Source organism: Microbacterium sp., assembly GCF_051860965.1.
Taxonomy (GTDB): Bacteria; Actinomycetota; Actinomycetes; order Actinomycetales; family Microbacteriaceae; genus Microbacterium.
The window spans coordinates 165,256-280,598 of record NZ_JBIMKU010000006.1 but is presented as its reverse complement, the minus strand read 5'-3'; the positions used below and the strand labels follow the sequence as shown (position 1 = coordinate 280,598).

Below are 115,343 nucleotides of genomic sequence, written 5' to 3'. Positions count from 1 at the left end.
ACGCGCGCGCCCAGCAGCTGAGCGACCTCTTCGGCGGAGAGTCCCGCGCGGATGTGGGACTGGATCTCGCGCGGACTCGCACGATTGACGGGTGCCTCCGAGGCCGCGTCGGAGCGGCTCCTGCGCAGTTCGGCGCGCAACGACTCGTCGACGGGCAGGGCGAAGCGTTCGCCCGACTCGGTCGCAAGTATGAGCTTGTCGTCCTCGGTGGCGATGACTCTGAGCTGTTCCATACGAGGAGCCCTCCGATCCAGCTGTCTCCGCCCCATGCTGACACGCTGCGCACCGATCATCGGGAATATCGCGCGCGCGCCGCGAGTTTCACGCGGAGCACGCCCCGAGCATTTGCGAAATGCCCCGCGGTCATGCAAACTATCGCCGCCCAAGCTGGCCGAAAGCCAGGGGCGAACAGACTCGAGATATCCGGAAGTTGAGACGCTGAAGCAATGGCCACCGATTACGACGCACCCCGCAAGACCGAGGACGACAGCGAGTCGATCGAGGCTCTCAAGGAGCGCGTTCCCGACAAGCTCTCGGGTTCGGTCGACGTCGAGGACGCCGACAACCCTTCGGGATTCGAGCTTCCCGGTGCCGACCTGTCGGACCTCGAGCTGGACGTGGTCGTGCTTCCCCCGCAGGAGGACGAGTTCACCTGCGTGAACTGCTTCCTGGTGAAGCACCGCTCGCAGCTCGACCACGAGGAGAAGTCCGGCGCCATCTGCATCGAGTGCGCCGCCTGAGTCTCCCTACCACTTCTCCTGGACCGCTTCGCGGGCTCGCCGTACGGCAGCCGCGAGGCGGTCCGGCGTTCGGGACGACAGCACCCAGACGGGCGTAGGGTCGTCCGCGTCGAGCACGGGGAAGGCCGCGACGCCGTCGATTCCGCCGCGGATGACGTGCCACGCGCGGGGGTCGAGCTCGGGGCCGCGCGCACTGCGCGCCTCTTCGCCGGTCGAGATCACGGGATCTCCCAGCAGATCGACAGGAATGCGCGCCCGCCCGGCGCGCATTATCCCGTCCCGCACCTCGAGCGTCGGCGAACCGGCCACCAGCAGCGCCACGAAGCCGATACCGACGAGCGCGCCGACCACGAGCGCGAGCGTCGTGTCGATGGGCGAGAAGACGAGCGCCGCCATCGGTCCGCACACCGCGGCCGCGACGAGCACCCACAGCGAGGGGCTGAGCCGCTCGCGATAGCGGGCGCCGATCGGCGCCCCGACGTTCGTGGATGACATCTGCATTACCCTCGATGCGTGACCGAAACCGTGGACGTCCTCATTATCGCTCCCGAGGTCCCTTCCTACGCACAGCCCGGCGACGCCGGCGCCGACCTCGTCGCCGCCGAGAGCGTGCGTCTCGAGCCCGGCGCGCGTGCCCTCGTGGGGACGGGTGTGCGCATCGCGCTGCCGGACGGCTACGCCGCCTTCGTCGTGCCGCGCAGCGGCCTCGCCGCCCGGCACGGGATCTCCATCGTCAACTCGCCGGGGACGGTGGATGCGGGCTACCGCGGTGAGATCAAGGTCTCGCTGATCAACACCGACACCGAACACGCGTACCATGTCGCGGTCGGCGATCGCATCGCCCAGCTCATCGTGATGCCCGTCGCGAGAGCGACATTCATTCCGGTCGAGACGCTGCCCGAGAGCCTCCGCGGCGAGGGCGGATTCGGCTCCACCGGCTACAAGAAGGACGGAAACGTCGCATGACGGATGCCACTCCCACCCAGTCGGCCGGCGGCGACAAGTCGGCCATCGAGGACCGCGCGACGAACGGTCCGTTCGATGAGTCCGAGGCGAACCCGGTCCGCCCGTACATCGATCTCGGCGGGATCAAGATCCTGCCGCGCGAGGGCCTGAACCTGCGCCTCGAGGTCGAGGAGCAGACCAAGCGCATCGTCGCGGTGGGTCTGGACTACGCGGGCTCGACGCTGCAGGTGCAGCCCTTCGCCGCTCCGCGTACGACGGGCCTGTGGGACGAGACGCGCGAGCAGATCAAGCAGCAGGTGCGCCAGCAGGGCGGCCGTGTCGAGGAGCGCCAGGGTCCGCTCGGCCCCGAGCTCCTCGCCGAGGTGCCGGTCGTCGCGGGGCCTGACAGCACCGCCGGCAAGCGCCTCGCGCGCTTCGTCGGGGTCGACGGACCGCGCTGGTTCCTGCGCGGAGTCATCGGCGGAGCGGCGACGGCGGATGTGGATGCCGCGGCGAAGGTCGAGGACCTCTTCCGCTCGATCGTCGTGGTGCGTGGCGGCACGCCGATGCCTCCGCGCGACCTCATTCCGCTCCGGATGCCCGCGACTCCGGGAACAGCGTGAGCGATCGGCCCGACCTGACGCCCCCGGAGCCGGAGCAGCCGTCGGCGTCCGAGGTCCTGGGAGCCGCGCTGAGCGGCGCCGCGCGCCGCGCCGGGCTCGACCCGGCCGAGGGCCGGAGCACGGGCCACGTCGTGTGGAGCGCGATCGGCGGCTGGCGCGGCATCCTCGAATCCGTCCTCCCCGGCCTCGTGTTCGTCGTGGCGTGGACGCTCACGTACGATCCCGCGACGAAGGACGCGAACCTGCCGTTGAGCCTCGGGCTGTCGGTCGGCCTCGCCGTCGTCTTCACCGCGGTGCGGCTCATCCAGCGCCAATCCGCGAACGCCGCGATCGGCGGTCTCGTCGCGACCGGCGTGGCCGCCGCGCTGTCGCTGCTGACCGGCCGCGGCGAGGACAACTTCATCCCGGGCTTCCTCACGAACATCGCCTACGGGTCGGCGCTGCTGATCTCGGCGCTCGTGGGCTGGTCGCTCATCGGCCTCGCCGTCGGCTTCCTCATGGGGGAGGGCACCGCGTGGCGACGCGACAAGCGCAAGCGCCGCGTCTTCTTCTGGCTCGCGATCGTATGGGCCGGACTGTTCGCGGCGCGCCTCATCGTGCAGGTGCCGCTCTACTTCGCGGGCGACGTCACGGCCCTCGGCACGCTGAAGCTGATCATGGGGCTTCCGCTGTTCGCGCCGCTCATCGCCGTCACCTGGCTCGTCGTACGAGCCCTCTATCCGCGCGCCTCGGAGCCTTCTGCTACCGCCTCGGAGTGATACGATTTATCTTGATATCAAGATAAATCGACCCTGCGGGATGGTTAGGTGATCCTCACTAGCCAGGCTGGCGATGCAGGGGAAAGATGGGGAACGCGCGCCAGTGCGCTGCGCTCCGCCGCCGACGAAGGAGACACACGTGTCCACGGTTGACAGCTTCGGTGCCAAGAGCACCCTGACGGTCGGCAGCACCGACTACGAGATCTTCCGCATCGACACCGTCGACGGCTACGAGAAGCTCCCGTTCAGCCTCAAGGTGCTGCTCGAGAACCTGCTGCGCACCGAAGACGGCGCGAACGTCACCAAGGAGCAGATCCAGGCGCTCGGCTCGTGGGATCCCGCAGCCGAGCCCGACACCGAGATCCAGTTCACGCCCGCGCGCGTCGTGATGCAGGACTTCACCGGCGTCCCCTGCATCGTCGACCTCGCCACCATGCGCGAAGCGGTGACGGCGCTCGGCGGCGACCCCGACAAGATCAACCCGCTCTCGCCGGCCGAGATGGTCATCGACCACTCGGTCATCGCCGACCTCTTCGGCACCGAGAACGCTCTCGAGCGCAACGTCGAGATCGAGTACGAGCGCAACGGTGAGCGCTACCAGTTCCTCCGCTGGGGCCAGACCGCGTTCCAGGACTTCAAGGTCGTCCCTCCGGGCACCGGCATCGTGCACCAGGTCAACATCGAGCACCTCGCGAAGGTCATCTACGACCGGAACGTGAACGGCGTCCTGCGCGCGTACCCCGACACCTGCGTCGGCACCGACTCGCACACCACGATGGTGAACGGTCTGGGCGTGCTCGGCTGGGGCGTCGGCGGCATCGAGGCCGAGGCCGCGATGCTGGGCCAGCCCGTGTCGATGCTCATCCCGCGCGTCGTCGGCTTCAAGCTCACGGGCGAGATCCCCGCCGGCGTCACGGCCACCGACGTCGTGCTGACGATCACCGACATGCTGCGCAAGCACGGCGTGGTCGGCAAGTTCGTCGAGTTCTACGGCGCGGGCGTGGCATCCGTCCCCCTCGCCAACCGCGCGACGATCGGCAACATGAGCCCCGAGTTCGGCTCGACGGCCGCGATGTTCCCCATCGACGACGTGACGCTGGACTACCTGCGCCTCACGGGCCGCAGCGAAGAGTCGATCGCTCTCGTCGAGCAGTACTCCAAGCTGCAGAAGCTCTGGCACGACCCGGCCCACGAGCCCGCCTTCAGCGAGTACATGGAACTCGACCTGTCGACGGTCGTGCCGTCGATCGCCGGGCCCAAGCGTCCGCAGGACCGCATCCTGCTGTCGAACGCGAAGTCGCAGTTCGAGGTCGACATCCTCAACTACGCCGACGCCACGACCTCCGACGACATCGTCGATCTCGAGTCGAAGCACTCGTTCCCGGCCTCCGACCCGGGCGCCGCGCCCGGCGACGAGCACGAGGAGACGCGCGTCGTCCACATCTCCAGCGGGGGGCCGGCGGCGGCATCCAAGCCCGTCAAGGTGACGACCCCCAGCGGCGAGTCGTACATCCTCGACAACGGCGCCGTGACGCTGGCGGCGATCACGTCGTGCACCAACACGTCGAACCCCTCGGTCATGCTCGCGGCGGGCCTGCTGGCGCGCAACGCGCTCAACAAGGGCCTCAAGCAGAAGCCGTGGGTCAAGACCACGCTCGGCCCGGGGTCCAAGGTCGTGACCGACTACTACGAGAAGTCGGGCCTCGACAAGGCGCTCGAAGGGCTCGGGTTCTACACGGTGGGCTACGGCTGCACGATCTGCATCGGCAACTCGGGTCCCCTCATCGAAGAGGTCTCGGCCGCGGTGAACGACCACGACCTCGCCGTCACCGCGGTGCTCTCGGGCAACCGCAACTTCGAGGGCCGCATCAGCCCCGACGTGAAGATGAACTACCTCGCGTCGCCGCCGCTCGTGGTGGCGTACGCCCTCGCCGGTTCGATGCACTTCGACTTCGAGACGGATGCCCTCGGCAAGGACCACGACGGCAACGACGTGTTCCTCAAGGACATCTGGCCGTCGACCGAGGAAGTGCAGGCGACCATCGACTCGTCGATCTCGCGCGAGCAGTTCATCAAGCAGTACGCGACGGTGTTCGAGGGCGACGACCGCTGGAAGAACCTGCCGACGCCCGACGACTCGATCTTCCAGTGGGACGAGAACTCGACCTACGTGCGCAAGGCGCCGTACTTCGACGGCATGAAGATGGAGCTCACTCCGGTCGCCGACATCCACGGCGCCCGCGTCATGGCGACGCTCGGCGACTCGGTCACGACCGACCACATCTCGCCGGCCGGCAACATCAAGATCGGCACTCCGGCGTCGAAGTACCTCGAGGCGCACGGCGTCCGCCAGAAGGACTTCAACTCCTTCGGCTCGCGTCGCGGCAACCACGAGGTGATGATCCGCGGCACGTTCGCGAACATCCGCCTGAAGAACATGCTCGTCAGCGCCGTGAACGACGGCGCCGTGGTCGAGGGCGGCTTCACGCGCGACTTCACCCTCGAGGGGGGTCCGCAGTCGTACATCTACGACGCGAGCATGAACTACCAGGCCGCGGGTGTGCCGCTCGTGATCTTCGGCGGCAAGGAGTACGGCTCCGGCTCGTCGCGCGACTGGGCGGCCAAGGGCACGAGCCTGCTGGGCGTCAAGGCCGTCATCACCGAGAGCTTCGAGCGCATCCACCGGTCGAATCTCATCGGGATGGGCGTCGTGCCGCTGCAGTTCCCCGCGGGGGAGTCCTGGGAGTCGCTCGGACTCGACGGCACCGAGATCGTCTCGATCACGGGTCTCGAGCAGCTGAACGACGGCGTCACGCCCAAGACCGTGCGCGTGACGGCCGAGCCGAGCGAGTTCTCGCCCGAGGGCAAGCAGACCGTCGAGTTCGACGCGGTCGTGCGCATCGACACGCCGGGTGAGGCGGACTACTACCGCAACGGGGGCATCCTGCAGTACGTACTGCGCTCGCTCGTCTGAGCACCCGTCGTCGAGGGGTCCGGGAGTTTCCGGGCCCCTCGACGCGTGTCCGGCCCTCACGCGCACCCCGCGGTTAGGATGAATCCATGGCGCTGCTTCCCACGATTCGCGAGCCGCGCGATCTCGATGCTCTCTCACCCGCCGAGCTCGATCAGCTCGCCGGCGAGATCCGCGAATTCCTCATCGAGAACGTCGCACGCACCGGTGGCCACCTCGGCCCGAACCTGGGTGTGGTCGAGCTCACCATCGCGATCCACCGCGTCTTCGACTCGCCGAACGATCCGGTGATCTTCGACACGGGCCATCAGTCCTACGTCCACAAGCTCCTGACGGGGCGTCAGGACTTCTCGAAGCTCCGCGCGCGCGGTGGTCTCGCGGGCTACCCGCAGCGCTCCGAGAGCGCACATGACGTCGTGGAGTCATCCCACGCCTCCAGCTCGCTCAGCTGGGCGGACGGCGTCTCGCGCGCACTCACCCGCACGGGGCGGAAGGACCGTCACGTCGTCGCCGTCGTCGGCGACGGCGCCCTCACGGGCGGCATGACGTGGGAGGCGCTCAACAACATCTCCGACGACAACGACCGCAACCTCGTGATCGTCGTCAACGACAACGGCCGCTCGTACGCGCCGACGATCGGCGGCATGGCACGGTACCTCAACCGCGTGCGGACCGCCGACGCCTACCGCAACCTGCACGAGGGCTCGGACAGCCTCTTCCGCAAGCTCGGCCCGGCGGCGCGCGCCGTCTACCGCGGTGTCCGCGGCGGCACGCACGGGTTCCTGTCGCGCTTCACGAACAACACCGAGCTCTATTCGAACCTCGACATCAAGTACCTCGGCCCCGTCGACGGCCACGATCTCCCCGCGCTGCTCGAGACGCTCGAGCTCGCCAAGGCGTACGGGGCGCCGGTCATCGTGCACGCGATCACCGAGAAAGGGCGCGGGTATCAGCCGGCGCTCGACGACGTGGCAGATCAGTTCCACGCGGTCGGCAAGATCGATCCCGTCTCGGGTGCCGCGATCGGCGGGGCGGGCTCCGACCCGGCCTGGACCGACGTGTTCGCCGAGGAGCTCGTGCGCATCGGCGAAAGCCGTGACGACGTCATCGCCATGACGGCCGCGATGCTGCGCCCCACCGGTCTGCTTTCCTTCGCGCAGCGATTCCCCGACCGTGTCTACGACGTCGGCATCGCCGAGCAGCACGCCGTCGCCTCGGCGGCCGGGCTCGCGTTCGGCGGCCTGCATCCCGTGCTCGCGATCTATGCGACGTTCATGAATCGCGCGTTCGATCAGGTGCTGATGGATGTCGCGCTCCATCGCGCGGGGGTGACCTTCGTCCTGGACCGCGCGGGTGTCACGGGTCCCGACGGGCCCAGCCATCACGGCATCTGGGACCTCGCGATGCTGCAGATCGTGCCGCACATCCGCATCGCCGTTCCGCGCGACGCCGAGCGGCTCCGCGAGGAGCTGCGCGAGGCAGTCGCCGTGTCGGATGCGCCGACCGTCGTCCGGTTCCCCAAAGGCAGCGTGAGCCCCGATCTCCCGGCCATCGAGCGGCTGGAGGACGGCGTCGACGTCCTGGTGCGCTCCGACGCCGAGGACGTCCTCATCGTGGGCATCGGGCCGATGGCGCACATCGCGGTGGAGGTCTCCGACCGCCTGCGCGCACAGGGGATCGGATCCACCGTGGTGGATCCGCGCTGGGCGATTCCCGTCCAGCCGTCGATCGTCGAGCTCGCGGCATCCCATCGCCTCGTCATCACCATCGAGGACGGCATCCGCGTCGGCGGCGTCGGCACCCGCGTGCGACAGGTGCTGCGCGAAGCCGGCATCGATACAGCGGTGGACGAGCTGGGCGTGCCCGACGAGTTCCTCGACCACGCGAGCCGTGAGCAGATCCTCGAGGGCGCGGGCCTCACCGCATCCAAGATCGCGCAGGACATCGTCTCTCAGGTGCTGGGAATCCGCATCCCCGTCGCGCGCCCCGCGCCGAGCGAACTGCCTCTGATCGACCGCGCGCGGCGCTGAGGCTCACCCCACCGAGGTCAGGCGGCCCGCGAAGACGGTCGGGATGGTGGGGTCCCCGTCATCCGGTGTCGTGTCAGTCGTGCCTCCGGACGTGATCGCCTGCGACAGCAGGTAGCCGTCGGTGAGCGCGTCGCCCGTGACCATGACGCTCAGCAGCTCGATCCCGCAGTCGCGCTGCACCTGTGCGGCGCACGCGGCGACGATGCGATCGGAGAGCTCGGCGTTCGTCGGCAGCGTTCCGCCCTCGAGCCCGTGGACGAGGTCGCGCAGGGCCGCGCCCACGATGTTGCCCGAGCGCTCCTTCGGATTCACCACGTCGAGTTCGAGCACGCGCAGGTCGTGGCCCGAGACGATCGGGCGCCAGTCGTACGATGCGTGCACGAGATGCTGGTGGCCGCCCTCGCCCGTGAGGCTGCGGGCGGGGAGGTCCGTCGAGCGGGCCCGTACGTCGACCATCCGATACCAGTTGAAGATCGGGAACGCACCATGCGTGCCGGGGCGGAGCACCACGACCTCGCCGCGCTCGTCGCCCCCGCCCTTCGCCTTGCGGATGATCGGCTTGCCGTTGCGGGTGCGGATCGCCGCCGAGCCCTCGTCGACCGTCACGAGGAACAGCTTCATGAGGGCCGGCACGACGACCAGCATGGTCAAGGCCGCCCCGCTCGTCTTGACCAGGACGCTGAGGGCGTTGCCGCTGAACAGGCTCGCGATCATGTCGAACATGGAGCCAGGATGCCCGGCCCGCGCGGCCCTGGAGCGCAGAACAGCGGACTCGAATGAAGAGTTCACCGATCGTTCGCCGCGTGTCGACGCCGGGTGAACGAAAGACGACGGCCCGGGCTGCGCGAGCCCGGGCCGTCGTGTCACAGCGGTGTCAGGAGGCGATGCCCTTGATGACCGGGTGGTGGAAGGTGTCGCCGAAGACGCGCTCCGAAGCACCTTCGCGGTCGAGGTAGGGCGATGCGCCGCCGTCGATGAACGGCCAGCCCGCGCCGAGGATGAGGCACAGGTCGATGTCTTCGACCTCGGGCACGACGCCCTCGTCGAGCATGATCCTGATCTCCTGCGCGAGGCCGTCCTGCACGCGCTGGAGGATCTCGGCATCGGACGCGGGCGTCTTGCCCACGGCGCCGTTCAGGACCTTCTCCGCAGCCTTGGACCAGCCGGTCACACGGCCCGACTTGTCCTTCTCGACGACCTCCGCCAGCTCCGCGAGCTGGTGGAAGTTCTCGTTCGCGTAGAACCGGTCGGGGAACGCGTGCGCCATCGTGTCCTGCACGTGGGCGGCGACCTTCCAGCCGACGAGGTCGATGAGTGCGAACGGCGTCATCGGCAGGCCGATCGGTGCGAACGCCTTCTCGACCGTGAGCAGCGGCGTGCCCTCGTAGACGGCGCGCGCCGCCTCGCCCATGACCTTCGCGAGCAGACGGTTGACGACGAAGCCCGGCGCATCCGCCGTCAGCACGGCGTTCTTTCCGAGTCCCTTCGCGACGATGAACGCCGTCGACAGCGCGGCATCCGACGTCTGAGGCGTCTTGACGATCTCGATGAGCGGCATGACGGCGACCGGGTTGAAGAAGTGGAACCCGACGAGGCGCTCAGGGTGCTCGAGCTTCTCGCCGATCTCCTCGACCGACAGCGACGACGTGTTCGTCGCGAGGATCGCATCGTCGGCGATGATCTTCTCGATCTCGCCGAACACCGTCTGCTTGACTCCGACCTCTTCGAAGACGGCCTCGATGACGAAGTCGCAGTCGGCGTAGAGGCTCTTGTCGGTCGTTCCCGTGACCAGCCCGCGCAGCTTGTTGGCGGAGTCGCCGTCGAGACGACCCTTCGCCTCGAGCTTGCCGATCTCGTCGTGGATGTAGGCGACGCCCTTGTCGACGCGCGCCTGGTCGAGGTCGGTGATCAGGACGGGAACCTGCAGCTTGCGCACGAACAGCAGCGCGAACTGGCTCGCCATGAGCCCGGCACCGATGATGCCGACCTTCGTCACCTTCTTCGCGAGAGCGCGGTCGGGTGCGCCGACGGGCCGCTTCGCGCGCTTCTGCACGAGGTCGAAGGCGTACATGGATGCCGCGAACTGATCGCCCGTCACGAGATCGGCCAGCGCCTCGTCCTCGCGGGCGAATCCCTCGGCCTTGGTGCCGCTCTTGGCCTTGTCGAGCAGCTCGAGGGCGGCGTACGGCGACTTCGGCACCGTGCCGATGCGCGATTCGAGCATGCCGCGCGCCATCTTGATCGCGATCGGCCACTTCGTGAGCCGCTCGATCTTGCCGGGCTCGTTCTTGCGCTCGACCTTGATCTTGCCGGAGAGCACTCCGTCGGCCCACGTCAGCGAGTTCTCGAGATAGTTCGCCGCCGGGAAGATCGCATCGACGATCCCATAGTCGAAGGCCTGCTGCGGCTTGAGCATGCGGTTCTGCTTCAGAGGGTTCGAGATGACCACCTCGAGCGCGTTCTCGATGCCGATGAGGTTCGGCAGCAGGTAAGCGCCGCCCCACCCGGGGATGATGCCGAGGAAGACCTCGGGCAGCGCGATGGCCGCTGCCGAGGCATCCACCGTGCGATACGTCGAGTTGAGCGCGATCTCGAGTCCGCCGCCGAGCGCGAGCCCGTTGACGAAGGCGAACGTCGGCACACCGAGGTCTTCGAGCTTGCCGAACACCTTGTGGCCGAGCTGCGCGATGAGCTTGGCGTTCGCCTTCGAGCCGACCTTGCTGATGTCGGACAGATCGGCACCGGCGGCGAGGATGTACTGCTTGCCGGTGATGCCGACCGCCTGGATCTCGCCGGCGGCCGCGCGCGCCTGGAGAGCGTCGAGCGTCTCGCCGAGCTGCGTCATCGTCGCGGGCCCCAACGTGTTCGGCCGGTTGTGATCGCGTCCGTTGTCGAGGGTCACCAGGGCGAGAACCTTGCCGGAGGCGAGACGGATGTCTCGCACCGTCGACTGCGTGATCACCTCACCGTCGGTGAGCGCCTGGATGGGGGAGAAGTCGACGTCGGCGTACAGGTCTGACACGGACTTCGCCATCACTTCTTCTTTCCGTCGTAGTGCGGGTTCTCCCAGATGACCGAGCCGCCCTGTCCGAGGCCCACGCACATCGCCGTGAGGCCGTAGCGGACGTCGGAGCGCTCGGCGAACTGCGCCGCGAGCTGGATCATCAGACGCACGCCGGTCGCGGCGAGCGGGTGGCCGAGCGCGATCGCGCCGCCCCACTGGTTCACGCGCGGGTCGTCGTCGGCGATCCCGAAGTGGTCCAGGAGCGAGATCACCTGGATCGCGAAGGCCTCGTTCAGTTCGAAGAGGCCGATGTCGCCGATCGTGAGTCCGGCCTTCTTGAGCGCCTTCTCGGTGGAGGGGATCGGTCCGATGCCCATGATCTCGGGCTGCACGCCGGCGAAGGCGAACGACACGAGCTTCATCTTGGGGGCGAGGCCGAACTCCTTGACGGCTCCGCCGCCGGCGAGGAGCGACATCGTCGCACCATCGGTGAGCGGCGACGACGTGCCCGCGGTCACGCGACCGTGCGGGCGGAACGGCGTCTTCAGCCCCGCGAGGTCCCCCATCGTCGTCTGCGGGCGACGGCCCTCGTCCTCGGTCGCGAGACCCCAGGCGCCGTCGGCGCCCTTGACGGCCACCGGCACGAGGTCCGGCTGGAACTTGCCGTCGTCGTACGCGGCCTGCGCCTTGTGCTGCGACAGCATGCCGAAGCGGTCTGCGCGCTCCTTGGTCATGTGCGGGAAGCGGTCGTGGATGCGCTCGGCCGTCATGCCCATGTTGAGCGCGTCCGCGCTCACGAGGCGCTCGGCGACGAAGCGCGGGTTCGGGTCGACGTTGCTGCCGTCCAGCGGGTGACGGCCCATGTGCTCGACGCCGCCGGCGAGGGCGAGGTCGTACATGCCGACGCCGATCGAACCCGCCATCGTCGTCACGCTCGTCATCGCACCCGCGCACATGCGATCGATCGCGAAGCCCGGCACGGTCAGCGGGAGCCCTGCGAGGGTCGCGACCGAACGGCCGAGGGTCAGACCCTGATCGCCCGTCTGGCTCGTCGCGGCGATCGCGACGTCGTCGATGCGGTCCGCGGGAACACCGGGATTGCGCTCCATGAGTCCGATGGTCGCCTTGACGGCGAGGTCATCGGAGCGGGTGTTGAAATACATGCCCTTCTCGCCGGCACGCCCGAAAGGGGTACGCATGCCGTCGACGAAGAAGACGTCCGAAAGCTCGGCCACTCTGCCTCCATTGTTTGGTATCCATCCAGCCTATGGAGGCGTCACGAACACGAGAAAGCGGGTGGCGGAAACCTACGAACCGCTTTCCGGCCCCTCGGAAGCGGCTTGCACGGAACCCACAAACGCATCCGCGATCGTCTGTGCGGTTTCGGCAATCTGCCAGGGGCGCGCGCCCAGCCCGGCGAGCGACTCGGCGATGGATGCGGCATCCACCGCCTGCGGCGGCGCCCACGCGACGCGGCGGAGAGTGTCGGGCGTCAGCAGGTTCTCGGTCGGCATGTTCAGCGCCTCGGCGCGTTCCTCGACGAGGGGTCGCGCCGCCTTGAGGCGTGCGTCCGCCTCGGGGTTGCGGTCCGCCCACGCGCGCGGCGGTGGCAGGGTGTCGCCGCCCGAGGCGCGCTCGAGCGGAAGGGACGTCTCGGCCCGGCCCGCTTCGATCGCCGCCCACCAGCGGTCGAGCTGCGAGCGGCTCGCGCGCCCGTTGAACTCCTTGAGCGCGGCGAGCTCCTGCTTCGTGGAAGGGTTGGCGAGCACGGCGGCGACGAGCGAGCGATCCGGCACGAGCCGGCCCGGCGAGACATCCTGCTCGCGGGCGAAGTCCTCGCGTGCCTGCCACAGCGCGCGGGCGACGGCGAGCGGTTTGCGTCCGCGGACCGTGTGCAGCCCGCTCAGCCGGCGCCACGGCTCCTCGCGCGCGGGCTTGGGCAGCCGCTCGAGGGTCGCCTGGAACTCCTCGGCCGCGATCGTCGTCTTGCCCTGCTCGACCAGCTCGGCGACGAGCGCGTCGCGGACGTCGACGAGATGCTCGACGTCGAGCGCGGCGTACTCGAGCCAGGACTGGGGGAGAGGGCGCGTCGACCAGTCCGCCGCCGAGTGGGCCTTCTCGAGGGTGATGCCGAGCGTGTCCTCGACGACAGCGCCGAGCCCGACGCGCTCGTGTCCGAGCAGACGGGCAGCGAGCTCGGTGTCGAACAGGGTCGCGGGGAGCAGGTCGAGTTCGCGCAGCGACGGGAGATCCTGGCTCGCGGCGTGCAGCACCCACTCCTCGTCGCCGATCGCCGCCTGCAGGGCACTGAAGTCCCCGATCGGGGGAGGATCGAAGAGGAAGACGCCGGCATCGCGGCGGAAGACCTGGATGAGGTAGGCGCGCTGGGAGTAGCGGAACCCCGAAGCGCGCTCGACATCGACCGCGACCGGCCCCGTTCCCCGTCCGAGCACGTCGGCAGCGCGCTCCAGCCCCGCCCCGTCTGCGATGACCTCGTATTCAGCCACGCGTCGACCTGCGAGCACCGAGCATCGCTATTCCTTCCGATCCGGGCGGCAGCCCTGCGAGCATGCACACGAGCTCGGCCCACGCCTCGACGTGCGCCGTGAGTGGGCCGTCCGGAGACCATGATGCCCGCAGTTCGATCTGCGCGCCGTCACCTTCCGCCGCGAGCGAGCCGAAACCCTTCGAGATCGTCTTCGTGGCGGTCCCCGCCGCCGAGTGGAACGCGGCGCTGCGAGAGGCCAGGGCATCCGTGAGCCACGCCCATGCGACATCCGCCACGAGCGGGTCGACGCCGATGTCGTGCTCGAGAGGCGCCTGCGCGAAGCACACGATGCGCCATGCGCCGTCCCATGAGCTCGGCGCCGACGGATCGTGGAGGAGGATGAAGCGCCCCGTGCCGAACACGGAATCGTCGGAGCCCGGCTCGGGGCGCACGTCACCCGCCAGTGCGAGGGACGACGGAGCGAGGCCCTCGGGGGCGGGGATCTCGCGCACCGTCAGGTCGTCGCGGAACTCCGCGGCGCGCACCTCATCGGTCGCGAGCGCGAAGGTCGCCGGAAGGGCGGGGGGAGGCATCCTGGCCACGCCGACAGACTAGAGTGATGCCTCGATGCTCACTCCCAGGCGCGCCGCGAACCCCGGCGCAAGTCCCGGTCTCGTCGCCGGCGTCAGGGTCGCACTCACTCTGATGAGCGTGGCCCTCGCGGCGGCGCTCGCACTGCTCGGCCTCACGTCCGCGCGTCTCGCGCGCAAGGTCGTGACACCGGCGCGACGCGAGACCGACACGCGCATCCTGTCGCTCGACACGGCGGCCCAGACGATCACGCTCACGCGCACTCCCGACACGGTCCTGCCCGGTCGGTACGGACTCTTCACGACCGGGACGGCCGACTACATCAAGCTCGGGTCGGTCCTGGCCGAGGACGACGCGAGCGTCAAGCGCAAGCTGCTGACCCATGTCGGCCCCACGAGCAGTCTGGGGGCCGAGGCCGCGTTCAGCGGCTGGTACTACCAGCGCCCCGACGAGCTGCACCTGCCCTACACCCCCGAGCTGATCGGCTCGGCCGTCGGTCCCTGCCCCGCATGGCTCTTCCCCGCCGGCGACGGCGACGTGTGGGTCATCCAGGTCCACGGTCGCGGCACGACCCGGTCCGAGTGCCTGCGGGCGGTGCCCGTGTTCACGGCGCTCGGCATCACGACGCTCGTCGTGTCGTACCGCAACGACGGCGAGGCGCCGAGGAGCAGATCCGGCACCTACGGGCTCGGCTCGACCGAATGGCGGGACGTGGATGCGGCGATCGGCTTCGCCCGTCGGCGCGGGGCGAAGCGCGTCCTGCTGATGGGATGGTCGATGGGCGGTGCCATCGCCCTGCAGGTGTCGCTCAACTCGGCGCACCGCGACCTCATCGCGGGTCTCGTGCTCGAGTCGCCCGTCGTCGACTGGAAGATCGTGCTCGACTATCAGGCCAGGATGATGCACGTGCCGACCGCCGTCACCGATCTCGCGATCGAGGCGCTGCAGCACGACTGGGCGAACCCGGTGACCCGGTCCGGCGCGTCCATCCCCTTCGATCGCCTCGACGTCGTCGCGCGCGCGCAGGAGCTGCGGCATCCCATGCTCATCCTGCACAGCGATGACGACGGCTTCGTGCCGTCGGACGCCTCGCACGACCTCACCGTCGCCCGCCCCGACCTGGTCGAGCTGCAGGTGTTCGAGGTGGCCCGGCACACGAAGCTGTGGAACTACGACCAGCAGCGCTGGAGCGACAGCATCCGTTCGTGGCTCACGACCCGCGGATTCGTCGCACAGGAGTCGTCCGACGCCTAGCCGGCGCGCTTGGCGCGCACCTGGCGCTTGGCGCGGGCGAGCATGCCCGCCATGCCCGAGATGCGCAGGGGCGACACCGCACGCGTGAGCCCGATGCTCTGCGGGTAATCGTCGGGGATCGCGAGGACCTCGTCGGCGGTGAGACCCGAGATCCCCTGGACCAGGATGCTGGCGAACCCGCGCGTCGTGGGAGCCTCCGGAGGCGCCGTCGCATGCATCCTCACGACGTCGTCGCCGTCGACGTCGATCACGATGTAGACGGGGGACTGGCATTCGACGACGCGCTCGCACAGCTCGGGATGCCCGTCGTACTCGGCGGGGATGGCAGGAAGCTCCTGCGAGAACTCGAGCAGCAGCTGGAGCCTGTCGGGCTCGTCGAGCTCGAGGAACTCGTCGCGGATCTCAGCGAGGGCGTCTGGGAGAGTCATCCCGCCGATTCTCCCACGCGCTCAGCGGGCCGGGACCTCGCCCGGCTCGGAGCCCGTCACGATGGGCACGCGCACGGCGCTGCCCCATTCGGTCCACGAGCCGTCGTAGTTGCGCACGTTCTCGAAGCCGAGCAGGTGGTTGAGCACGAACCAGGTGTGGCTGGACCGCTCGCCGATCCGGCAGTAGGCGATGATCTCGTCGCCGTCCTTCAGGCCCTTCTCGTCGCGGTAGATCGCGTCGAGTTCGGCACGCGACTTGAAGCCGCCGTCCGCCGCCACGGCACGCGCCCACGGCACGCTCTGCGCCGACGGGATGTGGCCCGCGCGCAGCGTGCCCTCCTCGGGGTAGGCGGGCGCGGTGGTGCGCTCTCCGCTGTACTCCTCGGGCGAGCGCACGTCGATGAGCGGGTTGCCGAGGTGGGCGAGGACGTCCGCCTTGTAGGCGCGCAGCACGGAGTCGTCGCGCTCGACGACGGGATAGTCGGTGGATGCCGGGGTGGAGGCATCCGTCGTGATCGGACGGCCCTCGGCGATCCACTTGTCGCGGCCGCCGTCGAGCAGACGGACGTCCTCGTGGCCGAAGAGCGAGAACACCCACAGGGCGTAGGCCGCCCACCAGTTGTTCTTGTCGCCGTAGATGACGACCGTGTCGTCACGCGAGATGCCCTTGCGGCTCAACAGCTTCGCGAAGCCCGCGCCGTCGACGTAGTCGCGGACGACGGGGTCGTTGAGCTCGGTGTGCCAGTCGACCTTCACGGCGCCCGGGATGTGACCCGTCTCGTACAGCAGCACGTCCTCGTCGGACTCGACGACGACGAGACCGGGCCGACCCAGGCGCGCTTCGAGCCATTCGCCGGTCACGAGCCGCCCGGGCTCGGAGTACTCGGCGAACTTGGGGGACGACGTGTCGAACTCGACGGACATGGATGCTCCTCGGGTCGGGGTGGCATGTGCGACGGCATAGGGTTGAACCGCTACTCCGAGCCTAGATTCGTCCGCGGCGGAGGGCACCGAATCCGTCAGACTGTTACGAGGATCCGCATGTCCCAGGGGCCGATCGGCATCGTCCACCTCGCCGAGCGCGCACCGCAGCTGACGGGCGCCGAGATGGTCGCGGCCCTCGTTCCGCCCCCGCAGTTCCGGGACGCGACGTTCGACACGTATCGGGCGGATCCGGCGTTCCCCTCGCAGCAGGCGGCGAAGGACACGCTGATGGCGTTCAGCGGCGTCGGCGCACCGGCTGCGAAGGGCGGGTTCTTCAAGCGCGCGAAGCGCGGCCCCGAGATCAAGCCCGGCGTCTATCTCGACGGCGGCTTCGGCGTCGGCAAGACCCACCTGCTCGCGGCGGTGTACCACGCGCTTCCGGCACGTCGTAAGTACTTCGGGTCGTTCATCGAGTACACGGCGCTCGTCGGCGCGATGGGCTACAAGAACACGGTCGACCTGTTCCGCGGCGCCGACCTCCTGTGCATCGACGAGTTCGAGCTCGACGACCCGGGCGACACGATGGTCATGACTCGGCTTCTCGGCGAGCTCGTGGCATCCGGAACCCGCCTCGCAGCGACGTCCAACACCCCGCCCAACGCCCTCGGCGAGGGCCGATTCGCGGCGCAGGACTTCCTGCGCGAGATCCACGCGATGGCGGCGAGCTTCGAGACCCTGCGCATCGACGGGACCGACTACCGGCAGCGCGCCGTCGACGGGCACGCGGTGTCGCTCAGCGCGGCGGAGTACGACGCGGCGACGGCGGATGCCGCGGCATCCGGTCTCGCGTCGGACGACGACTTCGACGCGCTCGTCGCGCACCTGGCGCGCGTGCACCCGTCGCGGTACATCCGCCTGATCGAGGGACTCGGCCAGGTCGGGCTCCGCGACGTCGCCGCGTTCACCGACCAGTCGGCCGCGCTCCGCTTCGTGGCCTTCATCGACCGCGTGTACGACGCGCAGCTGCCGATCCGGGCCACCGGCCTGACGCTCGACCGCGTGTTCCCCGACGAGATGCTGGGCGGCGGGTACCGCAAGAAGTACCTGCGCGCCATCTCGCGACTCGTCGCGTCAACGCTCTCCTGACGGATTGCCGGATGCTTCGAGGCATCCCGAAATCTGATGTTTACCTCACGGGTATCGACGTAACCGACCCGAAACACGACCCGCACGACGCTCGAAACGGTCGGTGGCGACACTGGGGACACCCGACGCACTCTGGCGTCCCTGCAGAGAGGTTTGCTCCGAGATGGATCAAGGCAACACCGCATTCATCCTGATTGCCGCGGCACTCGTGCTGTTGATGACGCCCGGGCTGGCGTTCTTCTACGGCGGTCTGGTCAAGGCCAAGAGCGTCATCAGCATGATGATGCTCAGCTTCGGCGCCATGGGCCTCATCGGCGTCATCTGGGTCGTCTACGGCTACGCGATCGCGTTCCCGGGCGCTGAGGGCCTCGTCGCCCCGTGGTCGATCGACTGGTCGGCGATCGGGCTGCAGAGCCTGCTCGAGGTGCCCGAGGGCGCCGCGTTCCCGCCGCTCGCGTTCGTCGCGTTCCAGGCCACCTTCGCGATCATCACGGTCGCGCTCGTCTCCGGCGCCATCGCCGACCGCGCGAAGTTCGGGTCGTGGCTCATCTTCGCCGCGATCTGGGCGACTGTCGTCTACTTCCCGGTCGCGAGCTGGGTCTTCAACTTCGGTCTCGCCGACGACGGCTCGTTCGCCTACGGCGGCTGGATCACCTACGGCATGCAGGAGTGGTTCGGCGTCGGCGCGATCGACTTCGCCGGTGGTACGGCCGTCCACATCAACGCCGGTGCCGCAGCTCTCGCCCTCGCGCTCGTCCTGGGCAAGCGCGTCGGCTTCCAGAAGGGCGTGCACGTCCCGCACAACCCGCCGTTCGTCCTCCTCGGCGCCGGCCTGCTGTGGTTCGGCTGGTTCGGCTTCAACGCGGGTTCCGAGCTCGCTGCCGACGGCACGGCCGCGCTCGCGTTCGTGAACACGATCGCCGCCCCGGCAGCGGCTCTGCTCGCGTGGCTGATCGTGGAGAAGATCAAGGACGGCAAGCCCACCTCGGTCGGTGCTGCATCCGGTGCCGTGGCCGGTCTCGTCGCGATCACGCCCGCCTGCGCATCGCTCGACCCGATCTGGGCGATCGTCCTCGGCCTCGTCGCCGGTGCCGTCTGCGCCCTCGCGATCGAGCTCAAGTACAAGTGGGGATTCGATGACTCGCTCGACGTCGTGGGCATCCACCTCGTCGGCGGCCTGATCGGAACGCTGTACCTCGGCTTCTTCGCCTCGACGACGGGTCTCTTCTGGACCGGCGACGCGACGCAGCTGCTCGTGCAGGCGATCGCCGCCGTCGCCGTCCTCGTCTACTCCTTCGTGCTCGCATGGGTCATCGGCTTCGCGATCGAGAAGACGATCGGATTCCGCGTCAAGAACGAGGACGAGGTCGCCGGCATCGACACGATCGTCCACGGCGAAGAGGGCTACGTCCTCGTCGACGAGAAGGTCTGATCGACGATCACACACACAGCAACACGAGGGGGCGTCGCATCCGCGGCGCCCCCTCGGCGTTTGTGCGAGGGTTGCTTCGTGAGCGTTCTCGGTGCCCTGAAGAATCTGTTCCGGCCCTCCACGGCGGTCGTCCGAGATCATCGACCGGGCCAGGCGGGGACGACCGAGACGATCGAGATCGACCCGCCCGGTCGCAACGGCCTGCAGATCTCATACGCCCCGTCGATGGACGGGGATCCGGATGCCGGCGAGGTCGTGTGGACGTGGGTCCCCTATGCCGAGCACGACGGCCGCGGCAAGGACCGGCCCGTGCTCGTGATCGGGCGGCAGAGCGCGGATCGCGTCTACGTCGTGCGCCTGACGTCGAAGTCGCACGACGGCGATCGGGACTTCCTCTCGATCGGCTCGGGGGAGTGGGACTCCCAGGGCAGGCCGTCCTGGGTCGACATCGAGCAGCTGTACAGCGTGCACGTCGACGGGATGCGCCGCGAAGCATCCATCCTCGATCTCGAACGCTTCGTGCGCGTCGCCGACGCCCTGCACCGGCGCTACGGCTGGCCCGTCGGCAACTGACCCTCGCGCGCGCGGCCGCGGTCTGCCATCCTGCTGATCAGCACCAGCCGGCAGCGAAGGAGCAGTCATGGCCACACGTCGTCCCGCAGGAGTGACCATCGTCGCCGCGCTCGCATGGCTCAGTGGACTGCTGCAGATCATCACAGGAGTCCTGCTGCTGGCCGGCGTGGGCGCCCGGCCGGGCTCGGATCCCATCGCCCCGTGGGCGTCGATCATCATCGGCGCGATCACGATCATCGTCTCGCTCGGCCTGTTCCGCGGCTCGAACGGCGCACGGATCCTGACCGCCATCATCTTCGTGGCGAACATCGCCTCGGCGGTGTACGTCATGTTCATCCACGGCGTCAATGCGACGGCGCTCATCGGCGCGTTCCTCGCTCTGATCGGGCTGATCCTGCTGTTCACGCGCGCGGCGAACGACTTCTTCCGCGGGGGGTACTGAGGGAAGCGGACAGGTGATCGTGGTGGGCGATGCCGGACTCGAACCGACGACCTCTTCCGTGTGAAGGAAGCGCGCTACCAACTGCGCCAATCGCCCAAGATCCGTGAGGATCGAGTCACGATGCTACCGGATGCGGGTGGCCCCGGCGAATCCGCGAGCACGACACGCTCGGGCCTCGCTTGGTTTGGCTCGATCGAAATCATCGGCTAAAGTCGTACGAGTTGCCGGAGTGATCCGGAAACGCGGATGTAGCGCAGTTGGTAGCGCACAACCTTGCCAAGGTTGGGGTCGCGAGTTCGAGTCTCGTCATCCGCTCGAGTGCAAAGGAGTCCTCTTCGGAGGACTCTCCGCACGTGGGGTCAATCCACACGGTGGCGTGGCCGAGCGGCTAGGCACCGGCCTGCAAAGCCGTTTACACGGGTTCGAATCCCGTCGCCACCTCGCCGGACAACTGAACAGCCCATACGGGCGCGATTGGCGCAGCGGTAGCGCGCTTCCCTGACACGGAAGAGGTCACTGGTTCGATCCCAGTATCGCGCACGGAAGAAAACCCCGGTTCAGCCGGGGTTTTCGCGTTTTTTCCCTGCCGATTCCCTCGCGATCGGACGAGTGAGGCGTATTCCGTCCGATCGGACAGCGCCCATGGACACCGAGCGGTGCTGTGCTCCTCGACGGCTGATCGACGCGTCATCTCGGGCCAGGATGGAGGCACGCATCCGTCCCGGACGAAAGGCCCGCTCATGACCTCCCGTTCCCCGCACGTCGCCTCGCTCGTCTCCGCCGCCCCGGCATTCGAGAGCGAGCTCGGCAGCATCACGCAGCTGACCGGAGCGACCTTCCCTATCCTGTCCCGGATGTCGCTCAAGCGGATCGTGCTCGAAGCCGGCGCCATCCGCGAGCCGCAGTGGAACGTCAACGCGAACCAGATCGCCTACGTCACGCAGGGACGCGTGCTCGTCTCGCTGCTCGGGACCGGGGACGCGTTCTCGAGCTTCGTGGTCGACACCGGGCAGATGTACCACGTCGAGTCGGGTGCGATCTATCACATCGAGAACATCGGCGACGGTCGCGCCGAGATCATCGCGGCGCTGCGGACCGACGATCCGCAGCACTTCTCGCTCACGACGAGCGTCAACGCGATGACGGACGCAGTGCTCGGCAACACCTACGACCTGCCGAGCTCCGCCTTCGCGGCCTTCGGGCGGCCGGATGCCGCGCAGATCCTCCGTCGAGCGGGCGCCGCGCCCATCCCCGACACGGCCGGCCTTCCCAACGCCCACCTCTTCGACGTGGAAGGACAGATCCCCCCGATCTCCTCGGCAGCCGGCTTCGCGAAGCTCGCGCGCAAGCAGTTCTGGGCAGCGCTGTCCGATCTGTCGATGTACCACTTGAACATCACCGGCTCGGGCATGCGCGAGCCGCACTGGCATCCCGTCACGGCGGAACTCGGCTACGTGTGGAAGGGCAGAGGCCGGATGCGGGTCCTCAGCCCCGACGGCACGCTCGACGAGTACGAGCTCGAGCCCGGGCAGGCGTACTTCATCCCGCGCGCGTACCCGCACCACATCGAGGCCCTCACGGACGAGGGCATCCACTTCCTCATCTTCTTCGACCGGTCGATGCCCGGCGACATCGGCTATCGCGCCACCGCCTCCGCGTTCTCGCGGGAGGTCCTCTCGGCGAGCTTCGGGGTCGCCGAGAGGGATCTGCCGGACTTCCCGTTCACGCCGGTCGATCCGCTCATCGTCGGTCGGCCGAACCCCCGCGACCCCGACCGAGATGCGACGGCCGACTAGCGCGACCTACCAGGCCACGACGCCGTTCCACAGCTGCGCGGCCCACGCGATGCGGTCGCCCGTGCACTGACCGGCGTGACCGTGATTGGTGTACCCGCGCGCCGAGGCCATGCAGTTCGCGAGCAGCTCGGGATTGGAGCCGAACAGCTGCGCGTAGCCGCCGGAGGACGCGACGGCGTTCCACCGGCTGAAGTGCACGGTGTGCGCGAGCTCATGGACCATCGCCCAGTTCTTGCGCGCGGGCGACCACGACGCGATGGCGGGGGATACGCCGATCGCGCCGGACGAGTACGCGCAGGCGGCTGACTGCACGCCGCCGCACGAACCGTCGAACCAGCGCAGCTCGATGTGTCCACCGCCGACGTTCGTCAGTCGCTGCCGCATGTCGGCGAACCAATCGCCGCCACCGCCGCCACCACCGTCGCCGCCACCCGACCACGTCGCGCCGCCGTAGCCGCGCGTCCCGCGCGCGGCGGCCGCGGCAGCCGCGGCCCGGGCAGCCGCCTCCGCCGCGACGCGGTCGTCATACGCCTTGACCTCGGCTCTGACCGTCGACGCGACAGCCGTCACGGCCGCCGATTGCGCCTGGACGGCCTTCGCGTCGGTCGTCGTCGCCAGGACGGCGTCCTGCGCCGAGAGGACCGCGGCTCGGTGCTTCGACACGTCCACCTTGTCCTTCGCCGAGGCGAGTGCCGCCTCGGCATCGGCGACCGCTGCGACGAAAGCGGGACGAGCGTCCAGCACGGCTCGACGAGCGGCATAGGACGTCTCGACGACCCCCTGCTGCGTCGCGGCATCCAGCAGCATGCTCTCCGCAGCGGCGAGGTCGGTCTCGCCGCGCGCGACGTCGACCTGCCGCTCAGCGATCTGCGCGTCGGTGGAGAGCGACTGCACGATGGCGCTGGTCGCCGACAGCGAGCAGAGCGTCACGCCGACGACCGCCGCGACGACGGAGACCTTCGAGACCCCGATCACTCGATGAAACCGGTCGTGTCGGCGAAGCGGGCGTTCTGCTCCGCGATGAGGACGCGCAGTTCTGCCGCGCGGGCGTCCGCCGCGCCCGTGGCCAACTTCGCGCCCGCGATGTCCTGGCCCAGGAGGGACAGCTGCGCATCCAGTTCGGCGAGATGAGCCATGCGCTGGGGCTGGGCGTCGGACTGGGCGACGTTGACGGCGACGGTACCCGCGAGCGCGACCGCCGCGAGGGTGAGAAGCAGGACGGTTTTCGAGGGCCTGCGCAGGCGAAGACCCCGGGGGAGAGCGATCCGGACGGTCGTGAGGGCTGGTACGTGGGGGAGTGTGACCATGTCCTACTGTTCGCGGCAGATGCGGCGCCCGTAACCTCGCCGGCCCGGATCACCCGCCGAGGAGGCTCGAGACTCCCCACACGGCCAGACCGATCACACCCCAGATGGGCAGTGAGAACAGGACTCCGAAGAGCGCGCCGCGCAGCACGTTGCCGTCCTCGTGCGGAAACTGCTCGTCGAGCATCCGCGCGAGGCTCTCCGTGTCCACCACCAGGGTGGAGGCATCGGCTGGGGAGCTCGTCATTTCACCTCGATGTGCGGCGGAGGAGTGGGGGCCGACCGCTGTATCCGACTATCGGGACGCGCCGCGCCGCCGTAACCGACTCGGCCGGAGCGATTAGTCTCGCGGCATGACCGCCCCGCTCGTCGCCGAGATCCGTGCGGCTCTTCGCGAGGCCGCCGACCCGTCGCTCGCGCCCGGTCAGCAGGCGTACATGAAGTCGGCGATGCCGTTCCTCGGCGTACGCGTGCCCGAGGCGCGCCGCATCGCGCGTGCTGCCGGCAAGGACGCGACCCCGGCCGAGCTGATCGATGCGGCGACGGAGCTGTGGGATGGGTCGTCCCATCGCGAAGAGCGCTACGCGGCGATGGCGCTCCTGGGCCTGCGGGGACTGGAGGCGGATGCCGTGGTGGTGCCCGTCATCGACCACATGGTCCGCACGGGGCGGTGGTGGGACTACACCGACGAGCTCGCGCACCGTCTCGCCCAGCTGCACGACGCGCACGGTCCCGATACGGCCGCGCTCGTGCGCGAGTGGTCCATCGACGACGATCTGTGGATCCGACGTATCGCGATCATCTCGCAGCTCGGCCGCCGCGAGCGCGTCGATGCGGCTCTGCTCGCCGAGGTCATCGAACCGAACCGCCGCGACGCGGAGTTCTTCATCCGCAAGGCGATCGGATGGGCGCTGCGGGAGTATGCGCGTGTCTCACCGGAGTGGGTGCGCAACTACGTCGGCACGCACGAGCTCAGCCCGCTGAGCAGACGCGAAGCGCTCAAGCACCTCTGACGAGCCAGAGCGAGACGACCGAGAGGCCGACGGTCAGCGGCGCGGCGACGAGTCCCAGAAGCACGAAGCGCTTCCACGGCATCGCGACGCCGAGCGCAGTCAGCCGAGCGTGCCACAGCAGCGTCGCGAGCGATGCCCACGGCGTGATGAGCGGGCCGGCGTTCACTCCGATCAGCAGCGCCGCGATGCGCTCCGGCGACGACGAGGCGACCGACTCGAGAGCGAGGTACGCCGGGAGGTTGTTGATCGCGTTGGCTCCCAGCATCCCGGTTCCCGCGAGCTGCAGCAGATCGACGAGCCCCTCGCCCGTGCCCGCCAGCGCGGCGACGACCGACGCCGAGCCCCACGCTTCGAGCGCGCCGACCGCGAGGAAGAGCCCCGAGGCGAAGACGACGAGCGATCCCGGTACGAGGGAGAGCCGCAGCACCCCGGGGGAGCGCCAGGCGAAGAAGCCGAGGAGGACGACGGCGGCGATGGATGCCGGAATCCACGGCGGCACCCCGCTCACGAGCAGCGGCAGCAGCACGACGACGACCGCCGCAGCGACGCGCAGCTGCAGGTCGTCTGTGATGATCGGAGCGGGTGCGGCGGCGAACCGACCACGCAGGCCGCGGCGGTGCACGATGACGAGCAGCGCCACGGTGACCGCGATCGCGACCAGCGCGGGCGCGCCGAGGAGCGCGACGAACTCGGCGGGAGACGGGTGTCCGAGCGGCGCGAGCGCGAGCAGGTTGGTGAGGTTCGACACGGGCAGGACGAGGGATGCCGTGTTCGCGAGCCATACCGTCGCGAACGCGAACGGCAGCGGGTCGAGCCGATGAGCGCGGGCCGTCGCGACGACGACGGGCGTGAGCAGCACGGCGGTCGTGTCGAGGGAGAGGAACGCCGTCGCGAGGACCGCCAGGACGACCGTGAGCGTCCACAGGATCCAGGTACGGCCGCGCGACAGGCGGGCGAGGAACGCGGAGGCGACATCGAACACTCCGGCCGTGGCCGCCAGCTCGGCGACGATCGTCACGGCGATCACGAAGACGAGGATCGGCCAGACGCGATCGCCGATCGCGAGCGCGTCCTCCAGCGGGAGCACGCCGAAGGCCACGGCGAGGACGCCGAAGAGCAGCAGGATGCCGCCGATGATCGCGAGGCGCACGGCATCCATCCTCGACCCCATGCGACCCCGCGGCGTACACTGACGTCATGGAACTTCGCCGGATTCTCGCGACCGTCTTCGTCGCGCCGGCCGGCACGCGAACGCGCCGCGCCTGAGCGGGCAGGGCGCGGAGAGCGCCCGAAGCTGAGCGTCCACGCTGCACGAGACGGCCGTCCGCCGCCGGGTAGCCTTGATCCAAGCCATCCACTGGAGTTCCCTTGTCTGACCAGACCTATCCCGCCGACGGATTCGCCCTCTTCCCGGATCGCTCCGTCGTCGCCCTCCGCGTCAACGGCGAGCTGAAAGACCTCGCCACCGTCGTGAACGAGACGGATGCCGTCGAGCCCGTGCTCGTCGAGAGCCCCGAGGGGCTCAGCATCCTCCGCCATTCGACCGCCCACGTGCTCGCGCAGGCCGTGCAGCGCATCAAGCCGCAGGCGAACCTCGGCATCGGCCCGCCCATCGAGAACGGCTTCTACTACGATTTCGGCATCGGCGAGCCCTTCACCCCCGAGGATCTCAAGGCGATCAAGAAGGAGATGGAGCGGATCGTCCGCGAGAATCAGCGGTTCGTCCGTCGCGTCGTGACCGACGACGAGGCCCGCGCCGAGCTCGCCGACGAGCCCTTCAAGCTCGAGCTCATCGGCCTCAAGGGCGGCGCCGACAAGACCGAGGGCGCCTCCGTCGAGGTCGGCGCCGGCGAGCTCACGATCTACGACAACGTCAGCCGCGACGGCGAGACCGTGTGGAAGGACCTCTGCCGCGGCCCGCACGTGCCCGGCACCCGTTACGTCGGCAACGGCTGGGACCTCACCCGCATCGCCGGCGCGTACTGGCGGGGGAGCGAGAAGAACCCCCAGCTGCAGCGCATCTACGGCACCGCATGGCCCACCAAAGACGAGCTGCGTGCCTACCAGGAGCGCCTCGCCGAGGCTGCCAAGCGCGATCACCGCAAGCTCGGCAAGGAGCTCGACCTGTTCTCGTTCCCCGACGAGATCGGCTCCGGTCTGTCGGTGTGGCACCCCAAGGGCGGAATCGTCCGCGGAGAGATGGAGCAGCACGCGCGCAAGCGCCACATCGGCGGCGGCTACACCTACGTCTACACCCCGCACATCACCAAGGCCGATCTCTTCATCCAGTCCAACCACCTCGTGACCTACAAGGAGGGGATGTTCCCGCCCATCGTCATGGACGAGGAGCGCGACGAGGAGGGCCACGTCACCAAGCAGGGCCAGGACTACTACCTGAAGCCCATGAACTGCCCGATGCACATCCTGATCTACAAGGAGCGCGCCCGCAGCTACCGCGACCTGCCGATGCGCCTCGCCGAGAACGGCACGGTGTACCGCAACGAGCTCTCGGGAGCCCTGCACGGCCTCACCCGCGTGCGCGGATTCACCCAGGACGACTCGCACCTGTTCGTCACCCCCGAGCAGCTCGAGTCCGAGACCACCCGCGTGCTCGAGTTCGTGATCTCGATGCTGCGCGACTTCGGTCTGACGGAGTTCGAGCTGGAGCTGTCCATGCGCGACGACGAGAAGGAGAAGTGGATCGGATCGGACGAGTTCTGGGACTACTCCACCGACGCCCTCCGCAACGTCGCACACGCCTCGGGACTCAAGGTCACCGAGGTGCCCGGCGAGGCGGCGTTCTACGGCCCGAAGATCGACCTCAAGACCAAGGACGCCATCGGCCGCACCTGGCAGCTGTCGACGGTGCAGATCGACGTCAACCTGCCCGAGCGGTTCGAGCTCGAATTCACCGATCGCGACGGACAGAAGAAGCGTCCGATCATGATCCACCGCGCCCTGTTCGGCTCGATCGAGCGGTTCTTCGCCATCCTGCTCGAGCACTACGCGGGCGCCTTCCCCGTGTGGCTCGCGCCCGTGCAGGTCGTGGGCATCCCCGTCGCCGAAGACTTCGCCGACTACCTCGAAGAGGTCGTCGCGCAGCTCGCGTCCGAGGGCGTGCGCGCCGAGATCGACCGCAGCGACGACCGCATGCAGAAGAAGATCCGCAACCACACGACCCTCAAGGTGCCGATCCAGCTGATCGCGGGCGCCCAGGATCGGGATGCCGGGACCGTGTCGTTCCGCTTCCGTGACGGCTCACAGCAGAACGGCGTGCCCATCGCGGACGCGGTGCGCCGCATCCAGCAGGCCATCGCCTCGCACGCCCTCGTCAACACGGCGGAGGACCTCGCGTGACGGATGCCGGAGGGGACGCCGAACTGATCGCCGCGAGCGGGTTCGCCGGCGTCCCCGACGGCTTCCAGCGGCTGTGGACGCCGCACCGCATGGCCTACATCGCGGCGGGACCGCAGGTGCTGCGCGACGACTGCCCGTTCTGCGCAGCGCCCGACAAGTCCGACGAGGACGGTCTCATCGTCGCCCGCGGCGAGACGGCGTACGTGCTGCTCAACCTCTTCCCGTACAACTCCGGACACCTGCTGGTGTGCCCGTACCGCCACGTCGCCACCTACGACCAGGCGACGCCCGAAGAGGTCGCCGAGATCGGTGCGCTGACCCAGCAGGGGATGCGGGTGCTGCGCCGGGTCTCGCGGTGCGACGGATTCAACATCGGCATGAACCAGGGCGCCGTCGCGGGCGCCGGTGTCGACGAGCACCTGCACCAGCATGTCGTGCCGCGGTGGAGCGCCGATGCGAACTTCTTCCCGATCATCGCTCGGACGAAGGCGCTGCCGCAGCTGCTGGGCGACGTGCGTCAGGCCGTCGCCGACGCCTGGAACGACTAGCGCCGAAGGGCGTCCCACTTGACGGCGAAGGCGGCCTCGTCGGTCGTGGAGACTCGCGCGGGCAGCACGGCGCCCACCGTGGGCCAGGTGCGCGTGCTGAAGACGACGGCGGCGCGCGCAGTGCGCGGTTCGCGACCGGGAACCTCGATTAGCAGCTCGAGATCGCACTCCTGGTAGCGTCCACGGCGACGGGGCGCCGACACCGACAGCACGCGCGCCGTCCCGGCGACGGCATCCGCCATGGGGTCGCGCGTGATCTTCTCGAGCGCGTCCGCCGCCTCTTGGACCCAGGGCTCCTCCATCACCGCACCTGACGGGCGGTGAACTGCATGCGCGGGTGGGCGTAGGCCTCCTGCGACTCGACCAGCTGCAGTTCGCGTTCGCCGGAGCGGTGCGTGTTCTCGAGCAGATCGAAGACGCTGGAGGCCGTGCGCTCGAGCGCGAGCGCGGCGTCCTTCGATTCGACGTAGTGCGCCGTGAAGAGCGCGGCCGTCACGTCGCCCGAGCCGTTGGCCTTCATCGGCAGCAGCGGCGTCTGCACGATCCAGGCGCCGGAGTCGTCGGCGACGAGCATCTCGATCGTCCCCTCCTCGCGATCGGGCCGCTCGACGCTCGTGACGAGCACCGTCGAGGGACCCATCGCGCGCGCCAGATCGACCGCTTCGAGCGTGGACTCGATCGTGTCGGGCTCGGTGCCCGTCAAGAACCCCAGCTCGAACTGGTTGGGCGTGATGATGTCGGCCACGGGCACGACCCTCTCGCGCAGCAGCACGGGGATGGCGGGGGCGACGAAGCATCCCGATTTCGCGTTGCCCATGACCGGATCGCACGCGTACACGGCGTTCGGGTTGGCCGCCTTGACGCGCGCGACGGCGTCGATGATGACGTCGCCGATGCCTTCGCCGCCCTGATAGCCCGAGAGAACGGCGTCGATGTGCGGGAACGCGCCGCGCTCCTCGATGCCCGTGATGACGTCGGCGACGTCGGCGGGCGGGATCAGCGGACCGCGCCACGCGCCGTAGCCGGTGTGGTTGGAGAAGTTCACGGTGTAGACCGGGAGCACCTCGACGCCGATGCGCTGCAGGGGGAAGACGGCTGCGGAGTTGCCGACGTGCCCGTAGGCCACGGCGGACTGGATCGAGAGGATCTTCACCGCTCGATCATCCCACTTCGCGCATGACGGCCTGTCCGCGCGCCGCCGCGACCGCGGCCACGAGGTCGTCGGCGAGCTGGTCGGCGTCGTCGTCGTCGAGATCGTGCACGGTCAGACGCAGGCGTCGGGATGCCTCGAGATCTGCGATGACGAAGTCGTCGCCGCTGCGCGCGAGCCATCCCCGTCGCATGAGCTGCTCCGACACCGCTCGTGCCGGCGCGGGAAGCGGCACCCACAGCGAGAGACCGTCGCCGGGCGGCACCGCCAGTCCGCGCTGCGCGAGTCGTGCGGCGAAGGCCGCGTTGCGGTCGGCGTAGTGCGCACCGGCCGCGGCGACGGCATCCATCACCTCGGCATCGGCGACCAGGGCGTGCACGAGCCGCTGGAGCAGATGACTGACCCACGTGGTGCCGGGTGTGAGACGCATGGCGAGGCGGTCGGCCGTCTCGGGATCGGATGCCGTCACCGCGACGCCCATGTCGGGACCGAGGAACTTCGACACCGACCGGATGACCGCCCACCGCCGCTGTGCAGGACCGACGAGCGAGTGGTAGGAGCGCTGCGAGAGCAGCGAGAAATGGTCGTCTTCGATCACGAGCACGAACGGATGCTCGGCGAGCACCTCGCGCAGATCGCGCGCGCGCCGGTCGCTGAGGCTCGCGCCGGTCGGGTTCTGCGCGCGCGGGGTGCAGACCACTGCTCGCACGCCCTGATCGAGCGCCGCGCGCAGGCCGTCGACCGTCATCCCCTCGCCGTCGACCGGAACGGGAACCGCCCGATAGCCCCCGAGGCGGACGGTGTGGATGCTCGTGAGGAAGCACGGGTCCTCGAGGGCGACCGCGTCGTCGCGCGTGAGCGCCTGCGCGAGGAGCCGCTCGACAGCGTCGGCCGCACCGCTCGTGATCGTGATGCGACGCTCGGCCGCGGGGACGTCCGACATCCAGGTCTGCGCCCATGCCTCGAGGCCGCGGTCGATGACCGGCTCGCCGTAGAGGACGGGCCGGCCGCCCATGCGCGCGAGCGCGGCGGACGGATCGGGGATGCGGGTGGGATCCGGGTTGCCGGTGCCGACGTCGCGCAGCACCGAGCCCTGCGCGAAGCCCTCCTGTGCGACGGGGGAGCGCCCGGCGACCCGCGTGCCGCCCCGCCCGCGGGTCTCGACGATGCCGGCCTGCGTGAGCTGACGATAGGCCGCGACGGCCGTGTTGCGGTTGACGCCGAGTTCGTCGGCGAGCGCGCGGACGGACGGCAGTGTGTCGCCGGGTCGGGCGTCGCCGCGCTCGATGATGCCGCGGATGCTGTCGGCGATGTCCGACGCCGACGTCCCGGTGATGTGCATGTCGCCTCCTCGCCCAGCCTATGGTTCAGCACATGCTATCTTTTGGCCTAGGCCAAACAGGACGCCGGGACGGAACAGCTGCCCGAGGCATCCATCGAAAGGAACCGTCGTGACCACTCCCGACACCGGAACCAACCGCGTCAAGCGCGGGCTCGCCGAGATGCTCAAGGGCGGCGTCATCATGGACGTCGTCACCGTCGAGCAGGCGAAGATCGCGGAGGATGCCGGCGCCGTCGCCGTCATGGCGCTCGAGCGCGTTCCCGCCGACATCCGGGCGCAGGGGGGCGTGTCGCGCATGAGCGACCCCGACATGATCGACGGCATCATCGAGGCCGTGTCCATCCCCGTCATGGCCAAGGCCCGCATCGGCCACTTCGTCGAGGCGCAGGTGCTGCAGGAGCTCGGTGTCGACTACATCGACGAGTCCGAGGTGCTCTCGCCCGCCGACTACGTCAACCACATCGACAAGTGGAACTTCACCGTCCCGTTCGTGTGCGGCGCGACCAATCTCGGCGAGGCGCTCCGCCGCATCAACGAGGGCGCCGCGATGATCCGCTCCAAGGGCGAGGCGGGCACGGGAGACGTGTCCGAGGCGACGAAGCACATCCGCAAGATCAAGAGCGAGATCAACGTGCTCCGCTCGATGTCGAAGGACGAGCTCTACGTCGCGGCGAAGGAGCTCCAGGCCCCCTACGACCTCGTCGCCGAGGTCGCCGAGACCGGCACCCTTCCCGTCGTGCTGTTCGTCGCCGGCGGGGTCGCGACCCCGGCCGACGCGGCGATGATGATGCAGATGGGTGCCGACGGCGTGTTCGTCGGGTCGGGCATCTTCAAGTCGGGCAACCCGGCGGAGCGCGCCGCGGCGATCGTCAAGGCGACGACGTTCTACGACGACGCCAAGGTGATCGCCGACGTCTCGCGCGGTCTCGGAGAGGCCATGGTCGGCATCAACGTCACCGACCTGCCGGCTCCGCACCGCCTCGCCGAGCGTGGCTGGTGAGTTCGACGAGACCGTTGCGCGATCTCGCCGTCGGCGCGACCCGGTGACATGAGTCGGATCGGTGTCCTCGCCCTGCAGGGCGATGTGCGCGAGCACGCGCGCGTGCTGAGCGGACTCGGTGCGGACGTCGTGCTCGTGCGGCGTCCGTCCGAGCTCGCCGAGGTCGACGGTCTCGTGCTGCCGGGGGGCGAATCCAGCGTCATCGACAAGCTGTCGCGGGCGTTCGGGATGCAGCATCCCCTCCGCGAAGCGATCGCCGGCGGCCTGCCGGTGTACGGCACGTGCGCGGGACTGATCCTCCTCGCGGACCGCATCACCGACGGCATCGAGGGCCAGCAGACGTTCGGCGGGCTCGACGTGACGGTGCGCCGCAACGCCTTCGGCAGTCAGGTCGACTCGTTCGAGACCGACCTCGACGTCCCCGTGCTCGGCGCCGAGCCCGTGCACGCCGTGTTCATCCGGGCGCCTCTGGTCGAGGCATCCGGACCCGAGGTCGAGACGCTCGCAGCGCTGGACGACGGACGCATCGTCGCGGTGCGGCAGAGGAATCTGCTGGGCACGGCTTTCCACCCCGAGGTCACGGGCGAGCACCGCTTCCACGAGCTCTTCCTGCGTGTCGTCGACGATGCCCGCTGAGCGCTAGATTTCCCTCCATGGCCGTCAACGACTGGTGGAGCGAGCGCCCGGACGAGCGCTACTGGATGATCGCGCCGTCGCGCGGCATCGTCGGCGACGCGCTGTCGGCTCCGATGGTCCGCGGTGACAGCCGCTTCGAGTGGTCGCACGAGCTCGTGGCCTCGACGCAGCCGGGCGACACGCTCTTCGTCTGGGACCGCTCGCTCACGGTGCCCGGCATCGGCGCGTGGGGCCGGGTCCTCGGTCCACTGACCGAGACGGTGCAGAGCCGTCACGGCGCTGACCTGCCGCACTGGCGCATGCCCGTGAGCGACACCCTGCCGCTCGCGCGCCCGATCGACATCCTCACGCTGCGACGGATCGGTGCCGAGGTCGTCGCGATCCGCGATGCCCTCGAGCGCTCGACGGACGGACCGATCTACTTCCCGTTCATCGGCTCGGCGCAGACGCTCGCCCCCGCACCCGCGTACCTCGCGAAGGTTCCACGCGACCTCTTCGCGCTCCTGGCGTCGCGGTTCGGCTTCGAGTTCGCCCTCTGATGGGCGCCACCGCGCAGCACTGGGTGGCGCTCCTGCGCGGCGTCAACGTGGGCGGCATCACGGTCAAGAGCGCCGACCTCGCCCGCGTGTTCCGCGACCTCGGCTTCGAGGCGGTGCGCACCGTGCTGGCGAGCGGCAACGTCGCGTTCGAGGCATCCGGGTCCCGGCGCACGCTGAAGTCCTCGATCGAGCAGGCGCTGCGCGACGAGTTCGCCTACGACGCGTGGATCCTGCTCGTGACCGCCGACGAGCTGAAGGCGGCGATCGACGGGTTCCCGTTCGACGCGACGGATGCCGCGCGCCAGCCGTGGGTGATCTTCTGCGTCGACGCCGCGACGCGCGACGAGCTGGTCGCGGCATCCATCGACGAGGAACTCGACCCCGTCGCATCCGGACCCGGCGTCGTCTACTGGAACCCGCCGAAGGGCTCGTCCACCGACACGCCGTTCGCCAAGGTGCTCGCGAGGGCGGCCTACAAGCCGCGCACCACCAATCGCAACCTGCGGACCCTCGTCAAGATCCTGCGCTGACGAGCCGCGCGATCGCGGCGAGGGTCGCGTCGACATCGTCCTCCGTCGTCGCCCACGACGACATGGAGCATCGCAGCGCCGCCCGGCCGTGCCATTCGGCGCCCGTGAGCGCCGCCGTGCCCTCGCGCAGGATGGATGCTCCGAGCCCGCGCGTCGCGTCGTCGTCCCCGAGGCGGAACATCACCTGCGTGTACGGCACCTCGTTGAGCACCTCGACCCCGGGGATCCCGCGCAGGCCTGCTTCGAGCCGGAGGGCGTTCGTGTGCATCCGCTCGACGAGGTCGGCGACCCCCGTGCGGCCGAGGCTGCGCAGGGCGGCCCACGCCGGCACGCCGCGCCCTCGGCGGGAGAGCTCGGGTGTCACGTCCCACGGATCGAGCCCCGTGTACATGAGGTAGTCGCCGCCCGTGCGGAACATCGCGATCGAGTCCGCGGGATCGCGCACGATGGCCATGCCGCAGTCGTACGGCACGTTGAGCGTCTTGTGCGCGTCGGTCGTCCACGAGTCGGCGTCGGCGGCACCGTCGAGGAGATGCCGCAGGCGCGGGGATGCCCCGGCCCACAGGCCGAATGCGCCGTCGATGTGGATCCACGCGCCGTGTGCGCGCGCGATCGGTGCGAGCTCGCCGAACGGATCGAAGGCGCCCGTGTGCACCTCGCCCGCCTGCAGGCAGACGATCGCCGGTCCGTCCGGCGTCGATTCGAGCGCGGCCGCGAGCGCCGCGGGGATCATGCGGCCCTCGGCGTCGGCGGGCACGACGATGAGCTCGTCCGCCCCGATGCCGATGAAGCGCGCGGCACGGTCGATCGAGCTGTGCCGATGCTCGCCGACGACCATGCGGATCGGCGGCGCACCGCGGAGCCCCTGTGTCGTGAGATCCCAGCCGGCGCGGCGCATGACGGCGTGCTGGGCCACGGCGAGACAGGTGAAGTTCGACACCTGGGCGCCCGTGACGAAGCCGACGGATGCCTCGGCGGGCAGCCCCAGGAGCTCGCACACCCATTCTCCGGCCACGCGCTCCAGAGCCACCGTCGTCGGGGTGAGCGTGCTCGATCCGGAGTTCTGGTCCCACGCCGAGACCAGCCAGTCGGTCGCGAGCGCGGCCGGCAGGGTGCCGCCGATGACGAAGCCGAAGAACCGTCCGCCGGGGATCGCGACGAGCCCGGGATCCGCGCGCTCAGCGAGGTGCGTCACGACGGCCGCGGCATCCATCCCCTCTTCGGGGAGATCTCCGCCGAACACCTCGAGCATGTCGGCGAGGTCGGCGCGCGGCCACACCGGCCGATCGTCGAGTGAGTCGAGGAAGGCCGTCGCGCTGCGATGCGCGGCGTCGAGGGCACGCTGACGTTCGTCCATGTAGAGGAGTGTTCTCGCCCCCGCGCGGTGATACAAGGACGTGGCCGTTTAGACTGGATCGCATGTCCGGCCACTCCAAGTGGGCGACCACGAAGCACAAGAAGGCCGTCATCGACAGCCGCCGTGCCAAGTCGTTCGCCAAGCTCATCAAGAACATCGAAGTCGCCGCGAAGCTCGGCGGCGCCGACCTCGCAGGCAATCCGACCCTGTACGACGCCGTGCAGAAGGCGAAGAAGACCTCCGTACCGAACGACAACATCGACCGCGCGATCAAGCGCGGCGCAGGCATCTCGGGCGAGGCGATCGAATACCTCAACATCATGTACGAGGGCTACGGGCCCGGCGGGGTCGCGCTCATGATCGAGTGCCTCACCGACAACAAGAACCGCGCGGCGGCGGAGGTGCGCACGGCGCTCAGCCGCAACGGCGCGACCCTCGCGGACCCTGGGAGCGTCGCGTACAACTTCAGCCGCAAGGGCGTCATCGTGGTGGGCGGCGAGTCCACGACCGAGGACGACATCATGATGGCGGTGCTCGAGGCCGGCGCCGACGACGTCGAGCCGCACGCGCAGGGCTTCGAGGTCATCACCGAGGCTCACGACCTCGTGGCGGTCCGCACGGCGCTGCAGGACGCCGGGATCGACTACGAGTCCGCCGACGTCGAGTTCGTGCCGAACCTCAAGGTCGAGGTGGATGCCGAGACCGCGCGCAAGATCTTCCGCATCATCGACGCCCTCGAGGACAGCGACGACGTGCAGAACGTCTACAGCAACTTCGATCTCACGGCCGAGGTCCAGGCCGAGCTCGAGGCCTCCGAGGACTGATCGCCCGTATCGACGGCACAGATCTTCGAGCGAGGAGCGCGGCGACGACACGAAACGCGTCGCGCCTGCGGAGACGGGACCGCCGTCGAACGTACGGTGGGGGAGTGACCCGTCGAACACCCCTCCGCGTGCTCGGCATCGACCCCGGACTCACCCGGTGCGGTGTCGGGATCGTGGATGTCGCGCCCGACCGCTCGGCGACGCTCGTGCACGTCGGAGTGGTCCGGTCGGACGCCGGCGCGAGGATCGAGGAGCGCCTCGCGGTGATCGCGGCGGGCCTGCGAGCCCTCATCGACGAGCATCGTCCGGTCGTCGTGGCGGTGGAGCGCGTCTTCGCGCAGCACAATCTCCAGACCGTCATGGGCACGGCGCAGGCGAGCGGCATCGCTCTGCTCGTCGCGGGAGAGCGCGGCATACCCGCCGCGACGCACACGCCGTCCGAGGTGAAGGCCGCCATCACGGGCTACGGCGCCGCCGACAAACGGCAGGTTCAGGCGATGGTGGCCCGCATCCTGCGCCTCGACGAGCTGCCGAAACCCGCAGACGCGGCCGACGCCCTCGCGATCGCGCTCTGCCATGCGTGGCGCGGCGGGGCGGCGGCGGCCCCGGCATCCGGAGCCCTCACACCTGCGCAGAAGGCGTGGGCCGACGCCGAGCGCCTCACCCGCCGCTGAGCGTGTCGGTCGAACAAACCTCCGAACCGCGCCGTAGGCTCGGAGCATGATCTCTTCGCTCCGCGGCACGGTCGCGCATGTCGATGCGGATTCGATCGTCATCGAGGTCGGAGGCGTGGGACTCTCGGTCGCCGTCACGCCACAGGTCGCGCACGAGGCGCACGTCGGCGACACCCTGCATCTGCACACCACCCTCATCGTTCGCGAAGACGCACTCTCGCTGTTCGGCTTCGACAGCCGGGAGGAGCTCGCGGTCTTCACGCTGCTTCTGGGCGTCACGGGGGTCGGGCCGAAGTCGGCGCTCGGCATCCTGGCGACCCTGACCGTGCCACAGATCGCCGACGCCGTCGCCTCCGACGACGACGCGCCGTTCCGCCGGGTCTCGGGCATCGGCCCCAAGACGGCGAAGCTCATCGTCGTGCAGCTCGCGGGCAAGATCGTGGCGTCCGCCGCGGGTCCGTCTCGTCCGAGCGGCCCCGCCGGCATCACGCCGCAGGTCGTCCAGGCGCTCGTCGGGCTCGGGTGGTCGGAGCGCACCGCGACCGAGGCCGTGGCGTCCGTCGTCGACGACGCGAGCCCCGCCGACCTCGGCTCCGTGCCGGCGCTGCTGCGCCTCACGCTCTCGACGCTCGGGCCGGCGCGCAAGGAGTCCGTCGGTGGATGACTTCCGCGACCCCGCCGAGCCCGTCGACGAGACCGAGCTCGCGATCGAGGGCGCCCTGCGGCCCACGTCTCTCGCCGAGTTCGTCGGCCAGCAGAAGGTGCGCGGGCAGCTGCAGCTGCTGCTGGATGCCGCGCGCATGCAGCAGCGGCCGGCAGATCACATCCTGCTGTCGGGCCCGCCGGGGCTCGGCAAGACGACGCTCGCGATGATCGTCGCGCACGAGAGCGGGCGGCCGCTGCGGCTCTCGAGCGGTCCCGCGATCCAGCATGCGGGCGACCTCGCGGCGCTGCTGTCGAGCCTCACGCCCGGCGAGGTGCTCTTCATCGACGAGATCCACCGCATGGCCCGCTCGGCGGAAGAGATGCTCTATCTCGCGATGGAGGACTTCCGCATCGACATCATGGTCGGCAAGGGAGCGGGAGCCACCAGCATCCCGCTCGATCTCGCGCCCTTCACGCTCGTCGGCGCGACGACCCGCTCCGGGCTGCTGCCCAACCCGCTCCGCGACCGCTTCGGCTTCACCGCCCACCTCGAGTTCTACGAGCCGCACGAGCTCGAACGCGTCATCGAGCGCTCGTCGATGATGCTCGGTGTCGCCGTGCCGCCCATCGCCCGCGAGGAGATCGCGCGGCGCTCGCGCGGCACACCGCGCATCGCGAACCGCCTGCTGCGGCGCGTGCGCGACTACGCGATCGTGCACGGCGCGGGCTCGACGGCGACGACCGACGACGTGCACGCCGCCCTCGAGCTGTACGACGTCGACGCGATCGGCCTGGACCGGCTCGACCGCGCCGTGCTCGACGCGCTCGTCAAGCGCTTCCGCGGGGGCCCCGTCGGTCTCAGCACGCTCGCCGTCGCCGTCGGAGAAGAGGCCGAGACCATCGAGTCCGTCGTCGAGCCCTATCTCGTGCGCATCGGCTTCATGGGCCGCACGCCGCGCGGGCGGATCGCGACACCGCCCGCGTACGCGCACGTCGGCGTCCAGCACGCCGATTCGGTGCTCGGATTCGATGACCTATAATCGCTGAAGGCTTTCGCCCACCCCCTCTCTCAGGCAGCGTCGCCTTCGCGCGTGCCTCACCCGAAAGGTGATCCCACCTCCATGGACTTCACAGCCTTCTTCTCCAACTACGGGCTCATCATCCTGCTCGTGCTGCTGCTCGTGTTCATGTTCTGGAGCTCGCGTCGCCGCATGCAGAAGCAGAAGGCCGAGCAGGAGGCGAAGGCACGTCAGACCATCCCCGGCGCCGAGGTGCTGCTGCAGGGCGGTCTCTACGGGACGGTCGTCACGTACGACGCGGACAACCTCGACCAGCCGGCTGTCGTCGAGATCGCGCCCGGTGTCGAGATCAAGGTGCACAGCCAGGCGATCCTGCGCGTCGTCGAGCCCACGACGGGCTTCGTGACCGAGGACGACTTCATCGAGGCCGAGGAGTCGCACGACGAGTACGTCGCGGGTGTCGCGAACGGCGAGATCACCTCGATCAGCGACGACCACGCCCGCGCGGCCGCCGACGAGGCGACCGAGCCGGAGAACAAGAAGCCCGAAGCCTGATCCGGTCCCGCACGACCGCCTGAGAGAAGCTGACCCACTGTGGCGACATCCACCCCTGTCCGGCATGCCTGGCGCGCGCTGCTCGGACTCCTCGTGATCACTGCGGTGCTCTTCGGAATCAACGCGCTCGGCGTCTACATCTTCAAGGACGCCAACGGCAACGGCCAGAGCTCGTGGTCTCCCGAGCTCGCGCTGGATCTCCAGGGCGGCACGCAGATCATCCTCGAGGCAAAGACCGCCGACGGCGTCGCGCCCACGCAGGAGCAGATGAACCAGGCCGTCACGATCATCCGCCAGCGAGTGGATGCCTCGGGTGTCGGTGAAGCGGACGTCACGACCGAGGGCGGCACGAACATCGTCGTGCAGATCCCGGGCGAAGCCGACGAGGCCACCCGCAACCGCATCGAGTCGGCCGCGCAGCTCCAGCTGCGCGCCGTGCTCTTCACCGGCTCGCCCGCGACCTCGTTCGTCGGCGACGACGGCAACGAGACGCCGTACCCGACGCCCGACCCGTCGCTGCCGTCGACCCCGACCGCCGCGCCGACGAACGGCAGCGACCCGTCGTGGATCACTCCCGCGCTCCAGGCCGAGTTCCTCGCCTACGACTGCGCGAACCCCGACAACGACCCGGCCAATGCCCCGGCCGACGAACCGCTCATCACGTGCGACCCCGACGGCGCGGTCAAGTACATCCTCGGTCCGGTCGAGCTCGACGGCTCGTCGATCTCCGACGCGACGTTCGGCCTCGAGCAGCAGACCAACCGCTGGGCGGTCAACCTCGTCTTCGACAGCGAGGGCACGCAGATCTTCGGCGAGATCAGCCAGCGGCTCTACGGCGCGACCGCGCCGCTCAACCAGTTCGCATTCGTGCTCGACGGCTACGTGCTGTCGGCGCCGTCGATGAACGGCGTCATCCTCGACGGCAAGCCCAGCATCACGGGCAGCTTCACGCAGGAGACGTCGAAGACCCTCGCCGACCAGCTCAAGTACGGTGCCCTCCCGCTGAGCTTCGAAGTCGTGAGCTCCAACACGATCTCGGCGACGCTCGGCTCCCAGCAGCTGCAGATCGGCCTCATCGCCGGTCTCATCGGCCTCGTGCTCGTCGCGCTGTACTCGCTCATCGTCTACCGCGCGCTCGGCTTCGTCATCATCGCCTCGCTCATCGTGATGGGTGTGCTCACCTACATCACGCTCTGCATCCTCGCGTGGCGCATGGGCTTCCGCCTGTCGCTCGCCGGTGTCGCGGGTGTGATCGTGTCGATCGGCTTCACGGCCGACTCGTTCATCATCTACTTCGAGCGAATACGAGACGAGCTGCGCGACGGCAAGTCGATCACGGCCTCGGTCGAGGACGGCTGGAGCCGCGCCAAGCGCACGATCTACATCTCGAAGTCGATCAACATCCTCGCCGCCGTGGTGCTGTACATCCTGGCCGACGCGACGGTGAAGGGCTTCGCGTTCACGCTCGGTCTGACGACCGTCATCGACGTCCTGATCTTCATCCTCTTCACCCACCCCGTCCTGCAGCTGCTGGCGCGCACGAAGTTCTTCGGTTCGGGGCATCCGCTGTCCGGACTCGACCCCGAGTCGCTCGGGGCCGTCTATCGAGGCCGGGCGCAGTTCCGCGCGCCCGTGACCGACAAGGCCACCACCAGCGCAGGACGCCGCGCCGCGAAGTCGCGCGGCGAGGCAGAGCGTCGGCAGACGATCGCTGAACGCAAGCAGGCGGAGCTCAACGCCGCGAAGGCGTCGGACAACGGCAAGAAGGCGGACGACTGATGCGCTCCATGAGCCAGCTGGGCAACGACCTCTACACGGGCAAGACGTCCTTCCCCTTCGTCGGACGCCGTCGGCTGTGGTTCCTCATCGCCGCGATCCTCGTGATCGGCTCCGCCCTGGTGCCCCTCTTCCGGCCCATCCAGTTCTCGATCGAGTTCACGGGCGGATCCCAGTTCGTCGTATCGGGTGTCGCGAATCCCGATCAGGCCGCTGCGACCGAGGCCGTGCAGTCCGTCGTGCCCGACGCGACGACGAAGGTCGCGACGGTCGGCAGCGACACGATCCGCGTGCAGACCGACCAGATGACGGATGCCGAGACCCGCGCGGTCACGGTGGCGCTGGCCGAGAAGTTCGACGTGCCCGAGAGCGAGGTCACCTACTCGTTCATCGGTCCCAGCTGGGGCGCGGACGTCACGCGTCAGTCGCTGTGGGGCCTTGCGATCTTCCTCGCGCTGACCTTCATCATCCTCGCGCTGTACTTCCGCACGTGGAAGATGTCGGTCGCCGCCATCATCGGCCTCGTCGACGTCCTCGTCGTGACGATCGGCATCTACGCGCTCTTCGGCTTCGAGATCTCACCCGCGGCCGTCATCGGATTCCTGACGATCCTCTCCTACGCGCTGTACGACACGACCGTCGTCTTCGACAAGATCCGAGAGAACACGAGCGAGGACGGGGAGGTGTCGGGCCGGACGTTCGGCGAATCGGTGAACCTCGCCGTGAACCAGACCCTCGTCCGCTCGATCAACACCACGATCGTCGCGATCCTGCCCACGGGCGCGATCCTGTTCATCGGAGCCCTGTGGCTCGGCGCGCAGACGCTGACCGACATCTCGCTGTCGATCTTCGTCGGCACGATCGTCGCCGCGTACTCGACGATCTTCGTCGCATCGCCGCTGTACTCGCTCCTGCGCGAGAACGAGCCGGGTATCAAGGCCCGCGATGCACGGGTGCTCGCTGCACGCGAACAGGCGGGCATCCCGGCCTGAGGCGCTGCGCCGCGGGCGTAGGATCAGCGGGAGGGGAGGCGATCTGATGACGGAGACCGTCCCTCCTGCCCAGTCCTCCTCGCTGCGGCGACTCGTGCCCCGGATCTTCTCGCGCTCGGTGCGCCGAGACGGCGTCGAACAGCTGCTCCGGACGGTGCGCACGCACCATCCCAAGGGCGACCTGGCGATCATCGAGCGCGCGTACGGCGTCGCCGAGACGGCGCACACGGGCCAGACCCGACAGAGCGGCGAGCCGTACATCACCCACCCGCTCGCGGTCGCTCAGATCCTGGCCGACCTCGGCCTCGGCCCCAAGGCCATCGCGGCGGCGCTGCTCCACGACACCGTCGAAGACACGGGGTACGGCCTCGACACCCTGACGGCGGAGTTCGGCGACGAAGTCGCGATGCTCGTGGACGGCGTGACGAAGCTCGACAAGGTCAAGTACGGCGAGAGCGCGCAGGCAGAGACCGTGCGCAAGATGATCGTCGCGATGTCGCGCGACATCCGCGTCCTCCTCATCAAGCTCGCCGACCGTCTGCACAACGCGCGCACGTGGGGCTTCGTGCCCCCCGAGAAGGCGAAGAAGAAGGCGACCGAGACCCTCGAGATCTACGCGCCGCTCGCGCATCGGCTCGGCATCCAAGCCATCAAATCGGAGCTCGAGGATCTCTCGTTCGCCGTCCTGCACCCCAAGCTGTACGCCGAGATCGACAGTCTCGTCAAGCAGCGCACCCCCCAGCGCGAGCAGTACGTGCAGAACGTCATCGACGCGGTCGACGGCGACCTGCGAGATCTGAAGATCCGCGGCAAGGTCATGGGCCGGCCCAAGCAGCTGTACTCGGTCTACCAGAAGATGGTGGTGCGCGGCCGCGAGTTCGACGACATCTACGACCTGATCGGCATCCGCATCATGGTCGGCAGCGTGCGTGACTGCTACGCCGTGCTCGGAGCGATCCACGCCCGGTGGACCCCGCTCCCGGGTCGGTTCAAGGACTACATCGCGACGCCGAAGTTCAACCTGTATCAGTCGCTGCACACGACCGTCATCGGCCCTGGCGGCCGGACCGTCGAGATCCAGATCCGCACCAACGAGATGCACCAGCAGGCCGAGTACGGCGTCGCCGCGCACTGGAAGTACAAGGAGCGGATGAACGGCGCCAAGCCCGACGCCAAATCCGTCGACACCGACATGGCGTGGCTCGCGCACATCTCGGACTGGCAGGCCGAGACCGCCGACCCCGGCGAGTTCCTCGACTCGCTCCGTTTCGAGATCGGCGCGAAGGAGGTGTACGTCTTCACGCCCAAGGGGCGCGTCGTCGGCCTTCCGACCGGCGCGACCCCCGTCGACTTCGCCTATGCCGTGCACACCGAGATCGGTCACCGCACGATGGGCGCCAAGGTCAACGGGCGGCTGGTGCCCCTCGAATCCGAGTTGCACAGCGGCGACGTCGTCGAGGTGTTCACGTCGAAGAATCCGGATGCCGGTCCTAGCCAGGACTGGATGACCTTCGTCAAGAGCACGCGCGCCCGCAGCAAGATCCGCGGGTGGTTCACGAAGGAGCGCCGCGAAGAGGCGATCGAACAGGGCAAGGAGGCGATCGCGCGCGCGATGCGCCGGCAGAACCTGCCGCTGCAGCGCCTCATGAGCCAGGACTCGTTCACCGAGGTCGCTCAGCAGCTGCGGTACGAGGACGTGTCGGCGCTGTACGCCGCCGTCGGCGAGGGTCACGTCTCCACGCAGTCGGTGATCGAGAAGGTCACGGCGCTCGTGAGTGCGAGCGAGACCTCGACCGGTCCGATCGATCTGCCCCAGATCGGGCGGTCGCGCGCTCCACGCGGCGGCGATTCGGGCGTGCTCGTGCGCGGAGCCCCCGACATCCTGGTCAAGCTCGCGAAGTGCTGCACGCCCGTGCCCGGCGACGAGATCATGGGGTTCGTCACGCGGGGGAGCGGCGTCTCGGTCCACCGGACCGACTGCACGAACGTGAAGTCCCTCATGGACGACGCCGAGCGCCTCATCGAGGTCGAGTGGGCACCGACGACCAAGAGCGTCTTCCTCGTCCAGATCCAGATCGAAGCCCTCGACCGCTCGGGTCTGCTGAGCGATGTCACGCGCGTCCTGAGCGAGCATCACGTCAACATCCTGTCGGCGACGGTGTCGACGACGAACGACCGCCTCGCCCTCAGTCGCTTCGTGTTCGAGATGGGCGACATCGTGCACCTCGAGCGCGTCCTCAATGCCGTGAGGCGCATCGACGCCGTCTACGACGTGTATCGCGTCACGTCATCCTGACCGCGGTCGCCGCGAGAGCGATCAGGCGCTGCCGCGCGCGTCGCTTGTGCGGAAGCGACGCGCGATCATCGAGCCATGCGACGGCGCGCAGCGCCAGACCGTCGACCTCGGCGGCCAGGAGCGCCGCCGCGCGGTCGTGCGCGGCATCCGCCACCCGCGCGAGGTCTGCCAGCGTGCGCACCGCCGACGTGACGGCCACACCCCCGATGCGCACGAGATCGGCGTGATCGACGGCGGGATCCCGATAGACGATGCGCGGGGCGAGCGGCGCATGGACCCGCCTGGTCACGGCCCGCTGCACGGTGTGCCGAGCAGGGGGCTCGGCCAGCGCCCCGTGGATCCACGCCGCGCTGAGATGCGTCGCAGCGAGCGTCTCGCCCAGGATGCCGCGCAGGGATCCCGCGCGGAGGGCGGCCGTCTCGACGGCGTCGGCGGGGAGGTACGCGTCACCCAGGCCGACGAGGTGGCCATCGAGGCACGCGGCGGAGAGCTCGGCGGGGGAGAGCCGATCGTCGGCGAAGTACAGGAACGGGGAACCCACAGGAGAAGTCTGCGTCCCCGCGCTGTCGGGCCGGACGCCGATCGGCCGGATTGTGGACAACCCGGCCGATCGGAGGAGAGGAGGAGGAGCCCCGGTCAGAACCCGAGGGCCTTGAGCCAGCCCCGTCGCGCCTCGAGCGCCTCCTGCGCCTGCGCGATGGCGCGCTTGTCGCCCGACTTCTCAGCCGCGGCGAGTTCGCTCTCGAGCTTCTCGATCGCCTCGGTGAGCTGACGCGTCATGTCGTTGGCGCGCGCCTTGGTCTCGGGGTTGTTGCGCTTCCAGTCGATGTCTTCACGAGAGCGGAGCGCCTGCTCGATCTTGCGCAGCTCGTCGTCGAGCGCGCGCTCGGCCTCACGGGGGAAGATGCGACCGATCTCGTCCCACTTGCGCTGGATGCCGGTCAGCAGCGTCCGGGCTTTCGTGATCTGCGACTCGTCGGCGACGGCCTTGGCCTCTTCGAGGAGCGCCTTCTTCTCGACGATCTTCTCGCGGGATGCCTCGGCATCGGCCGCCTCGCGCTCTCCGCGTGCCGCGTACAGCGCGTCGCCTGCGGCCTTGAACTTCGCCCACAGCGCGTCATCCGCCTTCTTGCCGGCGCGCCCCGCGGTCTTCCACTGGTCGAGGAGTTCGCGGTAGGCGCCGATGCCGTCCTCGCCCTTCGGCGCGAGCGCCTCAGCCTTCGCGACGAGGGCTGACTTGCGGTCGCGGACGCCCTTGTGCGCTTCGTCGAGCTCGGAGTAGAACTCGCGACGGTGCTTGTCGACGATCGCGCGCGCGTCGCGGAACCGCTTCCACAGCTGCTGCGCGGTCGACTTGGGCAGGCGCGGCCCGCTCTGCTGCTGCAGCTGCCACTGGTCGAAGAGCGACGACAGCTCGGCGGACGCCTGCTTCCACTGCACCGACTTCGGATCGCGGGCGGCCAGGGCCTCGGCCTGCTCGACGAGCGCCCTGCGCTGGGCGACGGCCTCGTCCACCGCCTCACGGGCCGCGGCGGCCTCGGTCTCGGACGATGCGACGAGCTCGCCCGACAGCGCCGCGACGCGGGCGTCGAGAGCCGCGAGATCGCCGACGGCCGCAGCATCCTTCAGCTTGTCCTGGACGAGGCGCGCGGCGCCCCGGAGATCGGACGCCGATGCCCCGCCGCGGCGGTGTCGCACCTCGAGCAGCGTGACCTCGCTCGCGAGATCGGCGTACTTGCGCTCGAAGTACGCGAGCGCCTCCTCGGGGGTGCCGTCGGGGTACTGGCCCACGACGCGCCATCCGGCCGCCTCGCGCACCGACACCGTGCCGTCCTCGTCGACCTTGCCCCACGGCTCCGCGGGCGCGGAGGTCGCCGGACGCGCCGGAACTGCACCCCGGGGCGCGGAGGGACGCGGTCCGGGACGCGGCGCGGGAGTGGGCGCGCCGGGCACGCCCGTCGGCTTCGCCTCGGGCGCGGCCACGGCGTCCTCGGGCGCGGAGTCTTCGACGGTCGCAGCGTCGGCGTCGGCGACCTCCGGCGCGGCGTCCTCGGCGGACGCACCCTCGACGGACTCGGCAGCACCGCCGTCGGCGTCGGCGGAGACGGATGCCGTCTCTTCGGCGATCGGGTCGTCTGTCTCGCTCGTCGCCGCCTCGACGGCGATGTCGTCAGCGGGGGAGTCGGGCGTGGAGTCTTCGTGAGCAGTCACGGGATGCACCTCATCGCGGCCTGCGCCGCCTGTGGGGAGTGGGACCCGTCAAGCCTAGTACGGCGGGGCCGGCCGCTCAGGGAGTGGTCGTGGGCTCGGGGACCGGGCTCACCGACGGGTCCGCGGAAGGCGTCGCCGAGGGCGTCGGAGCGGGCGTCGTGGCGGTGGGCGTCGGCGTCGGCTCGGGAGCGCCGGGGCCGGTCGTGAAGTAGAGAGTCTGGGCGGCTGCGATGGCGATCACGATGACGCCGCCTGCGATGCCGGCGATGAGGTTGTCGCGCGAACGACGTCGTCCCTGGCCCTCGTGCAGCGCCCGCCGGGCGTCGTACAGACGAGCGCGCTCGCGGGCCTCGCGGCTGGTGCGATCCTTGCCTCCGCCGGACACGGAACCTCCCTCGGCCGGGTGCGTCCCGGAACGGGGATGATCATATGCGCGGGCCCTGCCGCACCCCAAACCGGCGTCCGCACGTCGTCCGTCCCGATTAGCCTGGACTCGTGCCGAACCTCTCATCCTCCGCGAGCGTCGGCGCGTGAGCGCCCTCTTCCAGGGCCAGACGCCGCTCGCGGTGCGGATGCGTCCCACCTCGCTCGACGAGGTGGCCGGGCAGGCGCATCTCCTCCGCGCGGGGTCGCCGCTCGTGACGCTGGCCGACCCGCAGGCGTCCACGCGCTCCGCGGCATCCGTCATCCTCTGGGGGCCTCCCGGCACCGGCAAGACGACCCTCGCACAGGCGATCGCCCGCTCGTCGGGGCGCCGTTTCGTCGAACTCTCCGCGGTCACCGCGGGGGTGAAGGACGTCCGCGAGGTGATGCAGGAGGCGCTGAACCAGCGCGACCTCTACGGGCAGTCGACGATCCTCTTCCTCGACGAGATCCACCGATTCACGAAAGCCCAGCAGGACGCCCTGCTGCCGGGCGTCGAGAACGGCTGGGTCGTGCTCATCGCCGCCACGACCGAGAACCCGTCCTTCTCGGTCATCTCGCCGCTCCTCTCGCGTTCGCTGCTGCTCACCCTGACCGCGCTCACGGAAGACGATCTCGGCGTTCTCCTCGACCGGGCGATCACGGATGCACGGGGGTTCGACGGAGACGTCGTCCTCGGCGACGAGGCCAAGGGCGCGATCGTCCAGCTCGCCTCGGGAGACGCGCGCCGTGCTCTCACGACGCTCGAGGCCGCGGCATCCCTCGCCGTCGAGACGGCGAAGAAGGGCAAGACGCCGCAGATCACGCCCGACCACGTCTCGCAGGCGGTCGACCGCGCCCTGCTGCGATACGACCGACAGGGCGACGAGCACTACGACGTCATCAGCGCGTTCATCAAGTCGATCCGAGGATCCGATGTCGATGCCGCGATGCACTACCTGGCCCGCATGATCGAGGCGGGCGAGGACCCGCGGTTCATCGCCCGGCGCCTCATCATCTCGGCGGCAGAGGACATCGGTCTCGCCGACCCGCAGGCCCTGCCCCTCGCGGTCGCTGCCGCCGACGCGGTGCAGTTCATCGGCATGCCCGAGGGCCGCATCCCGCTCGCCGAGGCGACGGCGTATCTGGCGACGACGGCGAAGTCGAACGCCGCGTACCTCGCGATCGACAAGGCGATCGCCGATGTCCGCGCCGGCGGGTTCGGTCGCGTGCCGCCGCCCCTGCGCGATGCGCACTACCCGGGCGCGAAGCGTCTCGGCCACGGCAAGGGCTACCGGTATCCCCACGACACCGAGATCGGCGTCGTCCAGCAGCAGCACCTGCCCGACGAGCTGCGCGGTCGGCGCTACTACGAGCCGACGAGCCACGGCCAGGAGCGCGACGTGCAGGCGCGGCTCGAGAAGATCCGCCGCATCCTCGACGGAGAGTAGCCGCTGATCGGGTGGAAAGCCCGGATCTGATAAGCTTGACCGGCTCGAAACAGAGTTTTCGGGCATCCCCTTTCTTCTTCACCTACCTACCGGCATGCCCCGGCGTGCATTCCGGACAGGGCGAGGAGAGGCGATACGTCCGCGAGTCGTGAAAGACACGGCCGCGTCATCGGAAGGATCCTTCGTGGCAACGAAGTCCCAGGACCGCCGCAAGGTGCGCCTCTCGCGCGCCCTCGGCGTCGCTCTGACCCCCAAGGCCGCCCGCTACCTCGAGAAGCGTCCCTACGCTCCGGGCGAGCACGGCCGCACCAAGCGCAAGCAGGACAGCGACTTCGCCGTCCGCCTTCGCGAGAAGCAGCGTCTGCGCGAGCAGTACGGCATCCGCGAGAAGCAGATGCGCAACACCTTCAACGAGGCTCGTCGCAAGGACGGCCTGACGGGTGAGAACCTCGTCGAGCTCCTCGAGATGCGTCTCGACGCCCTCGTGCTGCGCTCGGGCTTCGCCCGCACCACGGCGCAGGCGCGCCAGCTCGTCGTGCACCGCCACATCCTGGTCGACGGCCAGCTCGTGGACCGCCCGTCGTTCCGCGTCAAGCCGGGCCAGCTCATCCATGTCAAGGCCAAGTCCGAGGGCACCGAGCCCTTCCAGGTCGCAGCCGCCGGCGGTCACGCCGACGTCCTGCCCCCGGTCCCGGGCTACCTCGAGGTCGAGCTCGACAAGCTCCAGTCGCGTCTCGTGCGTCGCCCCAAGCGCGCCGAGGTCCCCGTGGTCTGCGACGTCCAGCTCGTCGTCGAGTACTACGCGGCGCGCTAGCGACGCGTAGTACAGCCGCGCAGCGGCCGATCGCACAACTACGCGGCGCGCTGAGCGTTCCAGCAGCGCGAAGGGCGTCGGGGAAACCCGGCGCCCTTCGTCGTTGAGGCGTACGACGGACGTTTCCGCCTACGATGGAGGGATGCCGCGTCCGGCGGCGAGTCCGAGGAGTGGTGTCATGAAGAACGTGCTGTGGTTCGTGTTCGGCATCGCCGGCGGATTCGTCCTCGCCCATCTGGTGAACAAGGACCCTCGCGGGCACGAGCTGCTCGCCGACGTCGATGCCCGCATCACGGAGTTCACCGATCGCATGAGCGACGCCTACCGCGAGCAGGAATCCCGGTTCACGGGGCTCGTCGACGAGGTGAAGGATGCCGCGGCCGGCGCCGCCCAGGCCGCCAAGAGTGCGGCCTCCGACGCGCTCGGATCGGCCGCGGACGCCGCGTCCGACGTCGTCGACAAGGCGCAGGACGCGGTCTCCGACGCGGCCGACAAGGCACAGGATGCCGTCGCCGATGTCGCCGACAAGGCCAAGACCGCCGCCGGCAAGGCGAAGTCGGCCGCCAAGAAGCTCGCCGACTGACTCCCTCTCACCCCGGCCCGAGAGGCCGGGGTGCCTTCACGCACGACCCGAGGAATCCCCACGCATGAAGACCGCTGAGATCGCCCAGCGCTACCTGGACTACTTCGAGAAGAACGGCCACACCATCGTGCCGAGCGCGTCGCTCGTCACCGACGACCCCGCGCTGCTGTTCACGGTCGCCGGCATGGTGCCCTTCATCCCGTATCTCAGCGGCGACGTCCCCGCGCCGTACAAGCGCGCGGCCGACGTGCAGAAGTGCATCCGCACACTCGACATCGAAGAGGTCGGGCACACTCCGCGGCACGGCACGTTCTTCCAGATGCTCGGCAACTGGTCGTTCGGCGACTACTTCAAAGAGGGCGCGATCCGCTTCGCGTGGGAGCTTCTCACGACACCCGACGCCGACGGCGGTCTCGGCTTCGATCCGAAGGATCTGTGGGTCACGGTCTACGAAGAGGATGACGAGGCCCACGACCTCTGGCTGAAGCTGACGGATCTGCCCGAGGAGCGCATCCAGCGACTGGGCAAGGACACGAACTACTGGTCCACCGGTCTTCCGGGACCGGCGGGCCCGTGCTCCGAGATCTTCTTCGACCGCGGGCCCGCCTACGGGATCGACGGAGGCCCCGCCACCGACGACGACCGCTACGTCGAGATCTGGAATCTCGTCTTCATGCAGTACGAGATCACGAACGTGCAGTCCAAGTACGACTTCGACATCGTGGGCGAGCTGCCGCACAAGAACATCGACACCGGCATGGGCCTGGAGCGCGTCGCGTTCATCAAGCAGGGCGTCGACAACATGTACGAGACCGATCAGGTGCGCCCGGTCCTCGACAAGGCGGTGGAGCTGTCGGGTCGCACGTACGGCGCCGACCATCGGGACGACATCCGCTTCCGGGTCGTCGCCGACCACATCCGCTCCTCGCTCATGCTGCTGTCGGACGGCGTGACTCCCTCCAACGACGGCCGCGGCTACATCCTGCGCAGGCTCATGCGTCGTGCGATCCGCTCGATGCGCCTGCTCGGCGTCGAGAGGCCGACCTTCCGGGAGCTGTTCGCGGCATCCCGCGACGCCATGAAGGACGCCTATCCCATCGTCGCGACCGACTACCCGCGCATCGAGCAGTACGCCCTCGCCGAAGAGGCGACGTTCCTGCGCACGCTCGCTGCGGGCTCCAACCTGCTCGACGAGTCCATCGTTCAGTCGAAGGATGCCGGCGCCACGACGATCTCCGGCCCCGAGGCGTTCCTGCTGCACGACACCTACGGGTTCCCGATCGACCTGACGCTCGAGATCGCCGAGGAAGCCGGACTCTCGGTCGACCGTGCCGCGTTCGACGCGCTGATGCACGAGCAGCGCACGCGCGCCAAGACAGACGCGAAGGCGCGCAAGCGCCAGCTGGCCGACACGAGCGTCTACCGCGATCTGCGGGCGCTGGGCGAGACGTCCTTCACCGGCTACACCGACCTCGAGACCGAGTCGACCGTGCTCGGCATCCTCGTCGACGGCGTGTCGGTCGATCGCGCGACGACGGGCCAGATCGCCGAGGTCATCCTCGCCGAGACGGCGCTGTACGCCGAGTCGGGCGGCCAGGTCGCCGACAAGGGCGTCATCGTCGGCGCCGGGTACGAGCTCGACGTGCTCGACGTGCAGCGGCCCGTCGCGGGCCTCATCAGCCACACGGTCGAGGTGACGACCGGCGAGGTCGGCGTGGGCCAGCCCGCGACGACGGTGGTGGATGCCGTGAACCGCCGCGCGGCGCAGCAGGCGCACTCGGCGACCCACCTCATTCACGCGGCCCTCCGCGACACCCTCGGCTCGTCGGCGACGCAGACCGGCTCGCTCAACCGCGCCGGATACATGCGCTTCGACTTCGCGTGGGGCCAGGCGCTGTCGGACGCCACCAAGTCCGAGATCGAGGAGATCGCCAACAACGCCGTACGGGACAACCTCGAGGTCACGACGCGCGTGCTCGCGCTCGACGACGCGAAGGCGCTCGGCGCGCAGGCGCTCTTCGGCGAGAAGTATGGCGATGTCGTGCGCATGGTCGACATCGGCGGCCCGTGGTCGCGCGAGCTCTGCGGTGGGACGCACGTCGCGACGAGCGCCGAGATCGGGCTCATCAACCTCGTCGGCGAGCAGTCGGTCGGCGCCTCCAACCGTCGCGTCGAGGCGCTCGTCGGACTCGACGCGTTCCGGTCGCTCGCGGCCGAGCGCGCGCTCGTCTCGCAGCTCACCTCGACGCTCAAGACACCGCGCGAGCAGCTGCCGGCGCGCATCGCCGAGCTCACGGCGAGCCTCAAGGCCGCCGAGAAGAAGATCGCGGCGTTCGAGGCGAAGGCGCTCGGCGATCGGGCGCCCGGTCTCGCCGAGGGTGCGAAAGCGGTCGGCGCGTTCCGCGTCGTGGCCGCGAACGTCGGCACCGCGTCCTCGGGCGACGACCTGCGCACCCTCGCTCTGCAGGTGCGCGACCGTCTCGGCGCCGAGGCGGCCGTCGTCGCGCTCGGTGCGCAGGTGGGCGAGCGCCCCGTCGTGATCGTCGCGACGAACGACGCGGCACGGACATCCGGCGCGAAGGCCGGCGCGCTCGCGAAGCGCGCTGCCGGCGTGCTCGGCGGAGGCGGCGGCGGGCGCGACGACGTGGCCCAGGGCGGCGGGACGGATGCCGCGGCGCTGCCCGCGGCGCTCGAAGCGGTGGTCGGCGAACTCGGAGCCGCGTGACCGAGGGGTTCCGCCGCGGCGTGCGGCTCGGCGTCGACGTCGGGCAGGCTCGCGTCGGGGTCGCGAAGTGCGATCCCGACGGCCTGCTCGCGACTCCGGTCGAGACCGTGCCCCGCAACGACGAGGCCGTCGGACGCATCGCATCCCTCGCCGAGGAGCATTCCGCGTTCGAGATCCTCGTGGGCCTGCCCATGAACCTCAGGGGCGAGGACACCGCTTCGACGACGGATGCCCGGTCCTTCGCCGCCGACGTTGCCGCGGCATCCGCAACCCCGGTCCGTCTCGTGGACGAGCGCCTCTCGACGGTGTCCGCCCACGCCGCGCTGCGCCAGTCGGGCAGATCCCAGCGTTCTTCTCGTAGCATTGTGGATCAGGTCGCGGCCGTCGTCCTCTTGCAGCAAGCACTCGATGTCGAGAAGAGCACAGGCCGTCCGGCCGGAACCCCGATCTTCCAGGAGCCCGCCTGAGATGCCCGATCCCACCACTGACGACCCGTTCGCGGACCTGTTCGGAAAGCTTCCCGACCCTCGGGCCCGGCGGATCGACGGCGAATCCGGTGCATCCGACCCCGTGACGCCTGTCGCCGGTGAGACGGCGCCGCTTTCGCGGCGCGAAGCCCGCGCGGCCGCGGCACGCGCCGCGACGGGGGAGCAGACGGTCACCCCGCCGACCAGCGCAGCCGAGTCGCAGGCAGAAGCGACGGGTGAGACCGCGTCATCGCCGACCGCTGCCGAGCCCGCCACGACGACCGAGCCCGCGGCATCCTCCGGGCGCCCGGAGGCAGCGGAGACGTCCGCCGTACCCGCCGACGAGCCGCGCAGGACCTCTCCGACGCAGCCCGCGCCGGTCGCAGCATCTGCCGTCGACGACGACCCCGCCGCGGACTGGCGGCGCTCTGCGGGTCGTCCTGACGGAGCGGCGACCGCCGATGCGGCGCCCGGGTACGCGCGCTCCGGCGCGACGCCGACGATCCCCGCGGCGGAGCCGGCGCTGGAGGATCTCTTCACGGGGGCCACCTCGACCGACGAACTCGGCAAGGAGCCCGTGCCGAAGAACAGGAAGCGGCGGCGCATCGGCGGATGGATCGCGCTCGGCGTGGTCCTGGTGATCCTCGGGGGTCTCACGGCAGGGGGCCTGTACGTGTGGAACACGTACGAGGGCAAGATCCGCGAGGTCATGGGGTGGGAGGAGCCCAAGGACTACGAGGACGGACTCGCGAACGGCGAGGCCGTGGTCACCATCGCGTCGGGCGACGTCACGACGACGATCTCGAACTCGCTGTACGAGGCCGGGGTGACCAAGACTCCGACCGCGTTCTACGACTACCTCATCGAGGAGGGCCTCAACCCGACCTTCTATCCGGGCGCGTACAAGATGCAGCTGCAGATGACCTCGGCCGCCGCACTCGCCGCACTCGAAGACCCCGCCAACAAGCTCGAGAACACCGCGCAGCTGCGCGAAGGACTCACGGTCGAGCAGTCGCTTCCGTTGCTTGCGGACGGCACCGGCATCCCGCTCGAGGACTTCCAGGCCGCCGTCGCCGATCCGACCGTCTACGGCGTCCCGCTCGACCCCGCCGTCGCCGCGGCGGGTGGACAGCCGCTCGAGGGCTGGCTCTTCCCTGCGACGTACACGTTCGACCCGGGCGTCACGGCGCAGGACGTCATCCAGACGCTCGTGAGCCGCACGATCCAATCGCTGGATGCCGCGGGCGTGCCCGAGGCGGACCGCCAGCGCATCCTCACCGAGGCCTCGATCATCCAGCGCGAGGCGCGGCTCGAAGCCGACATGAAGAAGGTCGCGACGGTCATCAACAACCGCCTCGATCCCGGCAACCAGGAGACCTTCGGGCTCCTGCAGATGGACTCCACGGCGCAGTACGGCTACGGCGAGATGCACGACGGAACCGTGAGCTCGTCGGGCGAGGCCCTCAACGACCCCAACCCGTGGAACACCTACGTGAACATGGGACTTCCGGTCGGGCCGATCTCGAACCCGGGCGACGTCGCGATCGCGGCGGCCATGAACCCCGAGCCGGGGGACTGGCTGTACTTCGTGACGGTCAACCTCAACACGGGCGAGACGATCTTCACGACCAACATCAACGATCACAACCGTGCGGTCGCGCAGTGGATCGACTGGTGCAAGGCCAACCCGGACGCCGGGTGCTGACACCCGAGCGGCACCGCCTCGCGGTGTGGGGCGATCCGATCGCCCACAGCCGTTCTCCGCGTCTCCACGGAGCCGCGTACGGCGTGCTCGGTCTGGATTGGGAGTACGACCGCCGCCAGGTGCCCGAGGCGCACTTCGACCGTGCGCTGCGCGGCCTGGGCGACTCGTGGCGCGGGCTGTCGCTCACGTTCCCACTCAAGGGCGCCGCACGCCGCGCCGCCGCGACACTCGATCGACGCGCCGAGCTGACGGGCGCGGTCAACACTCTCCTCCTGCGGGCCGACGGGGCGCACGGCTTCAACACCGACATCGGCGGCATCGCCGCGTCGCTCCGCGACGAGGGGCTGACCGCCGTCGACCGCGCGCGCATCGTCGGCGCGGGAGCCACGGCGACCTCGGCGCTGGTCGCCCTCGCCGAGCTCGGCGCCGGGCGGGTCGAGGTCGTCGCGCGCCGGCCCGATGCCGCCGCGCCCCTCGTCGCACTCGGCGAGGATCTCGGCATCGCGGTGGTCGCGGCATCCATCGACTCGTCGTCCTTCGCCTCCGTCGACGCCACGATCGCGACGCTGCCGGGCGATGCGGCGGTGGGGGATGCCTCGGCCGACGCCCTCGCCGACGCGGGCGGATTCCTGCTCGACGTCGTCTACGGCCACTGGCCCACCGCCCTCGCGCGCGGGTGGGAACGCACCGGCGGGCGGTCGACGTGGGGGCTCGGGATGCTGCTGCACCAGGCCGTGCTGCAGGTGCGGATCTTCGTCTCGGGGCAGGTGGAGGTTCCGCTGGATGACGAGGCAGCGGTGCTGGCCGCGATGCGCCTCGCGGTCGTGGAAGACTAGACGAATGCTCCGCGTGCTCACGGCCGGCGAATCGCACGGCCCCGAACTCGTCGCCATCATGGAGGGTCTGCCCTCCGGCGTCCCCGTCTCGCGCGCCGCGATCCAGGCGGATCTCGCGCGCCGCAAGCTCGGCTACGGTCGCGGCTCGCGCATGAAGTTCGAAGAGGACGAGCTGTCGATCTCGTCGGGCGTCGTGCACGGCACGACGCTCGGCAGCCCGATCGCCCTGCGCATCGGCAACACCGAGTGGCCCAAGTGGGTCGAGGTCATGAGCCCCGAGCCCATCGATCTCACCGACAAGTCGCGCGGCCGTGGCGCCGCCCTGACGCGGCCGCGTCCGGGTCACGCCGACCTCGTCGGGATGCAGAAGTACGGCTTCGACGAAGCGCGGCCGATCCTCGAGCGGGCGAGCGCGCGCGAGACGGCGGCGCGCGTCGCGCTCGGAGCGCTGGCCCGCGCGTTCCTGGGCGAGCTCGGCATCCGTCTCGTCTCGCACACGCTCTCTATCGGCCCCGTGCGGGTGCCCGAGGGTGCCGCCCTGCCCACGCCCGCCGACGTCGACGCGCTCGACGCGGATCCGCTGCGGTGCTTCGACGCGGCGACGTCGGCCGCGATGGTCGCCGAGGTCGACGACGCGCGCAAGGACGGCGACACGCTCGGGGGCATCGTCGAGGTGCTCGCCTACGGACTGCCCCCCGGCCTCGGCTCGCACGTGCATTGGGACCGCCGCCTCGACGCGAAGCTCGCCGAGGCGCTCATGAGCATCCAGGCCATCAAGGGCGTCGAGGTCGGCGACGGCTTCGAGACGACCCGCCGCCGCGGCTCGGCCGCGCACGACGAGCTCTTCGCGACGGACGACGGCATCACGCGGTCCTCCGACAAGGCGGGCGGCACGGAAGGCGGAATGTCCACCGGCACCGTGCTGCGTGTGCGCGCCGGCATGAAGCCGATCGCGACGGTGCCCAGGGCGCTGCGCACGATCGACGTCGCGACGGGCGAGACCGCGTCGGCGCACCACCAGCGCTCCGACGTGTGCGCGGTCCCCGCCGCAGGCGTCGTCGCCGAGGCGATGGTCGCCATCGTGCTCGCGGGCGTCGTGCTGGAGAAGTTCGGCGGCGACAGCGTGGCCGAGACGCGCCGCAACCTCGAGGGGTACCTCGCCGCGATCCCCGAGACGCTGCGCAGCACCGCCGCCTCGGATCATGACCTCGCGCTCTGACGCCGTCGTGCTGATCGGCCCCATGGGCGCCGGCAAGACGAGCATCGGCCGCAGGGTCGCGAAGGCGCTCGGCAGGCCGTTCTACGACACCGACATCGCGGTCAAGCTCGCGCACGGGCCCATCGAGGAGCTCTTCGAGACGCACGGCGAAGCGCACTTCCGGTCGCTCGAGCGCGCGGCCGTGCGCGAAGGGCTCGCGAAGGGCGGCATCGTCTCGCTGGGCGGGGGAGCGGTGCTGGATGCCGACACCCGCGCGGATCTCGCCGGCCACCGCGTCGCACTGCTCACCGTCGAGCCGCGCGTCGTGATCGCGCGCGTGAAGGGCTCGAAGCGTCCCCTGCTGCAGGGCGAGGACGCCGGTGCGCGCTGGAACGAGATCTATCAGGCGCGCAAGCCCGTCTACGAACAGCTCGCGACCGAGACGTTCGACACGTCGTCCGGCCCGCTGCAGGACGTCGTCGACGCGGTCGTCGCGTGGGTGCGGTCCACCGAGGAGGATTCATGAGCGACACGACCACGATCAGCGTGACCGGTGAGGCCGCGTACGACATCACGGTGGGCCGCGGCATCCTCGCCTCCCTCGGCGACCGCCTGCCCGAGGGCGCGCGCAAGGTGCTCATCGTGCACCCGCCCACCCTCTCGGCGCAGGCCGAACAGCTGCGCGCGTCGCTCGTCGGCGATCGCGAGGTGCTGCTCGCCGAGATCCCCGACGCCGAAGCCGGCAAGCGCATCGAGGTCGCCGCCTTCTGCTGGCAGGTCATGGGCAAGGCCGACTTCACCCGCACCGACGTCGTGGTGGGCTTCGGCGGGGGAGCCGTCACCGACCTCGCCGGTTTCGTCGCGGCGACGTGGCTGCGAGGCGTCGCGGTCGTACAGGTGCCCACGACGGTGCTGGGAATGGTGGATGCCGCGGTCGGCGGCAAGACGGGCGTCAACACCGCCGAGGGGAAGAACCTCGTCGGCGCGTTCTGGCCGCCCCACGCCGTCGTGTGCGACCTCGACCTGCTCGACTCGCTCTCGCGCAACGAGCTCGTCGCCGGGTACGCCGAGGTCGTCAAGGCCGGCTTCATCTGGGCCCCCGAGATCCTCGACCTCGTCGAGGCCGATCCCGAGGCCGCCGTCGACCCGCGCAGCACGGCGTTCCGACGCACGATCGAGCTGGCGATCGAGATGAAGGCGCGCGTCGTGAGCGAGGACTTCCGCGAAGCCGGGCTGCGCGAGATCCTCAACTACGGCCACACCCTCGGCCACGCGATCGAGCACGCCGAGCGCTACCGCTGGCGCCACGGCGCCGCGATCTCAGTCGGCATGGTGTTCGCCGCCGAACTGTCGCGCCTGGCCGGACGACTGCCCGATGCCGCGGCCCAGCGCCACCGCAACATCCTGGATCTTCTCGGCCTGCCCACGACCTACCGCGCCGGCGCCTGGCCGACGCTCAAGGCCACGATGCAGCGCGACAAGAAGAGCCGCGGCGGGATGCTGCGCTTCATCGTCCTCGACGACATCGCCCGCCCGACGGTGCTCCAGGCTCCCGACGAGTCGCTGCTGTTCGCCGCCTACCAGGAGGTCGCGGGCTAGCAGTCCTCGGCGTGCCGAACGCGTGTTCGGCGGCGATCCCCTCGATGGGGCGTCCCGCCCGCACGGGACTCCCCGTCGGATCCCGTGCAGTTCCGATCCCGCCTGCCGACCGAGTTCGTGCCGCCCGGTCGGAGGATGCGCGCTCGGTCGGAGGATCCGATGCGGATCCTCCGACCGAGCAGACATCCTCCGACGCAGGCAGCTCAGACCGGTGCGACGGGCGGCTAGGGTGTTCGCGTGACCGAACGTCGACTGCTGCTCGTCAACGGACCGAATCTCAACCTGCTCGGCACGCGCGAGCCCGACGTGTACGGCACGTCGACGCTCGCCGACGTCGTACGGATCGCGACGGATGCCGCGGCATCCCGAGGCTTCGAACTGCGGGCCGTGCAGAGCAATCACGAGGGCGTCCTGCTCGACGCCATCCACGACGCGCGCGCCGACTGCTCGGGCATCGTGATCAACCCGGGCGGGCTCACGCACACGTCGGTCGTCCTGCGCGACGCGCTCGCGGGTGTGGATCTGCCCGTGGCCGAGGTGCACATCTCGAACGTGTACGAGCGCGAGTCCTTCCGGCACCATTCGTACGTCGCGGACGTCGCCGCCGTCCACGTCATCGGCGAAGGCGTCGCGGGCTATTCCACGGCGGTGCGCAAGCTCATCGACGTCATCGCCGGGGTCGCCGAGGGCTGATCGGGGCGCGGCACCCGTCATCCCGTAGAATCGGACGTCGGCGCGCTCCGCGTGCGCCCCACTGACACGAAACGGACACTCTTCACTCATGGCATCCACCGCAGACATCAAGAACGGCGTCGTCCTCAGCATCGACGGACAGCTCTGGAACGTCATCGAGTTCCAGCACGTCAAGCCGGGCAAGGGTGGCGCGTTCGTCCGCACGAAGCTCAAGAACGTCCTCTCGGGCAAGGTCGTCGACCGCACTTACAACGCCGGCGCGAAGATCGACATCGAGAACGTCGATCGCCGCGACTTCACGTACCTCTACAACGACGGCGACAACTTCGTCTTCATGGACGTCGATGACTACGACCAGATCAACGTCGCCGCCGCGACCGTCGGCGACGCGGCGAACTTCCTGCTCGAGAACCAGCAGGTGCAGATCGCGCTCAACAACGGCAATCCGCTGTACGTCGAGCTCCCGGCATCCGTCGTCCTCGAGATCACGTACACCGAGCCCGGCCTGCAGGGCGATCGCTCGTCGGCGGGCACCAAGGCGGCGACGGTAGAGACCGGCTACGAGATCCAGGTGCCGCTGTTCGTCGAGCAGGGCACGAAGGTCAAGGTCGACACCCGCACGGGTGACTACCTCGGCCGCGTGAACTGACCTTGAGCGCACGTTCGAAGGCGCGCAAACGCGCGCTGGACATCCTCTTCCAGTCCGACGTCCGCGGCGACGAGCTGTCCACGACGATCGCGGCCGAGGCCAAGCGCGCAGCGAGCGAACCCGCCCGCGAGGCGTCCTGGCTCTATGCGCGCGAGATCGTCGACGGCGTCAACGACAACCGCGAGGCGATCGACGAGCAGATCACGACGTTCGCGAAGGACTGGACGCTCTCGCGCATGCCCGCCGTCGACCGCGCGGTCCTGCGCATCGGCGTGTGGGAGCTCCTCTACAACGACGAGGTGCCGTCCGCCGTGGCGATCGACGAGGCCGTCGAGCTCGCCAAGGAGTTCTCGACGGACGAGTCGGGCTCCTTCGTCCACGGCGTGCTCGGACGGATCGCCCGCTCGTCCTGAGTCGGCTCTGGCGGCGAACCCGCTCAGCGTCCACGGACTGCGGCTGTGAGTTCGTCCGGAACCGCAGGCTCTGGACGCTGAACGAAGAGACGAAGCGGCTCGTCTCCGGGGGCGCTCGGCGGCCGACGGTAGAATCGACGGGTTCCGATCTGGAGGATTCCCCCATGCGCATCACGGGCCTCGGCCACGCCGGCATGTTCATCGAGACCCGCGGCGGCAGCATCCTGTGCGACCCCGTCATCGGTCCGACGTTCTTCGGGTCGTGGTTCCCGTTCCCCGACAACCGCGCGCTCGACTGGAAGAAGTACGGCGCCGCCGACTTCCTGTACGTGTCCCACCGGCACCGCGACCACTTCGACCCCGCGCTCATGGCGCGTCACGTCCCCCGGACGATCAAGGTGCTCCTGCCCGACTATCCGACCGATGACCTCGAGCAGGATCTCCGCAGGCTCGGCTACGACAACATCATCTACACGCAGGCGGGTGTGCCCCTGCAGTTCGGTGACCTGAAGATCATGGTGACGCCGCTGCGCGCCCCCAGCGACGGGCCGATCGGCGACTCGTCGCTCAGCGTCGACGACGGCACCGCCAGCATCCTGAACCAGAACGACTCGCATCCGCTCGATCTCGAGAAGCTCATGTCGTTCTCGAAGCCCGAGGCCTACTTCACGCAGGTATCCGGGGCGATCTGGTGGCCCATGGTCTACGACCTGCCGCAGGATGCCAAGCAGAACTTCGCGCGACTCAAGCGTGATGCGCAGAACAAGCGCGCGATGTACTACATCGAGAAGGTCGATGCGGAGCATGTGTTCCCGATGGCGGGGCCGCCGATGTTCCTGCGCGAGGAGCTCTTCCGCTACAACGGCACCGGGCTCGAGGACGACTCGATCTTCACGGATCAGCGGCAGTTCCTCGCGCACATGGCCGAGCTGCGTCCCGAGCAGAAGGGCTACGAGTTCGTGCCGGGCACGGTCGTGGAGCTGAACGACGGCGAGATCTCGGTCACGCAGTCCCTGTACACGGATGCCGAGATCGATCGCTTCTTCGACGAGAAGTGGGACTACCTCGCCGAGCAGCGCGACACGCGTCAGGACGAGATCGCGGCGGAAGAGGCATCCCGTGCCGCCGTCCTGCCGCCCGACGAGATGCTCGCGGCGATCAAGGAGTGGTGGGAGCCGCTGCTGCGACGCGGCCGGACGATCCGCAACGGCGTCGGCGGCAACGTGCGCTTCCGGATCGGCGACCTCGACATGGTCGTCGACTTCCCCAAGGCGAAGGTCCGCGAGTATGCGGGGGAGGAGTGCATCTACTGGTACACGATCCCCGCCGACCTGGTCTCGACGAACATCCGCGACCACGAGATCGACTGGTCCAATTCGATCTTCCTGTCGATGCAGTTCGAGGTCGGTCGCAGCGGCAAGTTCAACGAGTTCCTGACGACCTTCCTCAAGTGCCTGTCGCGCGACCGCATCGAGTACGTCGAGAACTGGTACGCGGAGCAGACGGATCAGACCGAGGACGCCCAGCTGGGCGACTGGATCGTGCAGCGCCGGTGCCCGCACCTGCGGGCCGACCTCACCAAGACGGGCAAGATCGAGGACGGCGTGCTGACCTGCAGCCTGCACGACTGGAAGTGGGACCTCGCGAGTGGCAAGTGCCTCACGAGCCAGGGCCACCCGATCCGGGCGAGCCGGGCCGAGGACGACCTCTTCCGCGAGGCGACGACCCCCGCCGCGTAGGTGCCGGCACGGATCTCGCACGAGGTCCGGGAACGCCCCGCTCGGCGCGCTAGAGTGGAGGCACAGCAACCTTTAACACCGTCCTGTGAGGCGGAGAAGGGAGCGGCGGATGAGTACGCGCACCGTACTTCACGAGGCCGACATCGCACGCGCTCTGACTCGGATCTCCCACGAGATCCTCGAGTCCAACAAGGGCCCCGAGAACCTCGTCGTGCTCGGCATCCCGACGCGCGGCGTGACCCTCGCGCATCGCATCGGCAGTCTGCTCGCGGACTTCAGCGGTGTGTCGGTGCCCGTCGGTGCGCTCGACATCACGATGTACCGCGACGACCTGCACCGCAATCCGACGCGCGAGCCCCAGCCGACCCAGATCCCGGCAGGCGGGATCGACGGCAAGGTCGTCGTCCTGGTGGACGACGTGCTCTTCTCGGGGCGCAGCATCCGCTCCGCGCTCGACGCCCTGCAGGACATCGGCCGCCCGGCCGCCGTGCGACTGGCGATCCTCGTCGACCGTGGGCACCGCGAACTGCCCATCCGACCCGACTTCGTCGGCAAGAACCTGCCGAGCTCGAGCGACGAGCGCGTCAACGTCCGTCTCGCCGACGTGGACGGCATCGAAGAGGTGACGATCGAGTCATGAGGCATCTGCTCGACACCCGGTCCCTCGCGCGCGCCGACGCCCTGCGCATCCTCGATGTCGCCGAGGACATGGCCGACACGCAGCAGCGCGAGGTCAAGAAGCTCCCGACGCTGCGCGGCAAGACCGTGGTCAACCTCTTCTTCGAGGACTCGACCCGCACCCGCATCTCCTTCGAAGCGGCCGCCAAGCGCCTGAGCGCCGACGTCATCAACTTCTCGGCGAAGGGGTCGAGCGTCTCGAAGGGCGAGTCGCTGCAGGACACCGCGCAGACCCTGCAGGCGATGGGGGCGGATGCCGTCGTCATCCGCCACGGAGCCTCCGGCGCTCCGCGCACGCTCGCGACGAGCGGATGGATCACCGCCGGGGTCGTCAACGCCGGGGACGGGACGCACGAGCACCCGACCCAGGCACTTCTGGACGCCTTCACGATGCGCAAGCGCCGCCACGGCGCCGACAGCCGCGGTCGCGATCTCGAGGGGCTGAGGGTCACGATCGTGGGCGACGTGCTGCACTCGCGTGTCGCGCGGTCGAACGTGTGGCTCCTGAACACCCTCGGCGCCGAGGTCACGCTCGTCGCGCCGCCGACCCTCGTGCCGCAGGATGTCTCGGGGTGGCCCGTGCACGTCGTCTACGACCTCGACGAGGCGATCGCCGCCGCACCCGACGCGATCATGATGCTCCGCATCCAGCTCGAGCGCATGAACGCCGCGTATTTCCCCACTGAACGGGAGTATTCCCGTCGATGGGGGCTCGATGCGCGGCGCATGGGGCTGCTCCCGGCCGATACGATGGTTCTGCACCCGGGTCCGATGAACCGGGGGCTCGAGATCTCCGCCGACGCCGCCGATTCCCCTCGCTCGACGGTGCTCGAGCAGGTCGCGAACGGCGTCTCTGTGCGGATGGCGGTGCTGTATCTGCTGCTCGCGGGCGAACGCGTCCACAGCAGCGACGAGAGTGAGGGCGTGCTGTGACGGATGAGGTCCTACTGGTCCGAGGAGCACTCCTCGAGGGCGGTCGCACCGCCGACCTGATCGTCGACGGCGGTGTGATCGCCGAAGTGGGCGCGGGACTGAGCCGCGCCGGTGCGACGGTGGTGGATGCCGACGGCCTCGTCGCCCTGCCCGGTCTCGTCGATCTGCACACCCACTTGCGCGAGCCCGGCTACGAGGCGTCCGAGACGATCCTCACGGGATCGCGTGCCGCGGCCGCCGGCGGCTTCACGACCGTCTTCGCCATGCCCAACACCTCGCCCGTCGCCGACACCGCGGGCGTCGTCGAGCAGGAGCTCGCACTCGGCGAGGCGGCCGGCTTCGCCACCGTGCAGCCGATCGGCGCCGTCACGGTGGGGCAGAAGGGCGAACGCCTCGCCGAGCTCGGCGCGATGGCCGACTCGCGTGCGCGGGTTCGCGTGTTCAGCGACGACGGCTTCTGCGTCTTCGACCCGCTGATCATGCGCCGCGCGCTCGAGTACGTGAAGGCCTTCGACGGCGTCATCGCGCAGCACGCGCAGGACCCGCGCCTGACCGAGGGTGCGCAGATGAACGAGGGCGCGGTGTCGGCCGAGCTCGGCCTGACCGGCTGGCCCGCCGTCGCCGAGGAGTCGATCATCGCGCGCGACGTGCTCCTCGCCGAGCACGTCGGGTCGCGGATGCACGTCTGCCACCTCTCGACCGCCGGTTCGGTGGACATCATCCGCTGGGCCAAGCGCCGCGGTGTGAACGTGACGGCCGAGGTGACTCCGCACCACCTCCTCCTGACCGACGATCTCGTGCGCGGGTACGACCCGCGGTTCAAGGTGAACCCGCCGCTGCGCCGCGAAGAGGACGTCATCGCGGTGCGCGAGGGCCTGGCCGACGGCACGATCGACATCGTCGCGACCGATCATGCTCCGCACCCGCTCGAGTCGAAGGCGTGCGAATGGCAGGCCGCCGCGAACGGCATGGTCGGCCTCGAGAGCGCCCTGCGCGTCGTCCACGCGACGATGGTCGAGACCGGTCTGCTCGAGTGGTCCGACGTCGCCCGCGTCATGTCGCGCGAGCCCGCCCGCATCGGGCGGCTGAGCGACGCGGGCACGCCGCTGGCGGCGGGGCGCACGGCATCCCTCACCCTCTACGACCCCTCGCCGGCGCGCCCGTTCACTGTCGACGATCTCGAAGGCCGCAGCGTCAATTCGCCCTACCTGGGGCGCGCGCTGCCGGGCGACGTGCGCTGGACGGTCCACCGCGGCGTGCTCACGGTCGCCGACGGCGCCCTGCTCGACACGCCGGGGGTGCGCGGATGACGCGGGAAGGCGCGCTCATCATCATCGTCGCGTTCACGGTCCTGCTGATCGCGATCGGCGTCTGGGCGTGGACGAAGCGCCGCCGGCGCGACGCGACGCCGCTCATCACGGCGGGCGAGGCGTCCACCGGGTCGTCGACCGTCGCGGTCTTCGAAGGCCTCTACGTCGCGACGACGCGCCACGACGTCCCCCTCGAGCGCATCGCCGCCCCGGGGCTCGGCATGCGCTCCCGCGTGACGATCACCGTGACGGACGCCGGCATCGCGCTCGATCTCACGGGTCGGCCGCGCCTGTTCCTGACCGCCGACCGCATCGCCGGCGTCGACCAGTCGACCGTCGCGATCGATCGCGTGGTCGAGAAGGACGGCCTGACCCGGCTCGCGTGGCGCACCGACGCGGGCGACGTCGTCGACAGCTACTTCAGACCTCAGGATGCCTCCGCCCGCGCACTCGCAGACGCCATCGCGGGCATCCTCTCCACCTCGCAGACGGGAACCGACGCATGACATCCCTCTTCCGCTCCGACCCTGCCGTGCTCGTGCTCGAGGACGGCACCCGCCACGTGGGCCGCGCCTACGGCGCCACCGGCACGACGATCGGCGAAGTCGTCTTCGCGACGGGCATGACCGGCTACCAGGAGACCCTGACGGATCCGTCATACGCGGGTCAGATCGTGCTGCAGACCGCGCCGCACATCGGCAACACCGGCATGAACGCCGAAGACCCCGAGTCGCGCCGCATCTGGGTGTCGGGCTACATCGTCCGCGACCCCTCGCGCGTCGTGTCGAACTGGCGCGCGGACGAATCGCTCGACGACGCGCTCGTCTCGGACGGCGTCGTCGGCATCAGCGGCATCGACACACGCGCCGTGACGCGGCACATCCGCTCGGCCGGCAGCATGCGCGGCGGGATCTTCTCGGGCGAGGCCGCGGAACTGGATGCCGAGGAGCAGCTGCGCATCGTGACGGAGGCTCCGCCGATGGCAGGGCAGAACCTCTCCGCCGCCGTGTCGGTGACCGCCGCAGAGGTCACGAAGGCGACGGGGGAGCGGATCGGCAACCTGGCCGTGCTCGACCTCGGGGTCAAGCAGGCCACGATCGACAATCTCGCCGCGCGGGGCTTCGACGTCCACGTCCTGCCGCAGGACGTCACGATCGACGGCATCCGTGCGATCGACCCCGTCGCGGTGTTCTACTCCAACGGACCGGGCGACCCCGCGGCATCCGGCGATCACGTCGAGCTGCTGCGTGCCGTGCTCGACGACCGCCTGCCGTTCTTCGGGATCTGCTTCGGCAACCAGCTGCTGGGACGCGCGCTCGGCCTCGGCACCTACAAGCTGCCCTTCGGGCATCGCGGCATCAACCAGCCCGTGCTCGACAAGGCGACCGGCCGCGTCGAGATCACGGCGCACAACCACGGCTTCGCGGTCGACGCGCCGCTCGAGGGCGCGTTCGACTCGCCGAACGGGTACGGAAAGGTCGAGGTCTCGCACGTCGGACTCAACGACCAGGTCGTCGAGGGCCTGCGCGCGCTCGACATCCCGGCCTTCTCGGTGCAGTACCACCCCGAGGCGGCCGCCGGCCCCCACGACGCCAACTACCTGTTCGACCGCTTCGCGGAGATGGTGAAGGAGAACCGTGCCTAAGCGCGACGACATCAAGAGCGTCCTGGTCATCGGCTCGGGGCCGATCGTCATCGGCCAGGCGTGCGAGTTCGACTACTCGGGCACGCAGGCGTGCCGCGTGCTGCGGGAGGAGGGCGTGCGCGTCATCCTCGTCAACTCCAACCCCGCGACGATCATGACCGATCCCGACTTCGCCGACGCGACCTACATCGAGCCCATCAACTGGCGGGTGATCGAGACGATCATCGCGAAGGAGAAGCCCGATGCGATCCTGCCGACGCTCGGCGGTCAGACGGCCCTCAATGCGGCCATCGATCTGCACAAGAACGGCATCCTCGAGAAGTACGACGTCGAGCTGATCGGCGCCGACTTCGAGGCGATCAACAAGGGCGAGGACCGCCAGATCTTCAAGCAGCTCGTGCTCGATGCGGGAGCGGATGTCGCGGCATCCGTCATCTGCCACTCGATGGACGACCTGCTCGCCGGCGCCGAGAAGCTGGGCTACCCCCTCGTCGTGCGCCCGTCCTTCACGATGGGCGGGCTCGGCTCGGGCTTCGCCTACGACGAGACCGACCTCCGACGCATCGGCGGGGCGGGCCTGCACGATTCGCCGACCAACGAGGTGCTCCTCGAGGAGTCGATCCTCGGCTGGAAGGAGTACGAGCTCGAGCTCATGCGCGACACGGCCGACAACACCGTCGTCGTCTGCTCGATCGAGAACGTCGACCCGGTCGGCGTGCACACGGGCGACTCGATCACCGTCGCCCCCGCGCTGACGCTGACCGACCGCGAGTACCAGAAGCTGCGCGACATCGGCATCGACATCATCCGCGCCGTCGGCGTCGACACGGGCGGCTGCAACATCCAGTTCGCCGTCGACCCGAAGTCGGGCCGGATCATCGTGATCGAGATGAACCCGCGCGTCTCGCGGTCGTCCGCCCTGGCCTCGAAGGCGACGGGCTTCCCGATCGCGAAGATCGCCGCCAAGCTCGCGATCGGCTACCGCCTCGACGAGATCCCGAACGACATCACGAAGGTGACCCCCGCGAGCTTCGAGCCGACGCTCGACTACGTCGTGGTCAAGGTTCCGCGCTTCAACTTCGAGAAGTTCCCCGCCGCCGACACGACGCTGACCACGACCATGAAGTCGGTCGGCGAGGCGATGGCCATCGGGCGCAACTACGCCACGGCGCTGCAGAAGGCGCTGCGCTCTCTCGAGAAGCGCGGATCGTCGTTCCACTGGGGCGCCGAGGAGCGCTCGCTCGAGGAGCTGCTCGAGATCGCGACCGTGCCCACCGACGGCCGCATCGTCGTGCTGCAGCAGGCGATGCGCAAGGGCGCGACGATCGAGCAGGCGTTCGAGGCCACGAAGATCGACCCCTGGTTCCTCGACCAGATCGCGCTCATCAACGAGGTCGCCGCCTTGGTGCGCGAGGCGGGGGAGCTGGATGCCCCGACCCTCCGCATCGCGAAGGAGCACGGCTTCAGCGACGCGCAGATCGGCGAACTGCGCGGGATCCCCGAGGCGGAGGTCCGCGGCATCCGTCACGCGCTGTCGATCCGCCCGGTCTACAAGACCGTCGACACGTGCGCGGGGGAGTTCCCCGCGCTCACGCCGTACCACTACTCCAGCTACGACGTCGAGACCGAGGTCACGCCGTCCGACCGCACGAAGGTGGTCATCATCGGCTCGGGCCCCAACCGCATCGGCCAGGGCGTCGAGTTCGACTACTCGTGCGTGCACGCGTCGTTCGCGCTGTCGGACGCCGGCTACGAGACCGTCATGGTCAACTGCAACCCCGAGACCGTCTCGACCGACTACGACACCTCGGATCGCCTGTACTTCGAGCCGCTGACGCTCGAGGACGTGCTCGAGGTGCTGCACGCCGAGTCGCAGTCGGGCGAGATCCTCGGCGTGGTGTGCCAGCTCGGCGGTCAGACCCCGCTCGGCCTCGCGAAGGGGATCGAAGAGGCCGGGTACACGATCCTCGGCACGAGTCCCGCCGCGATCGATCTGGCCGAGGAGCGCGAGCTCTTCTCCCGCCTGCTCGACGACGCGGGGCTCGTGGCCCCGCGCCACGGCACGGCGACCGGGGTCGACGGCGCCGTCGCGATCGCGGAGGAGATCGGCTACCCCGTTCTCGTGCGCCCGAGCTTCGTGCTGGGTGGCCGCGGCATGGAGATCGTCTACGACAGCCCGAGCCTGCGCGAGTACTTCGTCCGCACTGCGGGCGAGGTCATCGTCGAGCCCGGCAAGCCGCTCCTGGTCGACCGCTTCCTCGACGATGCGATCGAGATCGACGTCGACGCGCTGTACGACGGCGAGCAGCTCTACATCGGCGGAGTCATGGAGCACCTCGAGGAGGCCGGCATCCACTCCGGCGACTCGTCCTGCACCCTCCCGCCCGTCTCGCTGGGTCGCAGCGACATCGACCGCGTCCGTACGGCGACCCTGGCGATCGCCGAGGGCGTGGGCGTCCGAGGACTTCTGAACGTGCAGTTCGCGATCTCGGCGGGCGTGCTCTACGTCATCGAGGCGAACCCGCGGGCGTCGCGCACGGTGCCGTTCGTGTCGAAGGCGCTCGGCATCCCGCTCGCGAAGGCCGCCGCCCGCATCATGGCGGGCTCGACGATCGCATCGCTCGTCGACGAGGGCCTCCTGCCCGCTCAGGACGGCTCGCGCGTCCCGCTCGACGCCCCCGTCGCGGTCAAGGAGGCCGTGCTGCCCTTCAAGCGGTTCCGCACGAAGGACGGCCTCATGGTCGACTCGGTGCTCGGTCCCGAGATGCGCTCCACGGGTGAGGTCATGGGCATCGACCGCGACTTCCCGACGGCGTTCGCGAAGTCGCAGGAGGCCGCGTACGGCGGGATGCCGCTCGAGGGCACGGTGTTCATCTCGGTCGCCGACAGCGACAAGCGCGCCGTCATCCTCCCCGCCCACCGTCTGCAGGAGCTCGGCTTCACGCTCGTCGCGACCGAGGGCACCGCCGAGATCCTCGCGCGGAACGGCATCGAGGTCGAGGTCGTCAACAAGTACTCGGCGACGCAGGAATCCGGCGAGGTCAACATCGTCGACCTCATCAACGAGGGGCGCATCGACATGATCGTCAACACCCCCTCGGGCGGCATGGCGCGCGCCGACGGGTACGAGATCCGCGCTGCCGCGGTCGCGGCGGACAAGGCGCTCTTCACGACCATGGCCGTGCTCGGCGCCGCCGTGAGCGCGCTGCCGGTGCTGCGGGACGGCTTCCGCGTGCGCAGCCTGCAGGAGTACGCCCAGGACCGAGCGGCGCGCGCATGACCCCATTCGGCACGCGGCTGCGGGCGGCCCTGGACTCGTACGGACCGCTCTGCGTGGGGATCGACCCTCACGAGCGGCTCCTCGAGGAGTGGGGGATGGATGCCTCGGCCTCCGGCGTGCGCGCGTTCGGCCTCGCGGTCGTCGAGGCGGCCGCGGGCCGGGTGGGCGTCGTCAAGCCGCAGGTCGCGTTCTTCGAGCGCTACGGCTCGCGCGGCTTCGCCGCGCTGGAGGAGGTCATGGCCGAAGCGCGTGCCGCAGGACTCGTCGTGATCGCCGACGCCAAGCGCGGCGACATCGGCACGACGATGGAGGGCTATGCGCACGCCTGGCTCGAGCCCGGCTCACCGCTCGAGGCCGACGCCGTGACGCTCAGCCCGTACCTCGGCGCCGAGTCGCTGCGCGCGACCCTGACCACGGCCGTGCGGCACGGCAAGGGCGCCTTCGTCCTCGCCGCGACCAGCAACCCCGAGGCGTACTCGGTGCAGAGTGCGCGGACGATCGATGTCGCGGCGAGCGACGACGAGTCCGTCGCCGAGCGCGTGGCACGCGACGTGTCGTGGATCAACGGCTCCGACGCGTTCGAGGGCGGGCTCGGCCCGATCGGGCTCGTCGTGGGTGCCACGGTCGACCGCGCTGTCATCGGACTACCCGACGACGCGCTCCGCGGAGCGCCGATCCTGGCGCCGGGATTCGGCGCGCAGGGGGCCGAGCCGGGCGACCTCGTGCGCCTCTTCGGTGCGCTCTCGCGCAACGTCGTGGCCAGCGAGAGCCGGAGCATCCTGTCGGCCGGTCCCGACGCCCTCGCGGCGCGCATCGAGGCCCGCGCGGCGATGTACGTTAGTGGTTCCGATGCCTGATTCACGTACTCCCCCCGAAGTCGACCGCGTCGCCGCATCCCGCCGTGCCGTCGCCGCCCGCCGAGCCCGCGCGTCCCTCAAGAAGGACGTCGCGATGCGCGTCATCACCCCGCAGGAGCTGCTGCGCCGCGCGCTCGACGACCCGACGTCGCCCGCCGGCGCGATGCGCGTGACCGAGTTCCTCACGTGCATCCCCGCGATCGGCGAGGGCAAGCGCGACCGCATCCTCGCCGACCTCGAGATCGCTCCCGTCAAGAAGCTCGGCGGACTGGGTGCTCGCCAGCGCGTCGCGCTCACGGCATTCCTCGACTCCCGCATCCCCGAGCGCGCACCGCGCGGCAATCGCAGCAGGCTCCTGGTCCTGGCTGGCCCCACCGCGGTGGGCAAGGGGACGGTGGCGGCCCACATCAAGGCGAATCATCCCGAGATCCTCCTCTCGGTCTCGGCGACGACGCGTCCGCCGCGGCCCGCCGAGGTCGACGGCGAGCACTACTTCTTCGTCGACGACGCGGAGTTCGACCGCATGATCGCGGCAGGCGAGCTGCTGGAGCACGCGACGGTGCACAACCGCTTCCGCTACGGCACGCCGCGCGGTCCGATCGACGCAGCACTGGCCGAAGGCCGCACGGTGCTGCTCGAGATCGATCTGCAGGGCGCGCGCCAAGTGCGCGCGGCCGAGCCGTCGGCGACGCTCGTCTTCCTGCTGCCGCCGAGCTGGGACGAGCTGGTCGACCGGCTCGTCGGCCGCGGCACGGAAGGCGACGAGGAGCGCGCACGACGCCTGCGCACTGCGAAGGTCGAACTCGCGTCGCAGAACGAGTTCGACTACCGGGTCGTGAACGACGATGTCGCACGGGCCGCCGCCGAGGTGGCCGCGCTGGCGCGCTGACCTCAGCGTTTCGTCACATTACGCTCGAATCTGCAACTAGGAGCAACGTCGCCAGGCTGGTGACATGCCCCCTGCTCTCACCGTCGCAGACGCGCGCCCCGTCGACACGGCCGCGCCGCGCGGCGTCGTGCACGTCAGCGGGCTGGCCCGCACGTTCTCGACGGCGCAGGGTGCCCACACCGTGCTGCGGGGCATCGACCTCGATCTGCACGCGGGCGAGATCGTCGCCGTCGTGGGCCCGTCGGGCTGCGGCAAGTCGACGCTGCTGCGACTGCTCGGCGGCCTCGACGCCCCGACAGGGGGCGTCATCGCCGTGGACGGCACGACGGTGCGCGACACCGACGACCGCACGGCCGTCGCGTTCCAGGAGCCGCGGCTGCTGCCGTGGCGCACGGTGGCGCAGAACGTGGCGCTCGGACTCCCGCGCGCCATCGACAAGCGCGCCGCGCGTGCCCGCGTCGCGGAGCTGCTCGACCTCGTCGGGCTCACGGCGGCCGCCGAGCGGCGCCCCTCCGAGATCTCGGGCGGCATGGCGCAGCGCGCATCGCTCGCGCGCGCTCTCGCACGCGGCCCCGAAGTGCTCCTCCTCGACGAGCCGTTCGGTGCGCTCGACGCCTTGACCCGCCTGCGCATGCAGGACCTCCTGCTCGACATCCATGCCTCGCAGCCGACGACCGTCGTGCTCGTGACGCACGACGTCGAAGAGGCCCTCTACCTCGCCGACCGCGTGATCCTGCTGCGGTCTCTCGGCGAGGATGCCGGGGCATCGTCGGTCGCACGCGCGATCGAGGTCCCCGGCATCCGTCCCCGTGACCGTGCCGACCACGTGTTCACGCAGCTGCGTGCCGAGCTCCTCGAAGGACTCGGCGTGCCCACCCATCACCGCACCTCCGAGGAGAACCGATGAGCACCATCGTCCGCCGCACCGTCCCCGCGATCGTCCTTGCGGGAGCGCTGATGATGGGCACGACGGGATGCCTCGCCGGTGAGAACGCCGCGGCCGAGCCCGCGACCGACGACACGACGGCTGCGACGCAGGAGTGGTCGACGGACACGCTGACCCTCGACTTCGCGACGTACAACCCGCTGAGCCTCGTCGTGCGCGACCAGGGCTTCATCGAGGAGGCTCTCGGTGACGACGTCTCCGTGGAGTGGGTGCAGTCGGCGGGGTCGAACAAGGCCAACGAGTTCCTGCGCGCGGGCTCGATCGACGTCGGCTCGACGGCCGGATCCGCGGCGCTCCTCGCGCGCTCCAACGGCTCGCCCATCAAGGTCATCGACATCTACTCGCAGCCCGAGTGGTCGGCGCTCGTCGTCCCCGCGGGCAGCGACATCACCTCCGTCGCCGATCTCGCCGGCAAGTCCGTCGCCGCCACCCCGGGCACCGACCCGTACTTCTTCCTCCTGCAGGCGCTCGAGACCGAAGGCCTGACGATCGCCGACGTGCAGCTGCAGAACCTGCAGCACGCGGACGGCCGCGCGGCGCTCGAGGCCGGCTCGGTCGACGCCTGGGCGGGTCTGGACCCGATCATGGCCGCCGCCGAGAGCGAGTCCGGCGCAGAGCTCATCTATCGCAACGTCGACTTCAACTCCTACGGCTTCCTCAACGCGACGGAGGACTTCATCACGAACCACGCGGACGTCGCGCAGGTCGTCGTGAACGCATACGAAGAGGCTCGTGAGTGGGCGCTCGAGAATCCGGAGGAGACCGCCGCGCTGCTCGCCGAGGTCGCCGCCATCGATCCCGAGGTCGCGACCACGGTCATCACGGAGCGCTCGAACCTCGACGTCAGCGGCATCCCCGGCGACGACCAGCTCGCGGTGCTCGAGAAGATCGCCCCCGTGCTCGTCGAGTCCGGCTCCGTGCAGGGCGGCGACGCCGCGGTGCAGACCGCGCTCGACTCGATCATCGAGGACTCCTTCGCCCGCAAGGCGGCTGAGTCCCAGTGAGTTTCACGAACGTCGATGCGGTGACCTCCTCCACGGGGGTCGCCGCATCGGCGCGCTCGGCGCGAACCGTGCGCGGGTTCTGGTCGCGTCCGGTCGTCCGTGTGCTGGGCGGCCTGCTCGTGCCGCTCGCCCTGCTCGCGGCATGGCAGATCGTGTCGACGACGGGGATCGTCCCGGCGTACCGGCTGCCGCCGCCGGCGACGGTCGTCTCGGCTGCCGTCGAGATGGCTGCGACGGGGGAGCTGTGGCTGCACATCGCGATCTCGATCCAGCGGGTGCTGATCGGCTTCGTGATCGGCGCGCTCGTCGGACTCGCCGCCGCCGCGATCGTCGGCCTCACGCGGGCCGGCGACGTGCTCCTGTCTCCCACGCTCGCCGCGATCCGGGCCATCCCCTCGCTCGCGCTGGTGCCGCTGCTGCTGCTGTGGATGGGCATCGGCGAGGACTCGAAGGTCACCCTGATCGCGATCGGAGCCTTCTTCCCCGTGTTCACGACGGTCGCGAGCGCCCTCCGTCACGTCGACATCCGGCTCGTCGAGATGGGCCGCTCCTTCAGCCTTCGCGGGTGGGAGCTGTTCCGCACCGTGCAGCTGCCGTCGGTCATCCCGGCGCTCGTCTCGGGTCTGCGGCTCGCGATGGCGCAGTCCTGGCTCTTCCTCGTCGCGGCGGAGCTGATCGCCGCCTCGATGGGCCTCGGCTTCCTGCTCATCTACTCGCAGCAGACGGGGCGCGTGGACCGCATCATCCTCACGATCCTCATCCTCGGGCTGCTCGGCGCGCTCTCGAACGCGATCCTCACCCTGATCGAGAAGAGGCTCCTGAAGCGATGGACGTGAGCGAGCAGACCGAAGCCCGCCTCGTCGAAGCCCGCACGTTCGCGCCGTCGCCGGAGTTCACCGAGCACGCGAACGTCACGGCCGAGGCGTACGAGCGCGCCGCACGGGACCCCGAGCGCTTCTGGGAGGATGCCGCGCGCCGCCTCGACTGGACCCAGCCCTGGCACACGGTGCTCGACTGGCGACCGCCTCTGGACGACGCCGTGCCGTCGGCACGCTGGTTCGTCGGCGGACGCCTGAACGTGGCGGTCAACTGCGTGGACCGCCACGTCGAAGCCGGCCGGGGCGACAAGGTCGCGCTGCACTTCGAGGGCGAGCCCGGCGACCGCATCGCGGTGACCTACGCCGATCTGCAGCGTCGCGTCGCGCAGGCGGCGCACGCGCTCACGGCGCTCGGGGTCGAGCCGGGCGATCGCGTCGTGGTGTACCTGCCGGTGCTGATCGAGACCGTCGTGATCACGCTGGCGTGCGCGCGCATCGGCGCCGTGCACTCGCTCGTCTTCGGCGGCTTCTCGGCCGAGGCGCTGCGGTTCCGGCTCGCCGACACCGGCGCGAAGCTCCTCGTGACCTCGGACGGGCAGTTCCGGCGGGGCGCGGCCGTCGAGGTGAAGTCGACGGCGGATGCCGCGGCATCCGGTCTCCCGGATCTCGACCACGTCCTGGTCGTGCGCCGCACGGGCGATGCGGTGCCGTGGGACGACGCACGCGACCGATGGTGGCACGACGTCGTCGAGACCCAGCCCACGGAGCACGACGCCGCGTCGTTCGACGCGGAGCATCCCCTCTTCGTCATCTACACCTCCGGAACGACCGGCAAACCCAAGGGGCTCGTGCACACGTCGGGTGGATACCTCACCCACGCGAGCTGGGCGCACTGGGCGCACTTCGACGCGAAGCACGACGACGTGCACTGGTGCACCGCCGATCTCGCATGGGTCACGGCGCACACGTACGAGATCTACGGTCCGCTCTCGAACGGTCTGACCCAGGTGATCTACGAGGGAACGCCCGACTCGCCGAGCCGCGAGCGCCACCTCGAGATCATCGAGCGCTACGGCGTCACGGTCTACTACACGGCGCCGACGCTCATCCGCACGCTCATGACCTGGTTCGGCGACGAACTGCCGACGGGTCACGACCTGTCGAGCATCCGACTCCTGGGCACCGTCGGCGAGGCGATCAACCCGGCCGCGTGGGTGTGGTTCCGGCGCACGTTCGGGCGGGATGCCGTGCCGGTCGTCGACACGTGGTGGCAGTCCGAGACGGGAGCGGCCATGATCGCGCCGCTTCCCGGAGCGACCACGCTCAAACCGGGCTCGGCATCCGTCCCGCTCCCGGGCATCGACGCGGCGGTCGTCGACGACCGCGGCCGCGAGGTCGAGCCGGGTCGCGCGGGCACACTCGTCGTGCGCCGCCCGTGGCCGGGCATGGCCCGCACCGTGTGGGGTGACCCCGAGCGGTATCGGAGCGCCTACTGGGCGCAGTACGCGGGCCTCGGCGATCACGGCGGCTTCTACGTCGCGGGAGACGGGGCGACGCGCGACGCCGACGGGTACATCTGGATCCTCGGCCGCCTCGACGACGTCGTGAACGTCTCGGGACACCGTCTGTCGACGATCGAGATCGAGTCCGCCCTCGTCGCGCACGCCAGCGTGGGGGAGGCGGGCGTCACGGGCGTCGGCGACCCCGTGACCGGGCAGGCGGTCGCCGCATTCGTCGTGGGGGCCGGGCGGACGGACGTGGATGCCGCGGCCCTCCGCACCGAGGTCGCCCGGGCGATCGGCCCCGTCGCCAAGCCGCGCCACATCGTCGTCGTCCCCGACCTGCCCAAGACGCGGTCCGGCAAGATCCTGCGTCGCCTCCTCGCCCAGCTGTGGACGGCCGAGCAGGACCGCCGCGCGGGACGCGAACCCGAGCCGCTGGGCGACACGACGTCGCTGCAGAACCCCGAGGCCGTCGAGCGCATCGCCGACGCCCTCGCCGCGGTCTGACGGCACCTTTCGATCTGACACCATGACAGGTGAGGGAGAACATGACTGAAGAGCACCGATTCGGCTTCCGCACGCGCGCCCTGCACGCCGGCGGCACGCCGGACGCGACCACCGGTGCGCGCGCCGTTCCGATCTACCAGACCACCTCGTTCGTCTTCGACGATGCGACGGATGCCGGCAACCTGTTCGCGCTGCAGAAGTACGGCAACATCTACTCGCGCATCGGCAACCCCACGGTCGCGGCCCTCGAAGAGCGCCTCGCGTCCCTCGAGGGCGGTATCGGCGCGGTCGCGACGGCATCCGGCATGAGCGCGGAGTTCATCACGTTCGCCGCGCTCGTCGGCGCGGGCGACCACGTCGTCGCGTCGGCACAGCTGTACGGCGGCACCGTGACGCAGCTCGACGTGACCCTGCGTCGGTTCGGCGTCGACACGACGTTCGTGGCGTCCACCGACCCAGCCGACTACGCGGCGGCGATCCGCCCCGAGACGAAGGTCCTCTACGTCGAGACGATCGGCAACCCGTCGGGCGAGATCGCCGACATCGAGGGCCTCGCCGACGTCGCGCACGCCGCCGGCATCCCGCTCGTCGTCGACTCGACGCTCGCGACGCCCTACCTCGCGCGTCCGCTCGAGCACGGCGCGGACATCGTCATCCACTCCGTCACGAAGTTCCTCGGCGGCCACGGCACGACGCTCGGCGGTGTCGTGATCGAGAAGGGCACCTTCGACTGGGGCAACGGCAGGTTCCCCCAGATGACCGAGCCCGTCGCGTCGTACGGCGGCATCTCGTGGTGGGACAACTTCGGCGAGTACGGCTTCCTCACGAAGCTCCGCACCGAGCAGCTCCGCGACATCGGTCCCGCTCTCAGTGCGCAGTCGGCCTTCCAGCTGCTGCAGGGCGTGGAGACCCTGCCCCAGCGGATCGATGCGCACCTGGCGAACGCGCGGATCGTGGCCGAATGGCTGCAGAGCGACCCGCGCGTGTCGTTCGTGACGTGGGCTGGGCTGCCGGACCACCCCCACCGCGAACGCGCGGAGAAGTACCTCCCGCTGGGTCCCGGCTCGGTCTTCGCGTTCGGCGTGAAGGCCGAGGGCGACGACCCCGACGCCGGCCGTCGGGCGGGGGAGGCCGTCATCGACGCGCTCCAGCTCGCATCCCACCTCGCGAACATCGGCGACGCGCGGACGCTCGTCATCCATCCTGCGTCCACGACGCATCGGCAGCTGACGGCCGAGCAGCTCGTCGCGGCCGGCGTGCCGGCCGATCTCATCCGCATCTCCGTGGGGCTCGAAGACCCCGAGGACATCCTGTGGGACCTCGATCAGGCCCTCACGACCGCGACGGGAGCAACGCGATGACCGATCTCTCCTGCGCCCTGCCGGTCGCGCCCGTCGAGGCCTGCGCTCTGCCCGGCGCACAGGCCACGGGACGCACGTGGGAGGGCCCGAACGCGCAGGAGCGCCTCGACATCCTGCGCTCGGCACGGTCGGTCGCGATCGTCGGGGCCTCCGACAACCCCGCGCGCGCCAGCTTCTTCGTGGGGTCCTACCTGCTCGGCAGCTCGCCCTACGACGTGTACTTCGTGAACCCGCGCGCCGACGAGATCCTCGGACGACCGGCCTACGCATCCCTCGCCGATCTTCCCGTCGTGCCCGACATCGTCGACGTCTTCCGTCGCGACGCCGACCTGCCGGGTGTCGCGCAGGAAGCGGTCGACGTCGGAGCCAAGGCCCTGTGGCTGCAGCTCGGGTCGTGGAACGAGGAGGCCGCGTCCATCGCCGAGACCGCAGGGCTGCGCGTCGTCATGGATCGGTGCATCAAGATCGAGCACGCGCGGTTCCACGGCGGCCTGCATCTCGCGGGGTTCGACACGGGCGTCATCAGCTCGAAGCGGCAGGTCGTCAGCAGGGCCTAGCGTCGGGACGCGCATCCGCACGGTAGAATGGACGGATGCGCGGCTTCGTGCCGCGCCCGAGACCTACGACACATCCGCCGAAACCTTCAGGAGGTTCCCATGGCCGGAACGAACCAGGGGATCATCGATCCCCCCATCGACGCTCTTCTCGAGAAGGTCGACTCGAAGTACGAACTCGTCATCTACGCATCCAAGCGCGCGCGTCAGATCAACGACTACTACTCCGACCTGCACGAGGGCAACCTCTTCGACAACGTGGGCCCGCTCGTCGACTCGAACGTCGAGGACAAGCCGCTGACGATCGCGCTGCACGAGATCCACGAGGACAAGCTGCGCCTCCGCCACCCGGAGTGAGCCGTCACGCGGAGTAATCCTCCGTCAGACCACCTGTGCCCCCGAAGCGGCGTGTCCGCTCTCGGGGGCATACTGGTTCACGCCCGCCCCGATCTGGAGAACCGATGCCCGACCTGCGCCTGTTCACGTCCGAGTCCGTGACCGAGGGCCACCCCGACAAGATCTGCGATCAGATCTCGGACAGCATCCTCGACGCCCTCCTCGCGGTCGACCCGAACAGCCGGGTCGCCGTCGAGACCCTCGTGACGACCGGGCTGGTGCACGTCGCGGGCGAAGTCCGCACCGAGGGCTACGTCGACATCCCCGGCATCGTGCGGGGCGTGGTCAACCGCATCGGCTACACGTCGAGCGAGACGGGCTTCGACGGCGACTCCTGCGGCGTGAGCGTGTCGATCGGCGAGCAGTCGAGCGACATCGCCGCGGGCGTCGACAACGCTCGGGAGCACCGCGAGGACGACTCGTCCGACCCGCTCGACGCCCAGGGCGCGGGCGACCAGGGCATCATGTTCGGCTACGCGACCACCGAGACGCGCGAACTCATGCCGGTCGCGGCATGGACCGCGCATCGCATCGCCGAGCGGCTGACGACGTCCCGTCGATCGGGCGCCCTGCCGTTCCTGCGACCCGACGGCAAGACGCAGGTCACGCTCGGATTCGAGGGCGCGACCCCGCGCACCGTCGAGACCGTCGTCCTGTCGACGCAGCATCACCCCGACATCTCGCAGAAGGCGCTGCAGGCGGCCGTGCGCGCCGAGGTCATCGACCCCGTGCTCGAGACGCTCGATCTCGATGCGTCGGGGGTGAACGTCCTGATCAACCCCGCCGGGCCCTTCGTCATCGGCGGGCCCAAGGGCGATGCCGGGCTCACCGGGCGCAAGATCATCATCGACACGTACGGCGGGGCATCCCGTCACGGTGGCGGCGCTTTCAGCGGCAAAGACCCGTCGAAGGTCGATCGCTCGGCCGCCTACGCGATGCGCTGGGTCGCGAAGAACGCCGTCGCGGCCGGCCTCGCCGATCGACTCGAGGTGCAGGTCGCCTATGCGATCGGCCAGGCCCGCCCGGTGGGGCTGTACGTCGAGTCCTTCGGCACGGGCCACGTCTCGGACGACGTGATCACGCGCTCGATCCTCGACGTCTTCGATCTGCGCCCGCTCGCGATCATCGAACAGCTCGACCTGCTGCGTCCCATCTACGCGCAGACGGCTGCGTACGGGCACTTCGGGCGCGAACTGCCCGACTTCACGTGGGAGCGCACCGACCGCGTCGAAGAGCTGCGCGCGGCCTCCGGGCTCTGACGTGACGACGCGGCGCGTCGCGCGCGTCCTGCTCGACTCGCCGCTGCCGCAGCTCGACCGCCTGTTCGACTACGTCATCCCCGGGTCGCTCGAGCCCGAGGTCGCACCCGGCGTGCGGGTGAAGGTGCCGCTGCGCAGCGCCGGGCGCATGGTCGACGCCTTCGTCGTCGAGGTGGGGGAGCAGGACGACGCCGACCGCCCGCTCTCCGAGCTCGACGCCGTCGTCTCGACCGTGCCGGTGCTCACCCTCGGTCTCTACGCGCTTGCGCGCCGCGCGGCCGATCGCGCCGCCGGGTCGGCGAGCGACATCCTGCGGCTCGCGATCCCCAAGCGGATGGTGCGCGCCGAGAAGGCATGGCTCGCGTCGCCGGTGACCGAGGCACCCGCTGTCGGCGAGGATGCGGTGGTGGAGGCATCCCGAGTCCTCGCCGAGTTCCCGGGTCTCGAAGCGGCGATCCTCGAGGCCGGACGCGTCGCGGTCGATGCGCCGCCCCGGCTCGCGCACCCGTCGATCGGCGCGTGGGCCGTGCTCCTCGCGGCCGCCGCGGTGCGCACCCTGGCGGCGGGGCGCAGCGCCGTCATCGTCGTGCCCGACCATCGCGATCAGGCGCAGGTCGCCACCGCTCTTGCCGCGTGGGCGCCCGAGGGATCGGTCATCGAGACGGACGCGCGCCAGAGCTCGCCCGCTCGGTACGCCGCCTTCCTGCGCACGCTCGCCCCGGTGCCGTGCATCGTGCTCGGAAACCGATCGGCGGTGTACGCCCCCGTGTACGACGTCGGTCTCGTGGCGCTCTGGGACGACGGCGACCCGCTCCTCGCCGAGCAGCTCAGCCCCGGCGTGCATGCGCGCGACGCAGCTCTCGTCCGGCAGGAGCTCGACGGGTGCGCGCTCCTGTTCACGGGCCACACCCGCACGACCGACGTCGAGCGACTGGTCGGGATCGGGTGGGTCAAGGATCTGCCCGCGACGCGTCGCACCAGCCCTCGGGTCGTGCTGAGCGCGACGCGCGAGGGCGAGTCGCGGGGTGCCCGGGTTCCGTCGTCGGCCTTCGCCGCGGCGCGCGAGGCGCTCGGGAGCGGGCCGGTGCTCGTGCAGGTCGCGCGACCCGGGTATGCGCCGGTGCTCATCTGCGCCGAGTGCCGGCATCCCGCCCGGTGCCGCCACTGCGGCGGTCCGCTGCACGCGCGCGCGGCGGGCGCCGTACCGGTGTGCACGTGGTGCGGGCGCGCGGCGACCGGGTGGACCTGCGCGGACTGCGGGTCCGACAAGGTCCGGATGGTGTCCTCCGGCAGCGAGCGCACGGCCGATGAGCTCGGCCGCGCGTTCCCGGGAACGCGCATCATCGTCGCCGACGGCGATCACCCCGTGCTGCACGTCGATGCGAAGCCCGCGCTCGTGATCGCGACGCGAGGCGCCGAGCCCATCGCCGAGGGCGGCTACCGCGCGGTCATCCTCCTCGACGGCGACCGGATGCTGCAGGCCGAGGATCTCCGCATCGGCGAGTCGTGCCTGCGCTGGTGGTCCAACGCCGCCGCCCTCGCAGCGCCCCGCGCGCCCGTGCACCTCGTCGGGGTCGCCGGCCCGGTCGCCCGTGCTCTCGCGACGTGGACGCAGCCGGCGTATGCGCGTGCCGAGCTCGAGGACCGCATCCCGCTGCGGATGCCGCCGGCGGTGCGGGTGGCCGCGGTCGACGGCGACCGCGCGGCCGTGGACGGCGCGCTCACGGCACTGCGCGAGGGCGCACCCGAGGTCGATCCGGCCTGGGTGCTCGGGCCGGTGCCGGTCGAGGGCAGGCAGCCCGGCGAGAACGGGTTCCGTGCGCTCGTGCGATTCGACTACGCGTCGGGCGCGAAGGTCGCCGAGACCCTCCGCGCCGCCGTGGTCGCGGACGCGCTCGCGGCGCGGAGGGCGAGCAAGGGCAGGCGTCAGACCCAAGGCAGGCCCCAGCCGGCCCGCAATACACTCAGAGTGCGGGTCGATGTGCCCGATCTCGATCTGTAAGGACTCCATGCGCCTCGTCTTCGCGGGCACCCCCGCGCCCGCTGTGCCGTCTCTGCGCGCCCTCGTCGCGCGCGGTCACGACCTCCGTCTCGCGGTGACGCGCACCGACGCGCCGCTCGGCCGCAAGCGCGTGCTGACACCGTCGCCCGTCGCCGTCGTGGCCGAGGAGCTCGGCATCGAGGTGATCCGCGCCGATCGCCTCGATCCGGCCGTCACCGAGCGCATCGCGGCCGAGGAGGCCGACCTCGGAGTCATCGTCGCGTACGGCGGAATCGTGCGCGAGCCGCTCCTGTCGACGCCGCGCCTCGGCTGGATCAATCTGCACTTCTCACTGCTTCCAAGCTGGCGCGGCGCCGCGCCCGTGCAGCGTGCGCTCATCGCGGGCGACCGCACGACCGGCGCCAGCGTCTTCCAGCTCGTCGCCGAACTCGACGCGGGCGATGTGTTCGGCGAGATCGAGCTCCCCGTCCCAGAGACGGCGACGGCCGGTCAGCTGCTCGATCAGCTCGCGGTCGCGGGCGCCGAGCTCCTCGCGGACGTCGTGGCATCCCTCGCCGACGGCTCGGCCGTCGCGACCCCGCAGCAGGGCGAGGCCACCTACGCCGCGAAGCTCGGCGACGACGACGGACGCGTGCGGTGGGACGAGCCGCAGTCGGCCGTCCTCGGACGCATCCGCGGCGTGACGCCGGAGCCCGGCGCCCACACGACGATCGGCGGTGCACGCCTCAAGGTGCTCGCCGCATCCGCCGCCGACGGCGCCCTCGCACCCGGCGCCATCGTCGGCGACGGCAAGCGCGTGCTCGTGGGCACCGCGACCGATCCCGTGGCCCTCGAGACGGTGCAGCCGGCCGGCAAGGGCGCGATGCGCGCAGCGGACTGGTGGCGAGGTCTCCGCGAGACTCCCGTCGAGGTGGGCACATGAGCCGCGTGCAGTCCGCGAGGCGCGTGGCCTACGACACCCTCCGCGCCGTGCACGAATCGGATGCCTACGCGAACCTCCATCTGCCGACCGCGATCGCGCGCGCCGGCCTGAACACCGCCGACGCGGGGCTGGCGACCGAGCTCGCCTACGGCACGCTGCGTCGACAGGGCACGTACGACGCCGTCATCCGGATCGCCGCCGACCGTGACGTGCACGACATCGATCCCGCGGTGCTCGATGCCCTGCGCCTCGGCGTTCACCAGCTCCTCTCGACGCGCGTCGCGTCGCACGCCGCGGTCAACGAGTCGGTCGAACTGGCGCGAGAAGCCGGTAGCCGCGGTGCGGCGGGGTTCACGAACGCCGTGCTGCGACGCGTCTCGCGCGACACGCCGGGGGAGTGGATGCAACGCGTCGCCGACGGCGCCCGCTCCGACGACGAACGGATCGGGCTCGTGACCTCTCATCCTGTGTGGATCGTCCGGGCGCTGCGACGCGCCCTCGCCGCCGAGGGCAGGGCCGACGAGCTCGAACAGCTCCTCGCGGCCGACAACGATGCACCGCGGGTGACGATGGCGGCTCTCCCCGGGCTCGCCGACGTGCCCGAGGGCGCCGCCCGCACGCCGTATTCGCCCTTCGGCTTCCGGCTCGGCGGCGGCGATCCCGAGTCCGTCATCCGCGCGTCCGAAGGCCGCCTGCGCGTGCAGGACGAAGGATCGCAGCTCGCGGCGCTCGCCCTCGTGCACGCGACCCGCGTCGAAGCGGGCGAGCGCTGGCTCGACCTGTGCGCAGGCCCTGGCGGCAAGACGGCGCTGCTCGCCGCCGAGGCGCTGGAGCGCGGCGCGCGCCTCGACGCGAACGAGATCACCCCCGCTCGCGCCGGGCTCGTGCGTCAGGCGCTCGCGGCCGTGCCGCTCGAGGTCGAGGTCGCCGAGCGCGACGGGCGCGAGTTCACCGCCGAGCATCCGGGCGCGTACGACCGCATCCTGGTCGACGCGCCGTGCACGGGCCTGGGCGCCCTGCGCCGTCGCCCCGAGGCGCGGTGGCGCAAGGCTCCCTCCGACGTGCCCGAGCTCTCGGAGCTGCAGCGCGAACTGCTGTCGAGCGCGATCGGCGCCCTCAAGCCGGGCGGCGTCGTCGCCTACGTCACCTGCTCGCCGCACCTGGCCGAGACGTCCGGCGTCGTCGCCGAGGTGCGTCGCGAGTGGGGCGAGGCGGTCGAGGAGATCTCGGCACGGGATGCCGTGGCCGCGGTATCCCGCGTCGATCCCGCCGTCCTTCCCCAGCTCGACGGCTCCGGGCGCGCCCAGCTGTGGCCGCACCGGCACGGCACCGACGCGATGTCGATCTCGCTCCTGCGCAGAGTCTGACTCAGACGACGAGGACCACACCCGCGGGCATCGTCTCGAACTCGGCTCGCAGCGCGACGACGGCACCCGGGTGGGACGCGCCCAGGCCCGTCGCATCGACCGTGAGGGTCGCACCGGCCGGCAGGCCGTCGGCGAAGTCGCGCAGGATCGCAACGATGCGCTCGGTGCCGGCGAAGCCGAGCTCGCCGCCGAGCCGGATGACGCCGCCGCCCCCGGGCGCGCGTTCGATCGCGACGGCGGGCACCGCGACGCTCTCGTGCGGCTCGAGCAGATGCATCCCGAAGCGCTCGGACAGCGTCTCGACGACGAGGCCTCCGCGCACCGTGTTGCCGTGCTCGTCGAGGCGCGGGCTGAAGGCCGCGACGCCGAACTGCGAGGGTGCGACGGCGAGCAGGCCGCCGCTCACACCGCTCTTGGCCGGGAGGCCGACGCGCAGCATCCATTCGCCCGAGAAGTCGTACATGCCGCAGCTGCCCATGATCGAGAGCACATCCCGGGCGACAGGGCCGTCGATCACCCGGCGACGGGTCACGGGATTCACTCCGCCGAAGGCCAGGGTGGCGGCCATGACGGCGAGATCGCGCACCGTCACGATCACGGCGCACTGGCGGAAGTACGTCTCGACCGCGGTCTCGACGCCACCCTCGAGCACGTCGTGCGAGCGCAGCAGGTGCGCGAGCGCGCGGTTGCGATCGCCCGTCGCGGACTCCGACGCGTAGACCGCCTCATCGACCCAGAGCGATCTGCCGGCGAAGGCCGAGAGCGTCTCGACGACACGTGCCGTCCGCTCGTCGACGTCGTCGCCGGGCACGAGCGACGACACGGCGATCGCGCCCGCGTTGATCATCGGGTTGGCGGGGCGACCCGTGCCCGCCTCGAGGCTGATCGCGTTGAAGGGCTCCCCGCTCGGCTCGACGCCGACACGCGAGAGCACGCGGTCACGGCCCTGCTCCTGCAGAGCGAGCGCGAGCACGAACGGCTTCGAGATCGACTGGATCGTGAATTCCGCGGCATCGTCGCCGACGGCACGCACCCGACCGTGCGGCCCGACGACGGCGAACGCGAGCCGCTCGGGGTCGGCGGCGGCGAGCTCGGGGATGTAGTCCGCCGGTGCGCCGGCGTCCTGCGGGGCGATCTCGGCGAGGACGTCGTCGAGCAGGGCGGTGATGGGGTCCACGGCTCCGACCATAATGGAGCCGTGCCCGACGACAACGGCCGCGATCGCGGCATCCGCATCAATCCCAGCATCCTCGCCGCCGACTTCGTCAACATGCAGGCGGACCTCGCCCGGATCGCCACGGCCGACTTCGTGCATGTGGACGTCATGGACAACCACTTCGTGCCGAATCTCACGTTCGGCCCGCAGATGGTCGAGCGCATCCAGGCGACGAGTCCCGTGCCGCTCGATGTGCACCTCATGATCACGGAGCCCGAGCAGTGGGCGCCGGGCTACGCCGAGCTCGGCGCGGCCTCCGTCACGTTCCATCTCGAGGCTTCGGCCGAGCCGATCACCCTCGCTCGGCGGCTGCGTGCGATCGGCGCCCGCGCCGGGGTCGCGGTCAAGCCGGGCACGCCCGTCGAAGGACTCTTCGACGTGCTCGACGAATTCGATCAGATCCTCGTCATGACGGTCGAGCCTGGCTTCGGCGGCCAGTCGTTCATGCCCGAGACGATGCCCAAGCTGCAGCTGCTCGCCGACGAGGCGCGTCGGCGTGGATCGCAGGTGTGGCTGCAGGTCGACGGGGGGATCTCGTCGACGACGATCGCCCAGGCGGCCGCGGCCGGCGCCGACACGTTCGTGGCGGGTTCCGCCGTCTTCGGTGCGGATGATCCCGACAACGCGATCGCGGGTCTTCGTTCCGCGGCGGCGCACGCGCACTGACGTCACGCGGGCTTCGGCATCGCCCGGGGTCGCTACCCTAGAACAGTGAAGACGTTCGAGACGCTGTACGCCGAGCTCGCCGCCAAAGCGGCCGAGCGCCCCGAGGGATCGGGGACGGTGGCGCAGCTCGACGCCGGAGTGCACGCGATCGGCAAGAAGATCGTCGAAGAGGCCGCCGAGGTGTGGATGGCGGCCGAGTACGAGTCGGTGGATGCCGCGGCCGAGGAGATCTCGCAGCTGCTCTACCACCTGCAGGTGCTCATGATCGCGAAGGGTCTGTCGCTCGAAGACGTCTACCGACATCTCTGAGCCGCTCCCGCATCCTTCCGCCACGAACTGAAAGCACCCCCATGCTGCGAATCGCCGTGCCGAACAAGGGCTCGCTCGCCGACACCGCTCACGAGATGCTCGCCGAAGCGGGCTACACGGGTCGCCGCGACCCGAAAGACCTCCACGTCATCGACCCCGTCAACGAGGTCGAGTTCTTCTACCTGCGTCCCAAGGACATCGCGACGTACGTCGGCTCGGGCGCGCTCGACGTCGGCATCACCGGCCGCGACCTGCTCTTCGACGCGCGGATGCCGGGAGCCCGCGAGATCGAGGCCCTCGGCTTCGGCGAGTCGACGTTCCGCTTCGCGGGCACCCCGGGCCGCTTCGCGGACCTCGCCGATCTCGACGGTGCGCGCGTCGCGACGTCGTACCCGGGGCTCGTCGACGGATTCCTGGACGAGCGCGGGATCGCCGTCGACCTCGTGCCGCTGGACGGCGCGGTGGAGTCCGCCGTACGCCTGGGCGTGGCGGATGCCGTCGCCGACGTGGTCTCGACGGGAACGACGCTCCGTCAGGCGGGCCTCGAGATCTTCGGGCCCGTGCTGCTCGAGTCCGAGGCGGTCCTGATCGCCGGTCCCGCCGACGCTCCCGGCAGCGAGACGCTCCTTCGTCGCCTGCGCGGCGTCATGGTCGCCCGCCGCTACGTGCTCGTCGACTACGACCTGCCGGTCGCACTGCTCGACGACGCGGTGCGGATCGCCGGCGGCATCGAGTCGCCCACGATCTCGCCGCTGCGCGACCCGGAGTGGGTCGCCGTGCGCGTCATGGTCTCGCGCAAGGAGGTCAATCGCGTCATGGACGACCTCTACGGCATCGGCGCACGCGCGATCCTCGTGACGGCGATCCACAACGCGAGGCTCTGACATGGCCCTGGTCTGCCGCGTCATCCCGTGCCTCGACGTCGCCGCCGGCCGCGTCGTCAAAGGTGTGAACTTCGAGAACCTGCGCGACATGGGCGACCCCGTCGAGCTCGCCCGCGAGTACTTCCGCCAGGGCGCCGACGAGCTGACGTTCCTCGACGTGACCGCGACGGTCGACGACCGAGCGACCACCTACGACGTGGTGCGCCGCACCGCCGAAGAGGTCTTCATCCCGCTCACGGTCGGCGGGGGAGTCCGCTCCGCCGACGACGTGGCGCGCCTGCTCTCGGTGGGGGCCGACAAGATCGGCGTCAACTCCGCCGCGATCGCCCGCCCCGATCTGCTCGACGAGATCGCCGACCGCTTCGGTGCGCAGGTGCTCGTGCTGTCGCTCGACGTCAAGCGCGGCGGATCGACGCACTCCGGCTTCGTCGTGACGACCCACGGCGGACGCACCGAGACGGCGCTGGACGCGCTCGACTGGGCCCGCGAGGCGATCGAGCGCGGCGCGGGCGAGCTGCTCGTCAACTCGATCGACGCCGACGGCACCAAGGCCGGCTTCGATCTGGAGCTCGTGCGTCTCATGCGCGAGGTCTCGAGCGTTCCCGTCATCGCCTCGGGCGGCGCGGGTGCCGCCGAGGACTTCGGACCCGCGATCGAGGCGGGCGCGGATGCCGTGCTCGCGGCATCCGTCTTCCACTCCGGTCAGCTGACGGTCGGAGACGTGAAGGCTGCGATGTCGGCCGACGGCATCGCCGTGCGGGAGGTGGCGGCATGAGCGGGTCCGTCGAGGAGCGCGTCGCGCGCGTCGCCTTCAACGCCGATGGCCTGGTCGCGGCGATCATCCAGCAGTGGGACACGCACGAGGTCCTCATGCTCGGATGGATGGATGCCGAGGCCCTCCGCCGCACGCTGACCGAGGGCCGCGTGACCTTCTGGTCGCGGTCGCGGCAGGAGTACTGGCGCAAGGGCGACACATCGGGCCACGCGCAGTACGTGCGCGGCGCGCGCCTGGACTGCGACGGCGACGCGATCCTCGTGCAGGTCGAGCAGATCGGCGCGGCGTGCCACACGGGAACGCGGACGTGCTTCGACGCCGACGACCTCGAGCCCGTTGCGGGGGATCAGGCGTGATCCGGCGCGCACGGCTCCTGTGCGTCGTCATGACGCTGCTGGCGGGCGCGACCGGCATCATCTCGTCGACCCAGACGTGGCTGACCGTGACGCTCGCCGACGGTGCGGACCACGTGCTCCTCGTGCCCGGCGCCTCGGCGATCCCGGTGCTGGCGCCGCTGAGCCTCGCCGTCCTCGCGCTCGGCGCCGCACTCTCCATCGCGGGTCGCTTCCTGCGGTACGCCTTCGGCGCACTGAGCGTCGCCATCGCCGTGATCCTCGGAACCCTGACGTGGCAGGTGGCATTCGACCCGCAGGCCTCGCACGCGGCGTCCACCGTCACCGAGGCCACGGGAATCTCCGGTGCGGCGGCCGTATCGGCACTCGTCGGATCGATCGGCGCATCACCCTGGACGGTCGTCACGCTGGGGGCGTGGATCCTCCTCCTCGCCGCGGGGCTCCTGACCCTCGCGACGGCGCATCGCTGGACAGGATCCGGGCGCAAGTACCGCACGGACGCGGCTGCTGCCGCACCCTCGGCATCCCGCCCTCATGACGCGATCGACGACTGGGACGACCTCTCGCGTGGCGAGGATCCGACCACCCGCCCGCTAGACTGAGCACAACCCGCGACAACTCGGAGGAACCCATGAGCAACGACATCAGCGACCCCGGCCACGGACACTCCCCGGCCGCTTGGACGGCTGTCGTGATCATGCTCGTCGCCGTCACGCTGGGCACGCTCTTCTACTGGTTCGACATGCCCGTCCTCGTCTGGGCATCCGCGGGTCTGCTCGTCGTCGGCGCCATCGTCGGCTGGGCCATGGCCAAGGCGGGCTACGGCGTCAACGGGCCGAAGTACTCCTCGAAAGCCCACTGACGTGCTCGCCGACCTCACGGCCGGCGCGGTGGAGGATGCCGAGGCCCGCTCGGCCGAGCGGCCCGTCGCCGTCGTGGAGCGCGCTGCGCTCGCGCAGGCGCCCGCGGTCGACGCCCTCGCAGCGCTCGCGCCCGCGGACCGCGTCAAGATCATCGCCGAGGTGAAGCGCGCGAGTCCTTCGCGCGGTGACCTGGCATCCATCCCCGATCCCGCCCATCAGGCGCGGCTCTACCAGCAGGGCGGGGCTTCGGCGATCTCGGTCCTGACCGAAGGACGCCGATTCAAAGGCAGTCTCGCCGACCTCGAGGCCGTCAAGGCCGCCGTCGAGGTGCCCGTGCTCCGCAAGGACTTCATCGCGACCGAGTATCAGGTGCTCGAAGCTCGTGCATCCGGCGCCGATCTCGTGCTGCTCATCGTCGCCGCGCTCGCGCAGCCCGTTCTCACGCGACTGCACAGGCTCGTGCTCGAACTCGGCATGACGCCCCTCGTCGAGACCCACTCGGCGGGCGAGGTCGAGACGGCCGCCGATCTCGGCGCGAAGCTCATCGGCGTCAACGCCCGCGACCTGTCCACCTTCGCCCTGGACCGCGATCTCTTCGGCCGCCTGGCCGATCGCATTCCGGCCGATGCCGTCAAGATCGCCGAATCCGCGGTGCTGGCCCCCGCCGATGTCGCCCACTATCGCAGCGCGGGCGCGGACGTCGTCCTCGTCGGAGAGGCTCTCGTGACCAACGACCCCGTGTCGACCCTGCACGCATTCCTGGAGGCCGGGTCGTGACTCTGCTGCGCGACGCGTCCGGCCCCTTCTTCGGCGACTTCGGCGGGCGCTACATGCCCGAATCGCTCATCGCCGCGATCGACGAGCTGACGGCGGAGTACGAGGCGGCGAAGGCTGATCCCGCGTTCCACGCCGAGTTCGTGAACCTCCTGCTCACGTACGCCGGGCGACCGTCGATCATCACCGAGGTGCCCCGGTTCGCCGAGCACGCCGGGGGAGCCCGCGTGTTCCTCAAGCGCGAGGACCTCAACCACACGGGCTCGCACAAGATCAACAACGTACTGGGGCAGGCGCTGCTCACGAAGCGGCTCGGCAAGACCCGCGTCATCGCCGAGACCGGCGCTGGCCAGCACGGGGTCGCGACGGCGACGGCGGCGGCGCTGTTCGGCTTCGACTGCACCATCTACATGGGCGAGGTCGACACCGAGCGCCAGGCGCTCAACGTCGCGCGCATGCGTCTGCTCGGCGCCGAGGTCGTGCCCGTGACGACGGGCTCCCGCACGCTCAAGGACGCCATCAACGACGCGTACCGCGACTGGGTCGCCAGCGTCGAGGACACCAACTACATCTTCGGCACGGCCGCCGGCCCGCATCCCTTCCCCGCGATGGTCCGCGACTTCCAGAAGGTCATCGGCGAGGAGGCTCGTCAGCAGCTCCTGGACGAGGTCGGCCGACTGCCCGATGCGGTCCTCGCGTGCGTGGGCGGCGGCTCGAACGCCATCGGAATGTTCGACGCGTTCCTCGACGACGAGGGCGTCAGGCTGTACGGCGTCGAGGCGGCCGGCGACGGCGTCGACACCGATCGGCACGCGGCATCCATCGAACGCGGACGCCCCGGGGTGCTGCACGGCGCGAAGACCTTCGTGCTGCAGGACGAGGACGGCCAGACCGTCGAATCGCACTCGATCTCGGCGGGTCTCGACTATCCGGGCGTGGGTCCCGAGCACTCGTGGCTCGCCTCGATCGGACGCGCGGACTACATCCCCGCGACCGACGACGAGGCGATGCAGGCGCTCCGGCTGCTCTCGCGCACCGAGGGGATCATCCCGGCCATCGAGTCGGCGCACGCGCTCGCGGGCGCCCTCCGCATCGGCCGCGAGCTGGGGCCCGACGCGATCCTCGCCGTGTGCCTGAGCGGGCGCGGTGACAAGGACATGGACACCGCGGCCCGCTACTTCGACCTGTACGACCGCGAGCCGCTGCCGCCCGCTCCCGAGGAGGACGCCGCCAAGGGCGAAGGAACCGAGCTGTGAGCCGCGTCGCCGCCGCGATCGCCCGCGCGAAGGCGGAGGGCCGCGGCGCCTTCGTCGGCTACCTGCCGCTCGGCTTCCCCGATCTTCAGACGAGCATCGATGCCGCCGTCACCCTCGCCGAGAGCGGTGCCGACATCCTCGAGCTCGGTCCGCCGTACTCCGACCCGGTGATGGACGGCACCGTCATCCAGGAGGCCACGCAGGCCGCGCTCGCGGGCGGGTTCCGCCTGCGCGACACGTTCACCGCCGTCCGCGAGATCGCACGGCGCACCGACGTCCCGATCCTCGTCATGACCTACATCAACCCCGTGCTGCAGTTCGGCGTCGACCGCTATGCCGACGAACTGCTCGCCGCCGGGGGAGCGGGCCTCATCACTCCCGACATCACGCCCGACGCCGCGGCCGACTGGATCGCCGCGAGCGAGCGCACGGGCCTCGACCGCGTCTTCCTCGCCGCGCCCACCTCGACCGACGAGCGACTCGCCCTCATCGTCGAGAACTCGACCGGGTTCGTCTACACGGTCTCGACGATGGGCATCACCGGGGAGAGGGCGCAGCTGGATGCCGCGGCCCGCACGCTCGTCGCGCGGCTGCGCGAGCACGGTGTCGAGCACGCGTGCGTCGGAATCGGCATCTCCAATGCCGAGCAGGTCGCGAGCGTGCTCGACTACGCCGACGGCGCGATCGTGGGCACGGCGCTCGTGCGCGCCCTGCGCGACGGGGGTCTCGACGGCCTCGCCGAGACGGCCCGCGCCCTCGCGGCCGGCACGGTCACGGCGTCCGCCACCGGCAACTAAACTCGCACTCATGCTTTCCTCCGCCGCGAGCGTCGTCGCCAGCATCCCGAGCCCGTCGATCAGCTCCTTCCAGCTCGGCCCGCTCACGATCCACTTCTATGCGCTGTGCATCATCACGGGCATCGTGGCGGCCGTGCTGATCACGAACCACCGCCTCACCAAGCGCGGCGCCGAGCCGTGGGTCGTCATCGACATCTCGCTCATCGCGGTGCCGCTCGCGATCATCATCGCGCGGTTCTATCACGTGTTCACGCACGCGAGCTTCTACTTCGGCGACGGCCGCGAATGGTGGAACCCGTTCGTGAAGGATGCCATCTGGAACGTCTGGGACGGCGGCATCGCGATCTACGGGTCGCTCATCGGAGGCGCCATCGGCGCGTGGCTCGGCTGCAAGTGGACGGGCATCCGGTTCTGGACCTTCGCCGACGCCCTCGCGCCCGGGCTCCTCCTCGCGCAGGCCCTCGGTCGCTTCGGCAACTGGTTCAACCAGGAGCTCTACGGCCTGCCGACCGACCTCCCGTGGGGCCTCGAGATCGACTACCCGAATGCGGCGTGGCCCGCAGGGCTCCCCGAGGGCACGCTGTTCCACCCCACATTCCTCTACGAGGTGATCTGGAACACGATGGGCGTCTTCGTGCTGCTCTACGTGGGCCGCCGGTTCCGCCTCCAGTGGGGTCGCGTCTTCGCGATCTACCTGATCTGGTACAGCGCGGGCCGCATCGTGTGGGAATCGATCCGCATCGACCCGAGCGACATCATCCTGGGCCTGCGCACCAACGTGTGGGCCGCGATCATCGGCGTCGCGGTCGGCATCGTCATCTTCTTCGTCCAGAAGCGCCGTCACCCGGGCTTCGAGCCGTCGCCGTACAAGCCGGGGCGCGAGTGGACGCCCAAGGGCACGGTACAATCTCAGGACGCGGACTACGTCGATGTCAGCGAACCACCGATCGACGCCGTCACCGAGGGCACCGCCACAAGCACAGTCGCCACGAAGTAAGACGCGCTCCTTCCCCCCTAGCGCGCCGCATTCCCAATGTGCACGGGCCGACGTCGTCCCATCCAGAGCAACTCATGTGAGGACGGTTGGTATGGCTTCTCGCTCCCCTCGCGCCGCCACCCTGGCGGCGTTCCCCGCCAAGCAGGGCATGTACAACCCTGCCTCCGAGAAGGACGCGTGCGGCCTCGCGATGGTCGCCACGCTCCGCGGTGAGGCGAGCCACGAGATCATCGACCTCGCTCTGACGGCGCTGCGCAACCTCGAGCACCGCGGCGCGATCGGCTCCGACGCGGGAACCGGCGACGGCGCCGGCATCCTCACCCAGATGCCGGATGCCTTCCTGCGCGCGGTCGTCGAGTTCGAGCTGCCCGCCGTCGGCCGGTACGCCGCGGGTCTCGCCTTCCTGCCTCAGGACGACGACGCCCGGGCGGCGCAGAAGGACGGCATCGAGCGGATCGCGGCGTCCGAGGGCCTCACCGTCCTCGGCTGGCGCGTCGTCCCCACCGACGACGCCCACCTGGGCAAGCTCGCGTTCGCGGCCCGTCCCGTGTTCGAGCAGCTGTTCGTCTCGAGCGGCGCGGAGCTCGAGGGCATCGCCCTGGATCGCCGCACCTTCCGGCTGCGCAAGCGCGCCCGCACCGAGCTCGACGCGTACTTCGTGTCGCTGTCGAGCCGCACGCTCGGCTACAAGGGCATGGTCACCACGCTCCAGCTCGAGCCGTTCTACCCCGATCTGTCCGACGACCGATTCGCCTCCGAGCTCGCCGTCGTGCACTCCCGCTACTCGACGAACACGTTCCCCTCGTGGCCGCTCGCTCAGCCCCTGCGCATGCTCGCCCACAACGGCGAGATCAACACCGTCAACGGCAACCGCAACTGGATGCGGGCGCGCCAGTCGCAGCTCGAGTCGGAGCTGATCGGCGACATCCGCCCGCTGCTTCCCATCTGCACCGAGGGGGCGAGCGACTCGGCATCCTTCGACGAGGTCCTCGAGCTGCTCACGCTGACCGGGCGCAGCCTGCCGCACGCGATCATGATGATGGTGCCCGAGGCCTACGAGAAGCAGACCGACATCGACCCCGAGCTGCGCGCCTTCTACGACTTCCACTCGATGCAGATGGAGCCGTGGGACGGCCCGGCCGCGCTCATCTTCACCGACGGCACGCTCGTCGGCGCGACTCTCGACCGCAACGGTCTGCGCCCCGGCCGCTGGACCGAGACGACCGACGGCATCGTCGTGATCGGCAGCGAGACCGGCGTGCTCGACTTCGAACCCGAGCGCATCAAGCGCCGGGGACGCCTGCGCCCCGGCCGCATGTTCCTCGTCGACACGGCACAGGGCCGCATCATCGAGGACGACGAGATCAAGCGCGACCTCGCGACGATGCACCCGTGGCAGGAGTGGCTGGATGCCGGGCGCGTGCGCCTCGCCGACCTCCCCGAGCGCGAGCACATCGTGCATCCCATCGCCTCGATCACCCGCCGCCAGCGCACGTTCGGGTACACGGAGGAGGAGGTCAAGATCCTCCTGACCCCGATGGGCCAGAACGGCGCGGAGCCGCTCGGCGCGATGGGCTCGGACACGCCCGTCGCCGTTCTCAGCGAGCGCCCCCGTCTGCTCTTCGACTACTTCACGCAGCAGTTCGCGCAGGTCACCAATCCGCCACTCGACTCGATCCGCGAAGAGGTGGTCACCTCGCTCGCGCTCGGCCTCGGCCCCGAGCGCAACCTGCTCGCGTGGGGACCGGAGCACACGCGCAGCGTCGCCCTCGACTTCCCCGTCATCGACAACGACGAGCTCGCCAAGATCCAGCACATCCACACGGCGCTGCCCGGTCGTTCCTCGGTCACGATCCGCGGCCTCTACCGCGTCGAGTCCGGCGCGAAGGGCATGAACAAGCGGCTCGCGCAGATGTGCCGAGAAGTCGACCAGGCGATCGAGGACGGCGCGGAGTTCATCGTGCTGAGCGACCGCGACTCGAACAAGGACCTCGCGCCCATTCCGTCGCTGCTCATGCTCGCCGCGGTGCACCACCACCTCATCCGCAACGAGACGCGCATGCGCGTGGGCCTCGTCGTCGAGGCGGGCGACGTGCGCGAAGTGCACCACGTCGCGACCCTCATCGGCTACGGGGCGTCGGCCGTCAACCCGTACCTCGCGATGGAGACGGTCGAGTACCTCGTCCGCGCCGGCTACATCACGGGCATCACGCCCGAGAAGGCCGTCAAGAACCTCATCTACGCGCTCGGCAAGGGCGTGCTCAAGATCATGTCCAAGATGGGCATCTCGACCGTCTCGTCCTACGCGGGCGCGCAGGTGTTCGAGGCGGTCGGCCTGTCGGACGAGTTCATCTCGGCCTACTTCACCGGCACCGAGTCCAAGCTCGGGGGAGTCGGGCTCGACGTCATCGCGGCCGAGAACGCCCGTCGGCACGAGTACGCGTATCCGGAGGATGCCGCGGTCCGCGCACACGAGCGCCTGTGGACGGGCGGCGAGTACCAGTGGCGCCGTGACGGCTCGCCCCACCTGTTCAATCCCGACACGGTCTTCCGTCTGCAGCACTCGACGCGCACCCGCCGCTACGACATCTTCCGCGAGTACACGAAGCTCGTCGACGACCAGGCGCAGGAGCTCAAGACACTTCGCGGGCTCTTCCGGCTCAAGACCGGCCAGCGGCCGGCCGTGCCCATCGACGAGGTGGAGTCCGTCGCGGCGATCGTGAAGCGCTTCTCGACGGGCGCGATGAGCTACGGCTCGATCTCGAGCGAGGCGCACGAGACGCTCGCGATCGCGATGAACTCGATCGGCGCGAAGTCCAACACGGGCGAGGGCGGCGAGGACGTCGACCGTCTGCTCGACCCCACGCGCCGGAGCGCGATCAAGCAGGTCGCCTCGGGTCGCTTCGGCGTCACGAGCCTCTATCTGACCGAGGCCGACGACATCCAGATCAAACTGGCTCAGGGTGCGAAGCCCGGCGAAGGCGGCCAGCTGCCGCCGACGAAGGTGTACCCGTGGGTCGCGCGCACGCGTCACGCGACCGCAGGGGTGGGCCTCATCTCGCCGCCCCCGCACCACGACATCTACTCGATCGAAGACCTCAAGCAGCTCATCTTCGATCTCAAGCGCGCCAACCCGAACGCCCGCATCCACGTCAAGCTCGTCAGCCAGTCCGGCATCGGCGCGGTCGCCGCGGGCACCGCGAAGGCGCTTGCCGACGTCATCCTCGTGTCGGGCCACGACGGCGGCACGGGCGCCAGCCCGCTGAACTCGCTCAAGCACGCGGGAACGCCGTGGGAGCTCGGGCTCGCCGAGACGCAGCAGACGCTCATGCTCAACGGCATGCGCGACCGCGTGGTCGTCCAGGTCGACGGGCAGCTCAAGACCGGTCGGGACGTCATCATCGGCGCGCTCCTGGGCGCCGAGGAGTTCGGCTTCGCGACGGCACCGCTCGTCGTCTCGGGATGCGTCATGATGCGCGTGTGCCACCTCGACACGTGCCCCGTGGGAGTCGCGACGCAGAACCCCGTGCTGCGCGAGCGGTTCACCGGCAAACCCGAGTTCGTCGTGAACTTCATGGAGTTCATCGCCGAAGAGGTCCGCGAACTGCTCGCAGAGCTGGGCTACCGCACACTCGACGAGATCATCGGCCGCAACGACCTGCTCGACGTGGACGGTGCGGTCGAGCACTGGAAGGCGAGCGGCATGGATCTCGCGCCGATCCTCGAGGGTCCGCAGTTCGGCGAGGACGAGATGCGCCGGAACATCCGCGCGCAGGACCACGAGCTCGACGAGCACTTCGACATCCAGATCATCGAGCAGGCGGGCGGCGTGCTCGCCGACGGCGGCCATATCTCGATCGACCTGCCGGTGCGCAACACCGCGCGTGCCGTCGGCACACTGCTCGGGCACCACGTCACACGGGCACACGGGGCGAACGGCCTGCGGTCCGGTTCGATCGAGGTCAACCTCACGGGCTCGGCCGGGCAGTCCTTCGGAGCGTTCATGCCCGCGGGCATCACCCTGCGCCTCGAGGGCGACTCGAACGACTACGTCGGCAAGGGGCTGTCGGGCGGTCAGATCGTCGTGCGGCCCCCGCGCGCCGCATCCTTCGACGCCTCTGAGAACGTCATCGCGGGCAATGTCATCGGCTACGGCGCGACGCAGGGCACCATGTTCCTCTCCGGCGTCGTGGGCGAACGGTTCTTCGTCCGCAACTCCGGCGCGACGGCGGTCGTCGAAGGCGTGGGCGACCACGCGCTCGAGTACATGACCGGCGGTCTCGCCGTGATCCTCGGTCGCACGGGCCGCAACCTCGGCGCCGGGATGTCGGGCGGCACCGCCTACGTCTACAAGCTCGACGAGGCGCTCGTCAACCGCGAGGCGCTGAAGAACGGCGAGCTCGAGCTGGGGCCGCTCGGGTCGGGCGACGCGGAGATCCTGCGTGATCTCCTCACCCAGCACGCGAAGGAGACGGACTCCGCGCTCGCGGCATCCCTCCTCGCCGACTTCGACTCCGAGATCGACAACTTCGTCCGCGTCCTTCCGCGCGACTACGCCGCCGTCCTGCAGACGCGGCAGAACGCCGTCGCGGAGGGACTCGACCCCGACGGCGACGTCGTCTGGAACCGCATCCTGGAGGTGACGGGTGGCTGACCCGAAGGGCTTTCTCAAGGCCACCGAGCGCGAGCTTCCCCCTCGCCGCCCGGTGCCCGTACGCATCATGGACTGGAAAGAGGTCTACGAGCCTGGCGACTCGGCGGTTCTGCGCCGTCAGGCCGGCCGGTGCATGGACTGCGGCATCCCGTTCTGCCACAAGGGCTGCCCTCTCGGCAATCTGATTCCCGAGTGGAACGACTTCACGTGGCGCGGCGAGGGTCGCGCCGCGAGCGAGCGGCTGCACGCGACGAACAACTTCCCCGAGTTCACGGGTCGTCTGTGCCCGGCGCCGTGCGAGAGCTCCTGCGTGCTGGGCATCAACCAGCCGGCGGTGACGATCAAGCAGATCGAGGTCTCGATCGCCGACGAGGCGTTCGGAAGCGGATGGATCGAGCCCGAGCCGCCGGGGCGGCTGACCGGCAAGACCGTCGCCGTCGTCGGCTCCGGCCCCGCCGGCCTCGCGGCCGCACAGCAGCTGACGCGGGCGGGTCACACCGTCGCCGTGTTCGAGCGGGACGACCGCATCGGTGGACTGCTGCGCTACGGCATCCCGGACTTCAAGATGGAGAAGCGCCACATCGACGCGCGCCTGCGGCAGATGCAGGACGAGGGCACCCGATTCCGGGCCGGCGTCGAGATCGGCAAGGACATCTCGTGGGACGACCTGCGATCGCGCTACGACGCCGTGGTCGTCGCAACGGGCGCCACGGTGCCGCGCGAGCTGCCGATCCCCGGCCGCGACCTCGCGGGCGTGCACTTCGCGATGGAGTACCTCGTCGAGTCGAACCACGCGGTGGCCGGCGACAGCGTGCCGAACCAGATCTCGGCCGAGGGCAAGCACGTCGTCGTGATCGGCGGCGGCGACACCGGCGCCGACTGCATCGGCACGGCGCACCGCCATGGCGCGCTGACCGTCACGAACCTCGCGATCGGCAAGCGGCCCCCGGGAGAGCGCCCCGATCACCAGCCGTGGCCGATGGCCCCGCTCGTGTTCGAGGTGTCGTCCGCGCACGAAGAGGGCGGCGAGCGGTCGTACCTCGCCTCGACGGTCGAGTTCCTGGGCAACGGGGCGGGCGAGGTCCGCGCACTCCGCGTGGCCGAGACGGAGTTCGTGGACGGCCGACGGGTTCCCAAGAGCGGCACCGAGCGCGAGATCCCCGCCGACCTCGTCCTGATCGCCATGGGCTTCACCGGCCCCGAGCGCGCCCTCCTCGAAGACCAGCTCGATGCGCGATTCACCGAACGCGGCAACGTGCTGCGCGAGGACGACTACCAGACGACGGCGCCCGGCGTCTTCGTCGCGGGCGACGCCGGCCGAGGCCAGTCGCTCATCGTCTGGGCCATCGCCGAGGGCCGTGCGGTCGCGGCCAGCGTCGACGCCTACCTCATGGGCGAGACCGAACTGCCGTCGCCCGTTCGCCCGACCGATCTCGCGATCGGCCTTCAGCCCGCGTAGGCTGAAATCGGCTCCTCTGCCAACGAATTCACCCCCCACGAAGAAAGACACGGATGAGACGCGCCAAGATCGTCGCCACACTGGGACCCGCAACGTCGTCGTATGAGATGGTCCGCGCGATCATCGATGCGGGGGTCGACGTCGCCAGATTCAACCTGAGCCACGGGGACTACTCGGTTCACGACAACAACTTCGCGAACGTGCGCAAGGCAGCAGAGGATGCCGGTCGTCCCGTCGCGATCCTGGTCGACCTGCAGGGGCCGAAGATCCGCCTCGGAAAGTTCGCCGACGGGCCCCACGACCTGGCGGTGGGCGACATCTTCAAGATCACCGCAGAGGACGTGCCCGGCACGAAGGAGATCGTCTCGACGACCTTCAAGGGTCTTCCCGACGACGTCAAGAAGGGCGACTACCTCCTGATCGACGACGGCAAGGTGCGCGTCCAGGTCGAGAGCGTGGACGGGCCCGTCGTCACGACGAAGGTCATCGTCGCCGGCCCGGTCTCCAACAACAAGGGCATCAACCTGCCCGGCGTGGCCGTGAACGTGCCCGCGCTGTCCGAGAAGGACGAGGCGGACCTCCGCTGGGGCCTGCAGGCCGGATGCGACCTCGTCGCGCTCTCGTTCGTGCGCGACGCGAAGGACGTCCAGCGCGTGCACGTCATCATGGCCGAAGAGGGGCGCCACGTCCCGGTCATCGCCAAGATCGAGAAGCCGCAGGCCGTCGACCACCTCGAGGAGATCATCGACGCCTTCGACGGCATCATGGTGGCTCGCGGCGACCTCGGCGTCGAGCTGCCGCTCGAGGCCGTTCCCATCGTGCAGAAGCGCGCCGTCGAGCTGTGCCGCCGCATGGCGAAGCCCGTCATCGTCGCGACGCAGATGCTCGAGTCGATGATCGAGAACCCCGTGCCCACGCGCGCCGAGACCAGCGACGTCGCCAACGCGGTACTCGACGGCGCGGACGCCGTCATGCTCTCGGGCGAGACGAGCGTCGGCAAGTACCCCGTCGTCGTCGTCGAGACGATGGCGCGCATCATCGCCTCCACCGAGGACCACGGTCTCGACCGCATCGCTCCGCTGAACACGAAGCCGCGCACGCAGGGTGGCGCGATCACCCTCGCGGCCCTCGAGGTCGCCGAGTTCGTCGAGGCGAAGTACCTCTGCATCTTCACCGAGTCCGGCGACACCGCGCGTCGCATGTCGCGCCTGCGCCCCAGCATCCCGATGATCGGCTTCACGCCCGAGCCGGCGATCCGTCGCCGCATGGCCCTCACGTGGGGGGTGCAGTCGACGCTCGTCGAGCACGTGGCCCACACCGACCGCATGTTCATCCAGGTCGACGACTACTTCCTCTCGAACGACCTCGCGAAGGTCGGCGACAAGGTCGTCGTCATCTCGGGATCCCCTCCCGGGATCATCGGCTCGACCAACGACATCCGCATCCACAAGATCGGCGATGCCGTGCACGGCAAGGCGCCGATCTATCGCGAGTAGTCGTACTCTGTCGCGACGACGGCCGCGCTCGCTATGCTGAGCGCGGCCGTCGTGCTTTCGCGCACGAGCCTCACGAAAGGGTGAGCTCATGATCTGGGATGCCTTCTGGCTGCTGCTGTGGTTCTTCTACGTCGCGGCCTACATCTACGTCGTCGTCCTGATCATCTCGGACCTCTTCCGCGATCAGAAGCTCAACGGGTGGTTCAAGGCGCTCTGGATCATCTTCCTCGTCTTCGTGCCGTTCCTGACCGCGCTCGTCTACCTGATCGCGCGAGGGAGCGGCATGGCCGAGCGCGCCGGCGTCCGCCGGGGTGTCGTCGCCGAGTCCGACGACTACCGGCCCGCGGCATCCGCCAGCCCCTCCGACGACATCGCGAAGGCGAAGGCGCTGCTGGATGCCGGGACCATCTCGCAGGGCGAGTTCGACGCGCTCAAGAGCAAGGCGCTGGGCAACCAGTACTTCGGCGCCTGACGCCCTCGGTTCCCCTCAGCTACCGCTCGGTGCGCCAGCCGGGGTCTTCGGCGAGATGGCGGCAGATGCCCGCGATCCGGGCGCTGGCCGTGCCGTCGCCGTAGGGGGACGGAATGGTCGCCAGTCGCTCGCTCAGTGCAGGGTCGGCGAGAAGTGCGATCGCGGCTTCCGAGATGCTGTCTTCGGGCCCGAGGATGCGAGAGAACCCGGCGGTCACCGATTCGGGACGCTCCGTGCTGCGACGGGGGACGAGCAGCGGCTTCTTCAGGACGGTGCACTCCTCCTGGATGCCGCCCGAGTCCGACACGAGGATCGTCGACCGCTGGGCGAGCTGCAGGAACTCGGTGTGGGTCGTCGAGGGCAGGATCGTCATGTCCTCGGTCAAGGCCGCGAGGTCGAACCGGTCGATCGCCGCGCGCGTGCGCGGGTGCGCGACGAACACGACGGGAAGGGCGATCTCGTTCAGCTGCGCGAGAATGCGGGTGAGCGCCTCGGCGGTGTCGGTGTTCTCGGGCCGATGGATCGTCGCGAGAACGTAGCCTGAGTCGGGAAGTCCTGCGGGCAGGGCGGCGGGCTGATCGAGAGCCCATCGCGTCGCCTCGACGATGGTGTTGCCGGTGACGGCGATGCGGGATGCCGGAACCCCTTCGGCGTGCAGACGGCGCTCGTTGTGCGTCGTCGCGGCGCAGTGGATGTCGGCGAGCACCCCCGTGACGAGCCGATTGATCTCCTCGGGCATGCTGCGGTCGTCGGATCGCAGCCCCGCTTCGACGTGGACGACGGGGATGCCGGCGTAGTTCGCGGCCTGCGCGCCTGCTGACACCGTGTTGGTGTCGCCCTGGACGACGACGACGTCGGGCCGGCTGCGGGAGAACTCCTCGGCGAGCGCTTCGATGGCCGAGGCGATCTGCGTCCACCGCGCTTGCCCGCCGATGCCGCTGAGCACGACATCGGGTGCTGGGATGCCCAGCTGGGGGAAGAGCTGCCCCGACAGCTCCTCGTCGTAGTGCTGACCGGTGTGTACGACGTACGCCTCGTCTCCGAGCTCCTTGATGAGCGGCGCGAGTTTGATGATCTCAGGCCTGGTGCCGAGCACGATCGCAATGCGGCGTTGCGTGAACCTGGTCACGATCTCTCCCGTCCTCGGATGCCGTCGACCACACGATATCGCTCGGACTCGCCGGAATGCGCTGCTGCGTCCCATGCGAAGAAGAGAGCCCGAAATGCGAAATCGGCCGCCGCAGAGCGACGAATGCCCGCGCTCCGCACGCAATCGTGCATCTCACGCGCGTGCAGCCGGGCCGACGCCCATACGTTCATGCACGACCGATTCCGCCCGGCTGACGCATCCGTCACGACCGGAAGCCCACAGGAGACCACCGTGTACACACTGCCGCCCACCGGAGGCATCGTCGGCGGTGGCGTGCTCGCGCTCACCGGCGGCACCCTCGTCACGACGGTCGCCGGCATCTCCCTCGTCGTCGTCGCCGCCCTCATCGGACTGCTGCTGATCGCCCGGGAGCGTCGCCGACGCGCGTACGTCGCGGGTGTCGATGCGACGCCTCGTCCGAGATACCGTCGCCCGGGAGTGCGGACGTGACCGCTGCCGCTGCCTCTCCGCTCCGCCGTGATCTTCGTGCGCAGACCGCAGCCGACCCCGCACGCCGGTCCCGTGAGCGGACGCCGCGCCCGCGACTGCTCCGACGCCTCGCGGGCGGAGCGATCGCCCTCATGCTCTTCGCGACGGCGACGCTCATCATGCTCGACGAGAGCGGCATGCGCTTCGTCGAAGCGCAGCTGTCCACGATGGTGGTCGGCCTCTTCGCCTCGGAGACCGTCTTCGCCTGGAGCGCCCATCAGCCGTCGATCGCGTTCACGATGGGCGACGGCGACGGCTGGCATGTCGCCCGCATCACGGCCTCGTGCGCCATCGCGTTCTACCTGGCTCCGATCCTCGCGATCGGCGCGCTGTTCGCTCTCAACGTCCGCATGCACCTGGGTCGCGTGCTCATCGCGACCGTGGCCGGAGTGGCAGGCATGTTCCTCCTCAACCAGGTGCGCCTCGCCGCGATCTGCTTCGCCTGGGGCACGTGGGGCCTCGACGGCTTCCACTGGGTCCACGGCCCGCTCGGCTCCGCACTGATGCTCGTGGGCATCGCCGGCGCTCTCCTCGTCTTCTTCCTGATCGTCGTTCGTGGCGGTCGCAGGAGGACCCAGAAGTCCCGCAACCGGCAGGACTGACCACCCTGAGGCGACCAGCCTCTTCGTGGCGCGCGACGCGTCACACGACCAAGAAAGGCCACGAGCTCATGACGCTCAAGACCACCCTCGGCCGCGGACTCGCCGCGCTCGGAACCATCGGGGCCCTCGGCCTCGGCTCGCTGCTCGCAGCTGCTCCCGCCAACGCCGCCGAGCCGGAGAACCGTGCGATCATCTACGTTCAGCCCGGCGAGACTGTCACGGCCTACCCGACAGTGAAGGGCACGGGCATCACGGTTCAGCCGGGCATGACCGCCTACGCCTTCGCAGACGGCCCCGGCGCGACCATCATCAAGGGTGCTCCGTACGCGGGCTTCATCCAGTCCGGCTCGGACTGGAATCGCGTGACCGGCTTGAACATCAGCCAGTGCGGCACGTGGAGCGTCGCCAGCCAGCGCTTCGACTGCAAGGCGACGACCTCGACGAACTACGTCACTGCGACGTCCAACACCTACCGCTGGGAGGTGCAGCTGGTCATCCCCGCGAACGCCCAGCCCGGCGACGAGTTCCGCGCTCGCACCGCGATCAACACCATGAGCTTCCAGGGCATCTCCGACACCTACGTGGTCGCCGAGCCCGAGGTGGAGATCGCCGACCTCGTCGTGACCTCGCCGGCTGTCGGCTCGACGATCGACACCGAGGGCGTGGTGTTCCAGGGCACCGCCGAGCCGAGCGCCACCGTCGTCATCACGGACGCCGACGGCGCCGTCCTCGGCGAGGCTGTCGCCGACGCGCAGGGCAGCTGGTCGGCCACCGTCGCCGGTCCTCTCGCCGAGGGTCCCCTCGACCTGACGTTCACCGCCGGCGAGAAGGTCGTCGAAGCTTCCTACGTCGTCGTCATCGACGAAGAAGGTGAGGGCGTTCCCGTCATGCCGCTCGCCGCGGGCCTCGGCGCCGGCGCGCTCGCTCTCGCCGGTCTCGGCGCGTTCGGCATCCGCCGCCGCTTCTCCGACAAGGCGTAGGCACTCCGCGCAACGCCGTGCCGGGCTTCTGCAGACACAGGGGCCCGGCGCCGGCGAGCGCGCGTACCGCGCGGAAATCGCACGCACGTGCGCAGTTTCGAAGCGATTGCCGCAGATCTCCGCGATCGCCTACGCAGATCGCCGGAGGTGACGAATCCGCTGATGTCGGCGTCCCTAACGTGATCCCTGATGCCCCGCCCTCCCGGCGACGCACATCTTCCACACTCGGAGGTTCACCTTGATCGCCGTCTTCGCAGGCGCTGCCGCCGTTGTCATCGCCATCTCGTTCGCGTACCTCTGGGTGCTGTTCTTCTCGGGTGTGCGGGTCATCCACAAGTCAGGCGAGAAGCTCTCCGTGATGAACGGCGCGACCTACGAGAACCCGTTCCTGAACGAACCCGGCACGTTCCACACGTACTTCCTCGTGCCGTGTCTCGATGAGGAGGCCGTGATCGGCGCGACCGTCAGGGCGCTCTCCGGCTCGCCCTTCTCGACCACGATCGTCATCGACGACGCCTCCGACGACCGCACCTCCGAGGTCGCCCGCGAGAACGGGGGAGACGAGCTCGTCATCCTCCGCCGCGAGTTCCCCGATGCACGCAAAGGCAAGGGCGAGGGCCTCAACGACGCCGTCCGGCTCGTACGCGAACTCGTCGCCGAACGCGGACAGGACGTCGAGAGGGTGCTCGTCGCGGTGATGGATGCCGATGGCCGGCTCTCCGACGGCGCGATGGCCGAGATCCTCCCTCTGTTCGACGACCCCGAGGTCGGTGGCTCGCAGCTGGCGGTCCGCATCCGCAACCGCGACAAATTCCTCACCCGCTATCAGGACTTCCACTTCTGGTCCACGACCGCCGTCACCCAACTCGGACGCGCAGCGACCGGCACCGTGTCGCTCGGCGGCAACGGGCAGTTCAGTCGACTCTCCGCGCTCAACGCGGCGGGGGAGAAGCCCTGGTCGGAGTCGCTCACCGAGGACCTCGACCTCGCCGTCACGATGGCGCTGCAGGGCTGGAAGCTCACCGCGACCCCGAAGGCCGCCGTCGAGCAGCAGGCGGTCGAGACGATCCCCGCACTCTTCACGCAGCGTCGCCGCTGGTTCCAGGGCCACATGTCGATGGCCAAGCGCCTGCCCGAGATCTGGCGCACGCCCACGCTTCCGCACAAGCGCGCGCTCGAGCTGTCCGCCTACATCCTCACCCCGTGGGTCACGATCCTGCCGTGGAGCATCCTGTTCCACTGGGCCATCATCGGCATGATCCTCGAATGGGGGACCTTCTTCGCCTTCGTGACCTCATCGCCGACCCTGCTCCTCGGCGCCGTCGCCTGGTACTTCCTCACCCTGGGTCCCGTCTTCGTGAGCGCCTGGGTCTACTACCGCCGGGACGAGGCGAAGGAGTTCTGGGTGTCGCTCCTGCATGCCCACGCGTTCCCGATCATCAACTACCTCGCGTTCGCCGCCGTGTGGAGCGCTCTGTCACGCATCCTCAAGAACGAGAACGGCTGGCAGAAGACCAAGCGCGTCGACGAGAACCTCACGCCCGCGATCGGAGTCCCCGCATGAGCGCCATCGTCGCCCCCACCCGCCGCCGTCAGCGCACCACGACCCCAGAGCCCCCGCACCGCGCGATGTCGCGTCGAGAGGTCCGCGACGCCGTCGCGCAGACCGCGAGCCGCCGCCACACCGCACGACCCTCCCATCGCTCGAGGCGGAGCCCGCCCGTCGGGGGACTTCAGCTCGGCAACGCGTACTTCGCCGCGATCGACGGCATGCGAGCCATCGCGATCCTCAGCGTGCTCGTCTACCACACGGGCATCTACCACAACGGCCTGTTCGGAGTCGACGTCTTCTTCGTCCTGTCCGGGTATCTCATCACCTTCACGCTGCTGCGCGAGTACCACAAGACCGGGACGCTCAAGATGGGGCAGTTCTACCTCCGCCGGGCGAAGCGTCTCCTCCCGCTGCTGCTCGTGACGATGCTGCTCACTCTGCTCGCGGTCGTCGCCTGGGGTGGATCGCACGAGCTCGAGAGGTTCGGCCAACAGGCGATCGCCTCCCTCGTCTACCTGACGAACTGGGAGCAGATCGCCGTGGGCCAGGCGTACTGGGACGGCTTCGAAGCCCTCAACCCGCTCGGCCACATGTGGTCGCTCGCGATCACCGAGCAGTTCTACCTCGTCTGGCCCGTCCTCATGCTCGTCGTCCTCCTCGTCGGCCGCGCCATCAGCAAGCGTGTCTCGTCGCGCGAGAACGCCTGGCAGTGGTCCAAGCTGACCGCACTCCTGGTCATGAGCGTAGGTGCGGTCGGCCTGATCGCGTCCGCCGTGATCCCCAATCTGGTCTACGACGGCAGCAACGCCGACCGGGTCTATCTCGGGACCGACACCCACTTCTCGGGTCTCGTCGCCGGCGCGGTCGCGGCATCCATCACCTACCTGATGCTGCAAAGTCGCGCCCGGCGGGAAGCGTCGCCCGGCTACATCTCCAAAGGCCCCAGCGTCTTCGCCGACGGTGTCAAGACGGTGCTCGTCACGGTCTCGTCCGTGGTCCTGCTTGCGCTGATCGTGATCTTCTCCCTCCAGGCCACCACCTACGAGGCCGCCTGGCTGTTCCAGTACGGCTTCGTCACGGTCGCGATCCTCGCGAGCCTGCTGGTGCTCACTCTCACGAGCCCGCACAACCTCGTCGCGAAGGTCTTCGCCTGGAAGCCGCTCGTCGAGCTCGGCAAAGTCTCCTACACGCTGTTCCTCATCCACATGCCCCTCTACTGGGTGATCATGAGGACCGGCGACTGGAACGCGTGGGATCTGCTCATCCTGGGCGTGCCCGTGTCGATCCTCGTCGCCTGCGGCCTGCATCACCTCGTGGCCGAGCCTCTGCGGATGCGCCCCTGGCGGCGCGGGGGAGCGACCTTCTGGGCGACACTCGCCCTCACGACCGCATCGGTGCTCGTCGTGCCGACGGTGGTCACCGCGATGCCCAAGGGCGCCGGCTCCACCACCGTGCTCACCCTCGGCGACTCGCTCGCGAACGACTTCGCCGGCGCCCTCGCCGCCAACGCCGGCGAGCACTTCACCGTCGTCGACGGCGGACTCCCCGGCTGCGGCATCTCCGGCGCCTCCGGCCAGCAGGCCGCCAACGGCATCACGCAGGGAGCCCCCACCGGCTGCGCGAACTGGGTCGAGCGGTGGCAGAAGCACATCGACTCCGCCAAGCCCGATGCGATCGTCGTCAACATCGCGTGGGACGCCGTCACCCAGATCTTCGGCGAAGTCCGGACGGACGTCCTGGACTCCGCGTTCGCCGCGACGTACCGGGCCGAGCTGGTCAGGATGGTCGAGCTGCTCGACGGCACCGGAGCATCCGTCCACATCGCCAACTCGCGCCTGCACAACGCCGTCGTCACTCCCGCTCAAGCGGTCGCGTTCAACGGCATCCTCGCCGACGTCCTCGCCTCGTACCCCACGATCCAGCTCCTCGACCTGCAGGCCCAGGTCTGCTCCACCGAGGACTGCACGACCGAGACGACGACGGGCGAGAAGATGTACCTGGACAACCGCGTCCACTTCTCCGACGCCGGCAAGCGCGAGATCGCCCCCTGGCTCACCGCCTCCATCCAGAACGCACTCCCGGCGGTCGCGGGACGCTGACTCGAGCCCACCGCGATACGCGAAAGCGCGGGCGTCGGGACCGCAGGACAGGCCCCTGACACACGGAGATCTCAGCCGGATGCACGCAGATCCACCGGCATCCCGCACCCGCAGCGGTCGCGATCCGTAGCGTCGGAGACGACCACTCACATCACTCGAGCAGGACAGGACCACCGACATGTCGACGAGCACCGTTTCGATCACCACCGCGACCGGCCAGCTGAGCCTGCGCGAATTGCATGAGCTCGTCCGCGATGCACGGGGGCGCGAAGCGGCCGTGACAGCGGCATTCGACCAGGCGCGGGCGGCCCGCAAGAGTGCGGAGCGCGCGCTCGATGTTCGCACGCGCGTCCTGGCGAACGAGCGCCGCCGGCTGCGCTCGCACCTCGCGCACGGCATCACCTGCGCGGGCGAGGGCGGCGACCGGACGTGGTCGTGCGCGTGCGGTGCGTCCGGTGCTGTCCGTCCGCTCGCAGCGGCCTGACCGGCTAGCGCCCCGACCGATAGAGCTCCCGCAGCTCCTGCCGCGTCTGCACCCCCGCCTTCCGCATCGCGCGGTTGAGGTGCGACTCGACCGTCCTCGTCGAGACGAACAGCATCTGCCCTATCTCGGAGTTGGGAAGACCGGATGCCGCGAGCCGCGCGATCTCGCGCTCGCGATCGGTGAGGTTGTGGGGGACTCGGCGCAGCGGCGCGGGAACCCCTGTGCCCTCGACCTCGGTGCGCAGTCGCGTCGCGTGCGTCTCGGCCTCTTCCGCTGCCGCGAGGTCGCCGGAGCGCTCTGCGAGGACGGCGACCTCGCTCCACGTGAGGAGCGCGAAGAACCAGCGTCCGTCGTCCTCCGCCTGCTGCGCGCCCGCACGCATACCCTGCAGATCCTGGCTGACGCGAGCGATCAGCAGTTCCAGATGCGCCTTCACGCCGTCCCCGCCGACCTGGTCGATCCTCGGACGTGAGCGCTCCAGCCGGTCCGCGGTGAGATCCGCGCCGACCGCGGAGAGGTAGGCGTAGGCCGCCGCGAGCCGGAATCCGCGATCCCACAGCTGATCGCCCACCGCGCTCAGCAGATCGGCGGCTCCGACGGCATCCCCCTGCGCGCGAAGCTCCTCGGCGTCGATCCACTCGCGCTGCATTCCGGGAAAGGCGCCCTGGACGCCCACGATCGCATCGGTCGGCGCCTCGGCGATCACGCCGCCGCGCCGGGCGGCGATGGATGTCGCGATGGCCTGGATGCCGAGGTGCGCGAGCCCCTCGTCGACCGGCGCGACCAGCTGCGAGACCGTGCCGATGATGTCCTCGGCCTCACCATGGCGCCCTGCGATGAAGGACGACAGCGCCGCCATGTAGACGTAGCGGTGGAGATCGCTCGGATCGAATGCCTCCGACGCCGCCGTGATCCCGGCTGCTGCGAGCTGGCGCGCCCGCGCGTACTGACCGTCGGCGGTGAGCGCGATCACGACGACCAGATCGAGGAGAGAGTCCTCGATGCCCTGGTCCTTCAACGGAAGGGCGAGCGCGAGCGCTGTGTCGACATCGCCGCCAGCGAGAGCGATGTACGCCCGGTGCATCGGCAGCAGCCACGCCTGATCAGCGGGCAGGGAGTCCTCGTCGGGAAGTTCGCCGGGATCGACCGCACGCACGAGCATGGTCTCGACGAGCGCACGTCGAAGCTGCAGCGCACCTGCTGCTTCCGGGTGCTCGCGCGCGCTCTCATCGAGGATGCGCGCCGCTCCCGCCGGGTCGCCCTGGACCAGCGCGTGGTAGGACGCATACCAGAGGTCCCACGCCACGATGCCCTCAGGAGTGCCGGGGAGGCTCCTGCTCGAGCGGATGAGCGCGGAGATCTCGGCGCCGGTGTTCGAGGCGCGGCCCAGCACTGCGAGCAGGGCCGCGGCGGTGTCGCGCGTGTGCTGCTTGTCCCAGGCTGCGCGCGCCTCGGCGAGGCGCTGCCGCTCGTACTCGTGCACGAGAGCGACGAACAGCTCGGCCTGGTCGTCGTTGTGGGGGACCACGGAGAGGATGCCGGCGGTGCGCACGTCGTGGAGGTCCTCGGTCACCAGCATCCGTCTGATGTTCGACGTCTCGTTGCGGAAGTACGACACGATCAGCGGCTGCCGCACCGCGACGAGCGCGACGGAGCCCGCCGAGAAGATCTCGATGAAGCCGAGATCGGCGAGCGCCTCGATGGCCTCGCGGCCGATGGCGCCGGTCGCCTGCGCGATCGGAGCAGAGCCGAGGAAGGCGAGCGTCGCGAGATCGTCGCGGAGCTCGGTGGGCAGGGGCCTCAGGACGGTCTCGACGATGCTCGACATCGCGGGTGTCCACAGATCGCCGTGCGAGTGCACCGTGTTGCCCTCGAGGCGCAGCCGGCCGGCGCGGAGCGCCGCCTCGTAGAGCGCTCGTGCGAGGCCCTCGTTCCCGGCGGTCGCGGCATAGATGTCCGACATCGTGCCGGGATCGAACTCGTGCCCGTGCGCGGCGGACAGCGTGCGCTCGAGCTCCTTCACCCGCAGCGGCGCGAGACGGAGCTGGAACGTCGCCTCCGCGCCGTTGTTGATGAACCCGTTGGTCGTGCCGCTGCCGATGAGTCTCGTCGTGGCGATAGGGGTGCCGGTGTGACGACGCACACGGGTCAGTACGCCCCAGCTCATCGGGTCGACGAGCTCCCAGCTGTCGACGAGGATCAACGACGCTCGATCGCCGACGAGCGAGACCATGTCGTTGTAGGCCGTCAGCAGGCTCGACATCGACACCGACAGCCAGCCGAGCGCGGCGAGCGGCGTCGACGAGAAGGCATGCCACCCCTCGACGCGGAGCACGTTCGTGCCGCGAGCGGTGAAGTACCCGCCGATCGCGTCGAGGAGCGCGGCGCGACCCGAGCCGTTCTCGCCGACGATGTCGAGACTGCCGCCGGCGTTGATCACCTCGATCGCGTGGAGCAGGCTGTCGTCGCGGGCTTGCACGGCTGACTCCTCACCCCGGCAGCGCGGCATCGCGCCGGTGGCCAGGAGTCTATGACACTCGTAACCGCGTTTCGAGGAGAGTACCGGTGGTGGGACTCGAACCCACATGTCCTCACGGACAACCGATTTTGAGTCGGTCGCGTCTGCCATTCCGCCACACCGGCCGGGCGGAGCCCCACTCCGCCGTCGCGAACGACCATACCGTAGGATTCAGAGGTGACTGAGCTTGAAGAGCCCACCGTTCCCGCGGCATCCACCCCTCGTCGTGTCGTCGTCGCCGAGGATGAGTCGCTCATCCGGCTCGACATCGTCGAGATCCTTCGCGACAACGGATTCGACGTCGTCGGCGAGGCCGGTGACGGCGAGACGGCGGTCCAGCTCGCGACCGAGCTGCGCCCCGATCTGGTCATCATGGATGTCAAGATGCCGCAGCTCGACGGCATCTCGGCCGCCGAGAAGCTGAGCAAGAACCACATCGCCCCCGTCGTCCTGCTGACGGCGTTCAGCCAGAAGGAGCTCGTCGAGCGGGCCAGTGAGGCGGGTGCGCTCGCCTACGTCGTGAAGCCCTTCACCCCCAACGACCTGCTGCCGGCGATCGAGATCGCGCTGGCGCGCTACGAGCAGATCATCACCCTCGAGGCCGAGGTCGCCGACATGGTCGAGCGCTTCGAGACCCGCAAGCTCGTCGACCGGGCCAAGGGCCTGCTCAACGAGAAGATGGGGCTCTCCGAGCCCGAGGCATTCCGCTGGATCCAGAAGGCGTCGATGGACCGCCGCCTCACGATGCAGGATGTCGCGAAGGCGATCATCGAGCAGCTCGCGCCGAAGAAGGGCTGACCCGCTCAGTCCTGTTTCGGCAGGTCCTTGATCATGTTCGTGATCCGGACGGTCGAGCATCGTCTGCCCTGATCGTCGGTCACGACGATCTCGTGCACCGTCATGGTGCGCCCGAGGTGGATCGGCGTGCACACCCCCGTCACGACTCCCGATGTCGCCGAGCGGGTGTGCGTCGCGTTGATGTCCACACCGACGGCGAGGCGACCCGGGCCCGCGTGCAGGTTCGCGGCCATCGAGCCGAGCGACTCGCCGAGCACGACGTACGCGCCGCCGTGCAGGAGCCCCACGGGCTGCGTGTTGCCTTCGACGGGCATCGTGGCGACGCAGCGCTCGACGGTGAACTCCGTGAACTCCATGCCCATCTTCTCGGCGAGGGCGCCCGTTCCGCGGCTCGCGGCCCAGTCGAGGCCGTTGATCTCAGCGGAGGATGGCACGCTCATGGGACTCGCTCTCGGGTGTCGGATGCCCTGGCTAAACTCTCAGGGTGACGGACTCCGCAAAGCCTACCCTTCTCGTCGTCGACGGCCATTCGCTGGCATATCGGGCCTTCTTCGCCCTCCCGGTCGACAACTTCTCCACGAAGGACGGCCAGCACACGAACGGCATCTACGGGTTCCTCTCGATGCTGATCAACCTCATCAAGGCCGAGAAGCCCACGCACCTCGCCGTCGCCTTCGACACGTCCCGCCAGTCCTTCCGCACGCGCGAGTACACCGAGTACAAGGCGAACCGCTCCGAGTCCCCGTCCGAGTTCAAGGGGCAGATCCCGCTCCTTCAGGACTGCCTCGCCGCGATGAGCATCCAGGTCCTGGCGAAGGAGGACTTCGAAGCCGACGACATCCTCGCGACGCTCGCGACGCAGGGGGCCGCGCACGGCTACGACGTCCTCGTCTGCTCCGGAGACCGTGACACGATCCAGCTCGTGAACGACGACGTCACGCTCCTATATCCGAACGTCCAGGGCGTTTCGCAGCTCAAGCGCTACGACCGCCAGGCCGTGATCGACCGCTACGGCGTGCCGCCCGAGCAGTACCCCGATATCGCGGCCCTCGTCGGCGAGACGAGCGACAACCTGCCGGGCGTTCCGAAGGTGGGGGAGAAGACCGCCGTCAAGTGGCTGACCCAGTTCGGCTCGCTCGACGAGCTGCTCGCCAACGCAGACAAGGTGACCGGTGTCGTGGGCGGAAACCTCCGCGAGCACCTCGACGACGTCCGGCGCAACCGCCGGCTCAACCGGCTCCTGACCGACGTCGAGCTGCCCGTCACGGTCGCCGACCTCGAGGTCCAGCCGATGGACGCTCAGGGAGTGCGCGACATCTTCTCCCGCCTCGAGTTCAAGACGCTGATCCCGCGCGTCGCCGAACTCGCGGGCATCGAACAGCAGATGGCCGCCGTCGCATCCGCCGCCGCGCAGCTCGCGCCGGTCGCGGAGCAGCTCGACGGCCCCGCCCTCGCCGCGTGGCTCGCCGACAAACCCGGCGAGGTCGCCGTCACCCTCGCCGTCCAGGGCGGCCTTCCGGCCCGCGTGGGCGTGTCGACGACGGATGCCGCGGCTGAGGCCGACTGGTCGCCGGAGGTCGCGGCATCCCTCGCCTCCTGGCTCGCCTCCGACGCACCGAAGGTCTTCAACGACGCCAAACCGCAGGTCAAGGCTCTCTTCCGCGCCGGTACGACCCTCGACGGACTCGCTTTCGACACGAGTGTCGCGGGGTGGCTGCTGAAGCCGAGCTTCCCCGACAAGAGCCTCGCCGATCTCGTCGATCGCTACCTCGACGAGAAGCTGCCCGAGGCAGATCCGACGCAGCTCGTGCCCGAGACCGAGGGCGCCACACCCGGTCAGCTGTCCTGGTACACGCTGCGGGTCGCCGACGCGCTGCGCGCCGAGATGGCGCCGAGCGTGGCATCCGTCCTCGCCGACATCGAGCTGCCGACCCTCACGGCCCTCGCCGCCATGGAGCTCGCGGGCGTCGCCGTCTCGCATGACAGGCTGTCGGGTTTCTCCGGCGAGCTCGCGGCCCGTGCCGACGCGATCGCGCAGGAGGCCTACGCGACGATCGGCAGAGAGGTGAACCTCGGCTCTCCCAAGCAGCTGCAGGAGGTCCTGTTCGAAGAGCTGCAGCTTCCCAAGACCCGCAAGACGAAGACGGGGTACTCGACGGATGCCGCGGTGCTCGCCGATCTGCAGGAGCAGGCGCCGCATCCGTTCCTCGATCAGCTCCTGCAGCACCGCGAGGCGACGAAGCTCCGCCAGATCATCGAGTCGCTCGACAGTGCGATCGCCGCTGACGGCCGCATCCGCACGACGTATGTGCAGACCGGCAGCCAGACGGGTCGCCTGTCGAGCACCGATCCGAATCTGCAGAACATCCCCGTCCGCACCGAGGAGAGCCGGCGCATCCGCGCCGCGTTCGAAGTCGGCGCAGGCTACGAGACGCTGCTGACGGCCGACTACTCCCAGATCGAGATGCGCATCATGGCGCATCTGTCCGAAGATCCGGGGCTCGTCGAGGCGTTCAACTCCGGCGAGGACCTCCACCGTTTCGTGGGCGCGCGGGTCTTCGGCGTCGAGCCGGCCGACGTCACCGCCGCCATGCGCACGAAGGTCAAGGCGATGTCGTACGGGCTCGTCTACGGCCTGTCGGCATTCGGTCTCTCGAAGCAGCTGCGCATCGAGCAGTCCGAGGCGAAGCAGCTCATGATGGAGTACTTCGCCCGCTTCGGCGCCGTGCGCGACTATCTGCGCTCGTCCGTCGAGCAGGCGCGCATCGACGGCTACACCGAGACGATCTTCGGGCGTCGGCGCCCGTTCCCCGACCTCGCGAGTCCCAACCGGGTGCTGCGCGAGAACGCCGAGCGCGCGGCGCTCAACGCTCCGATCCAGGGCAGCGCGGCCGACATCATGAAGATCGCGCTGTTCCACATCCACGACGAGTTCGCCCGCGAAGGTCTCGGCTCGCGCGTGCTGATGCAGATCCACGATGAGCTCGTCGTCGAAGTGGCCCCGGGGGAGTGGGATGCCGCCGAGCGCATCGTGCGCGAGCGCATGGGCGACGCCGCATCGCTGACCGTGCCCCTCGATGTGCAGATCGGACGCGGCGCGAACTGGGACGACGCCGCGCACTGATCACGATTCGGACCGATCCGGCTCCGCCGTGCAGCATTCGGTTTTGGTCGCGTCCGGAGAGGCTCGTAGGCTCGTGGGCATGACTGATGCTTCACGCACCCCCACGCCGATCGACACGATCGCAGACGCGTGGGTCGACACCCTGGCCGAGCTCGAACCGTCACTGGCGACGTACATCGGGCGCTTCGAATACAACGACCGCTTCGGCGACTACTCGCCCGAGGGCACCGAGCGTCTCCTCGCCGAGGCTCGCGCGACCCACGCGGCGCTCGCTTCCGCCACTCCAGTCGACGCGATCGACGAGGTGACCAAGATCGACCTCCTGCGCGAGATCGACCTGCAGCTCGAGCTGCACGACGCCGACTGGCACCTGCGCAACGTCAACGTGATCGCCTCGCCCGTGCAGGAGCTGCGATCGGTGTTCGACCTCATGCCGACGGCGACCGCCGACGACTGGTCGGTCGTCGCGACCCGGCTGCGCGCACTGCCCGGCGCGATCGACGGCTACGTCGAGACGCTCCGGTCGGGCATCGCGAAGGGCGTCGTGCCCGCACGTCGCCAGGTCGTGGAATCGATCACGCAGATCGGGCGCTACACGGCCGACAACGGCTTCTTCGCGACCTTCGCAGGCGACGCCGCCCCCGCCGAGGGCCAGCTCCCGGCATCCCTCGCCGTCGAACTCGCCGACAGCGCGAACGCGGCGCGCGTCGCGTACGACCAGCTCGCCGACTTCTTCTCGAGCGAGCTCGCGCCCGCGTCGAGCGAGAAGGACGCCGTCGGACGAGAGCTGTACGCCCTGAACTCGCGCCGGTTCCTCGGCGCGACGATCGACCTCGACGAGACCTACGAGTGGGGCGTCGAAGAGCTCCGCCGCATGGTCGAGGAGCAGACCTCGATCGCTAACGAGATCAAGGCCGGCGCCTCGGTCGAAGAGGCGGTCGCGTTCCTCGAGCAGGACTCGTCGCGCAAGCTGCACGGCACCGAGGCCCTGCAGAAGTGGATGCAGGAGACCAGCGACCGCGCCGTCGAGGAGCTCGGCCGTACGCACTTCGACATCGCCGACCCGATCCGCCGTCTCGAGTGCATGATCGCGCCGACGAAAGAAGGCGGCATCTACTACACCGGTCCGACCGACGACTTCTCGCGTCCGGGCCGCATG

General features: G+C 69.7%; 108 protein-coding genes and 5 tRNA genes (2 of these 113 only partly in view). 87 read left to right on the top strand and 26 right to left on the bottom strand.

Annotated elements, in window-relative coordinates:
- On the bottom strand, positions 1–233 hold the beginning of the coding sequence (sepH, locus tag ACTIFV_RS13775) for a septation protein SepH (protein ID WP_439593354.1). It extends 814 nt beyond the left edge of the window; 233 of the gene's 1,047 nt are visible here — the first part of the coding sequence; its start codon is at positions 231–233; its stop codon lies beyond the left edge, outside the window.
- Between the two features lie 213 nt (positions 234–446).
- On the opposite strand from sepH, the gene ACTIFV_RS13770 reads away from it, so the two are divergent.
- Positions 447–740: a DUF4193 domain-containing protein gene (locus tag ACTIFV_RS13770; RefSeq protein WP_439593353.1), complete on the top strand. Its 294-nt coding sequence runs from the start codon at positions 447–449 to the stop codon at positions 738–740.
- A gap of 6 nt (positions 741–746) precedes the next feature.
- Here the strand turns inward: ACTIFV_RS13770 and ACTIFV_RS13765 are convergent, their stop codons facing one another.
- Positions 747–1,241 carry a DUF3093 domain-containing protein gene (locus ACTIFV_RS13765; protein ID WP_439593352.1) on the bottom strand — a complete coding sequence of 165 codons (495 nt, stop codon included), beginning with the start codon at positions 1,239–1,241 and terminating at the stop codon, positions 747–749.
- Between the two features lie 12 nt (positions 1,242–1,253).
- Between ACTIFV_RS13765 and dut the strand changes: the two genes are divergently transcribed.
- The 5 genes from dut (at position 1,254) to dxs (ending at position 8,067) form a co-directional block, all read left to right on the top strand.
- Positions 1,254–1,706, top strand: coding sequence for a dUTP diphosphatase (dut, locus tag ACTIFV_RS13760; RefSeq protein WP_439593351.1), 453 nt, complete (start codon positions 1,254–1,256; stop codon positions 1,704–1,706).
- On the top strand, positions 1,703–2,308 hold the full coding sequence (locus ACTIFV_RS13755) for a DUF3710 domain-containing protein (protein WP_439593350.1): 606 nt from the start codon (positions 1,703–1,705) through the stop codon (positions 2,306–2,308). Before dut ends, ACTIFV_RS13755 begins: the two co-directional genes overlap by 4 nt.
- The gene (locus ACTIFV_RS13750; RefSeq protein ID WP_439593349.1) at positions 2,305–3,066 is read left to right on the top strand and encodes a DUF3159 domain-containing protein; all 762 of its coding nucleotides are present in this window, start codon (positions 2,305–2,307) and stop codon (positions 3,064–3,066) included. Before ACTIFV_RS13755 ends, ACTIFV_RS13750 begins: the two co-directional genes overlap by 4 nt.
- Before the next feature lie 139 nt (positions 3,067–3,205).
- Positions 3,206–6,040, top strand: coding sequence for an aconitate hydratase (locus ACTIFV_RS13745; RefSeq protein WP_439593348.1), 2,835 nt, complete (start codon positions 3,206–3,208; stop codon positions 6,038–6,040).
- An 86-nt stretch (positions 6,041–6,126) separates the two neighbouring features.
- On the top strand, positions 6,127–8,067 hold the full coding sequence (dxs, locus tag ACTIFV_RS13740; protein WP_439593347.1) for a 1-deoxy-D-xylulose-5-phosphate synthase: 1,941 nt from the start codon (positions 6,127–6,129) through the stop codon (positions 8,065–8,067).
- 3 nt (positions 8,068–8,070) lie between these two features.
- Here the strand turns inward: dxs and ACTIFV_RS13735 are convergent, their stop codons facing one another.
- From ACTIFV_RS13735 to ACTIFV_RS13715, 5 genes are all read right to left on the bottom strand, one after another.
- Entirely contained in the window at positions 8,071–8,790 is a 720-nt protein-coding gene (locus ACTIFV_RS13735; RefSeq protein WP_439593346.1) for an SPFH domain-containing protein, read from the bottom strand.
- A 151-nt stretch (positions 8,791–8,941) separates the two neighbouring features.
- Positions 8,942–11,101, bottom strand: coding sequence for a 3-hydroxyacyl-CoA dehydrogenase NAD-binding domain-containing protein (locus ACTIFV_RS13730; RefSeq protein WP_439593345.1), 2,160 nt, complete (start codon positions 11,099–11,101; stop codon positions 8,942–8,944).
- Positions 11,101–12,306 carry a thiolase family protein gene (locus tag ACTIFV_RS13725; protein ID WP_439593344.1) on the bottom strand — a complete coding sequence of 402 codons (1,206 nt, stop codon included), beginning with the start codon at positions 12,304–12,306 and terminating at the stop codon, positions 11,101–11,103. Before ACTIFV_RS13725 ends, ACTIFV_RS13730 begins: the two co-directional genes overlap by 1 nt.
- A gap of 72 nt (positions 12,307–12,378) precedes the next feature.
- Positions 12,379–13,578: a ribonuclease D gene (locus ACTIFV_RS13720; RefSeq protein WP_439593343.1), complete on the bottom strand. Its 1,200-nt coding sequence runs from the start codon at positions 13,576–13,578 to the stop codon at positions 12,379–12,381.
- Positions 13,571–14,152 carry a DUF3000 domain-containing protein gene (locus tag ACTIFV_RS13715; protein WP_439593367.1) on the bottom strand — a complete coding sequence of 194 codons (582 nt, stop codon included), beginning with the start codon at positions 14,150–14,152 and terminating at the stop codon, positions 13,571–13,573. The genes ACTIFV_RS13720 and ACTIFV_RS13715 overlap by 8 nt, the downstream gene beginning before the upstream one ends.
- A 34-nt stretch (positions 14,153–14,186) precedes the next feature.
- On the opposite strand from ACTIFV_RS13715, the gene ACTIFV_RS13710 reads away from it, so the two are divergent.
- Positions 14,187–15,404 (top strand): alpha/beta hydrolase family protein, encoded by a 1,218-nt coding sequence (locus ACTIFV_RS13710; protein ID WP_439593342.1) that lies wholly within the window; start codon positions 14,187–14,189, stop codon positions 15,402–15,404.
- On the opposite strand, the gene ACTIFV_RS13705 is transcribed toward ACTIFV_RS13710, so the two are convergent.
- A complete protein-coding gene (locus ACTIFV_RS13705; RefSeq protein ID WP_439593341.1) occupies positions 15,401–15,832 on the bottom strand; it encodes a SufE family protein in 432 nt (143 codons plus the stop codon). The two genes, ACTIFV_RS13710 and ACTIFV_RS13705, sit on opposite strands and share 4 nt — an antisense overlap.
- Positions 15,833–15,853: 21 nt before the next feature.
- Complete coding sequence (locus ACTIFV_RS13700; protein ID WP_439593340.1) at positions 15,854–16,756, bottom strand: sulfurtransferase; 903 nt, start codon at positions 16,754–16,756, stop codon at positions 15,854–15,856.
- Positions 16,757–16,873: 117 nt separating this feature from the next.
- Between ACTIFV_RS13700 and zapE the strand changes: the two genes are divergently transcribed.
- From zapE to ACTIFV_RS13680, 4 genes are all read left to right on the top strand, one after another.
- Positions 16,874–17,902, top strand: coding sequence for a cell division protein ZapE (gene zapE, locus ACTIFV_RS13695; RefSeq protein WP_439593339.1), 1,029 nt, complete (start codon positions 16,874–16,876; stop codon positions 17,900–17,902).
- 163 nt (positions 17,903–18,065) lie between these two features.
- Positions 18,066–19,334 (top strand): ammonium transporter, encoded by a 1,269-nt coding sequence (locus ACTIFV_RS13690; RefSeq protein WP_439593338.1) that lies wholly within the window; start codon positions 18,066–18,068, stop codon positions 19,332–19,334.
- A gap of 78 nt (positions 19,335–19,412) precedes the next feature.
- Complete coding sequence (locus tag ACTIFV_RS13685; RefSeq protein WP_439593337.1) at positions 19,413–19,907, top strand: type II toxin-antitoxin system PemK/MazF family toxin; 495 nt, start codon at positions 19,413–19,415, stop codon at positions 19,905–19,907.
- A gap of 67 nt (positions 19,908–19,974) precedes the next feature.
- Positions 19,975–20,349, top strand: a complete 375-nt coding sequence (locus ACTIFV_RS13680; protein WP_439593336.1) for a hypothetical protein — start codon at positions 19,975–19,977, stop codon at positions 20,347–20,349.
- Between the two features lie 20 nt (positions 20,350–20,369).
- Here the strand turns inward: ACTIFV_RS13680 and ACTIFV_RS13675 are convergent.
- A tRNA-Val gene (locus tag ACTIFV_RS13675) sits at positions 20,370–20,445 on the bottom strand.
- Positions 20,446–20,591: 146 nt separating this feature from the next.
- Between ACTIFV_RS13675 and ACTIFV_RS13670 the strand changes: the two genes are divergently transcribed.
- From ACTIFV_RS13670 to ACTIFV_RS13655, 4 genes are all read left to right on the top strand, one after another.
- A tRNA-Gly gene (locus ACTIFV_RS13670) sits at positions 20,592–20,664 on the top strand.
- Between the two features lie 55 nt (positions 20,665–20,719).
- A tRNA-Cys gene (locus tag ACTIFV_RS13665) sits at positions 20,720–20,790 on the top strand.
- Between the two features lie 27 nt (positions 20,791–20,817).
- A tRNA-Val gene (locus tag ACTIFV_RS13660) sits at positions 20,818–20,889 on the top strand.
- A gap of 200 nt (positions 20,890–21,089) precedes the next feature.
- Positions 21,090–22,145 (top strand): cupin domain-containing protein, encoded by a 1,056-nt coding sequence (locus ACTIFV_RS13655; protein WP_439593335.1) that lies wholly within the window; start codon positions 21,090–21,092, stop codon positions 22,143–22,145.
- 6 nt (positions 22,146–22,151) lie between these two features.
- Here the strand turns inward: ACTIFV_RS13655 and ACTIFV_RS13650 are convergent, their stop codons facing one another.
- Genes ACTIFV_RS13650 through ACTIFV_RS13640 form a run of 3 tightly spaced genes read right to left on the bottom strand, consistent with a single transcriptional unit; the run spans position 22,152 to position 23,696 of the window.
- Entirely contained in the window at positions 22,152–23,120 is a 969-nt protein-coding gene (locus ACTIFV_RS13650) for a hypothetical protein (RefSeq protein WP_439593334.1), read from the bottom strand.
- Positions 23,117–23,452, bottom strand: coding sequence for a hypothetical protein (locus tag ACTIFV_RS13645; RefSeq protein WP_439593333.1), 336 nt, complete (start codon positions 23,450–23,452; stop codon positions 23,117–23,119). The genes ACTIFV_RS13650 and ACTIFV_RS13645 overlap by 4 nt, the downstream gene beginning before the upstream one ends.
- Before the next feature lie 49 nt (positions 23,453–23,501).
- Positions 23,502–23,696 (bottom strand): hypothetical protein, encoded by a 195-nt coding sequence (locus tag ACTIFV_RS13640; protein WP_439593332.1) that lies wholly within the window; start codon positions 23,694–23,696, stop codon positions 23,502–23,504.
- 106 nt (positions 23,697–23,802) lie between these two features.
- Between ACTIFV_RS13640 and ACTIFV_RS13635 the strand changes: the two genes are divergently transcribed.
- On the top strand, positions 23,803–24,462 hold the full coding sequence (locus tag ACTIFV_RS13635) for a DNA alkylation repair protein (RefSeq protein ID WP_439593331.1): 660 nt from the start codon (positions 23,803–23,805) through the stop codon (positions 24,460–24,462).
- Here the strand turns inward: ACTIFV_RS13635 and ACTIFV_RS13630 are convergent.
- Complete coding sequence (locus ACTIFV_RS13630) at positions 24,449–25,621, bottom strand: SLC13 family permease (protein ID WP_439593330.1); 1,173 nt, start codon at positions 25,619–25,621, stop codon at positions 24,449–24,451. The two genes, ACTIFV_RS13635 and ACTIFV_RS13630, sit on opposite strands and share 14 nt — an antisense overlap.
- A gap of 209 nt (positions 25,622–25,830) precedes the next feature.
- Between ACTIFV_RS13630 and thrS the strand changes: the two genes are divergently transcribed.
- Positions 25,831–27,819, top strand: a complete 1,989-nt coding sequence (gene thrS, locus ACTIFV_RS13625; RefSeq protein WP_439593329.1) for a threonine--tRNA ligase — start codon at positions 25,831–25,833, stop codon at positions 27,817–27,819.
- Positions 27,816–28,367, top strand: a complete 552-nt coding sequence (locus ACTIFV_RS13620; protein WP_439593328.1) for an HIT family protein — start codon at positions 27,816–27,818, stop codon at positions 28,365–28,367. Before thrS ends, ACTIFV_RS13620 begins: the two co-directional genes overlap by 4 nt.
- Here the strand turns inward: ACTIFV_RS13620 and ACTIFV_RS13615 are convergent.
- From ACTIFV_RS13615 to ACTIFV_RS13605, 3 genes are read right to left on the bottom strand one after another with little or no spacing between them, the layout of a single operon-like run.
- Positions 28,364–28,669 (bottom strand): hypothetical protein, encoded by a 306-nt coding sequence (locus ACTIFV_RS13615; protein ID WP_439593327.1) that lies wholly within the window; start codon positions 28,667–28,669, stop codon positions 28,364–28,366. The genes ACTIFV_RS13620 and ACTIFV_RS13615 overlap by 4 nt on opposite strands.
- Entirely contained in the window at positions 28,669–29,520 is an 852-nt protein-coding gene (gene pdxY / locus ACTIFV_RS13610; protein WP_439593326.1) for a pyridoxal kinase PdxY, read from the bottom strand. The genes ACTIFV_RS13615 and pdxY overlap by 1 nt, the downstream gene beginning before the upstream one ends.
- Positions 29,521–29,527: 7 nt before the next feature.
- The gene (locus tag ACTIFV_RS13605; RefSeq protein ID WP_439593325.1) at positions 29,528–30,859 is read right to left on the bottom strand and encodes an aminotransferase class I/II-fold pyridoxal phosphate-dependent enzyme; all 1,332 of its coding nucleotides are present in this window, start codon (positions 30,857–30,859) and stop codon (positions 29,528–29,530) included.
- Between the two features lie 109 nt (positions 30,860–30,968).
- On the opposite strand from ACTIFV_RS13605, the gene pdxS reads away from it, so the two are divergent.
- From pdxS to ACTIFV_RS13585, 4 genes are read left to right on the top strand one after another with little or no spacing between them, the layout of a single operon-like run.
- Entirely contained in the window at positions 30,969–31,859 is an 891-nt protein-coding gene (gene pdxS, locus ACTIFV_RS13600; RefSeq protein ID WP_439593324.1) for a pyridoxal 5'-phosphate synthase lyase subunit PdxS, read from the top strand.
- Between the two features lie 48 nt (positions 31,860–31,907).
- Positions 31,908–32,495: a pyridoxal 5'-phosphate synthase glutaminase subunit PdxT gene (gene pdxT / locus ACTIFV_RS13595; protein ID WP_439593323.1), complete on the top strand. Its 588-nt coding sequence runs from the start codon at positions 31,908–31,910 to the stop codon at positions 32,493–32,495.
- 17 nt (positions 32,496–32,512) lie between these two features.
- The gene (locus ACTIFV_RS13590; protein ID WP_439593322.1) at positions 32,513–33,034 is read left to right on the top strand and encodes a hypothetical protein; all 522 of its coding nucleotides are present in this window, start codon (positions 32,513–32,515) and stop codon (positions 33,032–33,034) included.
- A complete protein-coding gene (locus ACTIFV_RS13585) occupies positions 33,034–33,564 on the top strand; it encodes a DUF1697 domain-containing protein (protein ID WP_439593321.1) in 531 nt (176 codons plus the stop codon). The genes ACTIFV_RS13590 and ACTIFV_RS13585 overlap by 1 nt, the downstream gene beginning before the upstream one ends.
- Here the strand turns inward: ACTIFV_RS13585 and ACTIFV_RS13580 are convergent.
- On the bottom strand, positions 33,548–34,921 hold the full coding sequence (locus ACTIFV_RS13580; RefSeq protein ID WP_439593320.1) for a pyridoxal phosphate-dependent decarboxylase family protein: 1,374 nt from the start codon (positions 34,919–34,921) through the stop codon (positions 33,548–33,550). The genes ACTIFV_RS13585 and ACTIFV_RS13580 overlap by 17 nt on opposite strands.
- Positions 34,922–34,983: 62 nt before the next feature.
- Between ACTIFV_RS13580 and ACTIFV_RS13575 the strand changes: the two genes are divergently transcribed.
- The 8 genes from ACTIFV_RS13575 (at position 34,984) to ACTIFV_RS13540 (ending at position 43,702) form a co-directional block, all read left to right on the top strand.
- Positions 34,984–35,745: a YebC/PmpR family DNA-binding transcriptional regulator gene (locus ACTIFV_RS13575; protein WP_439593319.1), complete on the top strand. Its 762-nt coding sequence runs from the start codon at positions 34,984–34,986 to the stop codon at positions 35,743–35,745.
- Positions 35,746–35,849: 104 nt separating this feature from the next.
- Complete coding sequence (gene ruvC / locus ACTIFV_RS13570) at positions 35,850–36,419, top strand: crossover junction endodeoxyribonuclease RuvC (protein WP_439593318.1); 570 nt, start codon at positions 35,850–35,852, stop codon at positions 36,417–36,419.
- 46 nt (positions 36,420–36,465) lie between these two features.
- Positions 36,466–37,083 carry a Holliday junction branch migration protein RuvA gene (gene ruvA, locus ACTIFV_RS13565; protein WP_439593317.1) on the top strand — a complete coding sequence of 206 codons (618 nt, stop codon included), beginning with the start codon at positions 36,466–36,468 and terminating at the stop codon, positions 37,081–37,083.
- On the top strand, positions 37,076–38,104 hold the full coding sequence (ruvB, locus tag ACTIFV_RS13560; RefSeq protein ID WP_439593316.1) for a Holliday junction branch migration DNA helicase RuvB: 1,029 nt from the start codon (positions 37,076–37,078) through the stop codon (positions 38,102–38,104). Before ruvA ends, ruvB begins: the two co-directional genes overlap by 8 nt.
- Positions 38,105–38,185: 81 nt before the next feature.
- Positions 38,186–38,638 (top strand): preprotein translocase subunit YajC, encoded by a 453-nt coding sequence (locus tag ACTIFV_RS13555; RefSeq protein WP_439593315.1) that lies wholly within the window; start codon positions 38,186–38,188, stop codon positions 38,636–38,638.
- Between the two features lie 39 nt (positions 38,639–38,677).
- Positions 38,678–40,417 carry a protein translocase subunit SecD gene (gene secD, locus ACTIFV_RS13550; protein WP_439593314.1) on the top strand — a complete coding sequence of 580 codons (1,740 nt, stop codon included), beginning with the start codon at positions 38,678–38,680 and terminating at the stop codon, positions 40,415–40,417.
- On the top strand, positions 40,417–41,406 hold the full coding sequence (secF, locus tag ACTIFV_RS13545) for a protein translocase subunit SecF (RefSeq protein ID WP_439593313.1): 990 nt from the start codon (positions 40,417–40,419) through the stop codon (positions 41,404–41,406). The genes secD and secF overlap by 1 nt, the downstream gene beginning before the upstream one ends.
- Positions 41,407–41,452: 46 nt before the next feature.
- On the top strand, positions 41,453–43,702 hold the full coding sequence (locus tag ACTIFV_RS13540; RefSeq protein ID WP_439593312.1) for a RelA/SpoT family protein: 2,250 nt from the start codon (positions 41,453–41,455) through the stop codon (positions 43,700–43,702).
- Here the strand turns inward: ACTIFV_RS13540 and ACTIFV_RS13535 are convergent.
- The 3 genes from ACTIFV_RS13535 to ACTIFV_RS13525 form a co-directional block, all read right to left on the bottom strand.
- On the bottom strand, positions 43,689–44,243 hold the full coding sequence (locus ACTIFV_RS13535) for a hypothetical protein (RefSeq protein ID WP_439593311.1): 555 nt from the start codon (positions 44,241–44,243) through the stop codon (positions 43,689–43,691). The genes ACTIFV_RS13540 and ACTIFV_RS13535 overlap by 14 nt on opposite strands.
- Positions 44,244–44,338: 95 nt before the next feature.
- On the bottom strand, positions 44,339–45,526 hold the full coding sequence (locus ACTIFV_RS13530; RefSeq protein WP_439593366.1) for a DUF349 domain-containing protein: 1,188 nt from the start codon (positions 45,524–45,526) through the stop codon (positions 44,339–44,341).
- 463 nt (positions 45,527–45,989) lie between these two features.
- Complete coding sequence (locus ACTIFV_RS13525) at positions 45,990–46,298, bottom strand: dioxygenase (protein ID WP_439593310.1); 309 nt, start codon at positions 46,296–46,298, stop codon at positions 45,990–45,992.
- 187 nt (positions 46,299–46,485) lie between these two features.
- On the opposite strand from ACTIFV_RS13525, the gene ACTIFV_RS13520 reads away from it, so the two are divergent.
- The 33 genes from ACTIFV_RS13520 (at position 46,486) to ACTIFV_RS13360 (ending at position 83,417) form a co-directional block, all read left to right on the top strand.
- Positions 46,486–47,766: a replication-associated recombination protein A gene (locus tag ACTIFV_RS13520; RefSeq protein ID WP_439593365.1), complete on the top strand. Its 1,281-nt coding sequence runs from the start codon at positions 46,486–46,488 to the stop codon at positions 47,764–47,766.
- 184 nt (positions 47,767–47,950) lie between these two features.
- On the top strand, positions 47,951–48,580 hold the full coding sequence (rpsD, locus tag ACTIFV_RS13515; protein WP_248149976.1) for a 30S ribosomal protein S4: 630 nt from the start codon (positions 47,951–47,953) through the stop codon (positions 48,578–48,580).
- 178 nt (positions 48,581–48,758) lie between these two features.
- The gene (locus tag ACTIFV_RS13510; protein WP_439593309.1) at positions 48,759–49,163 is read left to right on the top strand and encodes an ATPase; all 405 of its coding nucleotides are present in this window, start codon (positions 48,759–48,761) and stop codon (positions 49,161–49,163) included.
- Positions 49,164–49,227: 64 nt separating this feature from the next.
- A complete protein-coding gene (alaS, locus tag ACTIFV_RS13505; protein ID WP_439593308.1) occupies positions 49,228–51,888 on the top strand; it encodes an alanine--tRNA ligase in 2,661 nt (886 codons plus the stop codon).
- Complete coding sequence (ruvX, locus tag ACTIFV_RS13500) at positions 51,885–52,355, top strand: Holliday junction resolvase RuvX (protein ID WP_439593307.1); 471 nt, start codon at positions 51,885–51,887, stop codon at positions 52,353–52,355. Before alaS ends, ruvX begins: the two co-directional genes overlap by 4 nt.
- Before the next feature lies 1 nt (position 52,356).
- Complete coding sequence (mltG, locus tag ACTIFV_RS13495; RefSeq protein WP_439593306.1) at positions 52,357–54,060, top strand: endolytic transglycosylase MltG; 1,704 nt, start codon at positions 52,357–52,359, stop codon at positions 54,058–54,060.
- Positions 54,030–54,896, top strand: coding sequence for a shikimate dehydrogenase (locus ACTIFV_RS13490; protein WP_439593305.1), 867 nt, complete (start codon positions 54,030–54,032; stop codon positions 54,894–54,896). Before mltG ends, ACTIFV_RS13490 begins: the two co-directional genes overlap by 31 nt.
- Positions 54,897–54,900: 4 nt before the next feature.
- Positions 54,901–56,115 carry a chorismate synthase gene (gene aroC, locus ACTIFV_RS13485; RefSeq protein WP_439593304.1) on the top strand — a complete coding sequence of 405 codons (1,215 nt, stop codon included), beginning with the start codon at positions 54,901–54,903 and terminating at the stop codon, positions 56,113–56,115.
- Positions 56,099–56,620 carry a shikimate kinase gene (locus ACTIFV_RS13480; RefSeq protein WP_439593303.1) on the top strand — a complete coding sequence of 174 codons (522 nt, stop codon included), beginning with the start codon at positions 56,099–56,101 and terminating at the stop codon, positions 56,618–56,620. Before aroC ends, ACTIFV_RS13480 begins: the two co-directional genes overlap by 17 nt.
- A complete protein-coding gene (aroB, locus tag ACTIFV_RS13475) occupies positions 56,617–57,693 on the top strand; it encodes a 3-dehydroquinate synthase (protein WP_439593302.1) in 1,077 nt (358 codons plus the stop codon). Before ACTIFV_RS13480 ends, aroB begins: the two co-directional genes overlap by 4 nt.
- A 237-nt stretch (positions 57,694–57,930) precedes the next feature.
- Entirely contained in the window at positions 57,931–58,386 is a 456-nt protein-coding gene (gene aroQ / locus ACTIFV_RS13470; RefSeq protein ID WP_439593301.1) for a type II 3-dehydroquinate dehydratase, read from the top strand.
- A gap of 88 nt (positions 58,387–58,474) precedes the next feature.
- Positions 58,475–59,035 carry an elongation factor P gene (gene efp, locus ACTIFV_RS13465; RefSeq protein WP_248150012.1) on the top strand — a complete coding sequence of 187 codons (561 nt, stop codon included), beginning with the start codon at positions 58,475–58,477 and terminating at the stop codon, positions 59,033–59,035.
- Between the two features lie 2 nt (positions 59,036–59,037).
- The gene (nusB, locus tag ACTIFV_RS13460) at positions 59,038–59,448 is read left to right on the top strand and encodes a transcription antitermination factor NusB (RefSeq protein ID WP_439593300.1); all 411 of its coding nucleotides are present in this window, start codon (positions 59,038–59,040) and stop codon (positions 59,446–59,448) included.
- A gap of 164 nt (positions 59,449–59,612) precedes the next feature.
- On the top strand, positions 59,613–61,187 hold the full coding sequence (locus ACTIFV_RS13455; RefSeq protein WP_439593299.1) for a Rieske 2Fe-2S domain-containing protein: 1,575 nt from the start codon (positions 59,613–59,615) through the stop codon (positions 61,185–61,187).
- A 109-nt stretch (positions 61,188–61,296) separates the two neighbouring features.
- Positions 61,297–61,827: a bifunctional pyr operon transcriptional regulator/uracil phosphoribosyltransferase PyrR gene (gene pyrR / locus ACTIFV_RS13450; RefSeq protein WP_439593298.1), complete on the top strand. Its 531-nt coding sequence runs from the start codon at positions 61,297–61,299 to the stop codon at positions 61,825–61,827.
- Positions 61,824–62,798 (top strand): aspartate carbamoyltransferase catalytic subunit, encoded by a 975-nt coding sequence (locus ACTIFV_RS13445; RefSeq protein WP_439593297.1) that lies wholly within the window; start codon positions 61,824–61,826, stop codon positions 62,796–62,798. The genes pyrR and ACTIFV_RS13445 overlap by 4 nt, the downstream gene beginning before the upstream one ends.
- The gene (locus tag ACTIFV_RS13440) at positions 62,795–64,108 is read left to right on the top strand and encodes a dihydroorotase (protein WP_439593296.1); all 1,314 of its coding nucleotides are present in this window, start codon (positions 62,795–62,797) and stop codon (positions 64,106–64,108) included. Before ACTIFV_RS13445 ends, ACTIFV_RS13440 begins: the two co-directional genes overlap by 4 nt.
- Entirely contained in the window at positions 64,105–64,614 is a 510-nt protein-coding gene (locus ACTIFV_RS13435; RefSeq protein ID WP_439593295.1) for a PH-like domain-containing protein, read from the top strand. The genes ACTIFV_RS13440 and ACTIFV_RS13435 overlap by 4 nt, the downstream gene beginning before the upstream one ends.
- Positions 64,611–65,753, top strand: coding sequence for a glutamine-hydrolyzing carbamoyl-phosphate synthase small subunit (carA, locus tag ACTIFV_RS13430; protein WP_439593294.1), 1,143 nt, complete (start codon positions 64,611–64,613; stop codon positions 65,751–65,753). The genes ACTIFV_RS13435 and carA overlap by 4 nt, the downstream gene beginning before the upstream one ends.
- Positions 65,746–69,033, top strand: a complete 3,288-nt coding sequence (carB, locus tag ACTIFV_RS13425) for a carbamoyl-phosphate synthase large subunit (RefSeq protein ID WP_439593293.1) — start codon at positions 65,746–65,748, stop codon at positions 69,031–69,033. The genes carA and carB overlap by 8 nt, the downstream gene beginning before the upstream one ends.
- The gene (gene pyrF / locus ACTIFV_RS13420; RefSeq protein ID WP_439593292.1) at positions 69,030–69,890 is read left to right on the top strand and encodes an orotidine-5'-phosphate decarboxylase; all 861 of its coding nucleotides are present in this window, start codon (positions 69,030–69,032) and stop codon (positions 69,888–69,890) included. The genes carB and pyrF overlap by 4 nt, the downstream gene beginning before the upstream one ends.
- Positions 69,883–70,779: a guanylate kinase gene (gmk, locus tag ACTIFV_RS13415; protein ID WP_439593291.1), complete on the top strand. Its 897-nt coding sequence runs from the start codon at positions 69,883–69,885 to the stop codon at positions 70,777–70,779. Before pyrF ends, gmk begins: the two co-directional genes overlap by 8 nt.
- A 64-nt stretch (positions 70,780–70,843) precedes the next feature.
- The gene (locus ACTIFV_RS13410; RefSeq protein ID WP_439593290.1) at positions 70,844–71,686 is read left to right on the top strand and encodes an ABC transporter ATP-binding protein; all 843 of its coding nucleotides are present in this window, start codon (positions 70,844–70,846) and stop codon (positions 71,684–71,686) included.
- Positions 71,683–72,729 carry an aliphatic sulfonate ABC transporter substrate-binding protein gene (locus ACTIFV_RS13405; protein ID WP_439593289.1) on the top strand — a complete coding sequence of 349 codons (1,047 nt, stop codon included), beginning with the start codon at positions 71,683–71,685 and terminating at the stop codon, positions 72,727–72,729. The genes ACTIFV_RS13410 and ACTIFV_RS13405 overlap by 4 nt, the downstream gene beginning before the upstream one ends.
- A 20-nt stretch (positions 72,730–72,749) precedes the next feature.
- Entirely contained in the window at positions 72,750–73,565 is an 816-nt protein-coding gene (locus tag ACTIFV_RS13400; protein WP_439593288.1) for an ABC transporter permease, read from the top strand.
- Entirely contained in the window at positions 73,556–75,556 is a 2,001-nt protein-coding gene (gene acs / locus ACTIFV_RS13395) for an acetate--CoA ligase (RefSeq protein ID WP_439593287.1), read from the top strand. The genes ACTIFV_RS13400 and acs overlap by 10 nt, the downstream gene beginning before the upstream one ends.
- Before the next feature lie 41 nt (positions 75,557–75,597).
- Positions 75,598–76,917 carry an O-acetylhomoserine aminocarboxypropyltransferase/cysteine synthase family protein gene (locus ACTIFV_RS13390; protein ID WP_439593286.1) on the top strand — a complete coding sequence of 440 codons (1,320 nt, stop codon included), beginning with the start codon at positions 75,598–75,600 and terminating at the stop codon, positions 76,915–76,917.
- Positions 76,914–77,474, top strand: a complete 561-nt coding sequence (locus ACTIFV_RS13385; RefSeq protein ID WP_439593285.1) for a CoA-binding protein — start codon at positions 76,914–76,916, stop codon at positions 77,472–77,474. Before ACTIFV_RS13390 ends, ACTIFV_RS13385 begins: the two co-directional genes overlap by 4 nt.
- Positions 77,475–77,573: 99 nt before the next feature.
- Positions 77,574–77,828: a DNA-directed RNA polymerase subunit omega gene (rpoZ, locus tag ACTIFV_RS13380; RefSeq protein ID WP_248150068.1), complete on the top strand. Its 255-nt coding sequence runs from the start codon at positions 77,574–77,576 to the stop codon at positions 77,826–77,828.
- A gap of 104 nt (positions 77,829–77,932) precedes the next feature.
- On the top strand, positions 77,933–79,126 hold the full coding sequence (metK, locus tag ACTIFV_RS13375) for a methionine adenosyltransferase (protein WP_439593284.1): 1,194 nt from the start codon (positions 77,933–77,935) through the stop codon (positions 79,124–79,126).
- A 1-nt stretch (position 79,127) separates the two neighbouring features.
- On the top strand, positions 79,128–81,128 hold the full coding sequence (locus ACTIFV_RS13370) for a primosomal protein N' (RefSeq protein WP_439593283.1): 2,001 nt from the start codon (positions 79,128–79,130) through the stop codon (positions 81,126–81,128).
- Positions 81,129–81,135: 7 nt separating this feature from the next.
- Entirely contained in the window at positions 81,136–82,050 is a 915-nt protein-coding gene (gene fmt, locus ACTIFV_RS13365) for a methionyl-tRNA formyltransferase (protein WP_439593282.1), read from the top strand.
- Positions 82,047–83,417, top strand: a complete 1,371-nt coding sequence (locus ACTIFV_RS13360) for an RsmB/NOP family class I SAM-dependent RNA methyltransferase (protein ID WP_439593281.1) — start codon at positions 82,047–82,049, stop codon at positions 83,415–83,417. Before fmt ends, ACTIFV_RS13360 begins: the two co-directional genes overlap by 4 nt.
- A gap of 1 nt (position 83,418) precedes the next feature.
- Here ACTIFV_RS13360 and glsA read toward each other — a convergent pair whose 3' ends face one another.
- Positions 83,419–84,594 (bottom strand): glutaminase A, encoded by a 1,176-nt coding sequence (gene glsA, locus ACTIFV_RS13355; protein ID WP_439593280.1) that lies wholly within the window; start codon positions 84,592–84,594, stop codon positions 83,419–83,421.
- A gap of 21 nt (positions 84,595–84,615) precedes the next feature.
- On the opposite strand from glsA, the gene rpe reads away from it, so the two are divergent.
- From rpe to ACTIFV_RS13280, 15 genes are all read left to right on the top strand, one after another.
- The gene (gene rpe, locus ACTIFV_RS13350) at positions 84,616–85,299 is read left to right on the top strand and encodes a ribulose-phosphate 3-epimerase (protein ID WP_439593279.1); all 684 of its coding nucleotides are present in this window, start codon (positions 84,616–84,618) and stop codon (positions 85,297–85,299) included.
- A gap of 45 nt (positions 85,300–85,344) precedes the next feature.
- The gene (locus ACTIFV_RS13345) at positions 85,345–85,608 is read left to right on the top strand and encodes a phosphoribosyl-ATP diphosphatase (protein ID WP_439593278.1); all 264 of its coding nucleotides are present in this window, start codon (positions 85,345–85,347) and stop codon (positions 85,606–85,608) included.
- Positions 85,609–85,649: 41 nt separating this feature from the next.
- Positions 85,650–86,492, top strand: a complete 843-nt coding sequence (gene hisG, locus ACTIFV_RS13340) for an ATP phosphoribosyltransferase (protein WP_439593277.1) — start codon at positions 85,650–85,652, stop codon at positions 86,490–86,492.
- A gap of 1 nt (position 86,493) precedes the next feature.
- Positions 86,494–87,267: an imidazole glycerol phosphate synthase subunit HisF gene (gene hisF, locus ACTIFV_RS13335; protein WP_439593276.1), complete on the top strand. Its 774-nt coding sequence runs from the start codon at positions 86,494–86,496 to the stop codon at positions 87,265–87,267.
- Complete coding sequence (gene hisI, locus ACTIFV_RS13330) at positions 87,264–87,623, top strand: phosphoribosyl-AMP cyclohydrolase (RefSeq protein ID WP_439593275.1); 360 nt, start codon at positions 87,264–87,266, stop codon at positions 87,621–87,623. The genes hisF and hisI overlap by 4 nt, the downstream gene beginning before the upstream one ends.
- Positions 87,620–88,222, top strand: a complete 603-nt coding sequence (locus ACTIFV_RS13325) for a Trp biosynthesis-associated membrane protein (protein WP_439593274.1) — start codon at positions 87,620–87,622, stop codon at positions 88,220–88,222. Before hisI ends, ACTIFV_RS13325 begins: the two co-directional genes overlap by 4 nt.
- A 29-nt stretch (positions 88,223–88,251) precedes the next feature.
- On the top strand, positions 88,252–88,482 hold the full coding sequence (locus ACTIFV_RS13320; protein ID WP_439593273.1) for a DUF6704 family protein: 231 nt from the start codon (positions 88,252–88,254) through the stop codon (positions 88,480–88,482).
- Between the two features lies 1 nt (position 88,483).
- Positions 88,484–89,260 (top strand): indole-3-glycerol phosphate synthase TrpC, encoded by a 777-nt coding sequence (trpC, locus tag ACTIFV_RS13315; RefSeq protein ID WP_439593272.1) that lies wholly within the window; start codon positions 88,484–88,486, stop codon positions 89,258–89,260.
- Positions 89,257–90,513 carry a tryptophan synthase subunit beta gene (gene trpB / locus ACTIFV_RS13310; protein WP_439593271.1) on the top strand — a complete coding sequence of 419 codons (1,257 nt, stop codon included), beginning with the start codon at positions 89,257–89,259 and terminating at the stop codon, positions 90,511–90,513. The genes trpC and trpB overlap by 4 nt, the downstream gene beginning before the upstream one ends.
- Positions 90,510–91,310, top strand: a complete 801-nt coding sequence (gene trpA, locus ACTIFV_RS13305; RefSeq protein WP_439593270.1) for a tryptophan synthase subunit alpha — start codon at positions 90,510–90,512, stop codon at positions 91,308–91,310. Before trpB ends, trpA begins: the two co-directional genes overlap by 4 nt.
- A gap of 10 nt (positions 91,311–91,320) precedes the next feature.
- A complete protein-coding gene (gene lgt / locus ACTIFV_RS13300) occupies positions 91,321–92,307 on the top strand; it encodes a prolipoprotein diacylglyceryl transferase (RefSeq protein ID WP_439593269.1) in 987 nt (328 codons plus the stop codon).
- A 91-nt stretch (positions 92,308–92,398) separates the two neighbouring features.
- Positions 92,399–96,961 carry a glutamate synthase large subunit gene (gene gltB / locus ACTIFV_RS13295; RefSeq protein WP_439593268.1) on the top strand — a complete coding sequence of 1,521 codons (4,563 nt, stop codon included), beginning with the start codon at positions 92,399–92,401 and terminating at the stop codon, positions 96,959–96,961.
- Complete coding sequence (locus ACTIFV_RS13290; RefSeq protein ID WP_439593267.1) at positions 96,954–98,420, top strand: glutamate synthase subunit beta; 1,467 nt, start codon at positions 96,954–96,956, stop codon at positions 98,418–98,420. The genes gltB and ACTIFV_RS13290 overlap by 8 nt, the downstream gene beginning before the upstream one ends.
- 53 nt (positions 98,421–98,473) lie before the next feature.
- Positions 98,474–99,916, top strand: coding sequence for a pyruvate kinase (gene pyk, locus ACTIFV_RS13285; RefSeq protein WP_439593266.1), 1,443 nt, complete (start codon positions 98,474–98,476; stop codon positions 99,914–99,916).
- Positions 99,917–100,004: 88 nt separating this feature from the next.
- Entirely contained in the window at positions 100,005–100,388 is a 384-nt protein-coding gene (locus ACTIFV_RS13280; protein WP_439593265.1) for an SHOCT domain-containing protein, read from the top strand.
- A gap of 19 nt (positions 100,389–100,407) precedes the next feature.
- Here ACTIFV_RS13280 and wecB read toward each other — a convergent pair whose 3' ends face one another.
- Positions 100,408–101,517: a non-hydrolyzing UDP-N-acetylglucosamine 2-epimerase gene (gene wecB / locus ACTIFV_RS13275; RefSeq protein ID WP_439593264.1), complete on the bottom strand. Its 1,110-nt coding sequence runs from the start codon at positions 101,515–101,517 to the stop codon at positions 100,408–100,410.
- Positions 101,518–101,769: 252 nt separating this feature from the next.
- Here wecB and ACTIFV_RS13270 point away from each other — a divergent pair, with 252 nt between their 5' ends.
- From ACTIFV_RS13270 to ACTIFV_RS13245, 6 genes are all read left to right on the top strand, one after another.
- Positions 101,770–101,988, top strand: a complete 219-nt coding sequence (locus tag ACTIFV_RS13270; protein WP_439593263.1) for a hypothetical protein — start codon at positions 101,770–101,772, stop codon at positions 101,986–101,988.
- Positions 101,985–102,629 (top strand): exosortase R, encoded by a 645-nt coding sequence (gene xrtR, locus ACTIFV_RS13265; RefSeq protein ID WP_439593262.1) that lies wholly within the window; start codon positions 101,985–101,987, stop codon positions 102,627–102,629. The genes ACTIFV_RS13270 and xrtR overlap by 4 nt, the downstream gene beginning before the upstream one ends.
- Before the next feature lie 68 nt (positions 102,630–102,697).
- Entirely contained in the window at positions 102,698–103,609 is a 912-nt protein-coding gene (locus tag ACTIFV_RS13260; protein WP_439593261.1) for an Ig-like domain-containing protein, read from the top strand.
- A 238-nt stretch (positions 103,610–103,847) separates the two neighbouring features.
- On the top strand, positions 103,848–105,173 hold the full coding sequence (locus tag ACTIFV_RS13255) for a glycosyltransferase (RefSeq protein WP_439593260.1): 1,326 nt from the start codon (positions 103,848–103,850) through the stop codon (positions 105,171–105,173).
- Positions 105,170–107,260 carry an acyltransferase family protein gene (locus tag ACTIFV_RS13250; protein WP_439593259.1) on the top strand — a complete coding sequence of 697 codons (2,091 nt, stop codon included), beginning with the start codon at positions 105,170–105,172 and terminating at the stop codon, positions 107,258–107,260. The genes ACTIFV_RS13255 and ACTIFV_RS13250 overlap by 4 nt, the downstream gene beginning before the upstream one ends.
- 178 nt (positions 107,261–107,438) lie before the next feature.
- Positions 107,439–107,744, top strand: coding sequence for a hypothetical protein (locus ACTIFV_RS13245; RefSeq protein ID WP_439593258.1), 306 nt, complete (start codon positions 107,439–107,441; stop codon positions 107,742–107,744).
- Between the two features lie 4 nt (positions 107,745–107,748).
- On the opposite strand, the gene ACTIFV_RS13240 is transcribed toward ACTIFV_RS13245, so the two are convergent.
- Positions 107,749–110,223, bottom strand: a complete 2,475-nt coding sequence (locus ACTIFV_RS13240) for a helix-turn-helix transcriptional regulator (protein WP_439593257.1) — start codon at positions 110,221–110,223, stop codon at positions 107,749–107,751.
- A gap of 81 nt (positions 110,224–110,304) precedes the next feature.
- Positions 110,305–110,387: transfer RNA gene (locus ACTIFV_RS13235), tRNA-Leu, on the bottom strand.
- Between the two features lie 52 nt (positions 110,388–110,439).
- On the opposite strand from ACTIFV_RS13235, the gene ACTIFV_RS13230 reads away from it, so the two are divergent.
- Positions 110,440–111,060, top strand: coding sequence for an ANTAR domain-containing response regulator (locus ACTIFV_RS13230; RefSeq protein WP_439593256.1), 621 nt, complete (start codon positions 110,440–110,442; stop codon positions 111,058–111,060).
- A gap of 5 nt (positions 111,061–111,065) precedes the next feature.
- Here ACTIFV_RS13230 and ACTIFV_RS13225 read toward each other — a convergent pair whose 3' ends face one another.
- The gene (locus tag ACTIFV_RS13225; RefSeq protein WP_439593255.1) at positions 111,066–111,500 is read right to left on the bottom strand and encodes a hotdog fold thioesterase; all 435 of its coding nucleotides are present in this window, start codon (positions 111,498–111,500) and stop codon (positions 111,066–111,068) included.
- A gap of 44 nt (positions 111,501–111,544) precedes the next feature.
- Between ACTIFV_RS13225 and polA the strand changes: the two genes are divergently transcribed.
- A complete protein-coding gene (gene polA, locus ACTIFV_RS13220) occupies positions 111,545–114,184 on the top strand; it encodes a DNA polymerase I (protein ID WP_439593254.1) in 2,640 nt (879 codons plus the stop codon).
- Positions 114,185–114,263: 79 nt separating this feature from the next.
- Positions 114,264–115,343, top strand: partial view of a DUF885 domain-containing protein gene (locus tag ACTIFV_RS13215; protein ID WP_439593253.1) — the 5' portion only. It continues 594 nt past the right edge of the window; the window shows 1,080 of its 1,674 coding nt (coding positions 1–1,080); it begins with the start codon at positions 114,264–114,266; the stop codon falls past the right edge of the window.

Bases quoted from the DNA above. Each gene is read 5' to 3' on its own strand.
- ACTIFV_RS13615 (WP_439593327.1), bottom strand. From the start codon at position 28,669: ATGGAGGAGCCCTGGGTCCAAGAGGCGGCGGACGCGCTCGAGAAGATC.
- ACTIFV_RS13510 (WP_439593309.1), top strand. From the start codon at position 48,759: ATGAAGAACGTGCTGTGGTTCGTGTTCGGCATCGCCGGCGGATTCGTC.
- hisI (WP_439593275.1), top strand. From the start codon at position 87,264: ATGAGCGGGTCCGTCGAGGAGCGCGTCGCGCGCGTCGCCTTCAACGCC.
- ACTIFV_RS13770 (WP_439593353.1), top strand. From the start codon at position 447: ATGGCCACCGATTACGACGCACCCCGCAAGACCGAGGACGACAGCGAG.
- acs (WP_439593287.1), top strand. From the start codon at position 73,556: ATGGACGTGAGCGAGCAGACCGAAGCCCGCCTCGTCGAAGCCCGCACG.
- ACTIFV_RS13260 (WP_439593261.1), top strand. From the start codon at position 102,698: ATGACGCTCAAGACCACCCTCGGCCGCGGACTCGCCGCGCTCGGAACC.
- ACTIFV_RS13705 (WP_439593341.1), bottom strand. From the start codon at position 15,832: ATGACTCTCCCAGACGCCCTCGCTGAGATCCGCGACGAGTTCCTCGAG.
- pyrR (WP_439593298.1), top strand. From the start codon at position 61,297: ATGAGTACGCGCACCGTACTTCACGAGGCCGACATCGCACGCGCTCTG.
- aroB (WP_439593302.1), top strand. From the start codon at position 56,617: ATGAGCGACACGACCACGATCAGCGTGACCGGTGAGGCCGCGTACGAC.
- ACTIFV_RS13735 (WP_439593346.1), bottom strand. From the start codon at position 8,790: ATGTTCGACATGATCGCGAGCCTGTTCAGCGGCAACGCCCTCAGCGTC.
- metK (WP_439593284.1), top strand. From the start codon at position 77,933: ATGCCCGACCTGCGCCTGTTCACGTCCGAGTCCGTGACCGAGGGCCAC.
- ACTIFV_RS13575 (WP_439593319.1), top strand. From the start codon at position 34,984: ATGTCCGGCCACTCCAAGTGGGCGACCACGAAGCACAAGAAGGCCGTC.
- ACTIFV_RS13680 (WP_439593336.1), top strand. From the start codon at position 19,975: ATGGCCACACGTCGTCCCGCAGGAGTGACCATCGTCGCCGCGCTCGCA.
- pdxT (WP_439593323.1), top strand. From the start codon at position 31,908: ATGAGTCGGATCGGTGTCCTCGCCCTGCAGGGCGATGTGCGCGAGCAC.
- alaS (WP_439593308.1), top strand. From the start codon at position 49,228: ATGAAGACCGCTGAGATCGCCCAGCGCTACCTGGACTACTTCGAGAAG.
- efp (WP_248150012.1), top strand. From the start codon at position 58,475: ATGGCATCCACCGCAGACATCAAGAACGGCGTCGTCCTCAGCATCGAC.
- ACTIFV_RS13245 (WP_439593258.1), top strand. From the start codon at position 107,439: ATGTCGACGAGCACCGTTTCGATCACCACCGCGACCGGCCAGCTGAGC.
- ACTIFV_RS13250 (WP_439593259.1), top strand. From the start codon at position 105,170: ATGAGCGCCATCGTCGCCCCCACCCGCCGCCGTCAGCGCACCACGACC.
- ACTIFV_RS13385 (WP_439593285.1), top strand. From the start codon at position 76,914: ATGACCGATCTCTCCTGCGCCCTGCCGGTCGCGCCCGTCGAGGCCTGC.
- ACTIFV_RS13765 (WP_439593352.1), bottom strand. From the start codon at position 1,241: ATGCAGATGTCATCCACGAACGTCGGGGCGCCGATCGGCGCCCGCTAT.
- ACTIFV_RS13225 (WP_439593255.1), bottom strand. From the start codon at position 111,500: ATGAGCGTGCCATCCTCCGCTGAGATCAACGGCCTCGACTGGGCCGCG.
- ACTIFV_RS13320 (WP_439593273.1), top strand. From the start codon at position 88,252: ATGAGCAACGACATCAGCGACCCCGGCCACGGACACTCCCCGGCCGCT.
- ACTIFV_RS13645 (WP_439593333.1), bottom strand. From the start codon at position 23,452: ATGGTCACACTCCCCCACGTACCAGCCCTCACGACCGTCCGGATCGCT.
- carA (WP_439593294.1), top strand. From the start codon at position 64,611: ATGACATCCCTCTTCCGCTCCGACCCTGCCGTGCTCGTGCTCGAGGAC.
- ACTIFV_RS13435 (WP_439593295.1), top strand. From the start codon at position 64,105: ATGACGCGGGAAGGCGCGCTCATCATCATCGTCGCGTTCACGGTCCTG.
- hisG (WP_439593277.1), top strand. From the start codon at position 85,650: ATGCTGCGAATCGCCGTGCCGAACAAGGGCTCGCTCGCCGACACCGCT.
- ACTIFV_RS13690 (WP_439593338.1), top strand. From the start codon at position 18,066: ATGGATCAAGGCAACACCGCATTCATCCTGATTGCCGCGGCACTCGTG.
- ACTIFV_RS13280 (WP_439593265.1), top strand. From the start codon at position 100,005: ATGATCTGGGATGCCTTCTGGCTGCTGCTGTGGTTCTTCTACGTCGCG.
- ACTIFV_RS13605 (WP_439593325.1), bottom strand. From the start codon at position 30,859: ATGCACATCACCGGGACGTCGGCGTCGGACATCGCCGACAGCATCCGC.
- ACTIFV_RS13590 (WP_439593322.1), top strand. From the start codon at position 32,513: ATGGCCGTCAACGACTGGTGGAGCGAGCGCCCGGACGAGCGCTACTGG.
- ACTIFV_RS13730 (WP_439593345.1), bottom strand. From the start codon at position 11,101: ATGGCGAAGTCCGTGTCAGACCTGTACGCCGACGTCGACTTCTCCCCC.
- ACTIFV_RS13410 (WP_439593290.1), top strand. From the start codon at position 70,844: ATGCCCCCTGCTCTCACCGTCGCAGACGCGCGCCCCGTCGACACGGCC.
- ACTIFV_RS13520 (WP_439593365.1), top strand. From the start codon at position 46,486: ATGCGTCCCACCTCGCTCGACGAGGTGGCCGGGCAGGCGCATCTCCTC.
- hisF (WP_439593276.1), top strand. From the start codon at position 86,494: ATGGCCCTGGTCTGCCGCGTCATCCCGTGCCTCGACGTCGCCGCCGGC.
- ACTIFV_RS13555 (WP_439593315.1), top strand. From the start codon at position 38,186: ATGGACTTCACAGCCTTCTTCTCCAACTACGGGCTCATCATCCTGCTC.
- ACTIFV_RS13635 (WP_439593331.1), top strand. From the start codon at position 23,803: ATGACCGCCCCGCTCGTCGCCGAGATCCGTGCGGCTCTTCGCGAGGCC.
- dxs (WP_439593347.1), top strand. From the start codon at position 6,127: ATGGCGCTGCTTCCCACGATTCGCGAGCCGCGCGATCTCGATGCTCTC.
- ACTIFV_RS13630 (WP_439593330.1), bottom strand. From the start codon at position 25,621: ATGGATGCCGTGCGCCTCGCGATCATCGGCGGCATCCTGCTGCTCTTC.
- ACTIFV_RS13655 (WP_439593335.1), top strand. From the start codon at position 21,090: ATGACCTCCCGTTCCCCGCACGTCGCCTCGCTCGTCTCCGCCGCCCCG.
- zapE (WP_439593339.1), top strand. From the start codon at position 16,874: ATGTCCCAGGGGCCGATCGGCATCGTCCACCTCGCCGAGCGCGCACCG.
- ACTIFV_RS13710 (WP_439593342.1), top strand. From the start codon at position 14,187: ATGCTCACTCCCAGGCGCGCCGCGAACCCCGGCGCAAGTCCCGGTCTC.
- gltB (WP_439593268.1), top strand. From the start codon at position 92,399: ATGGCTTCTCGCTCCCCTCGCGCCGCCACCCTGGCGGCGTTCCCCGCC.
- ACTIFV_RS13580 (WP_439593320.1), bottom strand. From the start codon at position 34,921: ATGGACGAACGTCAGCGTGCCCTCGACGCCGCGCATCGCAGCGCGACG.
- gmk (WP_439593291.1), top strand. From the start codon at position 69,883: ATGCCTGATTCACGTACTCCCCCCGAAGTCGACCGCGTCGCCGCATCC.
- aroC (WP_439593304.1), top strand. From the start codon at position 54,901: ATGCTCCGCGTGCTCACGGCCGGCGAATCGCACGGCCCCGAACTCGTC.
- pyk (WP_439593266.1), top strand. From the start codon at position 98,474: ATGAGACGCGCCAAGATCGTCGCCACACTGGGACCCGCAACGTCGTCG.
- ACTIFV_RS13640 (WP_439593332.1), bottom strand. From the start codon at position 23,696: ATGACGAGCTCCCCAGCCGATGCCTCCACCCTGGTGGTGGACACGGAG.
- secF (WP_439593313.1), top strand. From the start codon at position 40,417: ATGCGCTCCATGAGCCAGCTGGGCAACGACCTCTACACGGGCAAGACG.
- fmt (WP_439593282.1), top strand. From the start codon at position 81,136: ATGCGCCTCGTCTTCGCGGGCACCCCCGCGCCCGCTGTGCCGTCTCTG.
- lgt (WP_439593269.1), top strand. From the start codon at position 91,321: ATGCTTTCCTCCGCCGCGAGCGTCGTCGCCAGCATCCCGAGCCCGTCG.
- ACTIFV_RS13360 (WP_439593281.1), top strand. From the start codon at position 82,047: ATGAGCCGCGTGCAGTCCGCGAGGCGCGTGGCCTACGACACCCTCCGC.
- ACTIFV_RS13700 (WP_439593340.1), bottom strand. From the start codon at position 16,756: ATGTCCGTCGAGTTCGACACGTCGTCCCCCAAGTTCGCCGAGTACTCC.
- rpoZ (WP_248150068.1), top strand. From the start codon at position 77,574: ATGGCCGGAACGAACCAGGGGATCATCGATCCCCCCATCGACGCTCTT.
- ACTIFV_RS13390 (WP_439593286.1), top strand. From the start codon at position 75,598: ATGACTGAAGAGCACCGATTCGGCTTCCGCACGCGCGCCCTGCACGCC.
- ACTIFV_RS13445 (WP_439593297.1), top strand. From the start codon at position 61,824: ATGAGGCATCTGCTCGACACCCGGTCCCTCGCGCGCGCCGACGCCCTG.
- ACTIFV_RS13755 (WP_439593350.1), top strand. From the start codon at position 1,703: ATGACGGATGCCACTCCCACCCAGTCGGCCGGCGGCGACAAGTCGGCC.
- ACTIFV_RS13715 (WP_439593367.1), bottom strand. From the start codon at position 14,152: ATGCCTCCCCCCGCCCTTCCGGCGACCTTCGCGCTCGCGACCGATGAG.
- ACTIFV_RS13540 (WP_439593312.1), top strand. From the start codon at position 41,453: ATGACGGAGACCGTCCCTCCTGCCCAGTCCTCCTCGCTGCGGCGACTC.
- ACTIFV_RS13585 (WP_439593321.1), top strand. From the start codon at position 33,034: ATGGGCGCCACCGCGCAGCACTGGGTGGCGCTCCTGCGCGGCGTCAAC.
- ACTIFV_RS13480 (WP_439593303.1), top strand. From the start codon at position 56,099: ATGACCTCGCGCTCTGACGCCGTCGTGCTGATCGGCCCCATGGGCGCC.
- ruvA (WP_439593317.1), top strand. From the start codon at position 36,466: ATGATCTCTTCGCTCCGCGGCACGGTCGCGCATGTCGATGCGGATTCG.
- pyrF (WP_439593292.1), top strand. From the start codon at position 69,030: ATGACCCCATTCGGCACGCGGCTGCGGGCGGCCCTGGACTCGTACGGA.
- mltG (WP_439593306.1), top strand. From the start codon at position 52,357: ATGCCCGATCCCACCACTGACGACCCGTTCGCGGACCTGTTCGGAAAG.
- ACTIFV_RS13455 (WP_439593299.1), top strand. From the start codon at position 59,613: ATGCGCATCACGGGCCTCGGCCACGCCGGCATGTTCATCGAGACCCGC.
- ACTIFV_RS13405 (WP_439593289.1), top strand. From the start codon at position 71,683: ATGAGCACCATCGTCCGCCGCACCGTCCCCGCGATCGTCCTTGCGGGA.